The organism is Streptomyces sp. NBC_01485, from assembly GCF_036227125.1.
Lineage (GTDB): Bacteria > Actinomycetota > Actinomycetes > Streptomycetales > Streptomycetaceae > Streptomyces.
Window position 1 is genome coordinate 7,442,672 of sequence record NZ_CP109435.1, and the last position, 115,343, is coordinate 7,558,014.

The window sequence follows — 115,343 nt, forward strand, 5'->3', positions numbered from 1 at the left end:
GCGCGCTGCGGGACTGGCTGGCCGACGAGACTCTCGCCGCCGCGGACCGGCCGCTGATCGTGGTCACCGGCAAGGCCGTGACGACCGGTCCGGCCGATGCCGTGGCCGACCCGGCCAGCGCCGCCCTCTGGGGCCTGGTGCGCTCGGCCCAGTCCGAGTACCCCGGCCGCCTGGTGCTGGTCGATGTGGACGGCACCCCGCAGTCGTGGTCCGCCCTCGCCGGAGCCACCGCGCTCGGTGAGCCCCAACTCGCGCTGCGCGCCGGGGCGGCGCTGCTGCCGCGCCTGGCCGTCGTCCGCGCGGACGACGCGCTCACCGCACCCGAAGGCTCCGAAGGCCGCGAGGCCTCCTGGCACCTGGACAGCGCTGCGCGCGGGACGCTGGACACGATCGAACCGACTCCGTTCCCGGAGGCCATGGCCCCCTTGGCGGTGGGCGAGGTACGCGTCGCCGTACGCGCCGCCGGCCTGAACTTCCGCGACGTGCTCAACGCCCTGGGCATGTACCCCGGACCGGCCGGACCCCTGGGCAGCGAAGCGGCGGGTGTGGTCCTGGAGGTCGGCGCCGAGGTCACCGACCTGGCGGTCGGCGACCGGGTGCTCGGCATGGTCGCCGGCTCCTTCGGCCCGGTGGCCGTCGCCGACGGGCGGTTGCTGGCGCGGGTGCCTGATGGTTGGTCGTTCGCTGAGGCGGCGTCGGTGCCGGTGGTGTTCCTGACGGCGTGGTACGCGTGGCAGGACTTGGCCCAAGTGCAGCCCGGGGAACGGGTGTTGGTGCATGCGGGTGCCGGTGGCGTGGGTATGGCTGCGATTCAGCTCGCGCGGCATCTGGGCGCTGAGGTGTTCGCTACGGCGAGCCCTGCCAAGTGGGATGTGCTGCGCGGTCTCGGTCTGGACGACGATCACATCGCGTCTTCCCGGGACACCGGTTTCGCGGAGAAGTTCAGCGGCATCGACGTCGTACTGAACGCTCTCGCCGGTGAGTTCGTGGATGCTTCACTGTCGGTGCTGGCCGAGGGTGGCCGGTTCCTGGAGATGGGCAAGACCGACGTCCGTGACGCTGCCGAACTGGCCGTGTCCTACCGGGCGTTCGACCTCTCCGAGGCGGGTCCGGACCGGATCGCGGAGCTGCTGGCCGAGCTGCTGGAGCTGTTCGGCGCCGGTGTGCTGGAACCCCTTCCGGTGCGGGCGTGGGATGTGCGCCAGGCCCAGGACGCCTTCCGCTTCGTGAGCCAGGCCAAGCATGTCGGCAAGGTTGTGCTGACCGTTCCGGCGGCGCTGGACCCGGACCGTACGGTGCTGGTCACCGGCGGCACGGGCGGTCTGGGCGCACATGTGGCCCGGCACCTGGTGGCCGAGCACGGCGCTCGCGATCTGCTGCTGGTCTCCCGGCGTGGCCCGGACGCTCCCGGTGCGGAGGAACTGCGCGCCGATCTCACCGAGTTGGGTGCCGCTGTACGGATCGTGGCCTGTGATGTGGCCGACCGGGACGCCGTGGCGGCCCTGTTGGAGTCGGAACGCCTGACTGCCGTCATCCACACCGCCGGTGTCCTGGACGACGGCCTGACCACCGCCCTCACCCCCGACCGTATGGCGACCGTGTGGGCGCCGAAGGCGGAAGCGGCCCGGCACCTGCACGAACTCACAGCCGGCCACGACCTCGCCGCCTTTGTCCTGTTCTCCTCCGCCTCCGCGACGTTCGGCGGCGCGGGGCAGGCCAACTACGCCGCTGCCAACGCCTACTTGGACGCCTTTGCGGCGAACCGCCGCGCCGCCGGCCTGCCCGCTGTCTCGCTCGGCTGGGGACTGTGGGCGCAGGGTGACGGCGCGAGCGGCGGGCAGACCGGCGGGATGACCGGGGACCTGGCGGCGGCTGACCTGAGCCGGATGGCTCGTTCCGGGGTGGCCGCGCTGACCACCGACGGCGGGTTGGCGCTGCTGGACGCGGCCATCGAGCGCCCCGAAGGAGCGCTGCTGCCGCTCCATCTGGACCCCGCCGCGTTGCGCGCCCAAGCGGCGACCGGTGAACTACCGCGACTGCTCAGCGGGTTGGTGCGCGTGACCCCGCGCCGTACCGCGGCAGCGGTCCAGTCGGCCGGTGACACGGCGACCGGGCAGGACGCCGCGGCGTTCCTGGCGCGGCTGACCGGGCTGGCCGCGGGCGAACGGGAGGCGGCGCTGCTGGAGTTGGTACAGAGCCAGACCGCGCTGGTGCTCGGACACAGTTCCCCCGAGAGCGTGGAACCCCAACGGGGCTTCCTGGAGATGGGCGTGGACTCGCTCGCCGCCCTCGAACTGCGCAACCGGCTCGGTGCCGTAGTGGGCCGCCGCCTGCCCGCCACGCTGATCTTCGACTACCCCTCGCCGGGCGCACTCGCCGGGCACCTGGACGCCGAACTTCCCCGTGCGGGCGGCGCGCCGGCACCTTCGGTCCATGCCGAACTCGACCGACTCGAAGCCCTGTTGGCGACCCTCGCCACGGACGGCGACGGGGACGGCGACGGCGGTGGAGGCGGCAGGGAGCGGGATCACAAGGAGCGGGAGCGCATCACCTCCCGCCTGCGCCGACTGCTGACCACCTGGAACGACCTGCAAGGCGAGAACACCGTGACCGCCGACGACATCGCACTCGAATCAGCCACCGCCGACGACCTGTTCAGCCTGCTGGACAACGAGCTCGGCACGTCCTGACCTGCTGCCCCAGCCCAGCCCAGCCCAGCCCAGCCCAGCCCAGCCCCGCTCCGCCCTGCCGATCGTCGAACCCCCGAACAAGCCGCGCAAAGGGACCCCGTAATGGCCAATGAGGAGAAGTACCTCGACTACCTGAAGCGGGCCACCGCAGATCTGCGGGATGCCCGGCGCAGGTTGCGCGAGGTCGAGGAGGCGAGCCGCGAGCCCATCGCGATCGTCGGCATCGGCTGCCGCCTGCCCGGCGGGGTGCGCTCTCCCGAGGACCTGTGGCGGGTGGTGGCCGACGGCGTGGACGCGGTGGCGGAGTTCCCCGCCGACCGTGGCTGGCCCACGCCGGACGACGGCACGGCCGAGGCCGGTGCGCTGGCCGCCGTGCCCACGCTCAAGGGCGGATTCGTCTACGACGCCGGGGAGTTCGACCCCGGGGCCTTCGGTATCTCGCCGCGTGAGGCGCTGGCGATGGATCCGCAGCAGCGGCTGCTGCTGGAGACGTCGTGGGAGGCGTTCGAACGCGCCGGGATCGTTCCGGCCGCCGTACGCGGTCGGCAGGTCGGGGTGTTCGTCGGCGCGGCCGGGCAGGGGTACGGCGCGCTGCGGGGTGTGCCGGAGGGCGCCGAGGGACATCTGCTGACCGGCAACGCCACGAGCGTGGTCTCCGGTCGGCTCGCCTACACCTTCGGCCTCGAGGGCCCGGCGGTCACGGTCGACACCGCCTGCTCGTCGTCGCTGGTGGCGCTGCACCTGGCCGTACAGGCGCTGCGGTCCGGCGAGTGCGAGATGGCGCTGGCCGGCGGCGTGACGATCATGGGCACCCCCAGCATCTTCGTCGAGTTCAACCGGCAGCGGGGCCTCGCGGCCGACGGCCGGTGCAAGGCGTTCTCCGCCGACGCGGACGGCACCGGGTGGGGCGAGGGCGTCGGCATGCTCCTGGTGGAGCGGCTGTCGGACGCCCGGCGGCTGGGTCACCCGGTGCTGGCGGTGGTGCGCGGCACCGCCGTCAACCAGGACGGCGCGAGCAGCGGCCTGACCGCCCCGAACGGCCCGTCCCAGCAGCGCGTCATCCGGCAGGCGCTGACCAACGCCGGGCTCACCCCGCAGCATGTCGACGCCGTCGAGGCGCACGGCACGGGCACCGCCCTGGGCGACCCGATCGAGGCTCAGGCGCTGCTGGCCGCGTACGGGCAGGACCGCGCTGAGGACCAGCCGCTGTGGCTCGGCTCCCTGAAGTCCAACATCGGCCACACCCAGTCGGCATCCGGTGCGGCCGGCGTCATCAAGATGGTGATGGCCATCCGGCACGGGCTGCTGCCTCGCACCCTGCACGTGGCGGAGCCGACGCCGCACGTCGACTGGACGACCGGCGCGGTCAGCCTGCTCACCGAACCGACAGCCTGGCCCGAGACCGGTCGGCCCCGTCGCGCCGGTGTGTCCTCCTTCGGCATCAGCGGCACCAACGCGCACGTCATCATCGAGCAGGAGCCCCCGGCGGCAGACGCCCCCGAAGTCTCCGTCGCCCCTGATGTCTCCGACTCCTCCGACTCCTCCGACGTCTCTGGCGGGACCCCGACGCCCGGGAACGTCCAGCGCCCCCACATGGCGCCCTGGGCCCTCTCCGCAGCCACCGCCGAGGCGCTGCCCGGCCAGGCCGCCCGTCTGCTGGCGCAGTTGCGCCGCACTGGTGCGTCGTCGGCGCCGGACCCCTGGGACGTGGCGCTTTCCCTGGCCACCACCCGCACCGGCTGGCCGCACCGGGCCGTCGTACTCGGCACCGACGGCTCCGAACTTCTCGCCGGGCTGGCCCGGTTGGCGGGAGAGGCCGACACCGGCGAGGTGGTGCACGGCAGCGTCACCCGTGGCAAGCTCGCCTTCCTGTTCACCGGCCAGGGCAGCCAGCGCGTCGGCATGGGCCGCGAACTGCACGCCGCCGTACCGGAGTTCGCCCGCTCCCTCGACGAGGTCGCCGCGTGCTTCGACGGGTTGCTGGAGCGACCCCTGCGTGAGGTGCTGTTCGCCGAACCGGGTTCGCCGGAAGCAGAGTTGATCGACCGGACGGAGTTCACCCAGCCCGCGTTGTTCGCGATCGAGGTGGCGCTGTTCCGGCTGCTCATGTCGTGGGGCGTTCGGCCGGACTTCCTGGCCGGTCACTCGATCGGTGAGATCGCCGCCGCGTACGTGGCCGGGGTGTGGTCCCTGGAGGACGCGTGCACGCTGGTCGCGGCGCGCGGCAGGCTGATGGGTGCGCTGCCGGTGGGCGGCGCGATGCTGGCCGTCGAGGCGACCGAGGACGAGGTGCGTCCCGAGCTGGACGAGCGGGTCGCCGTCGCGGCGGTCAACGGACCCTCGTCGATCGTGGTCTCCGGTGCGGCGGAAGCCGTCGAGGAGCTGGAGACGCGCTGGCGTGAACAGGGCCTGCGCGTCAAACGATTGACGGTCAGTCACGCATTCCACTCCCCGCTGATGGACCCGATGCTCGCGGAGTTCCGCCGCGTGGCCGAGGGCCTGACGTACAACACCCCGCGTATCCCGGTCGTCTCCAACCTCACCGGTGAGGTGGCGTCGGCCGAGGAGCTGTGCTCTGCGGAGTACTGGGTGCGGCACGTCCGCGAGGCGGTCCGCTTCGCCGACGGCGTCCGTACGCTCGGCGCGCGCGGTGTGCGTACCTTCCTGGAACTCGGCCCGGACGGCGTCCTGACCGCCCTCGCCCAGGAGACCTTCGCCGCGACCGCCGACACCACCGGCGCCGACTGCGCCGCCGTGCCGCTCCTGCGGCGCGACCGGCCCGAGTCCCGCGCGCTGGCCCGCGCCCTCGCCGCACTCCACGTGCGCGGAGCCCTGCCGTCCGGCTGGGCCGGCTACCTCGCCCACACCGGCGCCCGTACGATCACGCTGCCGACGTACGCCTTCCAGCCCGAGCACTACTGGCTCACCGAGGCCCTCGCCGGCACCGCTGACAGCGGGGACGGCGCTGCTGCCGTCGCCACGGCCGGTGAGGCCGGGTTCTGGGACGCGGTGGAACGCGCCGACCACACCGCGCTCGCCGACGCCCTCGACCTCGGCCCCGACAGCGAGGACACCGCCGACGCGCTCGGCTCGCTGCTGCCCGTGCTCAGCGCGTGGCGGCAGCGTCAACGCGAGAACTCCGCCCTCAGTGGCTGGCGTTACCGCACCACCTGGCAGCCGTTCGCTCTGCCCGCCACCGCCGTACCGCTGACCGGCCGATGGCTGCTCGTGGTCCCCGAAGAGCACGACCGCGCCGAGCCGACGGCCATCGCCGACGCCCTGACCGGCTCCGGTGCGAGCTGCACCACCTTCACCGTCCGCCCGGACGACGACCGGGCAGCCCTGGCCGCCCGCCTCGCCGCCCTCGCCGCCGACGGCGCGCAGCCGCTGACCGGCCTTGTCTCCCTGCTGGCCGCCGACACCGCCCCGCACACCGCCGTGCCCGAGCTGACCGCCGGTTTCGCCGCCACCCTGCTGCTCTGCCAGGCCCTGGCCGACGCCGCGCTGGACGCACCCCTGTGGTGCCTCACCCGCGGTGCCGTGCAGGTCGGCCGCGCCGATGACGCCGCCGACCCCGACCAGGCACTGCTGTGGGGCCTGGGCCGGGTCGTCGCACTCGAACAGCCGGGCCGCTGGGGCGGGTTGATCGACCTTCCGGAGACCCTGGACGACCGCGCGGCGGCCCGTCTACGCGCCCTGCTCGCCTCCGGTGCCGGTGCCAACGCGGACGCTGCCGACTCGGACGCCGCCCCCGCCGTCAGTACGGGTGCCGCGGGCACGGGCGCTGCCACAGGCCCCGTGGAGGACCAGGTCGCGCTGCGCGCCACCGGCCTCTTCGCCCGCCGTCTCGAACACGCCCCGCAGTCCGGGCAGTCCGGCAACCCCGGGTGGCGTCCGCGCGGCACGGTCCTGGTCACCGGCGGCACCGGCGCGCTCGGCGGCCACGTCGCGCGCTGGCTGGCGCGGAACGGCGCCCAGCACCTCGTACTGACCAGCCGCCGCGGCCCCGACGCACCCGGCGCCCGTGAACTCGCCGACGAACTCACCGCGCTCGGCGCCCGCGTCACCGTCACCGCCTGCGACGTCACCGACCGGGCCGCGCTCGCCGCCGTCCTGGCCGCCGTACCGGCCGACACGCCGCTCACCGCCGTCGTCCACACCGCCGGCAGCGGCGAGATCCGCGCCCTGGCCGACACCACCCTCGCCGACGCCGCCGAGGTCGCCCACGCCAAGACCACGGGCGCCCGCCACCTCCACGAACTCCTCGCCGGCCAACCGCTCGACGCGTTCGTGCTGTTCTCCTCGATCGCCGGTGTCTGGGGCAGCGCGGGCCAGGCCGTCTACGCGGCCGCCAACGCCTACCTCGACGCCCTCGCCCAGCACCGCCGCGCCCACGGCCTGCCCGCCACCGCCCTGGCCTGGGGGCCGTGGGCCGGCGAGGGCATGGCAGCCGACCAGGACGCCCGCGACCACCTCCAGCGCCGCGGTCTGACCGCCCTGGACCCCGCCCGCGCGGTCACCGCCCTGACCGCCGCAGACGGCCCCGACGCCGGCCTGGTCATCGCCGACATCCGCTGGGACCGCTTCGCGCCCGGCTTCACCGCCGTCCGCCCGAGCCCGCTGCTGTCCGCCCTGCCCGAGGTGCGCGCCGCCCTCACCACCGGCACGCCTCCGGCCCGCCCCGTCGAGGGCACCGCGCTCACCCAGCGGCTCGCCGCCTGCCGTACGGACGCCGAACGCACCCGCGCGGTCCTGGACGCGGTGCGCGCCGAAGTCGCCGCCGTCCTCGGCCACAGCTCCGCCGACGGCGTGGACAGCACACGGGCCTTCCGCGACATGGGCTTCGACTCGCTCATCGCCGTCGAACTGCGCAACCGGCTCACCGCACTGACCGGGCTGACGCTGCCCACCACCGTGGCCTTCGACCACCCCACCCCGGCCGCGCTCGCCGCCTTCCTGCGCACCCGACTGGCGGACGGCGGCCCCGACGCCGCTGCGGCCACCGTCACCCGGCAGGCCACGACGTCCTCTGCCGACACCGACACTGACGGCGATCCCGTCGTCATCGTCGCCATGAGCTGCCGTTACCCCGGCGGCGTCGCCTCCCCCGACGACCTGTGGCGACTGGTCGCCGAGGACGTCGACGCCGTCACCGGCTTCCCCGCCGAACGCGGCTGGGACGCCGGCGCCCTGTACCACCCGGACCCCGACCACCCCGGCACCACCTACACCACCCAGGGCGGCTTCCTCCGCGACGCCGAACAGTTCGACCCCGCGCTCTTCGGAATCTCCCCCCGCGAAGCCCTCATGATGGACCCGCAGCAGCGGCTGCTCCTGGAGACCGCCTGGGAGGCGTTCGAACGCGCGGGCCTGGACCCCCGTTCGCTCCAGGGCTCCCGCACGGGCGTGTTCGTCGGCTCCAACGGCCAGGACTACGCGGCCCTGCTGGCCGCGGCGGCCGACAGCGGCGGCCCCAGCGGCGAGGGCTACCTCGCCACGAGCAGCGCCGCCAGCGTCGTATCGGGCCGGCTCGCGTACACGTTCGGGCTGGAGGGCCCGGCGGTCACCGTCGACACGGCGTGCTCGTCGTCGCTGGTGGCACTGCACCTGGCGGTGCAGGCTCTCCGGGCCGGCGAGTGCACGCTCGCGCTGGCCGGTGGCGTGACGATCATGTCCACGCCGGGCGCTTTCGTGGAGTTCAGCCGTCAGCGGGGTCTGGCGGAGGACGGTCGCTGCAAGGCGTTCGCGGCTGCCGCGGACGGTACGGGCTGGGGCGAGGGCGTCGGCCTGCTGCTGGTGGAGCGGCTGAGCGACGCCCGGCGCAACGGCCATGAGGTACTGGCCGTGGTCCGCGGTTCGGCCGTCAACCAGGACGGCGCGTCCAACGGCCTGACGGCCCCCAACGGTCCGGCGCAGCAGCGGGTCATCCGGCAGGCGCTGGAGTCCGCCCGGCTGTCGGCCGACCACGTCGACGCCGTGGAGGCGCACGGTACGGGTACGGCGTTGGGCGACCCGATCGAGGCGCAGGCCCTGCTGGCGACGTACGGGCAGGAGCGCGAGGACGACCGTCCGCTGCTCCTGGGCTCGGTGAAGTCCAACATCGGGCACACCCAGGCCGCTTCGGGCGTCGCGGGCGTGATCAAGATGGTCATGGCGATGCGGTACGGAGTGCTGCCCGCGACCCTTCACGTGGACGCGCCGAGTCCGCACGTCGACTGGTCGGCCGGTGCGGTCGAGTTGCTGACCGAGAGTGTGTCGTGGCCGGAGACGGGCAGGCCGCGTCGTGCGGCGGTGTCGTCGTTCGGCGTCAGCGGCACCAACGCGCACACCATCATCGAACAGCCCCCGGCCGCTGACATCGCCGAGGGCGACGGGGACCGCGCCGACCAGCCACTGGCATGGCTGCTGTCCGGCCAGAACGAGGCCGCCCTGCGGGCACAGGCCGCACGGCTCGCCGAGTTCGTCGGCGACCGCACCGACCTGGCCGCCGCCGACATCGCGCTGTCCCTCACCACCAGCCGCGCCGCTCTGACCCACCGCGCCGCGATCACCGCCGACGGCCGTACCGCCCTGCTGGAGGGCCTCGCCGCCCTCGCGGCCGGTGACCACGCGCACCCGGCCGTTGCGCGTGGCGCGGCGCGGGAGGATGCGCCGACGGCGTTCCTGTTCTCGGGGCAAGGTAGCCAACGGGTGGGTGCTGGGCGGGAGTTGTATGCCGCCTATCCCGTGTTCGCGGATGCGTTGGATGAGGTGTGTGCGCGGTTCGACGGGATGTTGGATCGGCCGCTGCGGGATGTCCTCTTCGAGGGCGAGGGCGAGGGCGAGGGCGAGAGGCTGATCGACCGGACGGAGTTCACTCAGCCGGCGTTGTTCGCGGTGGAGGTGGCGCTGTTCCGGCTGCTGGAGTCGTGGGGTGTGACGCCGGACTTCGTGGCCGGTCACTCGATCGGTGAGATCGCTGCCGCGTACGTCGCCGGGGTGTGGTCGCTGGAGGACGCCTGCGCGCTGGTGGCGGCGCGTGGTCGGCTGATGGGTGCTCTGCCTGAGGGCGGTGCGATGCTGGCGGTGGAGGCGTCCGAGGCGGACGTACTGCCTGAGCTGGACGAGCGCGTTGCCGTCGCGGCGGTGAACGGTCCGTCGTCGGTCGTGGTGTCCGGCGATGCCGTAGCCGTCGGGGAGTTGGAGTCCCGTTGGCGTGAACAGGGCCTGCGTGTCAAGCGATTGACGGTCAGTCATGCCTTCCACTCTCCGTTGATGGATCCGATGCTGGCGGAGTTCCGCCGCGTGGCCGAGAGGCTCACGTACGACAGTCCGCGTATTCCGGTCGTCTCCAACCTGACCGGCGAGATGGCCACGGCCGAGGAGTTGTGCTCTGCGGAGTACTGGGTCCGGCATGTCCGTGAGGCGGTCCGTTTCGCCGACGGGATCGCGACGCTGCACGGTCAAGGCGGCGTCCGTACGTTCATCGAACTCGGCCCCGACTCCGTGCTCGCCGCCATGGCCCAGAACACCCTGGCCGACCAGGGCGGGGACACCGCCTGTCTGCCCGTCCTGCGCCGGGACCGTGCTGATCGGCTGTCCCTCGCGGCAGCCGTCGCCGGACTGGCCGTGCGAGGCCTGGCCGTGGACTGGCCGACGGTCCTGTCGGGCACCGGTGCGCGGCGCGTCGGCCTGCCGACGTACGCCTTCCAGCGTGAGCGCTACTGGCCGCAGATCCCCGACGCCGTCGCGTACGGACAGGCGGCCGACCCGGCGGACCTGGCGGACGCGTCGGACGCGGAGTTCTGGGCCGCCGTGGAGCGCGGCGACCTCGCCGAGCTGACCGGTGCCGAGCAGAGCGCGGGATGGGAGGAACTGCTGCCGGTGCTGTCGTCCTGGCGGCAGGGCAAGCACCAGCGGATGACCGTGGACGGCTGGCGGTACCAGAGCGTCTGGCAGCCGTTGGCGGACGCCGGGCCGTCCGGTGCGCTGGGCGGTCGCTGGCTGCTGGCGCTGCCGTCGGACGTCGCGCAGCACGCCGACGCCGACGCCGACACAGACCCCTACGTAGACACAGACGCCGAGCGCATCGGCGATGCCTTGACGGCCGCCGGTGCCACCGTCGTTCCCCTCGTACTCCCCGCCGGGGCCGGGGGCGGTGTCTCCCGTCAGGCAGTCGTGGCGGCGCTGGCGGACGCGGACACCGAGAACATCGCCGGGGTGCTGGCCCTACCCGGGTTCGGGACGACCGCCGACCCGGCCGGCGACGCGCCGGACGCCGAGGGCGCGGGCGCACTGCTGGCCCTGTTGCAGGGCCTTGGCGATGCCGGGGTCGAGGCGCCGTTGTGGTGTGCGACGCGTGGTGCGGTGGCGGTCGGTCGCGCGGACCGGCTGGCCGCGCCGGGGCGGGCTGTGGTGTGGGGTCTGGGCCGGGTGGCGGCGCTGGAGTACCCGCAGCGCTGGGGCGGTCTGGTCGATCTGCCGGAGTCGCTGGACGAACGCTCCGCCGCCCGCCTCGTACGGGTACTGGGCCGGCGCGACGGGGACCAGGAGGACCAGGTGGCGGTACGGCCGTCCGGTGTCTTCGTACGTCGCCTGAGTCCCGCGCCCGCCGGGGCCGGGGCGGACTGGACCCCGTCCGGCACGGTCCTGGTCACCGGCGGTCTGGGCGGTGTCGGTGCGCGGGTCGCGCGCTGGCTCGCGGAGCACGGGGCCGAGCGGCTGGTGCTGCTGAGCCGCCGGGGCATGGACACGCCGGGCGCCGCCGGACTGCTGGCGGAACTGGAGGGCGTGGCGGCGACGGTGACCGTGACCGTGGCGGCCTGCGACGTGGCCGACCGGGAAGCCCTGCGGGCCGTCCTCGCGGACATCCCGGCGGACTGCCCGCTGACCGCTGTCGTGCACGCCGCCGGCGTACTGGACGACGGCATGCTGGACGGCCTGTCGCCCGAGCGGCTGGCCGACGTCCTGGCCGCCAAGGCGGTCGGTGCCTGGCACCTGCACGAGCTGACCCGCGACCTGGACCTCTCGGCGTTCGTCCTGTTCTCGTCGGTGTCCGGCACGCTGGGCGCGGCGGGCCAGGGCAACTACGCCGCCGCCAACGCCTACCTCGACGCGCTCGCGCAGCACCGGTCCGCCGCCGGGCTGCCCGCCACGTCCGTGGCCTGGGGCCTGTGGGCGGGCGCGGGTATGGCCGCCACCGGCACGGTGGCCGACCGCGCCGGCCGACTGGGCATGCCCGCCCTCGACCCCGAGCTGGCCGTGACCGCACTGGGCCGGGCGGTCGCCGATGAGCTGCCCGTACTCGCGGTCGCAGCGGTCGACTGGGCCCGGTTCGCCCCGGCCTTCACCACCGCCCGCCCGAGCGCGCTGCTCCTGGGCGTTCCGGCGGCCCGCCGCGCCCTGGAAGCCGCGGCCATCGCCGGTGAGCCCGCCGCCGGGCTCGCCGCCACGCCTGCGGACGGCGTCCTCGCCGAGCGGCTGGCCGGCCTGGCCGACGACACCGAACGGGCCCGGCTGGTCCTGGACCTGGTCTGCGCACATGTCGCCGCCGTCCTGGGCCATGCCTCCGCCACGACCGTCGAACCCGACCGGGCCTTCCGGGAGTTGGGCCTCGACTCGCTCACGGCCGTCGAACTGCGCAACCGCCTCGTCCGCGAGACCGGACTGCCCCTGCCCACCTCGCTGGCCTTCGACTACCCGACGCCGTCGACGCTGGCCGACTGGCTGCGCGACGAGCTGACGAGCGGCAGCGGCGACGACGACGCCGCCGATCGCCGTCCCGGTTCCGCCCGCGCCCTCACCCCCGTCCCCGCCTCCGCTCTCGCTCTCGACGAGCCCGTGGCCATCGTCGGCATCGGCTGCCGTTTCCCCGGCGGCGTCGACTCCCCGGAGGCCCTGTGGCGGCTGCTGGCCGAGGGCCGCGACGCGATCGGCGCGTTCCCCGACGACCGGGGCTGGGACCTGGACGCGCTCTACCACCCCGACCCCGAGCATCAGGGCACTTCGTACGTCCGCGTGGGCGGTTTCCTCGCGGAGGCGGGCCGCTTCGACGCCGGGTTCTTCGGGATCTCGCCGCGTGAGGCGCTGGCGATGGACCCGCAACAGCGGCTGCTCCTGGAGACCTCGTGGGAGGCCTTCGAGCGGGCCGGCATCGATCCGCAGTCGGCGCGCGGCTCCCGTACCGGCGTCTTCGTCGGCACCAACGGCCAGGACTACCCGGCGCTGCTCCTCGGCGCACAGGAGTCCGCCGAAGGCCACCTCGGCACCGGCAACGCCGCCGCCGTCGTCTCCGGCCGCCTCGCCTACACCTTCGGCCTCGAAGGCCCGACGCTGACCGTCGACACCGCCTGCTCCTCCTCGCTCGTCGCCCTCCACCTCGCCATGCAGGCGCTGCGCACCGGCGAGTGCACCATGGCGCTCGCCGGCGGTGCCACGGTCATGACCACCCCTGCCACCTTCGTGGAGTTCAGCCGTCAGCGGGGTCTGGCGGACGACGGCCGCTGCAAGGCGTTCGCGGCTGCCGCGGACGGTACGGGCTGGGGCGAGGGCGTCGGCATGCTGCTGGTGGAGCGGCTGAGCGACGCGCAGCGGCTCGGTCACCCGGTGCTGGCCGTGGTCCGTGGCTCGGCCGTCAACCAGGACGGCGCGTCCAACGGCCTCACGGCCCCCAACGGCCCGTCCCAACAGCGGGTCATCCGGCAGGCGTTGGAGTCCGCCCAGTTGTCGGCCGACCACGTCGACGCCGTGGAGGCGCACGGTACGGGTACGGCGCTGGGCGACCCGATCGAAGCGCAGGCCCTGCTGGCGACGTACGGCCAGGGGCGGAGCGCGCAACAACCGCTCCTGCTCGGCTCGGTGAAGTCCAACATCGGCCACACCCAGGCCGCCGCCGGTATGGCCGGCGTGATCAAGATGGTCATGGCGATGCGGTACGGAGTGCTGCCCGCGACCTTGCACGTGGACGCGCCGAGTCCGCACGTGGACTGGTCGGCCGGTGCGGTCGAGTTGCTGACCGAGAGTGTGTCGTGGCCGGAGACGGGCAGGCCGCGTCGTGCGGCGGTGTCGTCGTTCGGCGTGAGCGGCACCAACGCGCACACCATCATCGAGCAGGCCCCTGAGTCCCCCGAGGCCCCTGAGTCCGACGAGGCCCCTGTTGCCCCGGCGGTCGTCGTCCCCTGGATCCTGACGGCCCGTACCGAGCCCGCCCTGCGTGCTCAGGCCCGCCGCCTGGCCGCACACCTCTCCGCCCACCCGGCCGCGCCCCTCGACGTCGCCTACTCCCTGACCACCAGCCGCCGCGCCTTCGAGCACCGCGCCGCCGTCATCGGGTGCGAACCCGGCGACCTGCTCGGCGCGTTGGCATCGCTCGCCGACGGCCGCCCCTCCCACCGCGTCGTCCGCACGGCCGACGCCGACGCAGCCGGCGCGCGGATCCTGGGCCGCATTGCGTTCCTGTTCTCGGGTCAGGGCAGCCAACGAGTGGGTGCGGGGCGGGAGTTGTACGCCGCTTATCCCGTGTTCGCGGATGCGTTGGACGAGGTGTGTGCGCGGTTCGACGGGTGGTTGGACCGTCCGCTGCGGGATGTCCTCTTCGAGGGCGAGGGCGAGAGGCTGATCGACCGGACGGAGTTCACCCAGCCCGCGTTGTTCGCGATCGAGGTGGCGCTGTTCCGGCTGCTGACGTCGTGGGGCGTTCGGCCGGACTACCTGGCCGGTCACTCGATCGGTGAGGTGGCTGCCGCGTATGTGGCGGGTGTGTGGTCCCTTGAGGACGCGTGCACGCTGGTGGCCGCGCGCGGCCGGCTGATGGGTGCGCTGCCCGAGGGCGGCGCGATGCTGGCCGTCGAGGCGACCGAGGCCGAGGTACTGGCCGAACTCGACGAGCGCGTCGCCGTCGCTGCGGTGAACGGTCCGTCGTCGGTCGTGGTGTCCGGAGATACGGAAGCCGTCGATGAGTTGGAGTCGCGCTGGCGTGAACAGGGCCGTCGGGTCAAACAACTGACGGTCAGTCACGCCTTTCATTCCCCGCTGATGGAGCCGATGCTGGCGGAGTTCCGCCGCGTGGCCGAGGGCCTGACATACGACACTCCGCGTATCCCGCTCGTCTCGAACCTCACCGGTGAACTGGCCACGGCCGAGGAGCTGTGCTCTGCGGAGTACTGGGTCCGGCACGTCCGTGAGGCCGTCCGGTTCGCCGACGGGATCGCGACGCTGCACGGTCAAGGCGGCGTCCGCACCTTCGTCGAGCTCGGGCCTGACTCCGTACTCGCCGCCATGGCCCAGAACACCCTGGCGGCGGCCGAGGGCGAGCCGGACGGAGTCCTGGCCGTGCCGGTGCTGCGCCGGGAGCGCGGTGAGGACGAGACGCTGAACACCGCGCTCGCCGAGCTGCATGTACGCGGCGCCGCGCTCGACTGGCGGGCCCGGTTCTCGGGCGCCCCGGTCCGCCGGGTGGACCTGCCGACGTACGCGTTCGAGGACGTGCGGTACTGGCCCACCCAGTCCCGTACGCCCAAGGCGGCCGGGGGGACGGACGCGGCCGAGGCGCGGCTCTGGGAGGCCGTGGAACGGGCGGACCTGGACTCGCTGGCAGCCGCGCTGGACCTCGACACCACGGAACCCGGTACGGACGTGGAGCTGGCGGCGGTCACCGCCGCGCTGCCGGTGCTCGCCTCATGGCGCAACCGCCGCCGTGAGCGCTCGGCCGCCGACGAACGCCGTTACCGCCCGCGCTGGAAGCCGCTGACCGGCCTCGGCTCGGCCGAACTGTCCGGCGGCTGGCTGGTCGTCGTACCCGCAGGCGACAGCGCTACGGCTGACCTGGTCACCGCCGCTCTTGCCCGGGCGGGCGCCGAACCGGTGCGTCTCGAAGTGGACGGAAGCGATGGAGACGACGGACGTGACGGACGCGACGGAAGCACCCGCGAGGAGCTGGCCGCCGCGCTGACGGCCGCGCTGTCCGGCCCGTCGAGCCCGTCCGGCCCGTTGTCGGGTGTGGTCTCGCTGCTCGCGCTCGGTGTCACCGGCGAGTGCCCCGACCCCGCGTCGGTCACCGCTTCGCTGACCCTGATCCAGGCCCTGGGCGACGCTTCGGTCGACGCCCCGCTGTGGCTGCTGACCCGAGGCGCGGTCTCCGTCGGCCGTTCCGACCGGGTGTCGGCGCCCGCGGCGGCGGCGATGTGGGGTCTGGGCCGGGTGGCGGCGCTGGAGCTGCCGGAACGCTGGGGCGGTCTGGTCGATCTGCCGGAGTCGCTGGACGAACGGTCCGCCGCCCGCCTCGTACGGGTACTGGGCCGGCGCGACGAGGACCAGCTGGCCGTACGCGCCTCCGGCGTCTTCGTACGCCGTCTGGAGCGCACCGCCGCCGCACAGGGCTCGGCCCCGGCCCAGGCCCCGGCCTGGCAGCCCACCGGAACCGTCCTGGTCACCGGCGGCACCGGCGCCCTCGGCGGCCACGTCGCCCGCTGGCTGGTGCGGAACGGCGCGCAGCACCTGGTGCTGCTCAGCCGAAGCGGCCCGGAGGCCCCGGGAGCCGCCGAACTGGTCGCGGAACTGGCAGAGCTGTCGGAACTGGCGAACCCGGGCGCGAACCCGGGCGCGAACCCGGACGCGAACCCGGGCGCGAACCCGGGCGTACGGGTCACGGTCGCGGCATGCGACGCGGCCGACCGGGAGGCGCTGGCGGCGGTCATCGCGGCCATCCCGGCGGAGCTTCCGCTGACCGCGGTGATCCACACCGCCGGTGTCCTGGACGACGGCGTGCTGGACGGGATGTCCGCCCGACAGGTGCGGTCCGTCCTCCGGGCCAAGACCGAAAGCGCCTGGCTGCTCCACGAGTTGACACAGCCCCTCGACCTCCAGGCGTTCGTCCTGTTCTCGTCGGTGTCCGGCACGCTGGGCGCGGCGGGCCAGGGCAACTACGCCGCAGCCAACGCCTACCTCGACGCACTGGCCGAGTACCGGCACGGCCTCGGCCTGCCCGCCGCCTCCCTCGCCTGGGGCCCCTGGGGCGGCACCGGAATGGCCGTCGGCGGAGTCGAGGACCGGATGCGGCGCGGCGGCATGAACCCGCTCGACCCACGGCTCGCGGTCACCCTGCTCGCCCAGGCGGCGGGCGATGCGGCCGGCGATGCGGCCGGCGACCCCGTGCAGGTCGTCGCCGACATCGACTGGTCCCGGTTCGCCCCGGCCTACGCGGCCGTCCGCCGCAGCCCGCTGATCAGCGACCTCCCCGACGTACGGGAGCCGGCGGCCGCCACCGCCGCCCAGGACGCCGACGCTTCAGCCGAAGCCGTGCCGGGCGCCGAACTCGGCGCCCGCCTCGCCGGGTTGAGCCGGCCCGAGCAGGAGCGGGCGCTGAGCCGGCTGGTCGGCGAGCATGTCGCGTCGGTGCTGGGTCACGACTCGGCCGACGCCATCGCGGCCGACCGCGCCTTCAAGGATCTCGGCTTCGACTCGCTGATGGCGGTCGAACTGCGCAACCGCCTCGGGTCGGTGACCGGCCTGCGACTGCCGACCGGGCTGGTCTTCGACCACCCGACGCCCGCCGCGCTGGCGGCCTGGCTGCGGGAGCGGCTGGCCGGTGCCGGGTCGGCGGCGTCCGCGCCGACGACGACGGCCCTGCCGGTGGCGTCGCCTGCGTCCGCAGCGGCGGACGAACCGGTGGTGATCGTCGGTATGGGCTGCCGGTTCCCCGGTGGCATCGAGTCGCCGGAAGAGCTGTGGGCGCTGCTCGCCGACGGCCGGGACGCGATCAGCGGCTTCCCCGGCGACCGCGGCTGGGACCTGGACGCGCTCTACGACCCGGACCCGGAGCGCCACGGCACCTCGTACGTGCGGGTCGGCGGCTTCCTCACCGGCGCCGACCGCTTCGACGCCGCGCTGTTCGGCATCTCGCCGCGCGAGGCGCTGGCGATGGACCCGCAGCAGCGGCTCCTGCTCCAGACGGCCTGGGAGACCTTCGAGCGCGCGGGCGTCGCACCCGACGCGGTACGCGGCTCGCGTACCGGCGTCTTCGTCGGCACCAACGGCCAGGACTACGGCCACCTGCTCGTCGCCGCCCAGGAAGAGGTCGGCGGCCACCTGGGCACGGGCAACTCGGCGAGTGTCGTGTCGGGCCGGCTCGCGTACGCGTTCGGGCTGGAAGGCCCGGCCATGACGGTGGACACGGCCTGCTCGTCGTCGCTGGTCGCGCTGCACCTGGCGGTGCGGGCGCTGCGCTCGGGGGAGTGCGACCTGGCGCTGGCCGGCGGTGTGACCGTCATGTCGACTCCCACGACCTTCGTGGAGTTCTCGCGGCAGCGTGGTCTCGCGGCCGACGGCCGCTGCAAGGCGTTCGCGGCCGGCGCGGACGGTACGGGCTGGGGCGAGGGCGTCGGCCTGCTGCTCGTTGAGCGGCTGTCCGACGCGCGGCGCAACGGCCACCAGATCCTGGCGGTGGTCCGCGGTTCGGCGGTCAACCAGGACGGCGCGTCCAACGGCCTGACCGCCCCCAGCGGCCCGTCCCAGCAGCGCGTCATCCGCGAGGCCCTGGCCGACGCCGGCCTGACGGCCGCTGAAGTCGACGCGGTGGAGGCACACGGCACGGGTACCGCGTTGGGCGACCCGATCGAGGCCGAGGCGCTGCTCGCGACGTACGGCCAGGCGCACCCCGCGGGCCGGCCGCTCCTGCTCGGCTCGGTGAAGTCCAACCTCGGGCACACCCAGGCCGCCGCCGGTGTGGCGGGCGTCATCAAGATGGTCATGGCGATGCGCAACGGCGTCCTCCCGCAGACCCTCCACGTGGACCAGCCGTCCCCGCACATCGACTGGGCGTCGGGCGCGGTGGAGCTGCTGACCGAGTCCCGCGAGTGGCCGCAGCACGAGGCACCGCGCCGGGCCGCCGTCTCGGCGTTCGGCATCAGCGGCACCAACGCGCACACCATCCTCGAACTCCCCGCCGCCACCCCGGCGGCCCCCCGGCCCACCGAGGGCGACCAGCCCCTGCCGTTCGTACTGTCCGGCCAGACCCCGGCCGCCCTGGCCGCCCAGGCACACCGCCTCGGAGCACTGCTGGACAGCCACGCACACCTCTCCCTCCAGGACATCGCCTACTCCCTGGCCACGACCCGCGCCGCCCTGCCCCACCGCGCAGTACTGGTCGCGGACACCCGCGCCGAACTGAGCGCGGCCCTGACCACCACCACGACACCGCTCGACCCGTCCCCGTCCCCGGCCACCGCCCGACCGGGCCGCCTCGTCGCCGTCCTCATGTCGGGTCAGGGCAGCCAACGGGTGGGTGCTGGACGGCAGTTGTATGCCGCCTATCCCGTGTTCGCGGATGCGTTGGACGAGGTGTGTGCGCGGTTCGACGGGTTGTTGGACCGGCCGTTGCGTGAAGTGCTTTTCGAGGGTGAGGGGTTGATCGACCGGACGGAGTTCACACAGCCGGCGTTGTTCGCGGTGGAGGTGGCGCTGTTCCGGCTGCTGGAGTCGTGGGGTGTGACGCCGGACTTCGTGGCAGGTCACTCGATCGGTGAGATCGCCGCCGCGTACGTGGCCGGGGTGTGGTCTCTGGAGGATGCGTGCACGCTGGTGGCGGCGCGCGGCCGGCTGATGGGCGCTCTGCCTGAGGGCGGAGCCATGCTCGCGGTGGAGGCGTCCGAGGCGGACGTACTGCCTGACCTGGGCGAGCGGGTCGCGATCGCGGCGGTGAACTCGCCGTCGTCGGTCGTGGTGTCGGGCGATGCCGTAGCCGTCGGTGAGTTGGAGTCGAAGTGGCGTGAACAGGGCCTGAGGGTCAAGCAGTTGACGGTCAGTCATGCCTTCCACTCCCCGTTGATGGATCCGATGCTGGCGGAGTTCCGCCGCGTGGCCGAGGGCCTGACGTACGACACCCCGCGCATCCCGCTCGTCTCGAACCTGACCGGCGAGATGGCCACGGCCGAGGAGTTGTGCTCGCCCGAGTACTGGGTCCGGCATGTCCGTGAGGCCGTCCGGTTCGCCGACGGGATCGCGACGCTGCACAGCCAGGGCGTCCGTACCTTCGTCGAGCTCGGGCCGGACTCCGTGCTCACCGCCATGGCTCAGCACTGCCTGCCCGACGACGCGGACAGCGCGCTGCTCGCCACGCTGCGCGGCGGCCGGTCCGACGCCCGTACGCTGCTCGGCGCCCTGGGCGGGCTGCACGCGGCAGGCGTGCCGGTGGACTGGTCGGCGTACTACGCCGGATCGGGCGCCCGGCGGGTCGAACTGCCCACGTACCCGTTCCAGGAACGCCGTTACTGGCCGGACCTGACCGGTGCCGCCCCCGGCGACGCGACCGGTCTGGGTCTGGAGCCGGCCGGGCATCCGCTGCTCGGGGCCGCCGTCCGGCTCGCGCACGACGAGGGCATGGTCCTCACGGGCCGGCTGTCGCTGCGCACCCACCCCTGGCTCGCCGACCACGCCATCCTGGGCTCGGTGCTGCTCCCGGGCACCGCGTACGTGGAGATGGCGCTGCACGCCGCGGCCGAACTCGGCTGGGGCGGACTGGAGGAGCTGACTCTCCAGGAACCGCTGGTCATGCCCGCCGACGGCACCATCGTGGTGCAGGTCCGGGTGTCGGCGCCGGACGAGGCCGAACGCCGTCGGGTGACGGTGTCCTCGCGTCCCGCCGCCTCCGGACGCGGCGAGCCGGAGGACGTGGACTGGACCCGGCACGCCACCGGCGAGCTGGCCCCGCCCGACGCCCCGGCCGCGCTCACCCCGCAGCCGCTCACCGAGTGGCCGCCCCCCGGCGCCACGCGGGTCGAGGTCGCCGGCCACTACCCGTCCCTCACCGCGCAGGGCTACGGCTACGGCCCGGTCTTCCAAGGCCTGCACGCCGCCTGGCGGCTCGGCGACGAGGTGTACGCAGAGGTCGCGCTCCCCGAGCAGGTCAGGGACAGCGCGGGAGCGTACGGGCTGCACCCGGCGCTGCTGGACGCCACGCTGCACGCGGTGGGATTCGGCGCGTTCATACAGGTCAGCGCCGAGGAGACCGCCGCAGGACAGGGCCGCCTTCCGTTCGCCTGGTCGGACGTCGCCCTGCACGCCACCGGCGCCGGCGCCCTGCGGGCACGCCTGGCTCCCGCCGGTCCGGACGCGGTACGCATCGACGTGGCCGACGGCACCGGCGAACCGGTGGCGTCGATCGGCTCCCTCGTCCTGCGGCCGGTCTCCGCGGCACAGCTTCGGCCGCAGACGGTGACTTCGCCCGACGACGGGCTGCTCCGGTTGGGCTGGATGCCGATGCCGATGCCGGAGATGGAGACGGTCTCCGTCCCGCGCCGGTCGGCAGTGCTGCACGGCGGACAGCCGGTCGTGGACACCCTCCGCGAGGCGGGCGTCGAGGCCACGGCGTACGAGCGGGTGGGTGATGTGCCCCTCGACGGCGCCGTCCTGCTCGCGGTCGGCGGCGCGGGCGCTGTCGCCGCCACCCTGGCCACCGTTCAGGACTGGCTGGCCGACGACCGGTCGGCCGACGCCCCGCTGCTGGTCGTCACACAGGGCGCCATCACCGCAGTCCCCGGTGACGCGGTGACAGACCTTGACGCGGCGGCGGTCTGGGGCCTCATGCGTTCGGCCCAGGCCGAGAACCCCGGCCGCTTCGTGCTGGCCGACGTCGACGGCACCGCCGAGTCCTGGCGCGCGCTGAGCAGCCTCACGGCCCGGATCGAGGAGGACCAGGCCGCCATCCGGCAGGGCGCCGTGAGCGTCCCACGCCTCTCCCGGACCGCCGCCGACGACGCGCTCCCGGTCCCGTCGGACCTGCCCGCCTGGCGCTTGGACAGTGCCGAACGAGGGAGCCTGGACCAGCTCGCCCTGGTGCCCTTCCCCGAGGCGACGGCCGAGCTGGCGGCGGGTGAGGTGCGGGTCGCGGTGCGTGCCGCGGGCGTGAACTTCCGTGATGTGCTGAGTGCGTTGGGGATGTACCCCGGTCCCGCCGGTCCGCTGGGCGGCGAGGCGGCCGGTGTGGTGCTGGAGGTCGGTCCGGGAGTCGACGGTCTTGCCGTCGGCGACCGGGTGTTCGGTATGGCCCCGGGCGGCATGGGCAACGTCACGGTGACGGACGAGCGGTTGTTGGCGCGGGTGGCGGAGGGCTGGTCGTTCGCTGAGGCGGCGTCGGTGCCGATCGTGTTCCTGACGGCGTGGTACGCGTGGCAGGACCTGGCCCAAGTGCAGCCCGGAGAGCGGGTGTTGGTGCATGCGGGTGCCGGTGGCGTCGGTATGGCTGCGATTCAGCTCGCGCGGCATCTGGGCGCTGAGGTGTTCGCGACGGCGAGCCCGGCCAAGTGGGATGTCCTGCGCGGTCTGGGCCTGGACGACGATCACATCGCGTCGTCCCGGGACACCGGTTTCGCGGAGAAGTTCAGCGGCATTGATGTGGTGCTGAATGCTCTCGCGGGTGAGTTCGTCGACGCTTCGTTGTCGGTGCTGGCGGAAGGGGGCCGGTTCCTGGAGATGGGCAAGACCGACGTCCGTGACGCGGCCGAACTGGCTGTGCGGTACCAGGCGTTCGATCTGTTCGAGGCGGGTCCGGACCGGATCGCGGAGTTGCTGGCCGAGCTGCTGGAGCTGTTCGGCACCGGTGTGGTGGAGCTGCTTCCGGTGCGGGCGTGGGATGTGCGCCAGGCCCGTGATGCCTTCCGTTTCATCAGCCAGGCCAGGCACGTCGGCAAGGTCGTGCTGACCGTTCCGGCGGCGCTGGACCCGCACCGTACGGTCCTGGTGACCGGCGGCACGGGCGGTCTGGGTGCGGTGGTGGCCCGGCATCTCGTGGCCGAACACGGTGCCCAGGACCTGTTGTTGGTCTCCCGGCGTGGTCTGGATGCTCCCGGCGCGGAGGAACTGCACGCCGATCTCACCGAGTTGGGTGCCACTGTACGGATCGTGGCCTGTGACGTGGCCGACCGGGACGCCGTAGCGGCCCTGTTGGAGTCGGAGCGGCTGACTGCCGTAGTCCACACCGCCGGTGTCCTGGACGACGGCCTGGTCACCACGCTCAACTCCGACCGTATGGCGACCGTGTGGGGGCCGAAGGCCGACGCCGCACGCCACCTGCACGAACTCACGGCCGGCCAAGACCTGGCCGCCTTCGTCCTGTTCTCCTCCATAGCAGGCACTCTCGGGGCCTCGGGCCAGGCCAACTATGCTGCCGCGAACGCCGCGTTGGACGCGTTGGCCGCGTACCGTCGCACCAGCGGTCTGCCCGCGACCTCCGTGGCCTGGGGCCCCTGGTCGCAGGTCAGCGGTATGACCCGCGACCTCACCGAGGCGGACGTACGCCGTATGGCCGGCGGCGGTCTCGTGCCGCTGGGGGCGGACGACGGCATGGCGCTGTTCGACGCCGCCTGGACCGGTGCCGAGGCGCGGCCGGTCGCTGTGCACCTGGAGACGGCCACGCTGCGGGCCAATGCCACCGTGGGCGCGCTGCCGCCCGTCATGAGCGGGCTGGTCCGGGCGTCGTTGCGCAAGGCGCGTGATGTGTCCGCGACAGCCGAGCAGTCGCTCGTAGCGCGGCTGGCGGGTCTGGAACAGGCCGAGGCCCGGCGGGTGGTCGTGGAACTGGTGCGGGCGCACGCGGCGGGCGTGCTGGGCCATGGCGGTGCCGCCGAGGTGGACCCGGGCCGGGCGTTCAAGGATCTGGGCTTCGACTCCCTCACAGCCGTCGAGCTGCGTAATCACCTCAACACGGCGACGGGCCTGCGGCTGCCGGCGACCCTCGTCTTCGACTTCCCGACCCCGCAGTCGCTGGCGGAGTTCGTTCTGGGCGAACTGGCGGGAACCGTCCCGGAGACGGCGGTCGTCCCGGCTGCCGCCACCACCGTCACGGCCGGCGGTGCGTCGGCGGACGAGCCGTTGGCGATCGTGGGCATGGCCTGCCGGTTCCCCGGCGGGATCGCGTCGCCCGAGGCACTGTGGAACCTGGTGCTGGGTGGCGGCGACGCCATCGGCGACTTCCCCGCCGACCGAGGCTGGGACCTGGACGCGTTGTTCGACGCGGACGGTGAGCGGGCCGGTACGTCGTACGTCAGCCGTGGCGGCTTCGTCGCCGAGGCGGCGGGCTTCGACGCCGGGTTCTTCGGGATCTCGCCGCGTGAGGCGCTGGCGATGGACCCGCAGCAGCGGCTCCTGCTGGAAGCCGCGTGGGAGGCGCTGGAGCGCGCGGGCATGGACCCGGCGAGGGTGCGTGGTTCGCGTGCCGGTGTGTTCATCGGCGCCGCCGCCTCCGGGTACGGCACCGGGCTGCTGCGGATGCCGGAGGGCGTCGAGGGCCACCTGCTGACCGGCAACACCCCGAGTGTCGTGTCGGGCCGGCTGGCCTACACCTTCGGCTTCGAAGGCCCCGCTGTCACGGTCGACACCGCCTGCTCGTCCTCGCTGGTCGCGCTGCATCTCGCAGGCCAGGCGCTGCGGGCGGGGGAGTGCTCGATGGCGCTGGTCGGCGGTGTGACGCTGATGGCGACGCCGGGCATCTTCACGGAGTTCAGCAGGCAGCGCGGGCTGTCCGCCGACGGGCGGTGCAAGGCGTTCGCGGCGGCGGCCGACGGGACCGGCTGGTCCGAGGGCGCGGGTGTGCTCGTCGTGGAACGGCTCTCGGACGCCCGGCGCAACGGTCACGAGGTGCTGGCCGTGGTCCGTGGCTCCGCCGTCAACCAGGACGGCGCGTCGAACGGCCTGACGGCTCCGAACGGTCCCGCCCAGCAGCGTGTCATCCGTCAGGCGCTGGCCAACGCCCGTCTCACCCCCGCCGAGGTCGACGCCGTCGAGGCGCACGGTACCGGTACGGCCCTCGGCGACCCGATCGAGGCCCAGGCCCTGCTGGCCACCTACGGCCAGGGGCGGAGCGCGCAACAGCCGCTCCTGCTCGGCTCGGTGAAGTCCAACCTCGGGCACACCCAGTCGGCCGCCGGTGTCGCGGGCGTGATCAAGATGGTGCTCGCGATGCGGCACGGCGTGCTCCCGCAGACCCTGCACGTGGACGAGCCGACCCCGCACGTCGACTGGACGGCGGGCTCGGTCGAACTCCTGACCGCCACCACCGAGTGGCCCGAGACCGGCCGTCCGCGCCGGGCCGGCGTGTCCTCCTTCGGCGTCAGCGGCACGAACGCCCACGTCGTCATCGAGCAGGGTGACGCGGCTGCCGAGCCGCCGAGCACAGAGACTCCCGGCCTGGTGGCGCTGCCCCTCTCGGCCCGCAGCGACGAGGCGTTGCGAGCCGCCGCCGGCCGACTGCGGGACCGCCTCCTGGCCGAACCGGAACTGCGGGCCCAGGACGTGGCGTTCTCCCTGGCCACGCGGCGTGCGGTGCTGGACCATCGGGCGGTGACGCTCGGCGCCGACCGAGCCGAACTGCTGGAGGCCCTGGCAGCGGTGGCCGACGGCCGCGAGATCCCCTCGGCCCGTGTCGCGACGGCGGCATCCGGCGCACGCACGGCCTGGCTGTTCACGGGGCAGGGCGCGCAGCGCGCGGGTATGGGGCGTGGTCTTTACGCGGCCTTCCCGGTGTTCGCCGAGGCGTTGGACGCGGTGTGCGCGGGCTTCGACGGGTTGTTGGATCGTCCGTTGCGTGAGGTGTTGTTCGAGGGTGAGGGGTTGATCGACCGGACGGAGTTCACCCAGCCGGCGTTGTTCGCGGTGGAGGTGGCGCTGTTCCGGCTGCTCACGTCGTGGGGCGTGCGACCGGACTTCCTCGCGGGCCACTCCATCGGTGAGATCGCCGCCGCGTATGTGGCTGGTGTGTGGACCTTGGACGACGCGTGCAAGCTGGTGGCTGCGCGTGGCCGGTTGATGGGTGCGCTGCCCGAGGGTGGCGCGATGCTGGCCGTGGAGGCGACCGAGGCCGAGGTGCTGGCCGGACTCGACGAGCGCGTTGCCGTCGCTGCGGTCAACGGCCCGTCGTCGGTCGTGGTGTCCGGTGATGCCGTAGCCGTGGGTGAGTTGGAGTCGCGTTGGCGTGAACAGGGCCTGCGTGTCAAGCAATTGACGGTCAGTCATGCCTTCCACTCCCCGTTGATGGATCCGATGCTGGCGGAGTTCCGCCGCGTGGCCGAGAGCCTGGCGTACGCCGCCCCCCGTATCCCGGTCGTGTCGAACCTGACCGGTGAACTGGCCACGGCAGCAGACCTGTGCTCGCCCGAGTACTGGGTGCGGCATGTCCGTGAGGCGGTCCGCTTCGCCGACGGCATCCGTACGCTCCATCGCGAGGGTGTCCGCCGTTACCTGGAGCTGGGCCCCGACGGTGTCCTGACCGCCATGGCCCAGGACACGATCGCGGAAGTGGACGCCGAAGTCGCCCGGCCCACCGCCTCGGTCCTGGTCGCCGCCCTGCGCCGTGACCGTGCCGAGGACGCGGCCCTGCTGGCGGCGCTGGCCACCCTCCACGTCCACGGCCCCGCCGTCGACTGGTCGGCCTATCTGACCGGCAGCGGCAGCGGTGATCTCCACCCCGTAGACCTGCCCACCTACCCCTTCCAGCACCAGCAGTACTGGCTGGAGTCCGCCACGCTCACCGCCGCCGACCTGGTCCCCGATGTGGCCGCGGCGCAAGAGGAGGCGCAGCTCTGGGCCGCCATCGAGAGCGGCGACCTGCCCGCGGTCACCGGGGCGCTGCGGCTCGCCGGGGCCGAGGCCGACGAGGCCGGCCAGACGCTGGCGTCCGCCTTGCCGCTGCTGTCGTCCTGGCGACGCCGGCACCGGCAGGCGTCGCTCGTCGACAGTTGCGGCTACCAGGAGCGCTGGCAGCCCTGGGCGGACGCCGCAGCAGCCGACGCCGCCGCTTCCGGCACTTGGCTGGTAGCCGTACCGACGGCCCGGCCCGCCTGGGCCGATGCCTGGCTGGCAGCGCTGCGCGCCACCGGCGTCGAGCCGATCCGCTGCGAGGTCGGGAGCACCGAGGACCGCGCCGCGCTGGCCGACCGGCTCCGCGAGACGGCCGCCGAGCACGAACTGACCGGGGTCCTGTCCCTCCTCGGCGGCGACGGCTCGCCCGAACAGCCGTCGGAGCAGCCATCGGGACAACTGTCGGATCAGCCGTCCGAACAGCCTTCGGACACAGGTGAGTTGACGCTTCTGCAGGCACTTGGCGATGCCGGGGTCGAGGCGCCGTTGTGGTGTGCGACGCGTGGTGCGGTGGCGGTCGGTCGTGCCGACCGGCTGGCCGCGCCGGGGCGGGCTGTGGTGTGGGGTCTGGGCCGGGTGGCGGCGCTGGAGTACCCGCAGCGCTGGGGCGGTCTGGTCGATCTGCCGGAGTCGGCGGACGAGCGGTCCGCCGCCCGGCTGGCGCGGGTGCTCGGGCAGCGCGCCGAGGACCAGGTGGCGGTACGGCCGTCCGGTGTGTTCGTACGCAGGCTCCGTCCCGTCCCCCTGCGACGTACGGAGGAGGCCGGCATCTGGCAGCCGTCCGGCACGGTCCTGGTCACCGGCGGCCTCGGCGGCCTCGGCGGCATGGTCGCGCGCCGGCTCGCGGAGCAGGGTGCCGAGCGGCTGGTGCTGCTGAGCCGCCGGGGCATGGACGCGCCCGACGCCGCCGGACTGCTGGCGGAACTGGAGGGCGTGGCGGCGACGGTGACCGTGACCGTGGCGGCCTGCGACGTGGCCGACCGGCAAGCCCTGCGCGCCGTCATCGACGCGATCCCGGCCGACTGCCCGCTGACCGCCGTGGTGCACACGGCGGGCATCCTCGACGACGGCGTGCTGGAAGCCCTGACCCCCGAGCGGCTGGCCGCCGTCCTGGCGGGCAAGGCCCTCGGCGCCTGGCACCTGCACGAGCTGACCCGCGACCTGGACCTGACCGCGTTCGTCCTCTTCTCCTCCCTCTCCGGCAGTGTCGGAGGCGCCGGTCAGGGCAACTACGCCGCCGCCAACGCCTACCTCGACGCGCTCGCCCGGCACCGGCACGACCACGGCCTCGCGGCCACCGCCGTCGCCTGGGGCCCCTGGGCAGGCGCCGGCATGGCCGCCGACGGTGACACCACCGAGGCCCGGCTGCGTCGCGCCGGTCTGACCCCGCTCACCCCGGAGTCCGCCCTCGACGCCCTGCACCTCGCGGTGTCCGGCGGCGCTCCGTCCGCCGTCGTGGCCGACGTCGACTGGGCGCGCTTCGCGCCCGGCCTGTCCGTCGCCCGCCCGGCGCCGCTGCTGACCGGCATCCCGGCCGCCGTCCGCGCCCTGGACCACGCACGCGACACATCCGGCGCACAGCCGCAGCCCGGCACGGGCACCGGTGGTGGCACCGGCGGCGGCACCCTGGCCGACCGGCTCGCCACGCTGTCCGAGCCGGAACGCGCCGCGCTGCTGCTCGACCTCGTACGAGAGCAGACCGCGCTCGTGCTCGGTCACAGCTCCGGCTCGGCCGTCCCGGAGGAACGCCCGTTCAACGAACTGGGCATGGACTCGCTGACCGCCGTGGAACTGCGCAACCGCCTCGGCGCCCGCACCGCGCTCAGCCTGCCCAGCACCCTGGTGTACGACCACCCGACCCCGCTGGCCCTGGCCGACTGGTTCCTCGAACGCCTGCTGGGCGGCGGCAGCCGTGCCGCCGAGCCCACGGCGCCGTCGGTCACGGCGGCGGCAGCGGTGGACGAACCGGTGGCCATCGTCGGCATCGGCTGCCGCTTCCCCGGCGGCATCGCCTCCCCCGAGGAGCTGTGGCGGCTGCTGGCCGAGGGCCGCGACGCGATCGGCGCGTTCCCCGACGACCGGGGCTGGGACCTGGACGCGCTCTACCACCCCGACCCCGAGCACCAGGGCACCTCGTACGTCCGAGTCGGCGGCTTCCTCGCGGACGCCGACCGCTTCGACGCCGGGTTCTTCGGGATCTCGCCGCGTGAGGCACTGGCGATGGACCCGCAACAGCGGCTGCTCCTGGAGACCTCGTGGGAGGCCTTCGAGCGGGCCGGCATCGACCCCCGGTCGGCGCGCGGCTCCCGGACCGGCGTCTTCGTCGGCACCAACGGCCAGGACTACCCGGCGCTGCTCCTCGGCGCGGCCAGCGGTGAAGGCCATGTCGGCACCGGCAACGCCGCCAGCGTCGTCTCCGGCCGCCTCGCCTACACCTTCGGCCTCGAAGGGCCGACGCTGACCGTCGACACCGCCTGCTCGTCCTCGCTGGTGGCCCTGCACCTGGCCGCGCAGGCGCTGCGGTCCGGCGAGTGCGACATGGCGTTGGCGGGCGGCGTCACCGTCATGTCCACCCCGGGGGCCTTCGTGGAGTTCTCCCGGCAGCGCGGACTGTCGGCCGACGGCCGCTGCAAGGCGTTTGCCGGCGCCGCCGACGGCACCGGCTGGGGCGAGGGCGCGGGCATGCTGCTCGTGGAGCGCCTGTCCGACGCCGAACGCAACGGCCACCGGATCCTCGCGGTGGTGCGCGGATCGGCCGTCAACCAGGACGGCGCGTCCAACGGTCTTACGGCCCCGAACGGCCCCTCGCAGCAGCGGGTGATCCGACAGGCCCTGGCCAACGCGGGCCTCGGGACGTCCGAGGTCGACGTCGTGGAGGCACACGGCACGGGTACGGCGCTGGGCGACCCGATCGAGGCCCAGGCGCTGCTGGCGACGTACGGGCAGGGCCGCGAGGACGAACACCCGCTCCTGCTCGGCTCGGTGAAGTCCAACCTCGGGCACACGCAGGCCGCCGCGGGTGTGGCGGGTGTGATCAAGATGGTGCTGGCGATGCGGCACGGAGTGCTCCCGCAGACGCTGCACGTGGACGAGCCGACCCCGCACGTGGACTGGTCCGAGGGCGCGGTGCGACTGCTGACCGCCGCCACCGACTGGCCCGACCACGACCGTCCGCGCCGCGCGGGCGTCTCCGCGTTCGGAATCAGCGGCACCAACGCCCACGTGATCATCGAGCAGCCCGCAGTGCCCGCCCCTGCCACCGAGGCCACCGAGGCCGCAGTGCGCGGTGGCGTGGTGCCGTGGATCGTGTCAGGTCGGGGCGAATCGGCCCTGCGGGAGCAGGCAACTCGCCTCTCGCAGTGGATAGGGGGCCCAGGTCATGGGGCTAACGCGGTCGAAGTGGGGTACTCCCTCGCCCACGGCCGCTCTACGTTCGATCACCATGCGGTGGTTTTCGGACGTGACCGGTCTGCGCTGGAGCGCGGGTTGGCAGTGATGGCGCAGGGCGCGGAGGCGCCGGGTCTGGTGTGCGGTACGGCGATGGAAGGCCGGACTGCGTTCCTGTTCTCGGGCCAGGGCAGCCAGCGGGCAGGCGCGGGGCGGGAGTTGTACGCCGCCTTCCCGGTGTTCGCGGATGCCCTGGACGCGGTGTGCGCCCGGTTCGACGAGCTGCTGAACCGCTCGCTGCGGGATGTCCTCTTCGAGGGCGACGGCGAGGGCAAGTGTGAGGGGTTGATCGACCGGACGGAGTTCACGCAGCCGGCGTTGTTCGCGGTGGAGGTGGCGCTGTTCCGGTTGTTGGAGTCGTGGGGTGTGCGGCCGGACTTCGTGGCGGGTCATTCGATCGGTGAGATCGCCGCCGCGTATGTGGCTGGTGTCTGGTCTCTGGACGACGCGTGTGCGTTGGTGGCGGCGCGTGGTCGGTTGATGGGTGCGCTGCCCGAGGGTGGCGCGATGCTGGCGGTCGAGGCGACCGAGGCGGATGTGCGTCCCGAGCTGGACGAGCGGGTTGCCGTCGCGGCGGTGAACGGTGCGTCGTCGGTCGTGGTGTCCGGTGATGCGGAAGCCGTCGGGGAGTTGGAGTCGCGTTGGCGTGAACAGGGCCTGCGTGTCAAGGAGTTGACGGTCAGTCATGCCTTCCATTCGCCGTTGATGGATCCGATGCTGGCGGAGTTCCGCCGTGTGGCCGAGAGCCTGACCTACGCGACTCCGCGTATCCCGCTCGTCTCGAACCTGACCGGTGAACTGGCCACGGCCGAGGAGTTGTGCTCGCCCGAGTACTGGGTGCGGCATGTCCGTGAGGCGGTTCGTTTCGCCGACGGCGTTGCGGCGCTGGAGGGCCGTGGCGTGGTGACGTTCGTCGAGGTCGGTCCGGGTGGGGTGTTGTCCGGGCTGGTTCCGGAGGGTGCTGGTGTGCCGGTGCTGCGGTCGGGGTGGTCGGAGGCGGAGTCGCTGGTGGCTGGTGTGGCGGGGGCGTTCGTGCGGGGTGTGGCGGTGGACTGGGCGGCGTTGTTCGCCGGGTCCGGTGCGCGTCCTGTCGAGTTGCCGACGTACGCCTTCCAGCGCGAGCGCTACTGGCCCGAGCAGGCCCGGCCGCTCGGCGCTCGCAGCGGGAGCGGCGAGAACGACACGGTCGACGCCCGGTTCTGGGAGGCCGTGGAACGAGAGGACCTGGAGTCCGTCGCGGCGGCCCTGCGGATGGACGACAGCGGTCCGCTCGGCGACGTACTGCCCGCGCTCACGGCGTGGCGGCGGGGAGGCCGGCAGCGGCAGCTGACCGACACCTGGCGGTACCGCATGCGCTGGCAGCCGCTCGCGCCGACCGCCTCGACGCCGCTGACCGGCACCTGGTGGGTCGTCACCCCGGCCGGTGGCACCGCTCCCGAAGCGATCCTCGCGGCGCTGACCGCCCGAGGCGCCGACGTACGGCAGGTGCACGCGGCGGCCGACACGACCCGTGACGACCTGGCGGCCGTCCTGCGCGCGACGGCGGCCGACGACGAGGGCACCGGGCAGCCGACCGGTGTGCTCTCCCTCCTCGCGGCACCGGCCCCGCAGAACGCGGGCTCGGGTTCCGGCGCACTCGCGGGCACCCTTCTCCTGCTCCAGGCCCTGGGCGACGCCGACGTCAGCGCTCCGCTGTGGTGTGTCACCGCCGGAGCCGTGGCGGCGGGTCAGGACAACGGCCCCGCCCGGCCGCGCCAGGCCGAGCTGTGGGGACTGGGCCGCGTCGCCGCGCTCGAACACCCGGACCGGTGGGGCGGCCTCATCGACCTGCCCGCCGACGAGGACCCGGCAGCCGGCTCGGCGACCGCCCTGGACGCGCGGATCCTGGACGAGTCGATCCTCGACGAGCGGATCCTGGACCGTCTCTGCGCCGTGCTCGCGCAGACCGATCCCGGCGAGGACCAGGTCGCCGTGCGTTCCTCGGCCGCCTACGGCGCCCGGCTGGAGCGCGCCCCGATCACCGCCGCCGAGCCCGCCGCGCCCTGGCAGCCCACCGGAACCGTCCTGGTCACCGGCGGCACCGGCGCCCTCGGCGGCCACGTCGCCCGCTGGCTGGCCCGCAACGGCGCCGAGCGCGTGCTCCTGGCCAGCCGCAGCGGCCCGGCGGCGCCCGGCGCGGCCGAGCTGTGCGCCGAACTGGCGGCGGCGGGGACCGAGCCGGTCGTCGTGGCCTGCGACACCTCGGACCGTACGGCGCTGGCCGCGCTGATCGACGGGGTCACGGCCGACCGGCCGCTGACGGCCGTCGTGCACGCCGCCGGTGTGCTGGACGACGGCGTACTCGCCGCGCTGACCCCGCAGCGGCTGACGGCCGTCCTGGCGGCCAAGACCGAAGCCGCCTGGCACCTGCACGAGCTGACCCGCGACCTGGACCTGACCGCGTTCGTGCTGTTCTCGTCGATCGCGGGCACCCTCGGCGCGGCCGGCCAGGGCAACTACGCGGCGGCCAACGCCGGCCTGGACGCCCTCGCCCAGCACCGCCGGGCCGCCGGACTGCCCGCCACCGCCGTCGCCTGGGGTCCCTGGGCGGGCGGCGGCATGGCGGCAGGCGAGGAGACGACCGGCGCCCGGATGGAACGCGGCGGTGTCTCCGCCATGGCCCCGGACGCGGCGGTCGCCGCCCTGCACCGGGCGATCGACCACGGCGACACGCTGCTCACCGTCGCCGACGTGGACTGGGAGCGGCTGGTGACCGCCCAGGTCTCCGCCCGGCCCAGCCGGCTGATCAGCCGTATCCCCGAGGCCCGTGCGGCCGTCGAGGAACTGTCCCGCAGCGTCGCGGCCGAGGCCGACCGGGCCGCCGCGCTCCGCGCCGAACTGGCGGAACGCACCGGCGAGGAACGCGACCGCACCCTGCTCACCCTGGTCCGCACCCATGTGGCGATCGCGCTCGGACACGCCTCGTACGAGTCCGTCGAACCCGGCCGCAGCTTCAAGGACCTGGGCTTCGACTCGCTGACCGCCGTCGAACTGCGCAACCGGCTCGGCGCGGCCACCGGCCTCGCCTTGCCCGCGACTCTCGTCTTCGACTACCCGACCGCGACCGTGCTCGCCGCCCACCTGCGCGACGAGCTTCTCGGCGGCGGGCTCCCCGGCGACGAGGCCGGTCGAGCCAACGCAGGCGGCGGGGCGCTCGCCGTCCGGTCCGCCGACGACGAGCCGATCGCCATCGTCGGCATGGCCTGCCGCTTCCCCGGCGGGGTTAGCACGCCCGAGCAGCTGTGGGAGCTGGTGCTCGGCGGACAGGACACCGTCACCGAGTTCCCGACCGACCGCGGCTGGGACCTCGAAGCCCTCTACGACGCCGACCCCGACCGGCGCGGCACCTCCTACGCCCGCACCGGCAGCTTCCTGACCGCACCGGGCATGTTCGACGCCGACTTCTTCGGGATCTCGCCGCGTGAGGCGCTGGCGATGGACCCGCAGCAGCGGCTGCTGCTGGAGACCGGCTGGGAGGCCGTCGAACGCGCGGGCCTGGACCCGACCGCGCTGCGCGGCTCCCGCACCGGCGTGTTCGTCGGCTCCAACGGCCAGGACTACATGGGCCTGTTCCTCGGCTCGCCCGAACTGGCCGAGGGCTACGGCAGCACCGGCAGCTCGGCGAGCGTGGTGTCGGGCCGGCTGTCGTACGTCTTCGGACTGGAGGGCCCGGCGGTCACGGTCGACACGGCCTGCTCGTCCTCGCTGGTCGCCCTGCACCTGGCCATCCAGGCGCTGCGCTCCGGCGAGTGCGACATGGCACTGGCCGGCGGTGTGACGGTGATGTCGACGCCCGGCGCGTTCATCGAGTTCAGCCGCCAGCGCGGGCTGTCCTTCGACGGCCGGTGCAAGGCGTTCGCGGCGGGCGCGGACGGTACTGGCTGGGGCGAGGGCGCCGGCATGCTGCTCGTGGAGAAGCTGTCCGACGCCCGGCGCAACGGTCACCGGGTGCTGGCCGTGGTCCGTGGCAGCGCAGTCAACCAGGACGGCGCGTCCAACGGCCTGACCGCCCCCAACGGCCCCTCGCAGCAGCGGGTCATCCGCCAGGCCCTGGCCGGCGCGCGGTTGACGTCGGACCACATCGACGCCGTCGAGGCACACGGCACCGGCACCTCCCTCGGCGACCCGATCGAGGCGCAGGCGCTGCTGGCGACGTACGGCAGGCGCCGGGACGCCGAACAGCCGCTGTGGCTGGGGTCGGTGAAGTCCAACATCGGCCACACCCAGGCCGCCGCCGGTGTGGCGGGCATCATCAAGATGGTCATGGCGATGCGGCACGGCGTTCTCCCCGCCACTCTGCACGTGGACGAGCCCACCCCGCACGTCGACTGGTCGGCCGGTGCGGTCGAGTTGCTGACCGAGGCGCGGGACTGGCCGGAGACCGGCAGGCCGCGCCGTGCGGCGGTGTCGTCGTTCGGCGTGAGCGGCACCAACGCGCACACCATCCTCGAACAGGCCCCCGGGACCACGGAGACCACGGAGACCACGGAGGTCACGGAGATCATCGAGGCCCCCGACGCCCTGACCGCCGAGAGCGCACCGTCCTTCGCGGCGGGCGACGACGCCCTCGTGTCCTGGGTCGTCAGCGGACGCACCCCCGAGGCGCTGGCCGAACAGGCCGCGCTCCTCGCCGAGTTCGCCGCGTCCGACCCGGCGGCCGATCCGCGTGCCGTGGGCCGCGCCCTGGCCACCGGACGTACGGTGTTCGGCGACCGCGCCGTCCTGCTCGGCCGCGATCTGGCCGAACTGACCGCACAGGCACAGGCCGTGGCGGCGGGCGCGGAGCCGGCCCAGGGCGCGGTCGGCACCGCCACCGGGTCCGGCGGCGTGGTGTTCGTCTTCCCCGGCCAGGGCTCGCAGTGGACGGGCATGGCTCGTGAACTGCTGGCGGAGTCACCGGTGTTCGCGGCGGCGATCGCGGAGTGCGAGGCCGCGCTGGCGCCGTACGTGGACTGGTCGCTGACCGGTGTCCTCGGTGGCGACGGTGGCGACGGCACCGAGTTGGAGCGGGTGGACGTCGTGCAGCCGGTGCTGTGGGCGGTGATGGTGTCGCTGGCGGCGTTGTGGCGGTCGGTGGGCGTACGTCCGTCGGCTGTCGTCGGGCATTCGCAGGGCGAGATCGCGGCGGCCTGCGTGGCCGGCGCGCTGTCCCTGGACGACGCCGCCCGGATCGTGGCACTGCGCTCCCGGGCGATCATCCGGATGGCCGGAACCGGCGGCATGGCCTCGGTGTCGGCCTCGGCGGCCCGTGTGACCGAACTGCTCGACGGCTTCGCGGACGGCGACGGCCTCGCGGGCGACGACGGAGCCGCTGTCGGCATCGCGGCCGTCAACGGCCCGGAGTCGGTCGTGGTCTCCGGCGAGGCCGAGGCCCTGGAGCGCTTCCTCACCCGCTGCGGTGAACTCGGCGTCCAGGCCCGCAAGGTGGCCGTGGACTACGCCTCGCACTCCGCCGGGGTCGAGATGCTGCGGCCCGAGCTGCTGTCCTCGCTCGCCCCGGTCGAGCCACGCACGGCCGACGTCCCGATGTTCTCCACCAACACCGGCGCCTGGATCGGCGGCAAGGAGCTCGACGCGAGCTACTGGTACGAGAACCTGCGCAACCCCGTCCTGCTGCACGACGCCGTACAGGCCCTGGCCGCCGAAGGACACAAGGTGTTCGTCGAGGTCAGCCCGCACCCGGTGCTGACCGCCCCGGTCCAGGACACCCTGGACGCCGTAGGCGGCGGCGCGAGTGCCGTCGGCACCCTGCGGCGCGACCACGGCGGTCCCGCGCGGTTCCTCACCTCGCTCGCCCAGGCCTTCGTGCACGGCGCCGAGGCCGACTGGGCCGGACTGTTCCCGGCCGCCGCCGGCCGCCGGCACGTGGAGCTGCCGACGTACGCCTTCCAGCGCAGGCGCTACTGGCCGCAGCCGTCCGCCGTCGCCTTCGGCGGCGACGTCTCGGCCGTCGGACTGCGCGCCAGCGCCCACCCGATGCTGGGCGCGGCCGTCGAACTCGCCGACGGCGGGCTGCTGTTCACCACCCGCCTGACCGCGGACGGGCACCCGTGGATCACCGACCACACCGTCATGGGCTCGGTGCTGCTGCCCGGCACGGCGTTCCTCGAACTCGCCGGCCACGCCGGTGACCAGGCCGACTGCGGCCAGGTCGAGGAACTGACCCTGCAGGCCCCGCTGGTGCTCCCGGAGCGCGGCGCGGTGCGCGTCCAGGTCGCCGTCGGCGCCCCGGACGACAACGGCCGCCGGAGCCTGGAGGTGCACTCCAGCCGCCAGGACCCCGCCGACCTCACCGCGCAGCCGGTCTGGACCCGGCACGCGGGCGGCACACTGGCGCCCGCGCCGGCCGAGACCGTACCCGCCCTGGACCCGGCCGCCTGGCCGCCGTCCGGCGCCGAACCGATCGACCTCACCGGCCTGTACGAGCGGCTGACCGGCCGGGGCTACGGCTACGGCCCCGCCTTCCAGGGGCTGCGGGCGGTGTGGCGGCGCGACACGGAGGTGTTCGCCGAGGTGGCGCTGCCCGAGGAGCACCGCGAGCAGGCAGCCGCGTACGGCCTGCACCCGGCGCTGCTGGACGCGGCCCTACACACCATCTGCCTCGACGAGCAGACCGGGCTCGTCGAGCAGTCCGGCGAACCGCGCGCCCTGCTGCCGTTCGCCTGGACCGGCATGACCCTGTTCGCCACCGGCGCCGCCGAGCTGCGGGTCCGGCTCACCCCGGCGGGCCCGGACGCCGTCGCCGTCGAGGCGTACGACACCACCGGCAGCCCGGTCGCCACCGCCGACTCGCTGATCCTGCGCCCGATCGCGGCCGAACTCCTCGCCGCCGCCGGGCCCGAACAGGACGACACCGCCCAGTCGCTGTACCGCATGGAGTGGACCCCCGTCACCGACCGGACCCCCCTCACAGACCGGACCCAGGCCACGGCCCAGGCATCGGCACCGGCTCCGGCGGGCTGCACCGTGCTCGGCGCAGACCCGCTCGGCCTCGCCCGGCTCCTGGTCGGCGCCGAAGAGGCCGGACCCGTCACCGGCTACGCAGACCAGGCCGCGCTGTGCGCCGCCCTGGACGCGGGAGACGTACCGGCCGACCGCCCAGCCCTTCTGTGCCTGGCGACCGGATCAACGGGATCAGCCGAACCGACCGGATCGACCGGATCGGCGGGATCAACCGGAGGCGACTCCGCCGTCCGTGCCCACGCCGTCACCCGCGACCTGCTGGTCACCCTTCAGCGGTGGCTGGCCGAGGACCGGCTGGCCGACATCCCGCTGGTGCTGCTGACCACCGGCGCGCTCGCCACCGGCCCGCAGGACCCCGCGCCCGACCCGGCGGCGGCCGCCCTGTGGGGTCTGGCCCGCTCCGCCCAGTCGGAGAACCCGCTGCGGCTGCGGCTGGTCGACCTCGACGCCGACGGCGCCGTGAGCGGGACGGCCCCGCCCGCGCAGGCGGCTGCGCAGGCGTCCGCGCTGCTCGCCGCCCTGCACGGCGACGAACCGCAACTGGCCGTACGCGGGGCCGCCCTGCTGGCCCCGCGCCTGGCCCGTACCGCGACCGCCGGGACCCTCGTGCCGCCGTCCGGCACCACCGACTGGCGGCTCACCCCCGCCGCCGACGGCACCCTGGACGGCCTGGCGCTGCTGCCCGTCCCGGCGGACGACGCCCGGCTGCGGCGCGGCGAGGTACGCGTCGCCATGCGTGCCGGCGGCGTCAACTTCCGGGACGTGCTCATCGCGCTCGGCATGGACTTCAGCCAGGCGCTGATCGCCATGGGCCTGGAGCCGTACGCGGCGCTGATGGGCAGCGAAGGCGCCGGCGTGGTGCTCGAGACCGGGCCCGGCGTCAGCAAACTCGCCCCCGGCGACCGGGTGTTCGGCATGTTCAGCGGCGGCTACGGACCGCTCGCCGTCACCGACCACCGCCTGCTGGCCCGCGTCCCCGACGACTGGAGCCACACCCAGGCCGCCTCGGTGCCGATCGTCTTCCTCACCGCGCTCTTCGCCCTGACCGACCTGGCCGCGCTGCGGCCCGGCGAGGCGGTCCTGGTGCACGCAGGAGCGGGCGGCGTCGGCATGGCCGCCGTACAGATCGCCCGGCACCTGGGGGCCGAGGTGTACGCCACCGCGAGCCCCGGCAAGTGGGACGTACTGCGCGGTCTCGGGCTGGACGACGACCACATCGCCTCCTCCCGCGACACCGGCTTCGCCGAGAAGTTCCTGACCGTCAGCGGCGGGCGCGGCATGGACGTCGTCCTGAACGCGCTGGCCCACGAGTACGTCGACGCCTCGCTGACGCTGCTGCCGCGCGGCGGCCGGTTCCTGGAGATGGGCAAGGCCGACGTCCGGCAGCCCGAGACCGTCGCCCAGGACCACCCGGGCGTCGTCTACCGGGCCTTCGACCTCAGCGAGGCCGGGCCCAAGCGCATCGGACAGCTGCTGACCAAGCTGCTGAAGCTGTTCGGCGACGGAACGCTGCGGCTGCTGCCGATCCGCGCCTGGGACATCCGCCAGGCCCGCGACGCCTTCCGGCACATCAGCCAGGCCCGGCACATCGGCAAGGTCGTGCTGACGCTCCCGGCGCCGCTCGACCCCGACGGCACCGTACTGATCACCGGCGCCAGCGGCACCCTCGGCCGGCTCCTCGCCCGGCACCTGGTCGCCGAGCACGGCGTGCGCAGCCTGCTGCTGCTCAGCCGACGCGGCCCCGACGCCCCCGGCGCGCCCGAACTGCGCGCCGAACTCGCCGAGTTGGGTGCCGACGTCACCATGGCGGCCTGCGACACCGCCGACCGCGCCGCGCTGGCCGCGGCGCTGGGCACCGTGCCCGGCGAGCACCCGCTGACCGCCGTGGTGCACGCGGCTGGCGTACTGGACGACGGCGTCATCGGCTCGCTCGACGCCGACCGGCTCGCCACCGTCCTGCGGCCCAAGGCCGACGCCGCCTGGCACCTGCACGAACTCACCCGGCACCTGGAACTGTCCGCCTTCGTCCTGTTCTCCTCCGCGGCCGCCACCTTCGGCGCCGCCGGCCAGGGCAACTACGCCGCCGCCAACTCCTACCTCGACGGCCTCGCGCAGTACCGGCGCGGGCACGGCCTGCCCGGCACCTCGCTGGCCTGGGGCCTGTGGGAGCAGGACAGCGCCATGACCGGCCACCTCGGCGAGGCCGACCGCAGCCGGGTCGCCCGCGGCGGCACCCGCACACTCGACACGCGGCAGGGCCTCGCCCTGTTCGACGCCGCCCTCACGCGGCCCGAACCGCTGCTCGTCCCGGTCCCGTTCGACCAGGCCGCCCTCCAGGCGCAGGCGGCGGCAGGAGCGCTGTCCCCGCTGCTGCGCGGCCTGGTCCGCACCCCCGCCCGCCGAGTGGTCCGGCAGTACGACGAGCCCGGCCGCCAGGAGCAGCCGCTGGCCGACCGGCTGGCCGCGCTGGCCCCGGCGGACCGCGACCGCGCCCTGCTGGACCTGGTGCGCGGCCAGGTGGCCGTGGTCCTCGGACACGCGTCGGGCGACGAGGTCAGGGCCGACCGGCCGTTCAAGGAGCTGGGCTTCGACTCGCTGACCGCCGTCGAACTGCGCAACCGGCTGGCCGCCGCGGCCGGCACCCGGCTGCCCGCCACGCTGGTCTTCGACCACCCCACCCCCGCCGAGCTCGCCGCGTACCTGCGCACCGCCCTCGGTCTCTCCGACGACACCGCCGACCCGACCGGCCCCGTACTGAAGGAGATCGACGCCTTGGCAGCCTCCCTCGCCGCCATCGACGCGCAGGTCCACGGCGACGACACCGTCACCGCCCGCCTGGAGGCGCTGCTCTCCCGGTGGCGCGATCTGAGCGGCCCGGCGGCCGGTACCGGACCGGACGCCTCCGACACGGCGGCCATCGACACCGCCAGCGACGACGACCTGTTCAACCTGATCGACGAAGAGTTCGGCCTCTCGTAAACCGTCCTCCGACGACCCGCCCTCCGACGATATTCCGGGCCCGCCCCGGCCCGACCGCCCGATAGGTGAAGCACGTGGAGAACGAAGAGAAGCTCCGGGAGTACCTCAAGCGGGTCACCGCCGACCTGCGGCGCAGCCGGCAGCGACTGCGCCAGGTCGAGGAGGCCGGGAGCGAGCCGATCGCCGTCGTCGGCATGGCCTGCCGTTTCCCCGGCGGGGTCGGCGGGCCCGAGGAGCTGTGGCGGCTGGTCGTCTCCGAGAAGGACGCGATCGGCCCGTTCCCCACCGACCGGGGCTGGCCCGCCGAGGTGTTCGGCGGCCCGTCCATCGTTACCGGGGCCGGTGACGGCGTCGACGGCGACGGGGGCGATGGTGACGGGGGTGATGGTGACGGCGACGGGGGCGCGCCCGGCTCCGCGTGCACCGACTCCGGCGGATTCCTCTACGACGCGGGCGACTTCGACGCCGGATTCTTCAGCATCTCCCCCCGCGAGGCCCTGGCCATGGACCCCCAGCAGCGCCTGGTGCTGGAGACCTCCTGGGAGGCACTGGAGCACGCCGGGCTCGACCCGCACACCCTGCGCGGCAGCCGCACCGGCGTCTTCCTCGGCGCCGCCTACAGCGGCTACACCTCGGGCGTCTACCCGCTGCCCGAGGGCGTCGAAGGCCACCTGCTCACGGGCAACGTCACCTCCGCCGCCTCCGGCCGGATCGCCTACACCCTCGGCCTGGAGGGCCCGGCCGTCACGGTCGACACCGCCTGCTCGTCGTCGCTGGTCGCCCTGCACCTCGCGGTCCAGGCGCTGCGCGGCGAGGAGTGCGCGATGGCGCTCGCCGGGGGCGTGACCGTCATGACCCACCCCAGCACCGTCACCGAACTGAGCAAGCAGCGCGGCCTGTCCTCGGACGGCCGCTGCAAGGCGTTCGCCGCCGGCGCCGACGGGTTCGGCAGCGCGGAAGGCGTCGGCATGCTCCTCGTGGAGCGGCTGTCCGACGCCCAGCGGCTCGGCCACCGCGTCCTGGCCGTGCTGCGCGGCTCCGCCGTCAACCAGGACGGCGCCTCCAACGGCCTGACCGCCCCCAACGGCCCCGCCCAGGAACGCGTCATCCGCCAGGCCCTGGCCAACGCCCGCCTCGCGGCCGACCAGGTCGACGTCATCGAGGCGCACGGCACGGGTACGGCCCTGGGCGACCCCATCGAGGCGCAGGCCCTGCTGGCGACGTACGGCCAGGGCCGTGAGGACGGCCGGCCGGTGCTGCTGGGCTCGGTGAAGTCCAACATCGGCCACACCCAGGCGGCGGCGGGCGTGGCGGGCGTCATCAAGATGGTCCTCGCCATGCGCGCCGGTCTGGCCCCCCGCACCCTGCACGTGGACGAACCGACTCCGCACGTCGACTGGACGGCGGGCGCCCTGGAACTCCTGACCGAGTCGGCGCCCTGGCCCGAGACGGGCCGCCCGCGCCGGGCGGCGGTGTCGTCCTTCGGCATCAGCGGCACGAACGCGCACATGATCCTGGAACAGGCCCCGGCGGCCGAGGACACGACCGACCAGGCTCCGACGGACCCCGCGGCCGGGCAACAGCCCGTCCCCCCACGCCCGTTCGCCGATCCGGCCGTCCTGCCCTGGCCGGTCTCCGGCCACGGCCCCGACGCGCTGGCCGGCCAGGCGGAGCGCCTGGCGGATCACCTGGCGGGCTACGTGGACGACGCCGCACCGGATCCGGCGGCCTTCGGACGCGCCCTGGCCCGGCGCGCCGTCTTCGCCGACCGCGCCGTGGTGTTCGGTGCCGACCCGGCCGAACGCCTCGCCGGACTACGGGCGTTGGCCTCCGACACGGCGGCCCCCCAGGTCGTCACCGGGGCGGCGGCGGGCTCCGGCGTGGTGTTCGTCTTCTCCGGCCAGGGCGGCCAGTGGGCGGGCATGGCCCGTGAACTGCTCGCGGAGTCACCGGTGTTCGGGGCGGCGATCGCGGAGTGCGAGGCCGCGCTGGCGCCGTACGTGGACTGGTCGCTGACCGGTGTCCTCGGTGGCGACGGTGGCGACGGCACCGAGTTGGAGCGGGTGGACGTCGTGCAGCCGGTGCTGTGGGCGGTGATGGTGTCGCTGGCGGCGTTGTGGCGGTCGGTGGGTGTACGTCCGTCGGCTGTCGTCGGGCATTCGCAGGGCGAGATCGCGGCGGCCTGCGTGGCCGGCGCGCTGTCCCTGGAGGACGCCGCCCGGGTCGCGGCCGTACGGGCGCAGGTGCTGGCCAAGCTCACGGACAACGGCTGGATGGTGTCCGTCGAGGCCGGCACCGCCGAGGTCGAGGACGTACTGTCCGGCTTCGGCGACGGCGCGGTGGTGGCCGCGGTGAACGGCCCCGAATCCGTCGTGGTATCCGGCGGGAACGGCCGACTGGACGACTTCGTGGCAGCATGCACCGAACGCGGCCTGCGTACCCGCCGGGTGGCGATGGAGTACGCCTCGCACTCGCCCGTCGTGGAAGCGGTCAAGGACGAGATCATCGCCGCTCTGGACGGCCTCACCCCGCAGGCGCCGGACATCCCCATGCTGTCGACGTACACCGGCGCCTGGGTCGCCGACGGCGAACTCGACGCCGCCTACTGGTACGGAAACCTGCGCAACCCCGTGCGCTTCCAGGAGGCCGTCACCGCGCTCGCGGCGGCCGGCCATCAGGTCTTCGTCGAGACCAGCCCCCACCCGGTGCTGAGCGGACCCGTACAGGACACCCTGGACGCGGTCGGCTCGACCGCCCTCGCCATCGGCACCCTGCGTCGCGGCCAGGGCGACGCCCGCCGCTTCCTCACCTCGGCGGCGCAGGCCTTCTGCCACGGTGCGGCCGTCGACTGGCCCGCGCTGTACGCCGGGACCGGCGCCGACACCGCACCGCTGGACCTGCCCACGTACGCCTTCCAGCGCCGACGCTATTGGATGACCTCCGCAGCCGCCCCGGCCGCTCCCCGGCAGAGCGCCTCCGACCCGGTCGGCGAGGAGTTCTGGGCAGCCGTCGAAGGCGCCGAACTGGACGGTCTCCTCGACACCCTCGGTCTGGACGGCGACCGCCCCGCCAGCCAGGTCCTGCCCGCCCTGGCGTCCTGGCGACGGCAGCGTCAGGCCGCCGACGCCGCCGACCAGTGGTGCTACCAGGAACACTGGCAGCCCCTGCCGTCCGCCGCCCTCCACCCCTCCGCCCCCGGCGACTTGCTCGTCGTCGCCCCTCAGGACTCCGCCGTCGGCGACCATGACGCCGTACTGGCCGCTCTGGAGACCGCCGCTCGGCGAGTCGTCGTGGTGCGCCTCGACGCCGCCGCACCCGACCGGGAACAGTACGCGCGGGCACTGGCCGCCGCGGTTGAGCAGCAGCCCGAGTTCGACGCCGTGGTGTCGCTCCTGGACCTGGATCTGGATCTGGACCTGCGCGTCGGCGACGGCAGCCCCGCGGCATCCCTGGCACTGATTCAGGGGTTGGGGGATGTGGGTGTGGGGGCGCGGTTGTGGTGTGTGACGCGTGGGGCGGTGTCGGTGGGTGGTTCGGATCGGTTGGTGTCGCCGGTTCAGTGTGGGGTGTGGGGTTTGGGTCGGGTGGCTGCGTTGGAGTTGCCTGAGCGGTGGGGTGGTGTGGTGGATGTGCCTGTGGTTTTTGATGTGCGGGCGGCTGGGCGGTTGGTCGGGGTGGTGGGGCAGGGGGTTGAGGATCAGGTTGCGGTGCGTGGGTCGGGTGTGCTGGTTCGTCGTCTGGTCCGTACTCCTGTTGTGTCGTCTGGGGTGTCTGGGTCTGGTGGGTGGGTGCCGTCGGGGACGGTGTTGGTGACGGGTGGTTTGGGTGGGTTGGGTGGTCATGTGGCGCGGTGGTTGGTGGGGCATGGTGCTGAGCGGTTGGTGTTGGTGGGGCGTCGGGGTGTGGATGCGCCGGGTGCGGCGGAGTTGGTGGCCGAGTTGGCTGAGCTGGGTGGGTCGGGTGTGGCGGTGTCGGTGGTGGCGTGTGATGTGGGGGACCGTGAGGCGTTGCGGGCTGTGGTGGAGGGTATTCCGTCCGACTGTCCGTTGACTGCGGTGGTTCATGCGGCGGGTGTGTTGGATGACGGTGTTCTGGAGGGGCTTTCTGGTGATCGGTTGGGGGGTGTGTGGCGGGCGAAGGCGGTGGGTGCGTGGAATTTGCATGAGGTGACCCGTGATCTGGGTCTGGAGGCGTTTGTTCTTTTCTCGTCGGTGTCGGGTGGTGTTGGTGCGTCGGGTCAGGGGAATTACGCGGCGGCGAATGCGTTTTTGGATGGTCTGGCGGAGTTTCGGCGTGGTGTGGGTCTGGCTGGGGTGTCGTTGGGGTGGGGTCCTTGGGGTGGTGTGGGGCTTGCGGCTGATGGGGGGTTGGTGGAGGGGCGTATGCGTCGGAGTGGTCTGTCGCCGCTCGCGCCTGGGGGTGCGGTGGGGTTGCTGGGCCGCCTGGCCCGGGGTGCTGCTGCTTCGGTGATGGTGGCGGATGTGGACTGGGCGCGGTTCGGCGCGTCCTTCACGGCTGTACGGCCCTCACCCCTCCTCTCCACGCTCCTCCCACCGCCGGACGCGGGCAGGACAGGAGCGGCCGAATCCGTGGATTCCGCTTGGGAACAGCGGTTGTCCGGCCTCGCGGACCGCGAACGTGCCGCAGTGGTCACCGAACTGGTGCGTACCGAGGCCGCGTTGATACTCGGGTACGCATCCGCCGACGCGGTTGTCCCGACCCGTGCCTTCCGTGAGCTGGGCTTTGACTCGCTCACGGGGGTTGAACTGCGCAACCGGCTCGCCCGGTTGACCGGTCTGAAGCTGCCTGCCGGACTCGTCTTCGACCACCCCACCCCGACCGCCCTCGGCGGCTACCTCGCTGACCGCCTCAGCGGCGGCACCCCTGCCACCGCGTCCCCGCTCGCCGCCCGCAGCACCGCCACGGACGGCGACGACGACCTCATCGCCATCGTCGGCATGGCCTGCCGCTTCCCCGGCGGCGCGACCTCGCCCGAGGACTTCTGGACGCTGCTCGCCTCCGGCGGCGACGCCCTCGGAGGCTTCCCCGACGATCGTGGCTGGGACGGCCGCGCCCTCGTGGAAGCCGGCGTCTCGGCCACCGGACAGGGCGGATTCCTGAGTGACGTAGCCGGTTTTGACGCGGGTTTCTTTGGTATTTCGCCGCGTGAGGCGTTGGGGATGGATCCGCAGCAGCGGTTGTTGTTGGAGGTTGGTTGGGAGGTGTTTGAGCGGGCTGGTGTTGATCCGGTGGGGTTGTCGGGTGAGGAGGTGGGTGTGTTTGTGGGGTCGAACGGTCAGGATTATGCGGCGTTGTTGGGGGCGTTGGGTGCGGGTGGGGCTGAGGGTCATGTGTTGACGGGTAATGCGGCGAGTGTGGTGTCGGGTCGGTTGGCGTATTCGTTTGGTTTTGAGGGTCCGGCGGTGACGGTGGATACGGCGTGTTCGGCGTCGTTGGTGGCGTTGCATCTGGCGGGTCAGGCGTTGCGTTCGGGGGAGTGTTCGTTGGCGTTGGCGGGTGGGGTGACGGTGATGTCGACGCCGGGTGCGTTTGTGGAGTTCTCGCGTCAGGGGGGTCTTGCGTCGGATGGCCGGTGCAAGGCGTTCGGGGCGGGTGCGGATGGTACGGGGTGGGGTGAGGGTGTGGGTCTGCTGTTGGTGGAGCGGTTGTCGGATGCGCGGCGTAATGGGCATGAGGTGTTGGCGGTGGTGCGTGGGTCGGCGGTGAATCAGGATGGTGCGTCGAATGGGTTGACGGCGCCGTCGGGTCCGGCGCAGCAGCGGGTGATCGGGCGGGCGTTGGCGCTGGCGGGTCTGTCGGGGTCCGAGGTGGATGTGGTGGAGGCGCACGGTACGGGGACGGTGTTGGGGGATCCGATCGAGGCGGAAGCGCTGCTGGCGACGTACGGGCGGGGGCGGGAGGCCGGTCGTCCGTTGTGGCTGGGGTCGGTGAAGTCCAACATCGGCCACACGCAGGCGGCGGCGGGCGTGGCGGGCATCATCAAGATGGTCATGGCGATGCGGCACGGTGTGCTTCCGCGCACGTTGCACGTGGACGAGCCGACCCCGCACGTGGACTGGTCGTCGGGCGGTGTGCGGTTGTTGACGCAGGCCCAGGAATGGCCGGAAGGCGCGACGCCGCGTCGAGCCGCCGTGTCGTCGTTCGGCGTGAGCGGCACCAACGCCCACGTGATCCTGGAGTCCCCGGAGCGCCCGCCATCGCCCGTGACGGTGGACGCCGAGCAGCGTCGCCCGATCGACGCCCCCTGGCTGCTGTCCGCCCGCACCCCCGAAGCCCTGGCCGACCAGGCTCGTGCCCTGCTCTCCCTGCCGCACGACTCCCTGGAGCACACCCGCGCCGACATCGCCTTCTCGCTCGCCACCACCCGGGCCTCCCTGGAGACCCGCGCCGCTGTCGTCGCCCACGATCAGACGGCACTGGTCGACGCCCTGACCGCCCTCGCCGAGGGCAGGCAGGCACCGGGCCTGATCACCGGCGCGCCTGCGGAAGGGCGTACGGCGTTCCTGTTCTCCGGTCAGGGGAGCCAACGGGTGGGTGCGGGGCGGGAGTTGTACGAGGCGTATCCCGTGTTCGCGGATGCGCTGGACGAGGTGTGTGTGCGCTTCGACGGATTGTTGGATCGTCCGTTGCGTGAGGTGCTGTTCGAGGGTGGGGGGTTGATCGACCGGACGGAGTTCACTCAGCCGGCGTTGTTCGCGGTGGAGGTGGCGCTGTTCCGGTTGCTGGAGTCGTGGGGGGTGGTCCCGGACTTCGTGGCGGGGCATTCGATCGGTGAGGTTGCCGCCGCGTATGTGGCGGGTGTGTGGTCCTTGGACGACGCGTGCACGTTGGTGGCTGCGCGTGGTCGGCTGATGGGCGCGCTGCCTGAGGGCGGTGCGATGCTGGCGGTGGAGGCGTCCGAGGCGGACGTACTGCCTGAGCTGGGCGAGCGGGTCGCGATCGCTGCGGTCAACGGTCCGTCGTCGGTCGTGGTGTCCGGTGACGCCGTAGCCGTCGGGGAGTTGGAGTCGAAGTGGCGTGCACAGGGCCTGCGTGTCAAGCAGTTGACGGTCAGTCACGCATTCCACTCCCCATTGATGGACCCGATGCTGGCGGAGTTCCGCCGCGTGGCCGAGAGCCTGACCTATGAGCCCCCCCGTATCCCGCTCGTGTCGAACCTGACCGGCGAGATCGCCACAGCAGAAGAAGACCTGTGCTCGCCCGAGTACTGGGTCCGGCACGTCCGCGAGGCGGTCCGTTTCGGGGACGGGGTCGTGACGTTGCGGGGCCGGGGTGTGAGCACGCTGCTGGAGGTGGGCCCGGACGGGGTGTTGTCGGCTGCGGCCCTGCAGTCCCTGGACGCGGGTCAGGTGTGCGTACCGGTGTTGCGCCGGGACCGGGCCGAGGGCATCAGCGTGGCGTCCGCGCTCGCGTCCCTGCACGTACGCGGGGTGGCGGTGGACTGGTCGGCGTACTACGCGGGCTCCGGTGCACGCCGGGTCGAGCTGCCGACCTATCCCTTCCAGCGAAGCCGTTACTGGCCTGAGGTGCACACCGTCGTACCGGCCACGTCGGGCAGTGAGGTCGACCGGAGGTTCTGGGAAGCCGTCGAACGCGAAGACCTCAAGGCCTTTACGGAGACCATCGGGCTCGAGGGGCTCGACGGCGCGGAAGAGGGGGCGGGGGCGAAGGCCAGCGGCCTGACCGAACTGCTGCCCGCGCTGTCCCGCTGGCGTCGGCGCCAGGCGTGCCGGGCCGTGACCGACAGTTGGCGCTACCGCATCGCCTGGCGTCCGGCCGACCGGCCCGCGGCCCGTCGGCTGACCGGCACCTGGCTGCTGGCCCTGCCCGCCGAGCTGATCGACGACCCGCTCGTCATCGCGTGCCGGGCCGCTCTTCGGCGGGCCGGGGCGACCCTGGCCGAGCTGCCGCTGACCGAGCGGGAACGCCACAGCAGCGGCGTGATCGCCGAGCGGCTGCACGCGTTCGGCGGGGCAGCGCGAGACGCAGGGCACGCGCGAGAGGCAGTGCACGAAGGACTCGCATCAGGAGCGGGACACAGCGGTGCCGCCGCGCCACGCTTCGCCGGTGTGCTGTCGCTGCTGGCGCTGGCCGACGAGCCGCACCCGTGCCACGCGGCCGTACCCTCCGGACTGGCCGCCACCCTCGCCCTGCTGCACGTCCTGCGCGAGGGGCCCGCCGCACCCCTGTGGTGCGTCACCCGGGACGCGGTCGCCGTGACCGCCGCCGACCGGCTCACCAGCGCCGCGCAGGCTCAGGTGTGGGGCCTGGGCACGGCCGTCGCCCTGGAGTCGCCGCAGCTCTGGGGCGGGCTGGTCGACCTGCCGGCCACGCTCACCGACACCGCCGCCGACCAACTGTGCCGACTGCTCGCCCACCCGGACGGCGAGGACCAGCTCGCCATCCGCGACAACGGCGTACACGTCCGGCGGCTGGAACGGGCCCACCGCGTCGAGGCGGCCACCGGCAGCGAGGAGCCCGCCGTCCGGCCGGGTACGTACCTGATCACCGGCGGCACCGGCGCACTCGGCGGCCACACCGCCCGCTGGCTGGCCCGCGACGGCGCCGAGCACCTGCTGCTGGTCAGCCGGAGCGGCACCGCCGCCCCGGGCGCCTCGGAACTGCTGGCCGAACTCGTCGGGCGCGGCTGCGCGGTGACCGTGGCGCAGTGCGACGTGACCGACCGCCAGGCGCTGGCCCGGCTGCTCGCCGAGATCCCCGACGAGTACCCGCTGACCTCCGTCATCCACACCGCGGGAGTCCTCGACGACGGCGTCGCCGACCACCTGACCCCCGCCCGGCTCGACACGGTGCTGCGCTCCAAGGCGACCGCGGCCGCCAACCTGCACGAACTCACCCTCGACCACCAGCTCACCTCGTTCGTGCTGTTCTCGTCGGTCGCCGGTACGTTCGCCGGGGCGGGACAGGCCAACTACGCCGCCGCCAACGCCTACCTCAACGCCCTCGCCCGGCACCGCCGCGCGCTCGGCCTGCCCGGCACGGCGCTCGCCTGGGGCCCCTGGGCCGACAGCGGCATGGCGGCCGACAACGGCCTGGTGCAGGAACGCAGCCGGCGCATCGGCCTGCCGCCGATGGACCCACGCTCGGCCTCCGCGGCCCTGCGCAGTGCCCTCGACGACGAGGAACCGCTGCTCGTGGTCGCCGACATCGAATGGCAGCGCTTCGCCCCCGGCTTCACCTCCACCCGCCGCAGCCGCCTCTTCGACCGGCTCCCCGAGGCCCGGCAGCCACTGGAACAGACCGCCGCCGCGGCGGCGTCCGCCCAAGCGCCGTTGGCCGAACGCGCCTCGTTCGCCGCGCTGTCGCCACGCGAACGCGACGAGGCCCTGCTCACCCTGGTCCGCGGCCAGGTCGCCCTGGTCCTCGGCCACGGCTCGGCGGACGGCGTGCCCTCCGCCCGCGCCTTCAAGGATCTCGGCTTCGACTCCCTGACCGCCGTCGAGCTGCGTAACCAACTCGGCGCGGCGACCGGCCTCGATCTGCCCACCACCCTCGTCTTCGACCACCCCAACCCCGGCGCCCTGGCCGCGTACCTCAGCCAGGAACTGTCCACCGACACCGTCGGCGGCCTCGACACCCTGCTGGCCGAACTCGACCGGCTCGAAGGCGCCCTCGACGCGCTGCCGCCCGAGCAGGACGACACGCGCTCCCTGGTCGCGGTCCGGCTCGGCGCGGTTCTCAGCCGCCTCTCGGGCGGCGGCAGCGCCGCACGCCGGGCGGACAGCGGCCGCCACGACAACGACAACTCGGCGGACGTCGTCGAACGGCTCCAGGACGCCGACGCGGCCGAGGTCTTCGCCTTCATCGAAGGCCAGTTGGGCCTCGACGACCACCCCGGCACACCCTGACACCCCCCGTCCCGCCCCACACCACCACCTCCACTTCAACTTACGTTTCCACCTCCTCCACCCCCCCCGATTACCGCTCAATCCACCAGTTCCGCGCGGCACGCCCAGTACCGATGACGAAGATCCCAGAGGGGCCCGGCTTCCATGAACGACGAGCAGAAGCTGCTTGACTATCTCAAGCGGGTCAGCGCCGACCTCCACCAGACCCGCCGACGGCTGCGCGAGCTGGAGGAGAGCGGGCAGGAGCCCGTGGCGATCGTCGGCATGGCCTGCCGGTTCCCGGGCGGGGTCGCGTCGCCGGAACAACTGTGGGACCTCGTGGCCTCCGGTACCGACGCGCTGGGCGGCTTCCCCGACGACCGGGGCTGGGACCCGGAGCGGCTCTACAACCCGGACCCGGACCACCTCGGTACCTGCTACGTCCGTGAGGGCGGGTTCCTGGACGGCGCCGGCGACTTCGATCCGGAGTTCTTCGGGATCTCGCCGCGTGAGGCGCTGGCGATGGACCCGCAGCAGCGGCTCCTGCTGAAGACCGGCTGGGAGGCCGTGGAGCGCGCGGGCATCGATCCGGCCGGCCTGCGCGGCTCGCGCACGGGCGTCTTCGTCGGCTCCAACGGCCAGAGCTACGGCGCGCTGCTGATGGGCGCGCCCAGCGACGTCGAGGGCTACGGCGGCACCGGCATCGCCGCCAGCGTCATGTCCGGCCGTCTGTCGTACGTCCTCGGCCTGGAGGGTCCGGCGGTCACCGTCGACACGGCCTGCTCCTCCGCCCTGGTGGCGCTGCACCTCGCGGTGCAGGCGCTGCGGCGCGGCGAGTGCACCATGGCGCTCGCGGGCGGCGTCACCGTCATGGCCACCCCCGGGCCGTTCGTGGAGTTCAGCCGTCAGCGGGGTCTGGCGGCGGACGGCCGTTGCAAGGCGTTCGCGGCGGGCGCGGACGGTACGGGGTGGGGCGAGGGCGTCGGCATGCTCCTGGTGGAGCGGCTGTCCGACGCCGAGCGGCTGGGGCATCCGGTGCTGGCGGTGGTGCGGGGCTCGGCCGTCAACCAGGACGGCGCGTCGAATGGCCTGACGGCCCCCAACGGCCCGTCCCAGCGCCGGGTCATCCTGCAGGCGCTGGCCGCCGCAGGCCTCACACCCGACGAGGTCGACGTGGTCGAGGCCCACGGCACCGGTACGACTCTCGGCGACCCCATCGAGGCGCAGGCCCTGCTGGCCACCTACGGCCAGGGGAGGCCCGAGGAACGGCCGTTGCTGCTCGGCTCGGTCAAGTCCAACATCGGCCACACGCAGGCGGCGGCGGGTGTCGCGGGCATCATCAAGATGGTCATGGCCCTGCGCCACGGCGTCGTTCCGCAGACCCTGCACATCGACGCCCCTTCGCCGCACATCGACTGGACCAGCGGCCGACTCCGACTGGCCACCGAATCCACGCCGTTGCCGGAAGTGGAACGCCCTTGGCGGGCGGGCATCTCGTCCTTCGGCGTCAGCGGCACGAACGCCCACACCATCATCGAGCAGGCCATGGCTCCGGCCCAGATCCCGGCTCCGGCCTCTGCCGACGAGCCCGACGAGTCCGACGAGTCCGACGACGAACTCCCCCTGATCGCCTGGCCGATATCCGCCCGCACCGATCAGGGCCTCACCGCTCAGGCCGCCGCGCTCCACACCCACCTGCTCGCCGCCCAGAACGCCGGGACCCGCCCGGCGGACATCGCCCTGTCATTGGCGGAGGGCCGCTCGTCCTTCGACCGGCGGACGGTGCTCCTCGGCGAGAACGGTCACCAACTGCAGGCCGCACTCGCGGAGTTCGCAGCGGGCCGCGACACCGCCAACGCGGTGCGGGGCAACGTGGCGGGAGAGGGCCGACGGCTGGCCTTCCTGTTCTCGGGGCAAGGTAGCCAACGGGTGGGTGCGGGGCGGGAGTTGTATGCCGCCTATCCGGTGTTCGCGGATGCGTTGGACGAGGTGTGTGCGCGGTTCGAGGGCCTGCGGGAGGTGTTGTTCGAGGGCGGAGAGCTGATCGACCGGACGGAGTTCACGCAGCCGGCGTTGTTCGCGGTGGAGGTGGCGCTGTTCCGGTTGCTGGAGTCGTGGGGTGTGACGCCGGACTTCGTGGCGGGGCATTCGATCGGTGAGATCGCTGCCGCGTACGTGGCCGGGGTGTGGTCTCTGGACGACGCGTGCACGCTTGTGGCCGCGCGGGGTCGGTTGATGGGTGCGCTGCCTGAGGGCGGCGCGATGCTGGCGGTGGAGGCGTCCGAGGCGGACGTACTGCCTGAGCTGGACGAGCGGGTTGCTGTCGCGGCGGTGAACGGTCCGTCGTCGGTCGTGGTGTCCGGCGATGCCGTAGCCGTCGGGGAGTTGGAGTCGCGTTGGCGTGAACAGGGCCTGAGAGTCAAGCAGTTGACGGTCAGTCACGCCTTCCACTCGCCGTTGATGGATCCGATGCTGGCGGAGTTCCGCCGCGTGGCCGAGGGGTTGACGTACGACACCCCGCGCATTCCAGTCGTGTCGAACCTGACCGGCGAGATGGCCACGCCCGCAGACCTGTGCTCACCGGAGTACTGGGTCCGGCACGTCCGGGATGCCGTCCGCTTCGCCGACGGCATCCGTACGCTGCACGGCGAAAACGTCCGTACGTTCGTGGAGCTCGGCCCCGACGGCGTGCTGTCCGCGATGGCCCAGCAGACTCTGAGCGAGGTGGATGACGAGCCTGTCGCCTGCCTGCCCACACTCCGCCGGGACCGGGCCGAGAAACTGTCGGTCGGGGCGGCGCTCGCCGGGGTGCATGTGCGCGGCGGTGCGGTGGACTGGCGTGCGTTGCTGGCCGGGAGCGGGGCGCGGCAGGTGGACCTGCCGACGTACGCCTTCCAGGAACAGCGCTACTGGCTGGAGCCGCCGGCCATGCTCGGCGACATCGGCGGCATCGGCCTGAGCACGGTCGACCACCCCCTTCTCGACGCGGCCGTACAGATCGCGGACGCCGACGGTGTGCTGCTCACCGGCAGCCTGTCGGTGCGCAGCCACCCCTGGCTCGCCGACCACGACATCCTGGGCAGCATCCTCCTGCCCGGCACCGCGTTCCTGGAACTGGCCATCCGCGCCGGCGACCAGGTCGGCTGCGGCCAGGTCGACGAACTGACCCTCGAAGCCCCGCTGGTCCTGCCCGACGACGCCACCGTGCATCTGCAGCTGTGGGTCGGAGCGCCCGACGAGACCGGCCGACGGCCCCTCAGCGTGCACTCGCGACGCCAGGACGACGCCCGCGCCGACGCCCGCGCCGACGGCGGATCGGACGGCGGATCGGACGCGCCGTGGACCCGGCACGCCCAGGGCACCCTGGCGCCCGTGGCCGCCCGCACCGCCGAGGACCTGACCGTCTGGCCCCCGACCGGCGCCGAACCTGTGCCGCTCGCCGACTTCTACGACACCTGGGCCGCCACCGGCGGCTTCTCCTACGGACCCGTCTTCCGGGGCCTGCACGCTGCCTGGCGCCTCGGCGACCAGGTCTTCGCCGAAGTCGCACTGCCGGAAACGGCACACGAGGACGCCACACGGTACGGCCTGCACCCCGCGCTCCTGGACGCCGGGCTCCACGCCATCACCCTGGGCCGCTTCCTCACCGCCGATGCCGCTGGCGCCGCCCCCGGCGGGCGGCTGCCCTTCGCCTGGTCGGCCGTCTCGCTGCACGCCTCCGGCGCGACCGCCCTGCGGGTCCGGCTCGCTCCGGCGGGCACCGACGCCGTCTCGGTCCTGGTCGCCGACACCACCGGCGCCGTGGTGGCCACCGCCGACTCCCTCGTCGTACGGCCGGTGTCCGCAGGGCAGTTGCGGCCGCCCGTGGCCGCGGCCTCCGATGACGGGCTGCTGCGCCTGGGATGGGTGGCCGCACCGACACCGGCGGTCGAAGAGACTTCCGTTCGATGGGCGTTGCTGGGCGGCGCGCCTTCCGTGCTCGAAGGGCTGCGTGCGGCAGGGGCCGAGGTCGCGGCGTACGAGCGGCTGGGCGAGGTGCCGGCCGACGGCGCTGCCTCCCTGGCTGTGCTGCTGCCCGTGCTCGGCGGGGAAGCGGCTGCCGAGGACGTGGTCGAGGGCGTCCTCGACGTGATCCAGGAGTGGCTGGCCGACGAGCGGCTGGCGGACGCCCAACTGGTGGTCGTCACGCGGGGCGCTGTCGCCGCCGCTCCCGGCGACGCGGTGACGGATCTGGGCGCGGCTGCGGTGTGGGGTCTCGTACGGTCGGCGCAGGCGGAGAACCCGGGTCGCTTCGTGCTGGCGGACGTGGACGGTACGCCCGAGTCCTGGGCCGCGCTCGCCGGGGGCGGTGCGTGGCCCGAGGGTCAGGCGGCCGTCCGCCAGGGTGCGGTGAGCGTCGCACGCTTGGTGCGGCCCGGCGCCGACGAGGTCCTGACGGTGCCGTCGGGCGTGGACGCGTGGCGGTTGGACAGCGCGGCGCGGGGGTCGTTGGACGCGCTGGAGTTGGTCCCGTTCGAGGAGGCGTCCAAGCCCCTCGCGGCGGGTGAGGTGCGGGTCGCGGTGCGTGCCGCGGGCGTGAACTTCCGTGATGTGCTGAGTGCGTTGGGGATGTATCCCGGTCCCGCCGGTCCCCTGGGAGGCGAGGCGGCGGGAGTGGTGCTGGAGGTCGGTCCGGAGATGGCCGGCCTCGCGGTGGGGGACCGGGTGTTCGGTATGGCCCCTGGTGGCGGCATGGGCAGCGTCACGGTGACGGACGAGCGGTTGTTGGCCCGGGTGCCGGAGGGCTGGTCGTTCGCTGAGGCGGCGTCGGTGCCGATCGTGTTCCTGACGGCGTGGTACGCGTGGCGGGACCTGGCCCAAGTGCGGTCTGGTGAACGTGTGTTGGTGCATGCGGGTGCTGGTGGTGTGGGTATGGCCGCAATCCAGCTCGCGCAGCACTTGGGTGTTGAGGTGTTCGCGACGGCGAGCCCCGCCAAGTGGGATGTCCTGCGCGGTCTCGGCCTGGACGACGATCACATCGCATCGTCCCGTGACACGGCCTTCGCGGAGAAGTTCAGCGGCATTGATATTGATGTGGTGCTGAACGCTCTCGCGGGTGAGTTCGTCGATGCCTCGCTGTCCGTCCTGGCCGAGGGTGGCCGGTTCCTGGAGATGGGCAAGACCGACGTCCGTGACCCGGCCGAACTGGCCGTGTCCTACCGGGCGTTCGACCTCTCCGAGGCGGGTCCGGACCGGATCGCGGAGCTGCTGGGCGAACTGCTGGAGCTGTTCGGCACGGGTGCCGTGGAGCTGCTGCCGGTGCGGGCGTGGGACGTACGGCAGGCCCGTGACGCGTTCCGTTTCATCAGCCAGGCCAAGCACATTGGCAAGGTCGTGCTGACTGTCCCGGCGGCGCTGGACCCGGACCGTACGGTGCTGGTGACCGGCGGCACGGGTGGTCTGGGCGCGGTGGTGGCCCGGCACTTGGTGGCCGAACACGGTGCCCGCAACCTCCTGCTGGTCTCCCGGCGAGGCCTCGACGCCCCCGGCGCGGCGGAACTGCGTGCTGAGCTGACCGAATTGGGCGCTACCGTACGGATAGTGGCCTGTGACGTGTCCCAACGGGACGCCGTGGCAGCCCTGTTGGAGTCTGAGCGACTGACGGCCGTGGTCCACACCGCCGGTGTCCTGGACGACGGCCTGGTGACCGCCCTCACCCCCGACCGTCTGGCGACCGTGTGGGAGCCGAAGGCCGACGCGGCCCGCCACCTCCACGAGCTCACAGTCGGCCATGACCTGTCGATGTTCGTCCTGTTCTCCTCCGCCTCCGCGACGCTTGGTGCACCCGGGCAGGGCAACTACGCCGCTGCCAACGCCTACTTGGACGCGCTGGCGGACCACCGCCGTGCAGCCGGTCTGCCCGCGACCTCGCTCGCCTGGGGGCCGTGGTCCCAAGAGGGCGGTATGACGGGCACGTTGAGCGAGAGCGACGTTCAGCGGATGGCGCGGGCCGGTGTGCTGCCCATCACCGTTGAGCAGGGGGTCGCGCTCTTCCGGCTCGGCGTGACGTCCGCCCATGCGCAGCTCGTGCCGCTGCGGCTTGAGACGGCCACGTTGCGGGCCCAGGCCGCCGTGGGCGCACTGCCCGCGCCGTACCGCGCGCTGGTCCGGGACACTGGACGCCGTAGCGCGGTCGGGAGGGCCGCCGCCACGGGCGGAGGTCTGGCCGAGCGGCTGGCCGGTATGGAGTCGGCCGAGGCGCGGCGGCTGGTGGTGGAGCAGGTGTGCTCGCACGCCGCTGCGGTGCTGGGGCATGGCGGGTCCGCTGACGTCGACCCGGGCCGGGCGTTCAAGGAGCTGGGCTTCGACTCGCTGACCGCCGTCGAGCTGCGTAACCGCCTGAACGCGGTGACGGGCCTGCGGCTGCCGGCGACGCTCGTGTTCGACTTCCCGACCCCGCGGTTGCTGGCCGACTTCGTGGTGGGCGAGCTGGCGGGGACGGTCCCGTTCGCGGAGCGGGGCGTCGACCCGGCTGCGGTCGCACCGGTGGCGGCGGACGAGCCGTTGGCGATCGTGGGCATGGCGTGCCGCTTTCCGGGGGGAGTGGACTCGCCGGAGGCGTTGTGGGACCTGGTCGTGGGCGGTGGCGACGCGGTCGGCGACTTCCCGGTGGACCGGGGATGGGACCTGGACGGTCTGTTCGACGCGGACGGCGAGCGCGCCGGTACGTCCTATGTGAGCCGTGGCGCTTTCGTCGAGGGTGTCGCGGGCTTCGACGCGGACTTCTTCGGGATCTCGCCGCGTGAGGCGCTGGCGATGGACCCGCAGCAGCGGTTGGTGCTGGAGGCGGCGTGGGAGGCGTTGGAGCGGGCGGGTCTGGACGCGGGTCGGGTGCGCGGTTCGCGGTGGGGCGTGTTCATGGGCGCTGCGGGGTCGGGCTACGGCACCGGGTTGATGCGGGTACCCGAGGGGGTCGAGGGCCATCTGCTGACCGGTAACACCCCGAGTGTGGTGTCGGGCCGGCTGGCGTACACCTTCGGCTTCGAGGGCCCCGCTGTCACGGTGGACACCGCCTGCTCGTCGTCACTCGTCGCGCTGCATCTGGCGGGTCAGGCACTGCGCTCCGGCGAGTGCGAGGTGGCGCTGGTCGGCGGAGTGACGCTGATGGCGACGCCGGGCATCTTCACGGAGTTCTCGCGCCAGCGCGGCCTGTCCACCGACGGGCGGTGCAAGGCGTTCGCGGCGGCGGCCGACGGCACCGGCTGGTCCGAGGGCGTGGGCATGCTGGTCGTGGAGCCGCTGTCACAGGCCCGACGCAACGGCCGTACGGTGCTGGCGGTGGTGCGGGGCTCGGCCGTCAACCAGGACGGTGCGTCCAACGGGCTGACGGCTCCGAACGGCCCCGCGCAGCAGCGGGTCATCCGTCAGGCGCTGGCCAACGCCCGCCTCACCCCCGCCGAGGTCGACGCGGTCGAGGCGCACGGCACGGGTACGGCTCTGGGGGACCCGATCGAGGCGCAGGCCCTGCTGGCGACCTACGGCAAGCAGCGCGAGGGCGACCGTCCGCTGCTGCTGGGCTCGGTGAAGTCCAACATCGGGCACACGCAGTCGGCGGCCGGTGTCGCCGGTGTCATCAAGATGGTGCTCGCGATGCGGCACGGTGTGCTCCCGCAGACCCTGCACGTGGACGAGCCGACCCCGCACGTCGACTGGTCGGCCGGCGCGGTCGAACTGCTGACGGAGAGCGTGCCGTGGCCGGAGGCGGGCCGCCCGCGCCGGGCGGGCGTGTCGTCCTTCGGCGTGAGCGGCACGAACGCGCACGTGATCATCGAGCAGGGCGAGCCGGTGGCGGAGCCGCCGCAGGGTTCGCCGGAGAGCTCGCCGGAGGACTCCCCGGGTGAGGCCCCTGACCTGGTGCCCTTCTCGTTGTCCGCCCGCAGCACGAAGGCGTTGCGGGCGCTGGCCGACCGCCTGCGGGACCGCCTGCTGACCGAGCCCGCGTGGCGCGTACACGACGTGGCGTACTCCTTGGCCACCAGCCGCGCACTGCTGGAGCACCGGGCCGTCGTCGTCGGCGCCGACCGCGCCGAACTCCTCGACGGCCTGGCCGCGGTCGCCTCCGACAGGCAGGCCCCGGGCGTCTCCGCCGCCACAGCGGGCCCGGCCGGCCGTACGGCCTGGCTGTTCACGGGGCAGGGCGCGCAGCGCGCGGGTATGGGGCGTGGTCTTTACGCGGCCCATCCGGTGTTCGCGGATGCGCTGGATGAGGTGTGTGCGCGGTTCGACGGGTTGTTGGAGCAGCCGCTGCGGGATGTGCTTTTCGAGGGTGAGGGGTTGATCGACCGGACGGAGTTCACTCAGCCGGCGTTGTTCGCGGTGGAGGTGGCGTTGTTCCGTCTCTTGGAGTCGTGGGGGATGGCCCCGGACTTCGTGGCCGGTCACTCGATCGGCGAGATCGCCGCCGCGTACGTGGCTGGTGTGTGGTCTCTGGAGGATGCGTGCACGCTGGTGGCGGCGCGTGGTCGGTTGATGGGTGCGCTGCCTGAGGGCGGTGCGATGCTGGCCGTCGAGGCGTCCGAGGCGGACGTACGTCCCGAGCTGGACGAGCGCGTAGCGATCGCTGCGGTCAACGGACCCTCGTCCGTCGTGGTGTCCGGTGATGCTGTAGCGGTCGGTGAGTTGGAGTCGCGTTGGCGTGAACAGGGCCTGCGTGTCAAGCAGTTGACGGTCAGTCATGCGTTCCACTCGCCGTTGATGGCCCCGATGCTGGCGGAGTTCCGCCGCGTGGCCGAGGGGTTGACGTACGAGACCCCGCGTATCCCGGTCGTGTCGAATCTGACCGGCGAGATGGCCACGCCCGCAGACCTGTGCTCACCCGAGTACTGGGTCCGGCACGTCCGTGAGGCCGTCCGGTTCGCCGACGGCATCCGTACGCTCCACCGTGAGGGTGTCCGCCGTTATCTGGAGCTGGGCCCCGACGGTGTCCTGACCGCCATGGCCCAGGGCGCGATCGCGGAGGCCGAAGCGGAAGCCGAGTCCGAGTCCGAGTCCGTCCTCGTGCCCGCCCTGCGTCGCGACCGTGCCGAGGACGCGGCCCTGCTGGCGGCCCTGGCCACCCTTCACGTCCACGGCCCCGCCGTCGACTGGTCGGCCTACCTCACCGGCAGCAGCAACGGCAGCGGCAGCGGCAACGGTGATTTCCACCCCGTCGACCTGCCCACCTACCCCTTCCAGCACCAACACTACTGGCTGGAGTCCGGCTCCCTGCACGACCTGCTGGCCGACTACTCCGCCCAGCCCGCCACTGAGGAAACCGGCTTCTGGCAAGCAGTGGAACGCGCCGACGTCGACTACCTCGCCCAGCAGCTCCAACTGGATTCGCCCGACACCCTCGGCGCACTCCTCCCCGCGCTCTCCGCCTGGCACAGCCGCCACAAGGACGAGGCGGCAAGCGGAGGTTGGTGCTACCGCGAGACGTGGCAGCCGCTGCCGCCCGAGTCGTCGTCGAGCAGCGCGTACGGTGCCCGTCCGTCCCGGCACTGGCTGTTGGTGGAGTCCGCCACCGGCGAAGCCGACGCCCCCGCGACGACCCTGGCTCACGCCCTGGCCGCGACCGGTGACGTCCCCGTCCGCCTGACCATCCCCGCCCAGGCACCCCGCGACGCGGTAGCCGAACTGCTCCGCAGCGCCCTTGCCGACATCCCCGAACCCACGGGAGTCCTCTCCCTGCTGGCCCTCGACGCCGCTGCGGACGCCACTGCCGACGACGCCGCGCTCCGGTCGACGCTCACCCTCATTCAGGGGTTGGGGGATGTGGGTGTGGGGGCGCGGTTGTGGTGTGTGACGCGTGGGGCGGTGTCGGTGGGTGGTTCGGATCGGTTGGTGTCGCCGGTTCAGTGTGGGGTGTGGGGTTTGGGTCGGGTGGCTGCGTTGGAGTTGCCTGAGCGGTGGGGTGGTGTGGTGGATGTGCCTGTGGTTTTTGATGTGCGGGCGGCTGGGCGGTTGGTCGGGGTGGTGGGTCAGCGGTCTGAGGATCAGGTTGCGGTGCGTGGGTCGGGTGTGCTGGCTCGTCGTCTGGTGCGTGTCCCTGCTGAGTCTGTGTCGTCTGGGGTGTCTGGGTCTGGTGGGTGGGTGCCGTCGGGGACGGTGTTGGTGACGGGTGGTTTGGGTGGGTTGGGTGGTCATGTGGCGCGGTGGTTGGTGGGGCATGGTGCTGAGCGGTTGGTGTTGGTGGGGCGTCGGGGTGTGGATGCGCCGGGTGCGGCGGAGTTGGTGGCCGAGTTGGCTGAGTTGGGTGGGTCGGGTGTGGCGGTGTCGGTGGTGGCGTGTGATGTGGGGGACCGTGAGGCGCTGCGGGCTGTGGTGGACGGAATTCCGTCCGACTGTCCGTTGACTGCGGTGGTTCATGCGGCGGGTGTGTTGGATGACGGTGTTCTGGAGGGGCTTTCTGGTGATCGGTTGGGGGGTGTGTGGCGGGCGAAGGCGGTGGGTGCGTGGAATTTGCATGAGGTGACCCGTGATCTGGGTCTGGAGGCGTTTGTTCTTTTCTCGTCGGTGTCGGGTGGTGTTGGTGCGTCGGGTCAGGGGAATTACGCGGCGGCGAATGCGTTTCTGGATGGTCTGGCGGAGTTTCGGCGTGGTGTGGGTCTGGCGGGGGTGTCGTTGGGGTGGGGTCCTTGGGGTGGTGTGGGGCTTGCGGCTGATGGGGGGTTGGTGGAGGGGCGTATGCGTCGGAGTGGTCTGTCGCCGCTTGGGCCTGGGGGTGCGGTGGGGTTGCTGGGTCGCCTGGCCCGGGGTGCTGCTGCTTCGGTGGTGGTGGCGGATGTGGACTGGGCGCGGTTCGGCGCGTCCTTCACGGCTGTACGGCCCTCACCCCTCCTCTCCACGCTCATACCGGCGATTCCCGTAGCTCAGGCGGCCATCGAGCCGGGCGATGCGACCGGCCTGTGGCGTCGCCGGCTGGCCGCGCTGTCCCGCACCGAGCGCCGGGATCAGACCGTCGCTCTGGTGCGGGCCGAGGCTGCGGCCGCTCTCGGTCACGAGTCGGCGGACGCGCTGCCCCTCACCCGTACGTTCCGTGAGCTGGGCTTCGACTCGCTCACCGGGGTTGAACTGCGCAACCGGCTCGCCCGGTTGACCGGTCTGAAGCTGCCTGCCGGACTCGTCTTCGACCACCCCACCCCGACCGCCCTCGCCGACCACCTGTGCGCCCGCCTGGCACCGGACGACGACCCGTCGGCCGCCGTCCACACCACCATGGCGACGCCGGCCGACGACGACCCCATCGCCATCGTCGGCATGGCCTGCCGCTTCCCCGGCGGGGTCGGCTCCCCGGAAGACCTGTGGGCACTGCTCGCCGACGAACGGGACGCCGTAGGCGACTTCCCGGCCGACCGGGGCTGGGACAACCGAGGACTGCTCGACTCCGGCGCGTCCGCCACCGGCCGGGGGGCTTTCCTCCGCGACATGGCTGACTTCGACGCGGGTTTCTTTGGTATTTCGCCGCGTGAGGCGTTGGGGATGGATCCGCAGCAGCGGTTGTTGTTGGAGGTTGGTTGGGAGGTGTTTGAGCGGGCTGGTGTTGATCCGGTGGGGTTGTCGGGTGAGGAGGTGGGTGTGTTTGTGGGGTCGAATGGTCAGGATTATGCGGCGTTGTTGGGGGCGTTGGGTGCGGGTGGGGCTGAGGGTCATGTGCTGACGGGTAATGCGGCGAGTGTGGTGTCGGGTCGGTTGGCGTATTCGTTTGGTTTTGAGGGTCCGGCGGTGACGGTTGATACGGCGTGTTCGGCGTCGTTGGTGGCGTTGCATCTGGCGGGTCAGGCGTTGCGTTCGGGGGAGTGTTCGTTGGCGTTGGCGGGTGGGGTGACGGTGATGTCGACGCCGGGTGCGTTTGTGGAGTTCTCGCGTCAGGGGGGTCTTGCGTCGGATGGCCGGTGCAAGGCGTTCGGGGCGGGTGCGGATGGTACGGGGTGGGGTGAGGGTGTGGGTCTGCTGCTGGTGGAGCGGTTGTCGGATGCGCGGCGTAATGGGCATGAGGTGTTGGCGGTGGTGCGTGGGTCGGCGGTGAATCAGGATGGTGCGTCGAATGGGTTGACGGCGCCGTCGGGTCCGGCGCAGCAGCGGGTGATCGGGCGGGCGTTGGCGCTGGCGGGTCTGTCGGGGTCCGAGGTGGATGTGGTGGAGGCGCACGGTACGGGGACGGTGCTGGGGGATCCGATCGAGGCGGAGGCGCTGCTGGCGACGTACGGGCGGGGGCGGGAGGCCGATCGTCCGTTGTGGCTGGGGTCGGTGAAGTCCAACATCGGCCACACGCAGGCGGCGGCGGGCGTGGCGGGCATCATCAAGATGGTCATGGCGATGCGGCACGGTGTGCTTCCGCGCACGTTGCACGTGGACGAGCCGACCCCGCACGTGGACTGGTCCGAGGGCGCGGTGCGACTGCTGACCGCTGCCACCGACTGGCCCGACCACGACCGTCCCCGCCGCGCGGGCGTCTCCGCGTTCGGCGTGAGCGGCACCAACGCCCACGTGATCCTGGAAGCCCCGACGGCATCCCCGACCGCCGAGGACGCCGAGCACCCGACTGGCGCGCCGGTGACCGCGCCGCAGCCCCTCTGGCCGCTCGGTGCCCACGACGAAGCTGCCCTGCGTGCACAGGCCGGCGCGGTCCTGCGCCTGCTGCATGACCGCCCGGACCTGTCGGACCTGGACCTGGGCCACTCCCTGGCCACCACCCGCTCCGCTCTGGACCACCGTGCCGTCGTCCTCGGCTCCAGCCGAGACGACCGCCTCACCGGCCTGGCCGCCCTCGCGGAGGGCAGTGCGTCCGCCCACCTCGTCACAGGCACGGCCCACGAGGGGCGTACGGCGTTCCTGTTCTCCGGTCAGGGGAGCCAACGGGTGGGTGCGGGGCGGGAGTTGTACGAGGCGTATCCCGTGTTCGCGGATGCGCTGGACGAGGTGTGTGTGCGCTTCGACGGATTGTTGGATCGTCCGTTGCGTGAGGTGCTGTTCGAGGGTGGGGGGTTGATCGACCGGACGGAGTTCACGCAGCCGGCGTTGTTCGCGGTGGAGGTGGCGCTGTTCCGGTTGCTGGAGTCGTGGGGGGTGGTCCCGGACTTCGTGGCCGGTCACTCGATCGGTGAGGTTGCCGCCGCGTATGTGGCGGGTGTGTGGTCCTTGGACGACGCGTGCACGCTTGTGGCTGCGCGTGGTCGGCTGATGGGCGCTCTGCCCGAGGGCGGTGCGATGCTGGCGGTGGAGGCGTCCGAGGCGGACGTACTGCCTGAGCTGGACGAGCGGGTCGCGATCGCTGCGGTCAACGGGCCGTCGTCGGTCGTGGTGTCCGGTGATGCGGAAGCCGTCGGGGAGTTGGAGTCGAAGTGGCGTGCACAGGGCCTGCGTGTCAAGCAGTTGACGGTCAGTCACGCATTCCACTCCCCGCTGATGGACCCGATGCTGGCCGAGTTCCGCCGCGTGGCCGAGAGCCTCACCTACGAGACCCCCCGTATCCCGCTCGTGTCGAACCTGACCGGCGAGATCGCCACAGCAGAAGAAGACCTGTGCTCGCCCGAGTACTGGGTCCGGCACGTCCGCGAGGCGGTCCGTTTCGGGGACGGGGTCGTGACGTTGCGGGGCCGGGGTGTGAGCACGCTGCTGGAGGTGGGCCCGGACGGGGTGTTGTCGGCTGCGGCCCTGCAGTCCCTGGACGCGGGTCAGGTGTGCGTACCGGTGTTGCGCCGGGACCGGGCCGAGGGCATCAGCGTGGCGTCCGCGCTCGCGTCCCTGCACGTACGCGGGGTGGCGGTGGACTGGTCGGCGTACTACGCGGGCTCCGGTGCACGCCGGGTCGAGCTGCCGACCTATCCCTTCCAGCGAAGCCGTTACTGGCCTGAGGTGCACACCGTCGTACCGGCCACGTCGGACACGTCGGGCAGTGAGGTCGACCGGAGGTTCTGGGAAGCCGTCGAACGCGAAGACCTCAAGGCGCTCGCCGACGACGGTCTGGACGCCTTGGCCGAGGCTCTGCCCGCGCTGTCCTCCTGGCGTCGTCGGCAGCATGAGAGCTCCGCCGCCGACGCCTGGCGCTATCGCCTGGCGTGGCGTCCGGTGAGTCTGCCCACGCCGGAACTGCGCGGCGGTTGGCTGCTGGTGAGCACACCGGACGCAGGGCCCACCGCCCGCCAGGCGGCCGAGGCTCTGGAACAGGCAGGGGCCGCCGTCGCGCACGTCGTGCTGGATCCGGGCCGCGCCGACCGCGAGACGATCGCCGCAACGCTGCGCGAGGCGCTGGAGGCGGCTGCCCCGGCCGTCTCGGGCGTCTTCTCCTTGCTCGGCTGGCACGACGGACACGAAGAACGCGACGGACGAGACGAACATGAAGACCACGACGGGGGCACCGGGTCCGTCCCGGTCGGCCTGTCGGCGACCGCCGGGCTGATCCAGGCTCTCGGCGACGTGGGCATCGAGGCCCCGCTGTGGTGTGGCACGCAGGGTGCGGTCGTCACGACGCCCTCGGAGCGGATCGTCGTACCCGCGCGGGCCGGGGTGTGGGGTCTGGGCCGGGTCGCCGCCCTGGAGTACCCGCAGCGCTGGGGTGGCCTGGTCGACCTGCCCGGCGACCTCACCCCCGCGGTGGGCGCCCGCCTGGCCGGGGCGCTGTCCCAGACCGGCGAGGACCAGTTGGCGCTGCGCCCCGACCATGCGCTGGCCGCCCGCCTGGAACCGGCCCCGACCGCCCCGACCGCCCCGACCGGGTCCCTCGGCTCCACCGGGTCCGTAGTGGCCACCGACTGGAGCCCCGGCCCCGGCACCGTCCTCGTTACCGGAGGCACCGGTGCCCTCGGCGCGCACACCGCGCGGTGGCTGGTCCGGCAGGGCGCGGAGCATCTGCTGCTCGTGAGCCGCAGTGGGCAGGAGGCGCCCGGCGCCGAGCAGTTGGGGAAGGAACTGGTCGGGGCAGGGGCGCTGTCCGTGAGCATCGAAGCCTGCGACATCGCGGATCGGGACCGGCTCGCGGCCCTGCTCGACGGGATTCCCGCCGACCGGCCGCTGACCGCCGTCTTCCATACCGCCGGTGTGCTGGACGACGGTGTCATCGACGGACTGACCGCCGACCGGTTCGCCGGCGTCCTGGCCGCGAAGTCCCACGCGGCCCGGCACCTGCACGAGTTGACCAGCGACCGCGAGCTCTCCGCGTTCGTGCTGTTCTCCTCGGTGGCCGGTACGGTCGCCGGCGCCGGACAGGCCAACTACGCGGCTGCGAACGCCGTACTGGACGCCCTCGCCCAGCACCGGCGGGCGGCCGGGCTGCCCGCCACCGCGATCGCGTGGGGCCCCTGGGCCGATGGCGGCATGGCCGCCGACAGCGACCTGGCCCGCAGCCGTACGGGCGGCGCCGGGCTGCCGCCGATGGCCCCCGACCGGGCGGTGGCCGCCATGGCCCGCGCCCTGGCCTCGGGGGACGTGAACGTCGCCGTCATGGACGCGGACTGGCCCCGGTTCGCGGCCGGTTACACCGCGGTCCGGCCCAGCGCGCTGCTCGGCGGTGTGCCGCAGGCGGCGGCGGTGCTGGCGGCCATCGGCGAAGCCGCCCAGGAGACGCGGCCCGCGTTCGGGGCCCGGCTCGGCGCCGCCGGCCCGGCCGAACGGGACCGGATCGCCCTGGACCTGGTCTGCGCCGAGGTGGCGCTCGTCCTCGGCCACGGCTCGGCGCAGGGCATCGACCCCCAACGGGCGCTGCGCGACATGGGCTTCGACTCGCTGACCGCCGTCGAACTGCGCAACCGCCTCGACAAGGCGACCGGCCTGCGGCTGCCGACCACCCTCGTCTACGACCATCCCACCCCGACCGCGCTGGCCGAGGAACTGCTCGCCCAGCTCCTGCCCGACGCCGGACCGGCCACCGCCGACGCCGGACTGCGGCAGCTGAACTCCCTGGAGTCGGTGCTGTCGGGCCTGTCCCCGCTGGACACCGACCTGGCGACCCGGACCGAGATCGGCGCCCGTCTCGGCGCGCTGCTGGCGGTCTGGTCGGACGGCGCCGCCCACCGCGACCCGGCGGCCGAGAACGCCGTACGGGACGAGCTGGGCGACGCCACCGACGACGAGGTCTTCGACTTCATCGGCAAGGAGTTCGGGATCTCCTGATCTCCCGCCGCATCGGCCCATCCGGCCGCATCGGCTCACCCCGCCGTATCCGTTCATCCCACCGCATCCGCTCATCCCACCGGGCCGGCCCCACCGGCGGCCCGGAACCCGGTCCCCCGACCGCGACCACGATCTACACGATCTACCGGCCCCACCCCGAGGTGTGACACGACATGGCGAACGAGGAGAAGCTCCGCTACTTCCTGAAGCGGGTGACGGCCGACCTGCACGAGACCCGGCAGCGGGTGCGCGAGCTGGAGGAGGGCGGGCAGGAGCCGGTGGCGATCGTCGGCATGGCCTGCCGGTTCCCGGGCGGGGTCGGGTCGCCGGAACAGCTGTGGGACCTGGTCGCCTCCGGCACGGACGCGCTGGACGGTTTCCCGGACGACCGTGGCTGGGACGTGGAGGCGCTGTACGACCCGGACCCGGACCACCCCGGGACGTCCTACGTCCGTGAGGGCGGGTTCCTGGAGGGGGCCGGCGACTTCGATCCGGAGTTCTTCGGGATCTCGCCGCGTGAGGCGCTGGCGATGGACCCGCAGCAGCGGCTGCTGCTGGAGACCGGCTGGGAGGCCGTCGAACGCGCGGGCCTGGACCCGACCACGCTGCGCGGCTCCCGCACCGGCGTGTTCGTCGGCTCCAACGGCCAGCAGTACACCGTCCAGTTGCTCGGCGACCCGACCGAGGGCATCGAGGGCTACATCGGCACCGGCAACTCGGCGAGCGTCATGTCCGGCCGTCTGTCGTACGTCCTCGGCCTGGAGGGCCCGGCGGTCACGGTCGACACGGCCTGCTCCTCCTCGCTGGTCGCCCTGCACCTGGCCGCCCAGGCGCTCCAGCGCGGCGAGTGCACCATGGCGCTCGCGGGCGGCGTCACCGTCATGACGAGCCCCGGCATCTTCATCGACTTCAGCCGTCAGCGGGGTCTGGCGGCGGACGGCCGTTGCAAGGCCTTCGCGGCGGGGGCGGACGGTACGGGCTGGGGCGAGGGCGTCGGCATGCTCCTGGTGGAGCGGTTGTCCGACGCCCAGCGGCTGGGGCATCCGGTGCTCGCGGTGGTCCGGGGCTCGGCCGTCAACCAGGACGGCGCCTCGAATGGCCTGACGGCCCCCAACGGCCCGTCCCAGCGCCGGGTCATCCGGCAGGCCCTGGCCAGCGCGGCCCTGTCGGCCGCCGAGGTCGACGCCGTCGAGGCCCACGGCACGGGGACGACCCTGGGCGACCCCATCGAGGCGCGCGCCCTGCTGGCCACCTACGGTCAGGGCCGCGACCCGCAACGCCCCTTGTGGCTGGGGTCGGTGAAGTCCAACATCGGCCACACGCAGGCGGCGGCGGGCGTGGCGGGCATCATCAAGATGGTCATGGCGATGCGCCACGGAGTCCTGCCGCCCACCCTGCACGTGGACGAGCCCACCCCGCACGTCGACTGGTCGGCGGGCGCGGTCCGGCTCCTGACCGAGACGACGCCCTGGCCGCGGACCGACGCCCCCAGACGTGCGGCGGTCTCCTCCTTCGGCGTCAGCGGCACCAACGCACACACCATCCTCGAAGCCGCCCCCGAACCAGCTTCCGAACCAGCCCCTGAACCGGCTTCCGCCCCGGCCGACGCGGGCCCCGCCGAGCTGGCCGAAGACTCCCCCGAGCCTATTGCCGCCGCCGCCCTCGCGCCCTTCGCCGAGGGGGCTGCCGCACCCGTCCCCTGGGTCGTCACGGCCCGTACCCCCGAAGGCCTGGCCGCGCAGGCCGACCGGCTCGCCCGGTTCGCCGCCGCCGACGCAGCCGACAACGGAGCGGGCGGGACACCGGTGCCCGGTCTCCTCGCCGTGGGCCGGGCCCTGGCACGCGGGCGTACGGTCTTCGAGGAGCGTGCCGTCCTGCTCGGCGCGACCGCGTCCGAACTGCGCTCCGCCGCCGAGGAGTTGGCGGCCGGTGCCGACCAGCTGGGGAGCGTCGCACGAGGGCGGGCCGCGAGGCGCGGCGGTGTTGTCTTCGTCTTTCCCGGGCAGGGTGCGCAGTGGGCGGGCATGGCCCGCGAACTGCTGGCCACCAGCCCGGTGTTCGCCGCGTCGATCGCCGACTGCGAGACGGCACTGGCACGTCACGTCGACTGGTCGCTGACCGAGGTGCTCACCGGTGACGGCGCCGAGCTGGGCCGGGTGGACGTGGTCCAGCCGGCGCTGTTCGCGGTCATGGTGTCGCTGGCCGCGCTGTGGCGGTCGGTGGGCGTGGCGCCCGCCGCCGTGGTCGGGCACTCGCAGGGCGAGATCGCCGCCGCGTACGTGGCGGGCGCGCTGTCGCTCGACGACGCGGCGCGCGTGGTGGCCCTGCGCTCCCAGGCGATCACCCGCCTGGCGGGCACCGGCGGCATGGCCTCGGTCTCCGCCCCCGTCGAACGGGTCCGGGAGCTGACGGCGGACGGTGTCGGCGTCTCGGCCGTCAACGGCCCCCGGTCCGTGGTGGTCTCCGGAGAGGCCGGAGCCCTGGACGCCTTCCTGGCGGACTGCGCGCAGGCCGGTGTCGAGGCCCGCCGGATAGCCGTCGACTACGCCTCGCACTCCGCGATGGTCGAGGAGCTGGCCGCCGAGATCACCGGCGCCCTCGCCCGCATCACCCCGCGGGCCCCCGCCGTGCCCATGCTGTCGACGTACACCGGCGCATGGGTCGAGGGAGCCGAACTGAACGCCCGCTACTGGTACGAGAACCTGCGCCACCCGGTGCGGCTGCACGACGCCGTGCGGACTCTGGCCGACGCTGGGCACGCCGTGTTCGTCGAGGTCAGCCCGCATCCCGTGCTGGCGGTGCCGGTGCAGGAGACCCTGGACGAGGCGGGCGGTGGTGGCACCGCGCTCGGCACCCTGCGCCGTGACCACGGGGGCCCGGCACGGTTCACGGCGTCCGTCGCGGAGGCGTTCTGCGCCGGTGCGGCCGTGGACTGGCCGGCGCTGCTGCCCGGCGCCCCGGCCGGCCCGGTGGACCTGCCGACGTACGCCTTCCGGCACCGCCGCTTCTGGCCGTCCGCACCGGCACCGGGCGCGGGCGATCCGACGGGCCTGGGCCTCGCGGGCGTCGACCACGGGCTGCTGGGCGCGGCCATGACCCTGGCCGAGGGCGACGGCCTGGTGCTGACCGGCCGTCTCGCGCTGCGCGGCCGGCCGTGGCTGGCGGACCACACCGTGCGGCGGACCGTGCTGCTGCCCGGCACGGCGTTCCTGGAGTTCGCGCTGCGCGCCGCCGACCAGGCGGGCTGCGACCGGGTCGAGGAACTGACCGTCGAGACCCCGATGCTGCTCCCCGCCACCGGCGGCGTACGCGTCCAGGTCCGGGTCGGCGCCCCCGACAGCGCCGGCCGCCGACCGCTCGCCGTCCACTCGTGCCCCGACGACGCCGAGGACGACCGGCCCTGGACCCGGCACGCCACCGGCTTCCTCGCCACCGGCCCCGTCCCCGGCACGGCACGGTCCGGCGAGTCCCTGACCGTCTGGCCGCCGGCCGGCGCCGAGGCCGTCGACACCGACGGCTTCTACCCGGCGCTGGCCGAGAGCGGCTACGGCTACGGCCCCGCCTTCCAGGGCCTGCGCCGCGTCTGGCGCCTCGGCGACGAGGTGTACGCCGACGTGGAACTCCCCGCCGACCAGCGCCGGGAGGCCGCCCGCTACGCCCTGCACCCGGCGCTGCTGGACGCCGCGCTGCACACCATCATGGCCGCCGGCCTGTTCGCCGACGACCCGCACGGCCAGGGCCGGCTGCCGTTCGCGTTCGCCGACACCGTGCTGCACGCCCAGGGCGCGTCGGTGCTGCGGGTGCGGCTGCGGCAGACCGCGGCGGACACGGTGTCCCTGGCCGTGGCCGACGCGGCCGGCGCCCCGGTGGCGACCGTGGGCGCGCTCGTCCTGCGCCCGATGGCCGAAGGGACCCTCACCGCCGACGACATCCCGGGCGGCGGCGCGGGCGACGTGCTGTACGCCGTCGAGTGGACCCCCGTAGCCGTACCGGAGACCTTGGAAGCCGATCCGGAGCAGTCCTGGGCCCTCGTCGGCGAACTCCCGGTGCAGGCATGGGAACCGTTGGCCGCCGCAGGGGTCACCCTCGCCGCGCACCCGGACCTGTCCGCCGTATCCGCCGCAACCGTCGTGTCCGCTGTGGGCGACGGCCCCGCGCCGCCCGCGCCGCCCGTGGTGCTGCTGGACCTGCGCGCCCACGGCGCCGCCCCGGACCGCGCCCGTGAACTGACCGCCGGCGTCCTGCACACCGTCCAGCAGTGGCTCGCCGACGCCCGCTTCGACGCCTCCTGCCTGGTCGTCCTCACCTGCGGCGCGGTGCCCGCCGTGGCCGGCGAGGCGGTCACCGACCTGCCCGCCGCCGCCGTCTGGGGCCTGGTCCGCTCCGCCCAGTCGGAGCATCCGGGCCGTTTCCTGCTGGTGGACACCGACGGCGACCCCCGCTCCTGGTCCGCCCTGCCCGCCGCGCTCGCCGCCGACGAAACCCAACTGGTCCTGCGCGCAGGGACCGTGACCGTGCCCCGGCTCGTCCGGCTGCCGCCGCCCGCCGCCGGCTCCCCGGCGCCCTGGGATCCCGCCGGCACCGCCCTGCTCGTCGGCGGCACCGGTGTGCTGGGCCGCCTGACCGCCCGTCACCTGGTCACCGCACACGGCGTACGGCACCTGGTGCTGGCCTCCCGGCAGGGCCCCGCCGCCCCGGGCGCGGACGCGCTCGCCGCCGAACTGACCGAGCTGGGCGCCGAGGTCACCGTGGCCGCCTGTGACGCCGCCGACCGCGACGACCTGGCCCGGCTGCTGGCAGCCGTCCCCGCCGACCGGCCGCTGCGGGCCGTGCTGCACCTGGCGGGGGCCCTCGACGACGGCACCATCGGCACCCTGGACGCCCGGCGGCTGGACACCGTCCTGCGGCCCAAGGCCGACGCCGCCTGGAACCTCCACGACCTCACCCGCGCGCTCGACCTGACCGCGTTCGTGCTGTTCTCCTCGCTCACCGGCGTGGTCGGCACCCCGGGCCAGGCCGGATACGCGGCCGGCAACACCTACCTGGACGCCCTGGCAGCCCTCCGCCGGGCCGCCGGGCTGCCCGGCACCTCGCTCGCCTGGGGCTTCTGGGCCTCGGCCAGCGGTATGACCGGCCACCTCAGCGACACCGACCGGCGCCGCATGGCCCGCGGCGGCGTGCTGCCGCTCGACGACGAGCGCGGCATGCGGCTGCTCGACGCCGCCTGCGCCGCCGGCCGCGCACCGTCGGTCGTGCCCGTGCTGCTGGACCTGCCCGCGCTGCGCGCCCAGGCCGCCGCCACCGGACTGGCCCCGCTGTGGCGGACCCTGGTGCCGGTACGGGTGCGGCGTACCGCGGCGGCCGTCGGCGCCCCGGCCGACGCCGGCGCCGCCTGGGCCGCCCGGCTGGCCGCCCTGACCGAGGCCGAACGCGACCGCGAACTGACCGCCCTGGTCCGGGACCGGGCCGCCGCCGTGCTGGGACACGCCTCACCCGACGCGGTCGGCGCGGCCCGGACCTTCAAGGACCTCGGCTTCGACTCGCTGACCGCCGTCGACCTGCGCAACCGGCTGGCCGCCGCCACCGGCATCCGCCTGCCGGTCACCCTGGTCTTCGACCACCCCACGCCCAGCGCCCTGGCCACCCGCCTCGCCACGGAACTCCTCGGCGCCGCCTCGGCCGCCTCCCCCACGGCCGCACCGGTTTCCCGCAGCAGCGCCGAGCCGATCGCCATCGTCGCCATGGCCTGCCGCTACCCCGGCGGCGTCGCCAGTCCCGAACAGCTGTGGGACCTGGTGGCCGGCGAGACCGACGCGGTCGGCGACCTGCCCGGGGACCGGGGCTGGGACCTGGAGGCGCTCTACGATCCCGAGCCCGGACGGGCGGGCCGCAGCTACGCGCGCCACGGAGCCTTCCTGCACGACGCCGCCGAGTTCGACGCGGGCTTCTTCGGCATCTCGCCCCGCGAGGCGCTGGCGATGGACCCGCAGCAGCGGCTGCTCCTCGAGACCTCGTGGGAGGCGTTCGAACGCGCGGGCATCGACCCGCAGTCGGTGCGCGGCAGCAGCACGGGTGTCTTCGCCGGGCTGATGTACCACGACTACGCCTCCCGGCTGCGCTCGGTGCCCGAGGGCGTCGACGGCTTCCTCGGCACCGGCGGCTCGGCGAGCGTCGCCTCCGGCCGCGTCGCCTACGCCCTCGGCCTCGAGGGCCCGGCGGTCACCGTCGACACCGCGTGCTCCTCGTCGCTGGTGGCCCTGCACCTGGCCGCGCAGGCGCTGCGCTCCGGAGAGTGCGCGATGGCCCTGGCGGGCGGTGTCACGGTGCTGTCCACGCCGGGGGTGTTCATCGACTTCAGCCGCCAGCGCGGCATGGCCGCCGACGGCCGCTGCAAGCCGTTCGCCGCCGCGGCCGACGGCACGGGCTGGGGCGAGGGCGCGGGCATGCTGCTGCTGGAACGGCTCAGCGACGCCCGGCGGCTCGGTCACCCCGTGCTCGCCGTCGTCCGTGGCTCGGCCGTCAACCAGGACGGCGCGAGCAACGGTCTCACCGCACCCAACGGCCCCGCCCAGCAGCGCGTCATCCGGCAGGCCCTGGCCGCCGCCCGGCTCGGCCCCGACCAGGTCGACCTGGTCGAGGCCCACGGCACCGGCACCACGCTGGGCGACCCGATCGAGGCCCAGGCCCTGCTGGCCGTCTACGGTCAGGGGCGCCCCGAGGACCGGCCGCTGCTGCTCGGCTCGGTCAAGTCGAACATCGGCCACACCCAGGCCGCGGCGGGAGTCGCGGGCGTGATCAAGACCGTCATGGCGCTGCGGCACGGCATCGCCCCGCGCACCCTGCACGTCGACGAACCGTCCCCGCACATCGACTGGACGGCCGGCGCCGTGGAACTGCTGACCCGGTCCGTGTCCTGGCCGCACACCGGCCGCCCGCGCCGGGCCGCCGTCTCCTCGTTCGGCGTCAGCGGCACCAACGCGCACGTCCTGCTGGAGCAGCCGGCCGCCGCCCCCGACCGGCGGCCGCCCGCCGACGCGCGACAGCCGTCGGTGCCGCTGCTGCTGTCGGCCCGCAGCGCGGCGGCGCTGCGCGCCCAGGCCGGCCGGCTCGCCGACCGCCTGGAGACCGGCGGTGACCGGCTGGCCGACATCGCCTACTCGCTGGCCACCTCCCGGGCCGCCCTGGAGCACCGCGCCGCCCTGGTCGGCGACGACCCCACGGCGCTGACCGGGGCGCTGCGGGCCCTCGCCGGGGACGAGATCGCCCCGGGGACGGTCACCGGCCACCCCGACGACGACGACGGCGGCACGGCCTTCCTCTTCTCCGGCCAGGGCAGCCAACGCGCGGGCGCCGGGCGGCAGTTGTACGCCGACCAGCCGGTGTTCCGGCAGGCGCTCGACGAGACGTGCGCGGCGTTCGAGGGACTGCTCGACCGTCCGCTGCGCGAGGTGCTGTTCGCCGAGCACGGCACACCCGAGGCGGAGCTGATCGACGACACCGGCTTCACCCAGCCCGCGCTGTTCGCCCTGGAAGTCGCGCTGTACCGGCTGCTGGAGTCCTGGGGCGTGACGCCGGACGCCCTGGCCGGGCACTCCATCGGCGAACTGACCGCCGCCCACCTGGCCGGCGTCTGGTCGCTGCCGGACGCCGCCGCCCTGGTGGCCGCCCGCGCCCGCCTCATGCGCGCGCTGCCGCCCGGCGGGGCGATGCTGGCCGTCGAGGAGACCGAGGACGCCGTCCGCAAGACGCTCCAGGAGTACGGCGAACGGGTCGCCGTCGCCGCCGTCAACGGCCCCCGGGCGGTGGTGGTCTCCGGTGTGGCGGAAGCCGTCGGGGAGTTGGAAGCGCTCTGGCGTGAACAGGGTCTGAGGGTCAAGCAGTTGACGGTCAGTCACGCTTTCCACTCGCCGCTGATGGACCCGATGCTGGCCGAGTTCCGCGCGGTGGCCGAGGGCCTGACCTACAGCGAGCCCCGGCTGCCGCTTGTCTCCTGCCTCACCGGCCGGTTCGCCGAGCCCGGCACGGTCACCAGCCCCGACTACTGGACCCGGCACGTCCGGGAGGCCGTACGGTTCGGCGACGGCCTGACCGCGCTGGCGGAGCGCGGCATCCGCGTGCTGGTGGAGATCGGCCCGGACGCGGTCCTGTCCGCCATGGCGTCCGGCGCCGCGTCGGGCGGCCCCGGCTCCGCCGCCCCCGTCGCACTGCCGCTGCTGCGCGCCGACCGCCCCGACCGCCAGGCGCTGGCCGCAGCGCTGGCCGCGCTCTTCGCCCACGGGGTCCCGGTCGACTGGGCCGCGTGCTTCGACGGCACCGGCGCGACCCGCGTCGACCTGCCGACGTACGCCTTCCAGCGCACCCACTACTGGCTGCACGACGCCCCGCCCCCGGCCGCGCCGGACGCCGCCCTGTGGACGGCGATCGAGAACCAGGACGTCGAGGAGCTGTCCCGCGTCCTCGGCGACGGCTCCGGTTCCCTGGCCGAGGCGCTGCGGCCCGCGCTGCCGGTCCTTGCGCCCTTCGTCCGGCGCACCCGCGAACAGCTCACGGGCGGCGGCCCGGCCGCCGGACCGCCGCCCGAGGCTCCGGCCGCGCCAGAACCGGAACCCGAGCCGGGCGGGCTGCGCCGCCGGCTCGCCGAGCTCCCGGAGGAGGCCAGGCACGGCCACCTCCTGGGGGCCGTACGGGCCATGGCGGCCGATGTCCTCGGCCACCCCTCGGCGGACGTCCTGGAGAACGGCCGGGACTTCCTGGACCAGGGCTTCGCCTCCCTCACCGGTGTCGAACTGCGCACCCGCCTGGCCGCCGCCGCCGGGCTGGACCTGCCCGCAGCCCTGATCTACGACTTCCCCTCCCCGGCCGATGTCGTCGCCCACCTGCTGGAACTCCTGGACCAGCACCAGGACGAGGACCAGGCCCAGCACCAGGCCCAGCACCAGCACCAGCACCAGGCCCAGGCCCAGGCCCAGGACGAGGCGGCGGCCGGCGGCGCTCCCGTGGCCGTCCCCGAGACCGTTCCCTCGCCTCCCCCGCCTCGCCGGGCGGACGGCGTGTTCGGACCGCTGCTGGTCCGGGCGTCCGAGGAGGGCCGGACCGCCGAACTGCTGCACACCCTCGGCTCGGCAGTCGCCTTCGACCCGCGCTGGACCGGCCGCCACACCCCCGCCGCCCCGGCGCGGCCCGTACACCTCGCCCACGGCCCCGAGCAGCCCGCCCTGCTGTGCTTCGGACCGCTGACCGCGATGTCCGGGCCCATGCGGTACGCAGCCTTCGGCGCCGCGTTCGACGGGGTGCGGGACGTACTGCTGCTGCCGGCCCCCGGGTTCGGGCCCGGCGAGAGCCTGCCGCCCTCGTTCGAGGAGCTGGTGCGCCGGCTCGCCGAAGCGGTGGCGGACCTGGCGCGGGACCGGCCGGTCGTGCTGGCCGGACACGGCTCCGCCGCCGTGTCGGCCGCCGAGACCGCCCGGCTGCTCGCGGAGTCCGGGCGCGCCCCGGCCGGGCTGGTGCTGATCGACGCCCCCGAGCCGGGCGCCGACCCGGCCGCCACGCTGGCCGCCGAACTCGCCGACGGCCTGGCGGAGGGCGACCCGCAGGTCCTGGAGGACGGGCGGCTGCTGGCCACCGGCGGCTACCTCCGGCTGCTGCCCGTCCGGCAGTTCACCGAGCCGCCGGTCCTCCCCACGCTGCTGGCCGGCCCCGGTCGGCCCGTCGACCCGGCGGCCGTCCACGACTGGTGCACCGACCTGTGATCTGTGACCTGCGACCCGTAAGCCGTATTCCGTAGCCCGTGTTTCGTATTCCATGGCCAGTAGCCCGATGATCCACTCGACAGACGTGATCCACCCGACAGAACAGAGGAACCACGACGTGACGACGCACACCTCCTCCGACACCAGCCTGTGGGTGCGCCGATACCACCCGGCGCCCGACAGCCCGGTCCGCCTGGTCTGCTTCCCGCACGCCGGGGGATCGGCGAGCTACTTCAACCCGGTGTCCGCCGCTCTCTCCCCGGCCGTCGAGGTCGCCGCCATCCAGTACCCCGGACGGCAGGACCGCCGGACCGACCCGTGCGTCGGCGACCTCGGCGAGCTGGCCGCCCTGGTCTGGGAGCAGTTGAGGCAGGTGCTGGCCGAGCGGCCCGGGGTGCCGACCGCGCTGTTCGGACACAGCATGGGCTCCATCGTCGCGTTCGAGGTGGCCCGGCTGATGGAACGCGAGCCCGGCACCGGCCCCCTGGTGCTGTTCGCCTCCGGCCGCCGCGCGCCCAGCATCCCGCACGACGACAACGTCAGCAGCCGCGACGAGGCGGGCATCGTCGCCGAGATGCGGGCCCTGGGCGGCACCGACTCACGGGTGCTGTCCGATCCGGAACTGCTGGAGATGGTGCTGCCCGCGCTGCGCAACGACTACCGGGCCGTCGAGAACTACTGCAGCGACGCCGGCACCCGGATCTCCGCGCCGGTGTCCGTGCTGGTCGGCGACACCGACCCGCGCACCTCCATGGAGCAGGTGCAGGCCTGGAGCGGGCACACCAGCGGCCCCATGGAGATCCACACCTACCCCGGCGGCCACTTCTACCTGGAGCACAACCAGGCGGCGGTGCTGGGCACCATCCGCGACACCCTCGCCAAGCACGGCATACGGGTCGCCTCCTGACACGGGTGGCCTCCTGACAGCACGCGGCGCAAAAAAGGCCCGCCGCCCTGTAGACCGTTACAGGGCGGCGGGCCGGTTCATGTGCGCCGGACCGGGCGTCAGCCGTCGGCACCGCCGGAGCCGCCGGCGTCCAGCACCTCGGCCAGGGCGCGGACCGACGGGGCGTCGAACACCTGGGCCATCGCGATGTCGACCGCGAACTCCCGCTCCACCAACTGGCAGAGCTGGGCCGCGTACAGCGAGTTGCCGCCCAGCAGGAAGAACGACGTGTCGCGCGGCACCTGTTCCAGCCCCAGCACCTCGCCGAACACCGCCGCGAGCCGTGTCTCCGTGCCGTCCCGCGGCGCCGTGCCGGCCGCCGCCTCCTGTGCGCGCAGCCGCTCGGCCAACTCGGCCAGCGCGTGGCCGTCCACCTTGCGGTCCTCCAGCACGGGCAGGGCCGCCAGCCGGTGGACGCGGGCGGGCAGCAGATACCCCGGCAGCCGCTCGGCGAGCACGGCCCGCACGTGTTCCGGCTCCGGCTCCGTGAGCGCCGCCGCGTCGTCCGCCGTGCCGGTCGCCGTCGCCACGTAGAACAGGCACAGGTCCTCGCACGCGCCGTCCGGCCCGTGCAGCGGGACCACCCGGCAACTGCCGACCCCGGGCACCAGCCGGGCGGTGCGCTCGACGTCGTCCAGCTCCACGCGGTAGCCGCGCATCTTGACCTGGCGGTCGGCGCGGCCGTCGAAGTGCAGCAGGCCGTCGGCCGACCGGTGGCCCAGGTCTCCGGTGCGGTAGACCGTCAGCAGGGCGCCGTCGGGGCCGACCGGGACCTTGACGAACTTCTGGGCCGTCAGCTCCGGGTCACCCAGGTAGCCCAGGGCCAGGCCCGCGCCGGACAGGCAGATCTCGCCGGTCTCGCCGACCGCGCAGGGCTCGTCGCCGTCCAGGACGTACGCGGCGGTGTTGCCGTACGGGCGGCCGAGCGGGACGCCGGCCGTGTCCTGGCAGTCCGCGAGGGTGACGATGTGCCCGGTGGCGGCGATCGTGCACTCCACCGGCCCGTACATGTTGTGCAGCGGGATGTCCGGATGCCGTTCCACGAAGCGGCGGGCGTGCACCGGCGACAGCCGTTCGCCGCCGGTGCCGACCACGCGCAGGCCGGTGAAGGCGTCCAGGTCGGTGTCGATCACCATGTGCAGGACGGCCGTCGGCAGGAACACCGTGTCCACGCTCTGCTGGGCGATCAACTCCCGCAGCCGTCGGGCCAGTTCGACGGTGTCGGAGAGAACCAGCACCGTTCCGCCGCCCAGCAGCACCGCCCAGGAGTCCAGCCCGAAGGCGTCCCAGGTGGCCGCCAGCGACTGCGGCATCACCGCCCGGCCGCCCACCGGCGCGAACGCCCACTCGTCGAAGAGGCGCACATTGCCGCGGTGCGCGGTCAGCACCCCCTTGGGCGTGCCGGTGGTGCCCGAGGTGAAGAACACGGCGCTCGCGTCGTCGCCCCGCACGGTCACCTCCGGCGCCCGCCGCCCGCCGGCCGCCAGAGCGGCGAAGTCCGCCTGTCCGACCCGCCAGACGGGCACCGGCCAGGACGCGTCCTCGGCCACGGCCATCAGCGGCGCCGCCAGCCTTTCCAGCAGCGCCCCGATCCGCTCCTTCGGCCACCGCGGATCGAGCGCCGCGTACGCGGCCCCGCGCCGGACCACCGCGAGCAGGACCGCCAGCAGCTCCGCCGACCGGGGCATCAGCACCGGCACCAGATCGCCGGGACCGACGCCCCGTTCGGCCAGTTCAGCGGCGAAGTCGTGGGATGCCGCGGCGAGTTCGGCGTAACTGACCCGGCGCGGGCCGTCCACGACGGCGGTCGCGTCGGGATAGCGGCGCACACACCAGTCGAACAGCTCGTGCATGGTCTCGCCCCGGACCGGGGGCCCGGGGAGTGGGTTCCAGGCAGGGTCGGGCAGGGGCGCGCCGGGCGTCACCGTCACCGGGCCGCTCATGATCCGGCCGCCAGGGTGGACATGCGCACGGCCAGGCCCGCCGGGGTCGGGTTCTCGAAGACGTCGGCCAGGCGGAGCCGGATGCCGGTGTCCTCCTCCAACTGCTGCACCAACTGCGCGGCGAGCAGCGAATGGCCGCCGCTGCCGAAGAAGTTGGCGCTCGGGCCCAGGTCCTGACGGCCGGTCAGGGTGTTCCACAGGTCCACCAGCCGTGGCGTCCAGTCGCCGTCGGCCGGCGCCGTGCGAGCCGCCGCTGCCTCGGTCGCCAGCGCGGTGGCCGCCGCGAGGTCCACCGTGCCGTCGGCGGCCGTCGGCAGCGCGTCGGTCACCATCACGAACGACGGGACGGCGGCGCGCGGCAGCCGGAGCGCCGCGTGTTCGCGTACCGCCTCGGGGCTCGGCGGCTCGTCCGGGCCGGGTGCCGGGCGGACCAGGGCCACCAGCGCGGGCTCGTCGCCGGGTGTCTGCACCAACGCGGCCTGGGCGACCGCCGGGTGCTCGCACAGGACACTCTCGGCGCGCTCGGGTTCGACCCAGCCGCCGAGCCGGTAAAGGCGGCGCGCGGTGGCGCCCAGCACCTCGACCGTGCCGTCGGCGGTCCACCGGCCCAGCAGACCGGTGTCCACCGCGTCGCGCCCGCTCCGGGACACCCGCAGCTCACCGGTCACGCCGAGAGGCAGTTCACGTCCGCCGGGCCCGGTGACGTAGACCCGTACACCCGGCGCGGGACGCACCTCGTCCAGCCGTCGGCCGTCCGGATCCACCGGCGTCGCCGCGCCCCACACACCGCTGTCGTCCACGCGCAGCAGGTACGGACGGGCCCCGAGGGCGGTCAGCCGGCGCGCCAGACCCGCCGGCGGCGGTTCGGTCAGCAGGGCGGGCCGGGTCACCGGGCCGCCTCGGGCCAGCAGATCCCACCAGGTGGCGGGCGCGGCCCGCAGCGCGGCATGGGGGTGCCGCTCCAGCAGGTCGTCCAGAGTGCCGTCGTACCCGGTGGCGACGATCACCCGTCCGCCGGTGGCCAGTGGCAGCCACATCTCCACCACCGCCGCGGGGTCTTCGGGCGCGCCCTGCCAGACGGCGTCCACGGGGCCGCCTGCCTGAGCCTCCAGCCCGCGGGCCGCGTCCGCCAGCAGCGCGCCGAGATCGGCGTGGCTGACCACACCGTCCGTGCGCCGCCAGGCCGCAGCGGCGGGGTCGTACCCGTCTTCACCGTCACCAGTACCGGCGTCGGCACCGTCGTTCATGTCCGGGACCGGCCCGGCCGGTGTCAGGCGCATGCCGTCCGGCAGGACCAGCGCGGCGTCGCCGTCGCCCGCCTGGGTGGCGCCGCAGGCCGCGCCCGCGAGCCACACGCCCAGGACCGCCGTCAGCCCGGCCGACCCCGCCACCGCCGACACGCCCACGGTGTCGCCGGGGGCGACCCCGTGCTCACGCAGCACGGCGGCCGTGGCCCGGGCGGCGCGCCACAGCGCCGCGTACGTCACGGTCCGGCCGTCCTCCTCGACGGCCACCGCGTCCGGGGTGGCCGTGGCCCGGGCGGCGACGATCGCGGGCAAGGTGCGTGGGGTTCCGTGCTGGCGAGGGGCGTGCGCGCCGTCCACGGTCGCTTGGTCGGTTGCGCACCACGCGGTGATGTCGGCGAGCCGCCGGCCGGGATCCCGGCCCAGTTCGGCGAGCAGCGCGTCGTAGCGGTGCAGCAGCAGGTCCACGTCCTGCGCGGTGTGCGCGACCGTGGAGTACACGGCCTTGACCTCGTAGCTGCCGGGCACCGGCGAGATCACGAACTCCAGGTCGAACTTGCTGCTGCCGGTCTCCACGACGTCCAGCCTGCCCGGCAGTCCGCCGACCAGGATCTCGCGGTTGTCGCGCCCCGGCAGGTAGTTGAAGATGTGCCGGAACAGCGAGGAGCGCCATGAGGAGTCCAGCCGGGGCGCGTCGGGCACCAGGACGTCCACGGGCGCGTCGGCATGGCCGACCGCCTCCAGGAAGATGTCACGGGTGGCGCGGACGAACTCGCGGAAACCGAGTTCGTCGTCCACGTGGTTGCGCAGCGGCAGGATGTTGACGTGGTAGCCGATGGTCCGCTCGGTGCGCGGGCCACGGATGTTGACCGGCAGGCCCACCGCGAAGTCGGGACCGGCGCCGTGCCGCGCCAGCAGCAGGTAGTACGCGGCGAGCAGCACCACCGCGTCCGGCGCCCGCAGTTGCCGCTGGCAGTCGTGCAGCACCGCCGCCGACTCCGCCGACAGCACATGGCTGCGCGTCGCCCCGGCCAGCGAGTCGCCGTCCACAGGACGGTCCCCGACGCGCAGTTGGGCGCCGTACGGGTCGATGCCCTCCAGGTGCCGCTGCCAGAACTTCAGGCTCGCCTCGGCGGGCTCGGGCTCCACCCAGGCGGGCACGACCTCGACCGGCGCCGCGGACAGGTCGTGGCCGTCCGCCGCGATGCCGTAGGCGGCGGCCAGCTCCTCCAGGAAGATCGAGCTCGACATGGAGTCGAAGACCAGGTGATGCACCGCCAGGCACAGCACATCGCCCTCCGGTGCCTCGAAGTGCCCCACGCGCAGCAGCGGACCGCCGTCCAGCACGAACGGCCCGAGCACGAACTCGGTCATCGAGGACCGCAGTTCGTCCTCGTGGCCGACGGTGCGGCGCTCCACCGGCAGCGTCGCGTCAGCGGCCGGCAGCAGTTCCTTGACGAGCTGTCCCGCCTCGACGCGGAAGACGGTGCGCAGCGTTTCGTGGCGGCGCGCCATCGCCTGTACCGCGTCGCCGAGCACCTGTCCGTCCAGCCGCCCCGCGACCCGGACGGCCGCACCGGGCACGTTGTTGACGCTGCCCTCGGGCACCAGGCGCTCCAGCAGCCACAGTGCCTCCTCCTTGCGGCTGACCGGCCGCGGCGCCCCCCGGGGCCGGCCGTGGTCAGCCGTGACAGTGCTCTCAGACGATCCCATGCGCTGCGCTCTTTCGTGCTCGGGGCCAGGGCGGCTTCGTGCTCGGGGCCAGGCGGCCTGCGGCGTCCGTGATGCTGCGTGCCGGGCGGTACGCAGCATCACGGGGTGCGGGGTGTCCGGTCAGCCCGCGGCGACCGGGAACTGCCGCAGTCCCCGGGCCGATGCCGACATCCAGCGCTCCTCCGGACCGGTCTGCCGCAGGTCCGGCAGCCGGGCCGCCAGCGCCCGGAACGCGGCGGCGGCCTCCATACGGGCCAGCGGCGCTCCCAGGCAGTAGTGCGGACCGCCGGAGAACGACAGGTGCTCGGTCTTGGTGTTGCGGGTGATGTCGAAGCGGTCGGGGTCGGGGAAGACCTCCGGGTCCCGGTTGGCGGCGCCCAGCAGAACCGCCACCAGCGACCCGGCGGGCAGGGTGTGCCCGGCCAGCTCCACGTCCTCGTGGGCGACCCGGGTCGCCAGTTGCGCGGGGGAGTCCCAGCGCAGCGTCTCCTCCACCACGCCCGAGGCCAGCTCGGGGTCCGCGCGCAGCATGTCCCACTGCTCGGGGTGGTTCAGCAGCGCCATCGTGCCGTTGGCCACCAGGTTGGTGGTGGTCTCCGTACCCGCCACGGCGAGGATGCCGCAGATCCCGATGGCCTCGCTCGTGGTCAGCACGCCCTCGCGTTCGGCCGCGACGAGCCGGCTGATCACATCGTCGCCCGGCTCCTTGGCGCGCAGCTCCATCAGGTCGGCGAACACCTCGTACAGGCCGTCGACGGTGAGCTGCAGCTCCCCGAGGTGCTCGGGCGAGACGAACCCCTCCAGCACCTGCGCCGCCCCGTGGCAGCAGTGGTCGAACTTCTCGCGGTACTCGTCGGGAATTCCCAGCAGACCCCGGATGAGGGCGATGGGAAGATGCTTGGAGAAATCCTTCACGAGGTCGAATCCGGAAACCGGATCGAGCCGGTCGAGCAGTTCCGCGCAGACCTCTTCCACATGCGGACGGTACGTTCCCATGTGACGCGGGCTGAACAGGGGAATGGCCAGCCGGCGCATCCGGGTGTGGTCCGGCGGATCCAGCTTGAGGAACGAATCGTCCAGCGAGGAGAACTGCGGCGCCACTCGTTCCCCGGCGACCGTACGCGTGCCGAAACGGCCGTCGCGCAGAATCCGGTTGCCCAGCGCATGGTCGGCGGTGACCCACGTGTCCACCCGGCTCAGGTGCAGCGGACCGCGCTTCCGGACCTCTTCGTACAGAGGATAGGGATTCGCCTGCCCACGCAGCAGCAGGGCGTAGGGATCCCCCAGCGCGCCCATGCTCCATATGAACCGCGAGCTCTGTAGGTAGCTTTCCATTTCTTTTTCGGTCGGGACCGGCATGCAGCTCCTCGGACATTACGCAGACCGCGATTCGATACGTGTCGTATGCTAGCGACGCGCTGCGCGGGAGAAACCCCCTACCGTGCCCTGAAGCCCCCTAGCGGCACCCCCGATCGGCGTGCCGGACGGCCCTATGACGCCTGCTTGCAATTGACGGGAGTGGAAGTGTCAAGACCTGGGAAAAACTGGGGAGGCCCGAGCAGCTCGCGGGCCGTGGAGACCGCCCGGTGGGAGATTCTGGGCGCCTGTGAGGCCGAGCTCCAGGGTATGCTCGCGCCGGGCGAACCCGCCCTGATGTCCTGGCTGTTGGGGCAGGCGGACCAGATGGTCACCGAAGTGGTGGACAGCCTCAGGGCCGGCGAACCGAAACTGCGGTCCGCGTCGCAGGGGGTCTTCGACGGCCTGACGGACCCCCCGGCGCTCGAGGATTTCATTCAGGCGTCCTCCGCGTGCTGCTGTTCTGTTCTTCAGTCGATTTTACGGCTGGCGGAGCTGGACAAGGAGTTGAACAGCGATATTCGGCTGGTGGTCAGAGTTCTGGAGGAAAGCCGCAGTCGCCGTCTTCGGGAACTGACGGAAAGGCTGCGGACACTCCTGATGGAGTGGACCCTGCGCGCCCAGGAGAGCGAGCGGACAAGGATATCGCGGGAACTCCACGACCGTATCGGATACGGGCTTTCGGTCGCCTATCGTAATTTGGAGCTGTTTCATCTGCACCGCGATTCCGATATCGCCGTGGCGACGGTGAAGGCGGAGGCCGCCCAGAAGGCCGTACGCGATTCCATGGACCAGTTGCGCATGATCAGTGCGGATCTGCGCGGAAACGACCGGCGGGGCAGTCTGAAAAAGGCTCTGCTGCACTCGCTGGAAGACCTGGAGAGCGAAGGCGTCTCCGTGCAGGTGCACGTGGAGGGTGACGAGTCGGCGGTGCCCGTCGGCATTCTTGACGAAGTCTTTCTCATTCTTCGCGAAGCGCTGCTCAACGCCCTCCGGCACGGGCGGCCCCGACGGCTGCGGATAAAGGTGGACATCTCCGCCGACGAGGTCCGCGCCATGGTCGACGACGACGGCCGGGGATTCGACAGGGAACCCCTTCCGTCCGCGAAGAGCATCGGGCTGATGGCGATGGCCGAACGCGCCCGGCTGCTGTCCGGGTCCGTCGTGATCCGCAGCCAGGTCGGCACCGGAACCCACGTCACCCTGGCCGTACCCCTGAGGGAGGAGGTGCGGTGACGACGCCCGGCGCACCGATCAGCGTGGTCCTGGTGGACGACCACACCCTGTTCCGCGACGGCATCCGCGAGATCCTCGGGTTCTACCCGGACCTCACCGTCGTCGGCGAGGCCGCCACCAGCCAGGCGGCGATCGAGCAGATCCGCGAGCACCGCCCCGCCATCGTGCTGCTGGACATCGAACTGCCCGGCGGCGAGCCGCAGGACACCGTGACCCGGATGCGGGAGCTCTCCCCGGCCACCCGGATCATCGTGCTGAGCATGTACGACCGGCCGCAGATGGTGCGACGCCTCACCGAGGCGGGGGTCCGCGGATACCTGCTCAAGACCGCCGACCGCGAGGAACTGGTCGGCGCCGTCCGCCGCGTGCACGCGCACGCCGACTGCGTGGTGCTCGGCATCTCCGCCCAGTCGGCCGCCACGCTGAACGACCGGGCCGAGAACCCCTTGTCCCCGCGCGAGAGCGAGGTCCTGGAAATGGTCGCCCAAGCCCTCAGCAACAGCCAGATCGCCGGCCGGCTCGACCTGTCCGAGGCCACCGTCAAGCGCCATCTGCGCAACGTCTTCGCCAAGCTCGGCGCGGTGTCCCGGATCGACGCCGTCAACAAGGCGGTCGGCGCGGCCCTGATCTCCCCCTCGCACCGCTCGGAGAACGTTCCGTTCGCATGAGCGGCGCCCCACCGGCCGTTGGATGTTCGATGGCGTGCCAAGGGGGATGCGCCTTACGCCGTCCAGGACTTCGCAGACTGTCCGACAGGGCGAACGGTCTGCCTGGCTGTCACTCGATCACTGCGACGGTGGCCTGCCGACATGAGGTCGGCAGGCCATCACGGACACAGTCGCTTCCGTCAGGGTGCGATGTCCCACTGCTGGCAGCTGTTGTCGAGCTGCTGCCACTGGCGGACCACTGTCCCGTTGGCGGTTCCGCAGTCCTTCACGTCTACCGCTATGCCGCTGTTGACGTTGGTGATGGTGTAGTGGCTGCCGACAGGGGTGACGTCCCACTCCTGGCAGAGATTGCCCAGCGCGGCCCACAGGTTCAGGGCTGTGCCGTTGTTCTGTCCGCAGTTCACGGAGTCGAGAACGGTGCCGCTGTTGACGTTGGTGATGGTGTAGTGACCGTTGCCCGCGCTGGTGAACTTCCACTGCTGGCAGGTGTTGCCGAGCGAGGACCACTGGTCGATCGCGGTTCCGTTGGCTGTCCCGCAGTTCACCGCGTCGAGGACCTTGCCGCTGTTGACGTTGGTCAGGCGGTAGGCGGTGCCGGCGACGGGGAAGGTGACGGCCGGGGTCGTGTAGCCGACGGAGGTGATGTTGGCCTGCACGGCGTTGTCGGCGGCGTTGGTCGGGTAGCCGGAGGTCATGACGCCTTCGAAGAAGGAGCCGTCGGAGCCGTTGCTGTCGTCACCGCCGGTGCCGAGGACGATGGCGCCCTCCAGGTGCATGGGGGTGTACCCGCCCAGGTTGGGAAGGGCACCGTCGTACCAGGTGGTCAGTGAGCCCGACTGCGCGTTGCCGCCCTTGATCGCGTAGGTCGTCGTGCCGTTGTTCTTCTCCATGGCGGTGACGTACTCACTGGAGATGCCGGTGTTGGGCGAGTGGGGGCCGTTCGCTCCGAAGAACAGTCCGTTCTCCAGGTCCGCCTCGACCCAGGGGCCGGATCCGGAACACGTGAACCAGCACTCCGTGCCGAAGTTGATCGCGTCCATGTGGCCGTTGCCGGTGTCGAGGCCGGACGTCTCGGCGTTGCCGTAGTCGAAGCAGCACCGGTTGTTCACGTGGTGGCCGCTGGTCACCATGTAGGCACCCTCCGGGGCGCTGCCCGTGGCGATTCCGGTGGTGCTGTTGTTGCGGTAGCCGACGCCGGCGGACACGAAGATGCCGTATGCCTTGTGGCCGCCGACCGTGACCGGCAGGGCGTTCGCGATCGCGCCGACATCCTGTCCGCCGTTGCCGCCGGGCCCTTCGATGGTCAGGTCGTTGTGGTTCGAGCTCTGGTCGTAGATCTTGGTGATGATGCAGGTCGTGCCGGAACAGAAGGAGTCCTGCGCCGCGGCGTTGGCGTAGCCGCCGGCGGTGAGCAGGCCGATGTTGGCGGTCGCGGCGTCCGAGGCGCGCTTGACCTGGTAGAGAGAGCCGTTGTAGGAGGCGTAGAGCGCCCGTGTGGTGCTGTGAGCTGCGGCGCACGGCGTTCCGGCGGAGGCGTAGATGTCGCACGGCAGGGACGAAGCGGCCTGGGCCGTGCCCGCGGTTCCGACCACCCCGGCCAGGAGGCCGGCGAGCAGGGTGAGGACCGCGCCTGCTGACAGCAGGAGCCCTCTCAGGTGTCGACGCATCACTGTGAACCTCTTCCGTCTTGCGTTCTTCTGGGGCCCGGCGCCGCGTGCGCAGGGAGAAGGGGGGGAGGGTTGTGCGGTACGCGGTGATACGCGTACCGAGGAGCTGCCGCCGGGAGACGGATTCGGCGCTCGGCGCGGCCTCGGCATCTCTCAGCAGGCGATTGTTAGCGCTAACAATTTCGGCCCTGGGACGACGCTGCTCATCCAGAGCTTCAACGGAATCAGGTACGGACGGCCGACGGACTGCTCTGTTCGAGCGCCGCAGCCGCGTGCGAGTGCTTCACCGCCGGAACGGCGACCGGTCGTCGAACGAGATGCCCTGGAAACGCCGTCCCGGTGCAGTCGCGGTGATCGCCCGCTCTCGTAGCCCTGCCTTTTTTACGCCGGGATGACGGGACGGTCAACACTGTGGAACAGTCAAGAGTGTGGAAACAGATCGGCGCGTTCCGCTTCCTGCGGCGTGCGGAGCGTGGGTGTTCGGCGGTTCTTTGGCGGTGGCTTCTCGCGTCGAAGGCCCCGAGTTCCCCGCCCGCGCCGGTGGGTAAGCGCTCGACCAATGCGGCTCGGCGAGCCTTGACCCTCTCCGAATGTGTGCGCTAACAATGCTCCGCGGTGCAGGCTTCCACCGGAGAACGCACCCGACCGGCGAAGCGTGACGGCACATCGGAAGAGGTGAAGCATGGACGGGGGCCGCGCACCGGTGATGGAGGATGTGGCCCGGATCGCGGGTGTCTCGCACCAGACCGTCTCGCGTGTACTCAACGATCATCCGAACGTGCGGCCCGCCACCCGGGACCGTGTTCTCGCCGCCGTCCGCGAACTGGGCTACCGCCCCAACGCCGCCGCCCGCAACCTGGCGACCCGCCGCACCCGCACCCTGGGTGTGGTCAGCTTCAACACCACGCTCTACGGCCCGGCTTCGATGCTCTACGGCATCGAGCGGGCAGCCAGGCAGTGCGAGTACTTCGTCACGGTGAACGCTCTTGAGGCGCTCGACCGGCGGTCGGTACTGGACGCCGTGGACCGGCTTCGGGACCAGGGCGTCGAGGGAATCATCGTGGTGGCTCCCCAGACCACCGCCGTCGCGGCGCTGGCGAACGTGCCGGCGGACGTGGCCCTGGTCGCGGTCGGCTGCGGCACGCACACCGTGCTGACCTCGGTCGCCGTGGACAACGAGACGGGTGCCGAGCAGGCCACCTCCTATCTGCTGGACCTCGGTCATCGCACGGTGCATCACCTGGTGGGACCGCGTTCCTGGCTCGACGCGCAGGAGCGTGAAGCCGGGTGGCGGCGCGCCCTGGAAAACCGGGGCGTACCCGTGGTCGAGCCGCTGGCCGGTGGCGACTGGACTGCCCGCGCCGGATACGAGTGCGGTCAGCGGATCGCCGCGAATCCCGACGTCACCGCGGTGTTCTGCGCCAACGACCACATGGCACTCGGCCTGCTGCGGGCCCTGCAGCAGGCCGGGCGCCGGGTGCCTGAGGACATCAGCGTCATCGGCTTCGACGACATCCCCGAGGCGGAGTACTTCGGCCCGCCGCTGACCACCGTCCGTCAGGACTTCGACGAGCTCGGCCGACGCGCCCTCCGTGCGCTGATCGAGATCATCGACGGTCCCGTCTCGGCGCTCCCGGCACCTGCCGAGACGCCGCACGTCATCATCCAGCCCAGTTTGGTGGTGCGGGCCTCAGCGGCCCGGCCCCGAGCCTGATCGGCGTGCCGACCACACGCCGCCACTTCGGCAGGATCCGGAGCCGGGACGTAGGGCGGTTCCGTCGATCCGGGCGCTGGATACCCCGGCGAGCTGTCGTGGGCGAGGCCATGGCGCGCGGGCCGGTGACCCAGTAGCATCGGCAGAATATCGAACGAAGATCGATATATCGAACAATCCGTGAGGGAGGGCTGGCTGTGAAAGCCGAGCATGAGGCAGCCGGGAGACCGGAACCCTGCGTCGTCGGGGTCGACTTCGGGACGTTGTCCGGGCGGGCCGTGGTGGTCCGGGTGCGGGACGGTGCGGAGTTGGGGGCGGCGGAGCACGCGTACTCGCATGCGGTCCTGGACCGGGCGTTGCCCGATGGCACGGTTCTGCCGCCGGACTGGGCGTTGCAGGTGCCGTCGGACTACGTGGATGTCCTGCGCCTCGCGGTCCCCGAGGCCCTCGCCCGGGCCGGGGTGCGGCCGGAGCAGGTGATCGGCATCGGGACGGACTTCACCGCGTGCACGGTGCTGCCGGTCCTGGCGGACGGCACGCCGTTGTGTGAACTGCCTGAATTCGTGGGCCGTCCGCACGCCTACATCAAGCTGTGGCGGCATCATGCCGCGCAGGACCAGGCGGACCGGATCAACGCCCTCGCCGCGGAGCGGGGCGAGCCGTGGCTGGCGCGGTACGGCGGGAAGATCTCCTCGGAGTGGGAGTTCGCCAAGGCGCTGCAGGTGCTGGAGGAGGACCCGGAGGTCTACCGGCGCACGGAGCGGTGGGTGGAGGCTGCGGACTGGATCGTGTGGCAGTTGTGCGGGGCGTATGTCCGCAACGCCTGTACCGCGGGTTACAAGGGCCAGTACCAGGACGGCGTGTACCCCTCCCCCGGCCATCTCGCGGCCCTGCACCCGGACTTCGCCGGCTTCGTGGCCGACAAGCTGGACCAGCCGATCGGTGAACTGGGCGCCCCGGCCGGGCTGCTGACGGCCGAGGCCGCGGCCTGGACGGGACTGCCGGAGGGCATCACGGTCTGCGTCGGCAACGTCGACGCCCATGTGACGGCGCCCGCGGCGGCAGCGGTGGAGCCGGGCCAGATGGTCGCCATCATGGGCACCTCCACCTGCCATGTGATGAGCTCCGACCAGCAGGCCGTGGTGCCGGGCATGTGCGGCGTCGTGGACGGCGGCATCCTGCCGGGCCTGTGGGGGTACGAGGCCGGACAGAGCGGCGTCGGCGACATCTTCGGCTGGTTCATCCGCACCGGGTTCCCCGCGTCGTACGCCGAGGAGGCCGCCGCGCTGGGCCGTGACCCGCACGAGCACCTCACCGCCCTCGCGGCCGGACAGAAGGTCGGCGAGCACGGGCTGATCGCGCTGGACTGGCACAGCGGCAACCGTTCCGTCCTGGTCGACCATGACCTCAGCGGCGTACTGGTCGGCCTGACGCTGTCCACCCGGCCGGAGGACGTCTACCGCGCGCTCCTGGAGGCGACCGCCTTCGGCACCCGCACCATCATCGACGCCTTCGAGACGGCCGGGGTGCCGGTGCGGGAGCTCATCATCGCGGGCGGCCTCACCAAGAACGCCCTGCTCATGCAGATCTACGCCGACGTCACCGGCCGTCCGCTGGGCGTCATCGGCTCCACCCAGGGCCCGGCGCTGGGCGCCGCGATGCACGCCGCGGTCGCCGCCGGGGCGTACGCCGACATCCGGGCCGCGGCGCAGGCCATGGGCAAGTCGCAGCGCGGGGTCTACCAGCCCGACCCCGAACGCGCCGCCGCCTACGAACGCCTCTACGCCGAGTACCGGCTCCTGCACGACCACTTCGGCCGCGGCGCCAACGACGTCATGCACCGGCTGCGCCGCCTGCGCGCCGAAGTGTCCGCCTGAGCGGCCCGCACCCCACCCACCCCCGGCCCGCACCCCACCCACCCCCGGCCCGCACCGCTCGACCCGAAAGGCTCCGTCATGACGACACCCGCCCCGACCTACGCCGACCAGGAGATCTGGTTCCTCACCGGCAGCCAGGGAATGTACGGCGAGGACACCCTGCGCCAGGTCGCCCACCAGTCCCGGCAGATCGCCGAAATGCTCGACGCCGCCCCCCGCATACCCCTGCGCATCGTGTGGAAGCCGGTCCTCACCGACGCCGAATCGATCCGCCGGCTGTGCCTGGAAGCCAACGCCTCCGACGCCTGCGTGGGCGTCATGGTGTGGATGCACACCTTCTCACCGGCCAAGATGTGGATCGCCGGACTCAGCGCACTGGACCGGCCGGTGCTCCACCTGCACACCCAGTACAACCTGTCGCTGCCCTGGTCGAGCATCGACATGGACTTCATGAACCTCAACCAGGCCGCCCACGGCGACCGCGAGTTCGCGCACATCGAGGCGCGCATCGGCGTCAACCGCAAGATCGTCGCCGGTCACGCCACCGACCCCCGCGTCGTGGGCCGCGTCGCCGCCTGGTCCCGGGCCGCCGCCGGCCGTCAGGCGGCACGCACCCTGCGCCTGGCGCGCTTCGGCGACAACATGCGCGACGTCGCCGTCACCGAGGGCGACAAGGTCGAAGCCCAGATGCGGTTCGGCTACTCCGTCAACACCTACGCCGTCAACGACCTCGTCGCCGTCGTCGACGCCGTCCCGGACAAGGACACCGCCGAACTCGCCGCCGAGTACGCCGAGTCCTACGACATCGTCGAGGCCCTGCGCCCCGGCGGCATCCGCCACGACTCGCTGCTGTACTCGGCCCGCCTCGAACTGGGCCTGCGCACCTTCCTCACCGACGGCGGCTTCACCGCCTTCACCACCAACTTCGAGGACCTCGGCGGGCTGCGCCAACTGCCCGGCCTGGCCGTCCAGCGCCTCATGGCCGACGGCTACGGATTCGGCGGCGAAGGCGACTGGAAGACCTCCGCACTCCTGCGCACCATGAAGGTCATGGGCCAAGGACAGCCCGGCGGCACCAGCTTCATGGAGGACTACACCTACCACCTCGGCCCCGGCACCCCCCGCATCCTCGGCGCCCACATGCTCGAGGTCTGCCCCACCATCGCCGCGAACCGCCCCAGCTGCGAGATCCACCCCCTCTCCATCGGCGGCCGCGAGGACCCCGTCCGCCTCGTCTTCGACGCCGCCCCCGGCCCCGCCCTGGTCGTCGGCCTCGCCGACCTCGGCGACCGCTTCCGCCTCACCGCCAACACCGTCGACGTCGTCGCCCCCAACGAAACACTGCACCGCCTGCCCGTCGCCCGCGCCGTCTGGGAACCCCGCCCCTCACTCGCCGAGTCCGCCGAAGGCTGGCTCCTGTCCGGCGCGCCCCACCACACCGTCCTCAGCTCCGCCGTGGACACCGAGACCCTCACCGACTTCGCGGCGATGACCGGCGTCGAACTGCTCACCATCGACGAGCACACCACGTCCGGACAGCTCGCCAAGGAGATCCGCTGGAACGCCGCCTACCACCGCCTCGCCCAGGCCCTGTGACGCCCATGACCAGCACTCGAGGAGACAACCGATGACCGTCACCGTCCGCGACGGCCTGCGGGAAGAGGTCCTGAACGCCAACCTGGCCATCCCCCAGGCCGGCCTCGCCACCCTGACCTGGGGCAATGTGAGCGGCATCGACCGGGAGGCCGGCGTCTTCGTCATCAAACCCTCCGGGATCCCGTACGAGAGCCTCGCCCTCGGGCATCTGGTGACGGTGCGGCTGTCCGACGGCGCCGTCGTCGACGGCGACCTGCGGCCCTCCACCGACACCGAGACCCACCGCTGCCTCTACCTCGCCTTCCCCTCCATCGGCGGCGTCACCCACACCCACTCCACGCACGCCGTGGCCTTCGCCCAGGCCCGCCGCGAGATACCCGTCCTGGGCACCACCCACGCCGACACCTTCAACGGCCCCGTCCCCTGCACCCCCGACCTCACCGCCGAACAGTGCGCGAAGGACTACGAGTACAACACCGGCCGCGTCATCGTGGACCTGCTGAACGCGGACGACCAGAAAGCAACCGAAGTCCCCGGCGCCCTCGTCGCGGGCCACGGCCCCTTCACCTGGGGCGCCACCGCCCGCAAGTCCCTCGAACACTCCATCATCTGCGAAGCCGTCGCCGACATGGCGCTGCACACCTTCGCCCTGTCCCCCACGGGCCCGCCACCGCCCCCACACCTCCTGGAACGCCACTACACCCGCAAACACGGCCCCGACGCCTACTACGGCAACCCCGAGGCGACGCAGGTCACCGGATAACCGACCGACCGAGGCCCCGTCGATCGGGCTGATCCCGCCGAGCGGCGACCGCGGTCGGGACCGGCCGCTCGCGCGGGGTCGCACCATCGGATGCCGTGAACGATCGCCGTCACGGCCGATACGTACACGAGCCCGCGTCACCTCCGAGAACACCGCCCGAAGTGGAGCCCGGGCCCTACGACGGGGAGGAGCCCGGCCCCGAGTCCCGGCCGGACGGTGCCGATCTGCGGGGAGAAACCTCGGGGCCCGGCGACCCGTCAGCTCACGCAACGGCCCCGGACGTTATCCGGGGGAGTCGGCGAGTGGCCGGAGTGACGCGCGGGCGTCTCGTCACACCTTCTCTCCTCGGCGAAGCCGCGTCCGCAGCAGCGTGGCCACCCAGGGCCGTGGCGAACACCGCCGTGTGGTCGGCGGGAATCGGCCCGTGGGCGGGCAGCAGTACGCGTGCCGTCAGGTCGGCCGGTCGGTGCCAGGAGGGCGTCGCAGCTGGCCCCGACGGCCGTACACCAGCCGTGCAGGGAAGCCGCTGGTGTGCCGGGAGGCCGCGGGTGTGCCGGAACAGCTGTCGGCCCGGCAGGGGGTTGCCGGGCCGACAGCCACGGGTTGGGAACTGCTGAGGTTTGACTGCGTACGAGTGTGTTCCGGCGTGTATGGGTGAGTGCTGACGGTCGTGGCCAGGTGCTCTGCCAAGCGGGAACTGACACCCCTGTCCTCCTCACGCTGGGCGGGCGCCATCACCAAGGCCAGCCACGACCAGTGGGCCCTGTCCCGCCGGTGCCAGCTCGCCCACATCCAGAGCCTGGAAGCCGGTATCGGCACGATCAGGCACCGGCTGTCCCTGCCCTTGCGGGAGAAGGGCAACAAGCGCGCGCCCGGCGGCTACCGCTCCCGGCGGGAGTGGCATGCCAAGACCCGCCGCCTGCACATCCTTCAGGACCGGCTGGAGCAGGCCCGCGCCGACCGGAGTTGGCGACCAACGCCATCACCTACGGTCGCTACGGCACGGCCACCCTTCTCACCGCGGGCGGAGTCGACCACGCCGAGATGAAGCAGGCCCTGGGCCCGGCCCACTTCGAAGGCCGCACCAGGAGGGATGGGCACCACGTCATCCTCGTCTCCGTCGCGCACGCCTTCCGCACCCTCCAACGCATCACCCGATCACCAAGACAGACGGCGTCGGCCCGAGCCTCCACCAGGTCCCCACGAACCGCAGTCCCTCCTCGTGGTCCGAGCTCGCCGACGCCGACGGCGGTGTCGGTGGTCTGTACGTGGCCGACAACCCCCTCACAGCCGTGACCTGCGCTCACCACCTCAGCGCCCCAGGTGTTCACACCGTGCCATGACGGGTGCCACGTCCCAGCCAATTGTCCGATATTTCGTACGGAGTTCGACTCTTCGTGCAAGGATCGAAAATATGGCCACGGCCGCCGAGCGTCAATCCCTCTGCCGAGAACACGATTCTGCGCCGGGCGATCGTGCGGGCCGTCCGCCCCGCCCGCCACCCCGCGTTACCCAAACGTGATGGCTCGCTTCTCGCGCAACCCCTTGACCGGCGGGAACGGTTGGCGCTCACTATGGCCTCCGCAATCACCGACCGCTTCAGGGGGATACAGCTGTGGCACACTCGGCGCACAGCAACACCTCCCGGACGGATTGCCAACCTGTTCCAGACCTGCCACCGGACAGCCGCCAAGGAGGCGTGGCCATGGCGCAACCATCACGGCGGCCGCCCGTCATGGCTGACGTCTCACAGTCGGCAGGCGTGTCGCACCAGGTCATCTCGCGTATGCCGGGGAGCCGCCGCACCGTGCGGAACGAGGCGCGAGCCAAGGCGATGCATGCGATCGAGGAACGCGGTCATCGCCGCGATTCCTCCGGGCGGGCCCTCGCCACCCGGCGCGATCGGACCCGAGGAGCCGCCTCGGACACCACCCTCCACGGCCCTTCCGCCGCGCCGGCGGAACTCCGGTACCCCTTCCCGGTGGCGACGGTCGGCGGCGGCCGCGTCCGGGAGGCGCCCCGGCGTCAAGGCGGCCCGGCGCCTCGGTGCCGGGCCGGTGGCCAGGCATCTCCTGGCGGCCGGTCATCGCGTCATCTGGCATCCTGCGGGTTGCGGCAAGTGGCTGGAAGCCGAGGACCGGGTCACCGTGCGGGCCGGGAACTGCTCCGGCAGGCGGGCCGGAGTCCGACCGCGGTCTTGACCGGCCGACGACCGGATGGCGCAGGTTGTCGCGGACGCTGGGCGAAGGCGGCGCCCGTACCCCCCACGGCATCGCGGCGGTCGGGTTCCCCTGCGTCCCGGGGCCCGAGTTCTCCGCCCCTCCGCTGAGTACCATCCGACAGGACCTCTCCGCGGTGGGGAAACGGAGCCGTCCTCCTCTCCCCACCGCTCCCCGGGGGAAGCCCATCCCGCCATGACCACCCTCGGACGGCACCGCCCACGTATGTTCGGTATCTCGAACGTTGGCCGGTCCACAGAACAACATCGCTTCCCCGGTTCCCGACGGAACGTCAGAAGCGACCTCACGCAACCGAGCCCCATCCCCGGGCCGGCTCTACGAAGGAGTAGAAACATGCTGAACAGAAGGAACTTCCTTACCGCGGCGGTCGGTGTGGCGGCTGCGACCGGACTCGCGGCCTGTGCCAAGGAGGACGGCAGCTCGTCCGGCTCCTCCGGTGGCGGCAGCAAGGCGATCTCCCTCGGCTTCTCCCAGGTCGGCTCGGAGAGCGGCTGGCGGAGCGCCAACAGCGACTCGGTGAAGTCGGCCGCGAAGGGGGCGGGCTACACCCTCAAGTTCTCCGACGCCCAGCAGAAGCAGGAGAACCAGATCTCCGCGATCCGCAGCTACATCGCGCAGAAGGTCGACGTCATCGCCTTCTCGCCGGTGGTCGTCACCGGCTGGGACGCGGTGCTCAAGGAGGCCAAGGCCGCGAAGATCCCCGTGGTCCTCACCGACCGCTCCGTGGAGACGTCCGACCAGTCCCTGTACGTGACCCTGGTCGGCTCCGACTTCACGGACGAGGGCCGGCGCGCCGCCCGCATGCTGGAGAAGGTCCTGGCGACGGCCGGCCACAAGGGCGCGGTGAAGATAGCGCAGTTGGAGGGCACCACCGGTGCCGCCCCGGCGATCGAGCGTGCCAAGGGCTTCAAGGAGGTCATGGACGCGGAGCACAAGGCCGACTGGAAGATCGTCATCAGCCAGACCGGTGACTTCACCCGCGCCGGCGGCAAGCAGGTCATGGCGGCCTTCCTGCAGTCCAACCCGGACATCAACGTGCTCTTCGCGCACAACGACGACATGGCCATCGGTGCCATCCAGGCCATCGAGGCGGCCGGCAAGAAGCCCGGCAAGGACATCCTCATCGTCTCGATCGACGGTGTGAAGGACGGCTTCGTCGCCATGTCCGAAGGCAAGATCAACGGCATCGTCGAGTGCAACCCGCTGCTCGGCCCCCAGCTGATGGAGATCGTGAAGAAGGTCCACGACGGCGAGAAGGTCGAGCGGTGGATCAAGACCAAGGAGGGCGACTTCACGCAGGACCAGGCCAAGGCCGCGCTCCCCACTCGCAAGTACTGACCGACCGTCCCCGCCGGCAGGGAGCCTCCGGCCGACCGAGATCCCTCGGTCGCGAGGCTCCCTGCCGACCTGAACCCTTTGCATGAGGAGCGCTGCCATGGCAGAGCCGCGGCCCGTCCTGGAGATGACGGGCATAGTCAAGGAATTTCCGGGGGTAAGGGCTCTGTCGGGTGTCGACTTCCGGCTCTTCCCGGGCGAGATACACGCCCTGATGGGCGAGAACGGCGCCGGAAAGTCCACGATGATCAAGGTGCTGACGGGCGTCTACTCCCTGGACGGCGGCACGATCACCCTCGACGGCACGTCCGTACGGTTCGGCAGCCCGCTGCAGGCACAGCAGGCCGGTATCAGCACCGTCTATCAGGAGGTCAACCTCTGCCCCAACCTGTCGGTGGCGGAGAACATTTTCATCGGACGCGAACCCACCCGCGCGGGCCGCATCCAGTGGAAGCGGATGCGCAAGGAGGCGGCGGAGCTGGTCGACCGGCTCGGGCTCGACATCGACGTCACCGCGCCGCTGTCCTCGTACCCGCTGGCCGTGCAGCAACTGGTCGCGATCGTACGGTCGGTGGGCTCCGGAGACCGCGACGGCGAGGGATCCGGCACCAAGGTGCTGGTCCTCGACGAGCCGACCTCCAGCCTCGACCGCGACGAGGTCCTCGAACTCTTCCGTCTGATGCGGCAGCTGAGGGACGAGGGCGTCGCGATCCTGTTCGTGTCGCACTTCCTCGACCAGATCTACGAGATCTGCGACCGGATGACCATCCTGCGCAACGGCACCCTGGTCGGCGAGCACATGGTCCGTGACCTCGACCAGGTCGGACTGATCGAGCTGATGATCGGCAAGGCCCTGGACCAGCTCGAGGGGCTGCACGAGCACCAGATGCACTCCGATGTCGGCGAGACGCTGGTCAAGGCCGAGGGGCTCGGCCGCAGCGGCGGGATCGCCCCCTTCGACCTGGAGATCAAGAAGGGTGAGGTGCTCGGACTCGCCGGCCTGCTGGGATCCGGCCGCACCGAGCTCGCCCGGCTGCTGTTCGGCGCCGACCAGCCGGACACCGGCAAGGTGTCCATCAGCGGCAAGCAGGTCCCGATGAACGCCCCGAACGACGCCATCGGCGCCGGGGTCGCGTTCTGCTCGGAGAACCGCAAGAGCGAGGGGCTGGTCCCCGATCTGACCGTGCGCGAGAACATCATCCTCGCCCTCCAGGCGGCCCGCGGCTGGACCCGGCCCATACCGGCCGCCCAGCGCGACGAACTCGTCGCCAAGTACATCCAGGCCCTGGACATCCGCCCCGCCGACCCGGAGGCCCGGGTAGGGCAGCTCAGCGGCGGCAACCAGCAGAAGGTGCTGCTCGCCCGCTGGCTGATCACCCAGCCGAAGCTGCTGATCCTGGACGAGCCCACGCGCGGCATCGACGTCGGCGCGAAGGCGGAGATCCAGAAACTGGTGGTGTCCCTCTCCGAGGACGGCATGTCCGTGCTGTACATCGCGGCCGAACTGGAGGAGGTCCTCCGGCTCAGCCACACCATCGGGGTGCTGCGCGACCGCCGGCTGGTGGCGCGGCTCACCAACGGGCCCGAGATCACCACCAGCCAGATCCTCGAGACCATCGCGAGCGGAGAGCACCAGTGACCACCCCTTCCCGATGGCGAGCACTGACGCGCCACCACCTGTTCTGGCCGGTCGCGGTCCTGGTCGTGCTGCTGCTCGTCAACGTCCCCTTCACACCCGGCTTCTTCTCGATCCGGATGGCGGACGGCCACCTCTACGGCAGCCTCGTCTCCATCGTGCTGTTCGGCTCACCACTGATCCTGGTGGCGGTCGGCATGACCCTGGTCATCGCCACCGGCGGCATCGACCTCTCCGTCGGCGCCGTGGTCGCCATCACCGGGGCCCTGTCGTGCTGGTACATCAACGGCGAAGCAGACCAGAACTCCGTTTCCGGGGTGCTGGTCGCCGTGGCGCTGGGCCTGGTCGCCGCGGTCGTCTGCGGCCTGTGGAACGGCTTCCTGGTCGCCAGGAGGGGCATCCAGCCGATCATCGCCACGCTGATCATCATGGTCGCCGGGCGCGGTGTCGCCCAGCTGATCACCGACGGCCAGATCATCACCGTCAACAGCGACCCTTACCAGCTGATCGGCGGCGGCTACTGGCTGACACTGCCGTTCTCCCTCTTCGTGGTGGCCGCGGTTGTGGCCGTCACCGTGGTGCTGACCCGCCGCACGGCGCTCGGCCTGCTGGTCGAGTCGGTCGGCGGCAACGCCGAGGCCAGCCGCCTGGTCGGCATCAGGTCCACGCGCATCAAGATCATGGTCTACATGTTCTGCGCGCTGTGCGCGGGGATCGCGGGGCTGATGATCAGCTCCAACACCTCGGCCGCGGACGGCAACAACGCCGGTCTGTGGATCGAACTCGACGCGATCCTCGCCGTGGTGATCGGCGGCACCTCGCTGGTCGGCGGCCGGTTCTCCATCGGCGGCACGGTGATCGGCGCCCTCGTCATCCAGACCCTGACCACCACGATCTACACCATCGGCGTGCCGACCCAGACCAACCTGGTCTTCAAGGCCGCCGTCGTCATCGTCGTCTGCCTGCTGCAGTCCCCGAAGTTCCGAGCCAAGATCTTCGGCGCGAAGGGCCTCAAGGCTCTGCGCCGGGACGCCGCCCCGAAGATGGAGGTGTCGCGATGAGCGCGACCGCCCAGACCACCGAGGCAGCCAAGAGCGGCATCGCCTCCCGTGCCGCGCGTCTGCTCGGCGACCGGCGTCTGCCCGTCCTGGTGACGGCCACCCTGTTCATCGCCATGTACATCGGCGGCCTCGGCCGGTACCAGAACTACGGGTTCGCCGAACCCCAGGTGTTCCTCAACCTGTTCATCGACAACAGCTATCTGCTGGTCGCCGCCATCGGTGCCACCTTCGTCATCATGTCCGGCGGCATCGACCTGTCCGTGGGCTCGATGATCGGCTTCACCACCATGTTCACGGCGTGGCTGGTGGAACGTCAGGGGTTGCCGCTGGTGCTGGTGGTCCCCCTCGCGCTGGGCTTGGGAGCCTTCGGCGGTTTCCTGATGGGCTACGTGATCCACAACTTCGAGATCCAGCCGTTCATCGTCACCCTCGCCGGGCTCTTCCTCTTCCGCGGACTGTGCCTGGTCATCAGCAAGGAGTCGATCTCCATCAGCGACGCCTCGGTGAGCAGCCTGGCCGAGACGCGGGTGTCGCTGGGCGCGGGCGAACTGTCGATCGGCGCCGTCGTGGCCCTGGTCGTCCTCGGCGTCGCCTGCTACGTCCTCCACTACACCCGCTTCGGACGCCGTGTGTACGCCATCGGCGGCAACGAGCAGTCGGCGCTGCTCATGGGTCTTCCGCTGGGCCGCACGAAGATCGCCGTCTACACGGTGAGCGGCTTCTGCTCCGCCCTGGCCGGTCTGCTGTTCATGCTGTACATCCAGTCGGGCGATCCGCTGCACGCCGTCGGCATGGAGCTCGACGCCATCGCCGCGGTGGTCATCGGCGGCACCCTGCTGACCGGCGGTTCCGGTTATGTGCTGGGCACACTCTTCGGTGTGCTGGTGCTCGGCCTGATCAAGAGCATGATCACGTTCGAGGGCACGCTCAGCTCCTGGTGGACGAAGATAGCCACCGGTGTGCTGCTGTGCGCCTTCATCCTGATCCAGCGAACCATGACGTCACGTCAGAAGACCTGACCAGCAGACCCTGACCGGCAGACCTGGCAGCAGGGATACGGCGACATGCTCTGCCGCGCACTTTCACGGGCTGATCGTGTGCGGCACCCGCCTTCCCCCTCGGGTTCCGGTACTCCAAGAGGGACCAGTTCGGGGCACTACCGGCTCGACCGCCTCCGGGTCACCCGTCGGAGATGTTCGAGACCACCGCCGCCGCCATCGCCGAGGCCCACGTCGAGATCGCCGAGGGCGACGCCGCGCGGCGCAAGGCGATCGAGGACCTTGCCCGGATCCCCTGGAGGGCCGCGAGCGCCGTGCCCGCCGCAAGGCGATGAAAGCTGCCGTCGCCGAGACGGAGCCCTACCGCCATCGTCGGTCCGGCCCCGCGCCGGCCTCCGACACGGTCCAGCCCCAGCGACGCCACCGCCTCCGGAAGGACAAGGACCGAGAGGAACGGGAGAGCGCCTCGGTGGAGACCGGCGGGGTCTTCCTCGCGAGAACGGCCTGAGCCCGACGGCGAGGAGAAGCCCGGCCCGGAATCCGAGCCGGATGATGCTGATCCGTCGGGCGGTATCCGGGAGATCAACTCCCGTCCGCTCACGCGCACGGCCCCGGACGAGGAGTCCGAGGCCGAACAGAGCGCCTCCCTGGTGAGTGGAACCCAGGTCAGCGGCGTAACGCGTGGTGCCCCCGGCAGGATTCGAACCTGCGACGCCCGCTTGAGGAGTTTTCCCTGGATAAGGCCCTGAGCTGGGTAAACGCCGGGCGCGGCAGCCTTGAGCCGGAAAACACCCCTGTGCAGCTCTCGCCTGTTCGCGGCGATTTTCTGTCCCCCTGTGTGCCGAATCCGTTCTGCAGGGCGACCGGCGTCGCGTACTCCGTCGGCTTCCATGAAAATTCCGTGGAGACCGAAAGCGATCTCCAACACGTTCTAAAACCGTTTCTGTTCGGCCAGTTGACACCCCGCACACCCCCTCTTAAAGTCGCGCCAGCATTCCGATCACGTGACGATATGTCGAACGGTTGAAAGGCAAGTGCCTTGCGCTCCACCGGAATCAGCACATCCGTGGCCGGAACGCCGTGGCGCTGCCTGACGTATGTCACGGGTGCACACCGGCAAAGGGATCACGAGAGCCGGCGAGACCCGGATGCAGGGCCGCACCGACGCACTGATCGGCGACATGCGGGACACCGAGGCGCCAGAGCACAGACTCGAGCAACCTGCCGGGCGGCGGCCTGGCCCTCAGCCGTTTCAGCGAGATCCGCCGGCTGTTCACTGCTCTTGAAACGTGTGCGCCAAGATCCCCGACGACCTCGGCGGCCACGTGCGGATCCACGGGGCCGCCGAACGGGTCCGCCGCAGCGCACCGTGCTGCCCGAGGTTCGGTCTGTCCAGGGCGCCCGGGATCTACTCGTACGGCACCCCCCCTGCGGGATCCGACCCCGGACACCGCAGGGAGCGGGTACGGCGCGACCGAATCGCGCTCGACCCGCTCGCCGACTGCCCGGCCCGCTCCGCCGCTTCTCCGCCGACATCTGATATGCCGTCATCCCCTCAACGACGAGAAGAACAAGGAACGGCCACCATGCACAACCGAAGAGCCGCCCTCGCCGCGATCGCCGGAGCCGCCTCCCTCGCCCTCACCGTGTCCGCCTGCGGCCAGAACATGGGGGGCAGCTCCGCGGGCAGCTCCAAGGGCGACACCATCGGCATCGCGATGCCGACCCAGGCCTCCGAGCGCTGGCTCACCGACGGCAAGAGCGTCGTCAAGGACCTGCAGGCCAAGGGGTACAAGACCAAGCTGGTCTACGGTGAGGACCACCCGAAAACCCAGGTCTCACAGATCGAGAGCCTGATCAAGCAGGGCGTCGATGCACTGATCATCGCGGCCATCGACAACAAGTCGCTGAACGGCGTGCTCCAACAGGCCGCCGACGCGCACATCCCGGTGATCTCCTACGACCGGCTCATCCTCGGCACCAAGAACGTCGACTACTACGTCTCCTTCGACAACGAGCAGGTCGGCCGGTTCCAGGCCCTCTACATCATCGACAAGCTCGGCCTGGAGAACGGCAAGGGCCCGTTCAACATCGAGCTGTTCGCCGGCTCCGGCGACGACAACAACACCAAGTACTTCTTCGACGGCGCGATGCACCTCCTGCAGCCGTACCTGGACAGCAAGCAGTTGGTCGTCCGGTCCGGCCAGACCGCGCTCGACCAGGTCACCACCCTGCGCTGGGACGGGCCCACCGCGCAGAAGCGCATGAGCGGCATCCTCGACGAGTCGTACCGGAGCAAGAAGGTCGACGCGGTCCTGTCGCCGTACGACGGCATCTCCATCGGCATCCTGACCGCGCTGAAGTCGGACGGCTACGGCTCCGACAGCAAGCCCCTCCCGGTCGTCACCGGTCAGGACGCCGAACTGGCCTCGGTGAAGTCGATCATCGCGGGTGAGCAGTCGCAGACCGTCTACAAGGACCTTCGCCGGCTCGCCACGGTCGCCGCGGACATGGCCGACGACGTACTCAACGGCAAGACGCCGACAGTGAACAACAGAAGGGCCTACAACAACGGCGTCAAGGCTGTGCCCGCCTACTTGCTGCAGCCGACGAGCGTCGACAAGACCAACTACGAGTACGTTCTGGTCGCGGGCGGCGACTACACCGCCGCCGAGCTCAAGTAGACAGTACGAGAAGAGCGCCGGTCACGCGGCGGCACACTTGCGAGAGGGCGCTAAGCCCGATCTTTCTCGGTTCGTCATTGCTCGATCGTGGGACTGATTGCCGTACGAGCCGACCATTCGTCATGTGCATGCCGGGATGCGGGCATGGACCGAAGACCGTGTCCGAGCGACCTGTCGGATGGGCATTGGGCGTTGATCGAGCCGATGATCACGGCCTGGAAGCAGGGCCGGGTGAGCCGGTCGGCGACCGGAGACCCCGGGGACCTGTGATCTCCGGGAGATGAGCGGGGTCTCCTGCCCGGCCGTGTCGTTCGGGTCGACCAAGGCCAGTGCGACGTCATCACCCCGGTCGGGGGCTTCGGCGCCGCCGGCGATGCCGATGTCGGCCTCGTAGCCGCTGCGGGCTTCGGGGTCGCGGACGATTCCGTGCCCGACGCGGGCGGGAAGGCCGCCCGCAACGAGTCGGGCAACAGTGCGGGAGCTCATCGTGTGGATCACACGGTCAAGGCCCGGGCCTCTCCGGCCAGTCACACGAAACAAAGGATCAAATCCTCAGCCGGAGGTCGCCGCCCCCAAGGCCCGCACTGATCGCTCTGCTGGTCCGCCGGACGACATCGGCGAGCCGCTCCGGCCGGTGAGCGGGGCCGGTCGCGGTGAACAGCGCGGCGACCGGAGCGCTGCTCACGTCGTACAACGGAGCGGCTACACAGCACACCCCTGGCATCAGAATCCCCTGGTCGACCGCGACACCGCATTCCCGGATGGCCCGTGCCTCCCGCGGCCAGGAGGCGGGCATTGCGCTCGGCGGGAAGCGGTATTCCGGCGTTGCGGCGAGCACTTTGCCGGCGGCGGTGTACCACGGCCAGGCCGACTGGTTCCGCGAAGCAGGGAACGTCACGGCCTCACCGGGTGTCCAGTGGAGCAGGAGCGTCCGGTCGTGGCGCAGCACCGCGATCCCTACGGCCGCGCCCGTGACCTCTGCCAGGCGGCGGGCGGGCTCGGCTGCCGTGGAACGCAGCCTCGGATGCGGCTGCCACCCGTTCCCGAGCTGGAACATGCGCGAGCCGATCCGGTACCCGTCCACGAACCGCTCCACCGCGCCCAGGCCGACCAGCTGTTCCAGCAGCCGGTGCGCCGTGGCTTTGGGCAGTCCGCTCTCGGACGAAAGCCGGGTCAGCCCCGCCCCCCTGCTACGTTCCACCGCGGCCAGCAACTCGAAGGCTCCCTCCAGCACACTCCGTCCCCCGGCATGCGCCGAGGGACGAACCGAGGTGGGAGCGGGCCCGTCGGTGCCCCCGCAGGCTCCGGGCTCGCTGCCGGTGCGCACACGTACAGAACTGCCGTTTTCTCGCATGGTCCCTCAAGTCCCCCCTGTGAGCGACGCGTTCGGTGGTCGGCCGCCGCGTACACCGCCATGGTGAGAGCCGGGCCTCGGTCAAAATGTTGTCGATAGGTTGTCGTCTCCCGTCGACGGGGCTGTCGCTCGCCGTGCGGACGCGGGCAGACTCCTGCGAAGCTGAGGGATCGGGGAGGGGCAGCATGCTGCAATTGCGATTGCTCGGGCCTGTCGAACTGGCCACGCCGGAGCGGACGGTCGAGGTGGGGCCGCCGCAACGACGCGCCGTGCTCGCGGCGTTGGCCGTGGACGCCGGTCGGCCGGTGGGAGCCGACGTGGTGATCAGGCGGGTCTGGGGCACGGCCCCTCCGGAAGGAGCCCGGCGCTCCGTCTACTCGCACATCGCCCGGATCCGTCGGATCTGCGAGCAGACGGGGGACGCGGCGGGCGAACGGCTCCGGCTGACGCGCCGGTCCGGCGGATACGTTCTGGAAGCGGGCTGGGAGCAGGTCGACGTGCACCGCTTCAGGCGCCTGGTCGACCAGGCACGCGCGGCCCGGCTACCGGACCCTGCGCGGGCGTCCCTGCTGGGCGAGGCCCTCGGTCTGTGGCGCGGCGAGCCGCTGAGCGGACTGGACGGCCCGTGGGCGGAGCATGTGCGGGAGGCGTGGCGCCGCGAGCGGATGGATGCGACCGTCGCATGGGCTCGCGTCCAGGCGCGCCTGGGCGACCCCGCCGCGGCGATCGGCCCGCTCTCCGCACTTCTCGGTGAAAATCCGCTGGTGGAGCCACTGGCCGAGGCGCTGATGCGGGCACTGTACGCCGCCGGACGGGGCGCCGAGGCGCTGGAGTGCTATGCCTCCGTCCAGCAGCGGCTGGCGGAGGAACTGGGGACGGATCCCGGCACGGCGCTGCGCGAGGTCCATCAGACCATCCTGCGGGGACAGGTGCTGGAGTCGGCCGCGTCGGCACGTCCCGCGGCACTGTCACGCTCCGGTCCGCAGCGAGGCGTGGTCCCCGCGCAACTGCCGGTCGGGGTACGAGGTTTCACCGGCCGGGACGAGGAACTGTCGCGCCTGGACACGTTCCTCGAGGCAGCGCGGCTGTCGGCCCCCGTGGTGATCTCGGCTCTGTCGGGCACGGCCGGGGTGGGCAAGACCACGCTGGCCGTGCACTGGGGGCACCGGGTACGGAAGCACTTTCCCGACGGACAGCTCTATGTGAACCTGCGTGGCTTCGACCCGAGCGGATCGTTACGGGACCCGGCAGAGGCACTGCGCGGATTCCTGGACGCCTTCGGAGTGCCCCCGGCCAGGATCCCCACGGGCCTGGAGGCACAGGCCGCCCTCTACCGGAGCCTGCTGGCCGACCGGCGCGTGCTGGTGGTGCTGGACAACGCCCTGGACGCCCAACAGGTACGGCCGCTGCTGCCCGGCGCGCCCGGCTGCCTCGCCCTGGTCACCAGCCGGAACCGGCTCACCAGCCTGGCCGCGGCCGAGGGCGCCCACCTGCTCGTCATCGACGTGCTCTCCCCCGCCGAGGCCCGGTCCCTGCTGGCCGACCGGCTCGGTGCCCGCCGCACGGCCGCCGAGCCCGCCGCCGTCGCGGACATCGTGGCGCGGTGCGCGGGCCTGCCGCTGGCTCTGGCCGTCGTGGCCGCCCGCGCCGCCGCCCAGCCGCACATCCCGCTCGCCACGCTCGCCGACGAGCTGAGTGACACCGGCGACCGCCTGGACGCACTCGACGGCGGTGATCCCGCCACTCAGGTACGGGCCGTCTTCTCCTGGTCCTACGACGCCCTCAGCCCCGCCGCCGCCGGGCTCTACCGGCTGCTCGGGCTGCATCCCGGACCGGATGTCTCGGCACCGGCCGCGGCGAGCCTGGCCGGTCTGCCGTTGGCGCGGGCCCGGTCCCTGCTGGCCGAACTGACCCGGACGCATCTGCTCGCCGAACCCGTACCGGGCCGGTACTCCTTCCACGATCTGCTCCGGGCCTACGCCGGGGAACTGGCCCGGTCCCAAGAAGAGGAGGACGGCCGCCGTCACGCGACGCACCGGATGCTCGACCACTACCTGCACACCGCTCTGCGGGCACAACGCCTCCTCGGGCCGCCGGCCGACCGGATTCTTCCCTCCCCGGTCCAGCCGCAGGTGGTCCCCGAGGAACCGGCCGGCCGCGAAGCCGCCATGGCCTGGTTCACCGCCGAACACCCCATTCTGCTCGCCGCCGTTCGCCAGGCCTTCGAGGCCGGTTTCGACACGCACGTCTGGCAGTTGGCAGCGGCACTGACCACGTACCAGCAGCGAAGAGTGCTGTGGTCCGACTGGACCACAGTCCATACGGTCGCGCTGGCCGCGGCCCGCCGGCTGGCCGATCCGGCGGCGCTGGCGTGCGCCCGCCGCAACCTCGGCAACGCCGCCTCGGCCCTCGGCCGGCAGGCCGAGGCCCGCGCTCACCTCGAACGCGCGGCGGAACTGTACCGGGGGCTCGGCGATCCAGGGGGCGAAGCGCACACCGGTCTCGCACTCGGCCGGGTCTCGACACGGCAGGGGCGTCGCACCGAGGCGCTGGACCACTCACTGCGGGCGGTGGAACTGTTCGATGCCGCGGGCGACCGCGGCTGGCAGGCCCTGGCCCTCAACAACGTCGGCTGGGACCACGCGGAGCTGGGCCACTACCAGAAGGCCATCGTGCACGGCAGGCAGGCGCTCGCCCTGGTGGAGCAGACCGGCCATACCTCCGGCGAGGCTCACACCTGGGACACCCTCGGGTACGCCCATCATCATCTCGGCCAGTACGACGAGGCCGCCGCCTGTTACCGACAAGCCGCCGCGCTCTTCCACGACCTGGGAGACCGTTACTACGAGGCGGACATTCTCGCCCACCTCGGTGACACACACCACGCCGCCCGGAACACCGACGCCGCCCGCGACGCCTGGACCCGGTCCCTGACGTTCTTCGAGGAACTCGACCACCCCGACACCGAGGCGCTGCGTGCCAGGCTCCTGCACCACCTCGGCAAGGACCCGGCCGACACCGTGCTCCCGGAACGCGACTGACCGGGCCGCTGATGCGAGGAGGTCCACGGCGGGAACATCCGTCTCCGGGCAGCGGACCCACCGTCACGGCCTTCACCCTGTCGACGTGTCGCAGGCCCCGGTTCGCTCAGTGAACCTGAACATGACAAGGGCGTTGCGGCGCACCACGCTGTCGGACCACCTGACGGTTTTGGCGAGCGGACCGGTCACCCGCTCCCTCGCCATGCCTTTCGCTCGCGGCCTTCCGACCGCACAGGCGGTGGAGGGCGAGGAGGACGACGATGGAAGATTCCGCGCTGGAACTGCGCGTGCTGGGTCCGCTGGAAGCTGCCGTGCACGGCCGGCCCGTGGGTCTCGGCGGTCCCCAGCCGCGGGGCGTTCTGGCCCAGCTCGCGGCCGTGCCCGGCCGGACGGTGAGTGTGTGGGCACTGGTGGACGAGTTGTGGGGTGCACGCCCTCCGCGGGACGCCCACCGGACGGTACGTACGTATGTGTCGAGGCTGCGCGCGGCACTGCGCCGCGCCGCCGGAACCGACGCGCCAACGGCGCTGGTCACTCGCCCACCGGGCTACCAGTTGCGGGTGGATCCGACGATGGTCGACGCGGTGCGGTTCGAGCGGTTGGTGACATCGGGCCGGCAGGCGTTGGGGACACAGCCCCGGCTTGCCTTCGAACAACTGACCGCCGCGCTCGGGTTGTGGCGTGGCGATGCCTTCGCCGAGTTCCGCCATCTTCCGGCGATCGCCGCGAAGTCGACCCAGCTGGAACAGGTCCGGCTGTCGGCGTTGGAGGCCCGTATCGAGGCCGCGCTCGTCCTGCGGCTGGACGCCCAGGCGGCCGTCGAACTGGAGGGACTGGTCCGGGCCCATCCCACACGGGAGCTGCTGTGGGGCCAGTTGATGATCGCGCTCTACCGTCTGGGACGTCAGGCCGATGCGCTGGCCGCGTTCCGCACGGCGCGCGCCCTGCTGAGGGAGGAACACGGGGTCGAGCCCTCGCCGGCCCTTGCCGAGGTGCATCACCGGGTCCTCCGGCATGACGTCGCGCTGAGCCACGACCGGCGGCCGCCACTGCCGGGTTCGGCCCTGCGCAGCCCGTCGGCCGAGTGCTGACCACGCCTCACATGCCGTGGCCCGTCCCGGGTGGTTGCGGGCTGCGGTGGCCGTAGGGGCGCGGGAGCCGGCCCGCGCCCCGACGATCGGCCGACGATCAGGAGACGACGATGCGCACGAAGGCGTTCACGGAGTTCAGGCACTGGTTCCCGGTGCCGTTGTCGTGCGCGGTGTAGCCGTTGTCGGAGTAACCGTCGTCGTCGTAGCCCAGTTTCAGGCTCCCGCCCCGGCCGCCTACCACGTACGGCCGTCCGACCACGTTCACCAGCCGTTGCAGGTCGCCCGTCGCCCCCGGAATGGTGATCAGGCCGTGGTAGAGGTCGCCGTCCGAGGCCGGATCGACGTACCGCTTCCAGGTCAGCCCTCGACCTCCGGTCTGCACACAGCCTCCCGCGGTCACCGTGACGTGGTCGCCCGGAAGGAACGAGAAGGGGTACGTCGTCTCGTGCTGGGTCACGACCGGCTCGCTGATCGTGCAGTCGATGGGCAGTGTCGTGCCCGAACAGCCGGGGCTGTACCGCACGTTCGCCGCCAACAGCGCCGCGGGCACCCGCGCGACGTTGCGGTTGGCGGACGACCCGTGGTGCGAAGTCTGAGCCGCGGCCGAGGCGATGGGAGCTGTACTCGCCGCGGCGCCCGCGGTCAGAGCGGCTACGGCGATGACGGCCATCATGCGCTTTCTCATGCTGGATCACTCCTGGAGGAACGCGGATTTCGCCGGTGAGAGGTCCGACCGGCCTGGACTTCGCCCAGTCTGGCGAAGGCCGTCCACAGTCTGTTTGCGTCTCGTCGACACCTCGTCGACACCCCGGACCGAGCCCGGTATCTCCGCTTTGTTTCCGAGGCGGCGTGGTCTTCCTGCCGATCGTGATCGACACCGAGGACCCCCGCGCACCAGCGGGGTGCCCGCAGCCGGGTTCTGACTGCTCACCCTGTTGACGTTGTCGCAGTCGACGACGCTGCCCACACCAGCGAGCACGTATCCCGCGCTCGACAGTTCCTGGCGGGCCTGTGCCTGGGTGTCGCCCACCAGGTCCGGGCGACCACGCTCACGTCCCAGGCGGCGGTGCCGGTGAAGCCGATGAACACCGACCCGGAACCCGCCGCTGACCAGATCATCGTCATTACGGTGGACCTCGGCGAAGCCGGATTGTTCGTGCTGTTGGACAGGAAGGTGGGGTGGATGCCTTCGGCGGTGCCGTCGAACGCAGTGTTCTTGGAGATCACATCGGCGAAGGCCGGCGAGACCTGGGTCACCGTGGCGATACCGATCGAAGGCAGGCTGGCGGCAAGGCTGTTGTACACCCGCCCGCCGATAGGCGAGCAGGGTGTTTCCCCTTGCAGGCTCAGGCGAATCGACCTCCTCGGGCGTACGGTAATCCGATGGCGTCATGGCCTCCGTACCTCTAAGGTCGGTGGTGTTCGAGCGGCGACCTGGCGTTGCCGCGGGTGACTTGGTTCGGTTGAGGAGGTGTGACCGATGGCTGTCTTTGAGATGGGCGCTGCCCGCATCCGGAAGTTCATCAAGTCCACTTCTGTGGCCTCCGGCTGACCTCTCTTTTCCCGCGTCTGTGAGCGCGGTGCCGGGGCCACCCTTGTGAAGGGTCACCCCTTGTCTTTCTCTTCTCTCCCGGGTTCGTCCTCGTCTTCCTCGCATCCGCTCGCCGTCTACGGCTGGGATGCGGACTGGGAGGCCGAGTTCGTCCCGTATGCCGAGCAGGGTCTTCTGCCCGGCCGTGTCGTGCGGGTCGACCGCGGCCAGTGCGATGTCGTCACCCCGGTCGGTACCGTCCGTGCCGACACCGAGTTCGTCGTTCCCCGTGACCCGATGAAGGTCGTGTGCACGGGGGACTGGGTAGCCGTCGACCCGGAAGGCAGCGATCCGCGATACGTGCGGACGCTCCTGCCACGCCGTACCGCCTTCGTGCGCTCGACCTCGTCGAAGCGTTCCGAGGGCCAGGTGCTGGCCACTAACATCGATCACGTCGTCATCTGTGTGTCGCTCGCGGTCGAACTCGACCTCGGGCGGATCGAGCGGTACCTGGCACTGGCCATGTCCTGTTCGAGCGGTGAGGCACTGCTGCGTAAGTCGGCGCTCTCCTGGGAGTCGGGCGCCCAGCCCGTCGTCGTGCTCACCAAGGCCGACCTGGTGCCCGACCCGGTCGCGCTGTCCTACCTCGTGCAGGACGTGGAGACCAGCGCGCCCGGCGTGCCCGTGCTCAGCGTCCGCGCCCTCGACGGCGAGGGCGTCGAGGAGCTCGCCGTACTCCTCGGCCGGGGCACCTCCGTGCTGCTGGGGGCGTCCGGCGCGGGCAAGTCGACGCTGGCCAACGCGCTGGCCGGCGCGGACATCATGGACGTCCGCGCCACCCGCGACATGGACGGCAAGGGGCGGCACACCACCACCACCCGCAACCTGCTGCCGCTGCCCGGCGGGGGCGTCCTCATCGACACGCCCGGGCTGCGCGGCGTCGGCCTCTGGAACGCCGGCGGCGGCGTCGGGCAGGTCTTCTCGGAGATCGAGGAGTTCGCCCGGGACTGCCGGTTCCAGGACTGCGCGCACGAGTCCGAGCCGGGGTGCGCGGTGCGGGCGGCCGTCGACGAGGGGGAACTGCCCCTGCGACGGCTGGAGAGCTACCGCAAGCTGGTCCGGGAGAACCAGTGGATCGTCGCCAAGTCCGACGCCCGCATGCGCGCCGGGTTCCGCCAGGACTGGAAGCGCAAGCAGGCCGAAGGCCGGGCCGGGTGGGAGGCGAAGCGCGGGCGGGGGCACGTGTTCGAGGCGTAGCGTCACGTCCGATTTCCGCTAGCGCAGTACCGGTCGCGGGCGAAGACTGGGACCCATGACGGACCAGGACACGAGGTACGAGGCGGTGTGCAGCCGGGACGCCCGGTTCGACGGCGAGTTCTTCTTCGCCGTCGAGACGACCGGCATCTACTGCCGGCCCAGTTGCCCCGCCGTGACGCCGAAACGCCACAACGTGCGGTTCTTCGCGACGGCCGCCGCCGCGCAGGGCTCGGGATTCCGGGCCTGCCGGCGGTGCCGTCCGGACGCCGTCCCGGGCTCGGCCGACTGGAACGTACGCGCCGACGTCGTGGGCCGCGCCATGCGGCTGATCGGCGACGGCGTCGTCGACCGCGAGGGCGTCACCGGGCTCGCCGACCGGCTCGGCTACAGCGCCCGCCAGGTGCAGCGCCAGCTCACCGCCGAAGTCGGCGCGGGACCGGTCGCCCTCGCCCGGGCGCAGCGCGCCCACACCGCGCGGGTCCTGCTCCAGACGACCGGTCTGCCGGTCACCGAGATCGCCTTCGCGTCCGGGTTCGCCAGCGTGCGCCAGTTCAACGACACCGTCCGGGCCGTGTACGCGGCGACCCCGACCGCGCTGCGGACCGCCGTCCGCGCGAGCCGCCGCACCGCCACCCCGTCCGCCGGGATCCCGCTGCGCCTCGCCCACCGCGGCCCGTACCACGCGGGTGCCGTGTTCGACCTGCTGGGACGGGAAGCCGTGGCCGGCGTGGAGGAGGTGAGCGGACCGGCCGGCCGCCGCACCTACCGCCGTACGCTGCGGCTGCCGTACGGCACCGGGATCGTCGCCGTCGACGAGCGGCCGGGCGACCCCGGCCGGGCCACGGCCGTCCACCCCGGTGGCTGGCTCGACGCCCGGCTGCATCTCACCGACCCGCGCGACCTCACCACCGCCGTCCAGCGGCTGCGGCGGCTGTTCGACCTCGACGCCGACCCGTACGCCGTCGACGAGCGCCTCGGCGCCGATCCACGGCTCGCCCCGCTGGTCGCCGCCCGGCCCGGACTACGAGCGCCGGGGGCCGCCGACCCGGAGGAGTACGCCGTACGGGCGCTGGTGGGGCGGACGGAGGCGGAACGCCTCGTCCGCGCCCACGGCAAGACCCTCGACGCGCCCTGCGGAACTCTCACCCACCTCTTCCCCGAGCCGGCCGTCCTCGCCGAACCCGAAACCGAAACCGAACCCGAAACCGAATCCGAGCACGGGTCCAGGTCCGGGCCCGGGTCCGGTGGGCCGTTGGGCGCGCTCGCCGCCGCCCTCGCCGACGGCACCGTACGCCTCGACCCGGGCGTCGACCGGGACGACGCCCAGGCAGCGCTGTTCGCACTGCCCGGCCTCGACGCCCGTACGATCGCGGCGATCCGCGCCCGTGCCCTCGGCGACCCCGACGTCGCGCCGCCCGGCGCGGACGTCCCCGACACCTGGCGCCCCTGGCGCACCTACGCCCTGCACCACCTGCGCGCCGCGGAGGAACGATGACCACCCCGACCGACCCGACCGGCCTGACGTACTACACCAGCGTGGACAGCCCGCTCGGCCCCCTGCTGCTCACCGCCGACCCTTCCGGCGTGCTGACCTCCCTCTCCGTACCCGGGCAGAAGGGCGGCCGGACCGTGCGGGACGGCTGGCGGCACGACCCCGGGCCGTTCCGCGCCGCCGAAGAACAGCTCGCCGCCTACTTCGCCGCCGAGCTGACGGAGTTCCGGCTTCCGCTGCGCGGCGACGGCACCGAGTTCCGCGAGCGGGTCTGGGCCGCCCTCGACTCCGTGCCCTACGGGGCGACCACGACGTACGGCGAGATCGCCGCCCGCGTCGGCGCGTCGCGGATGGCCGTACGGGCCGTCGGCGGAGCGATCGGAGCGAATCCGCTGCTGATCCTGCGGCCCTGCCACCGGGTGATCGGCGCCGACGGCTCGCTGACGGGATACGCGGGCGGCCTGGAACGCAAGGTGCGGCTGCTCACCCTGGAGGGCTCGCTCCGGGCGGCACCCCCCGGGCACGTCATCCCCACAGCACCGCGCCCAGCCACGCGCCCATGATCAGCAGGCACGTGAACAGTTCCGCGAGGACGCTGGAGCCGCCCGAGCGCATCGCCGTGCGCAGGGCCGCCCGCGCCTCGCCGTGGCGGCCGAGGCGGAGGCGTTCGGAGAGGTAGATGCCGCCCATGAAGCCGGGGATCGCGCCGAGCACCGGGACCAGGAAGAAGCCGAGGAACGCGCCGACCCCCGCGTACACCGCCATACGGGGGGTCGCGCCGCTCTCGCGCAGCCGACGGGGCGGCAGGGCCCAGCGCACCACCTGGGACAGGAACAGCGCCACCGTGGCCCCGACCAGCACGCCCCAGGCCACCGGCTGCGGATCCTCCAGCGCCCACCACAGAACCGCGGCCCACACCAGCCACGATCCCGGCACGCCGGGCACCAGCACTCCGCACAGGCCGAGCAGAATGACCACTCCGACCAGCAGGAGTTCCGACACTCCCATCTGCCCAGAGTGCCCGAGCCAAGGAGAACCCGCAGGTCAAGACATGCGTCCGCGGGCACTCTGGGGGATGGGTACGGTCACCGCCCCGCAGGTGGCGGAATGCAGCCGGGCATCCCCGTCGCACTGTTGTTCCGGGCGTCGCTCGACACACTGTTCGACACGCTTGCCGTGGCGCATTTTCCGGATGCCCCGTTTTCATACGGGCCGTGCGGTGGACAATCGGGGGCATGAGCCAGCAGGGGGGAAGGACCACCGGTCACGAGGACGACGACTGGTGGGGGCAGTTGTACGACGACTCCACGGAGGACACGGGACCCACACCCGCCACCGACTCCCTGGACGACCGCTTCGCCTCAGCCGCCGGAACGGTGCGCTCCGCGAGTACGGCGGGGGACACCGGGGGTGCGGGGGAGGGTGTCGGTACGGGCGCTGCCGGCTCGGTGCCGGGCCCCCGGCCCGAACCACCTGGCCCCGACGGCGGCCGGACCGATTGGTGGACCTCGCAGGACGCGCCGCCGACAGCCTCGCCCCCCACCGCCCCGGAAGGCACCGTCCCGCGCCCGCGGGGCGGCCGTGCACCCGACGTCACCCCGGGCACTCATCCGCCGGAACGGCACCGCGCCCCCTGGGAACCGCCGTCGGACACGCCTCCCGACCCCACGAACGTCCCGTCCGGTCCGCTACCACCAGGCTTCGCCGAACGCGCGCCCCACGGCCCCGCCCCCTCCGCGACCGGCGACCACACGCCCACGAAACCACCGCCCGCCGCCTCGAAACCTCCGGCACCCCCCTCCCCACCGGCACCGTCCACCCCACCACCCACGCCCCCGCCTCCGTCCCCGCTGCCACCTCCTCCCGCTCTCCCTCCCCGCCCGACCCCCAAGGACTACGTCGGCTCCGGCCCGCCCACCTACGACGCCCAGCCCACCGCGCTCCCGCTCGCGGACCCGGACGACTTGGACGACCTGGTCGCCGACACCGTCCTGGACGGCGCCCGGTACGGGGCGTTCGCGTTGCGGGCCGTGTCCGTGCGGGGGGACTCCGCGCGGTACCGGGGCGAGCCGCGCCGCGACTCGCTGCTCACCGCCCGCTTCGGCACGGGCGACGACGCCCTGATCCTGGTCGCGATGGCGACCGGCGCCAGAGCGACCCCGGGAGCGCACCGGGCGGCCGCCGAGGTGTGCCGGTGGATCGGGCGGGCCGTGGGCCGCAGTCACGTCCGGCTCGCGCAGGACATAAGGGCGGCCCGGCGCGGCGACCTGAAGTCCGGCCTGCACCGCCTCACCGACCGCAGCCTCGGCCGGCTCCGCGCAGGCGCCGCCGAACAGGGCCTGGAACCGGACGAGTACGCGGCCACCCTGCGCTGTCTGCTCCTGCCCGCCGACCCAGCCTGCCGCACCCGCGTCTTCTTCGGCGTCGGCGCCGGCGGACTGTTCCGGCTGCGCGGCGGCGTGTGGCGGGACATCGAGCCCCGGGTGGGCGAGGTCGCCGGGGAGCCGGTCGTCGGGTTCGGGTCCCTCCCGGCCGAGACGCCCGAGGGCGACCGCCTCACCATGGACCTGGGCATCACGACCCCGCCGAACCCCTACGACCCCGACCCGGACCCCGAACCGCCCCGCGAACCCTTCCGCTTCCGTGCCTCCGTAGCCCGCCCGGGCGACACGCTCCTGATGTGCACCGGCGGCCTGGCCGAACCCCTCCGCGGCGAGCCCGACCTCTCCGCTCACCTGACGGGACGCTGGTCCGGCCCCACCCCGCCCGCCCTCGCCGCCTTCCTCGCCGACACCCAGGTGAGAGTCAAGGGCTACGCCGACGACCGCACGGCGGCGGCAGTCTGGGAGGCCTGACCCGGTACGGGTTGCCGAAGGGGACGACGCCTCAGTCGGTCGCCGGGACCCACTTGCGCTCCCCGTTGTCCGAGCCGTACCAGTAACGGGGCAGGCCCTTGATGCCGCTGGTGCGGAACGGGCGGCCGTGGTCGTCGACGCGGACCGTCCCGGTGCGGCCCTGGGACGACCAGTCGAGTTCGAGGTACCAGTCGCAGTCGCAGGTGTCCGTCCGCGCCGTGACCAGCAACACCTCCGGGTCCGTGCTGGACACCCGGTAGGGCAGGCTCACCGCCGGGATCGGCGTGCCCGCGTCGTTGCCGGCGACCGAGTGCGCCACGGGGCGGTCCTTGTCCAGGTCGACCGCGAAGTAACGCTTGCTCAGCGAGCCGCCGCAGCCCTGGTCCATGGTGTACACGGTGCCCGGCGCGGGTGCGCTGCGGCCGACGACCCGCACCCGCAACGCCGTCAGGACGACGGCCGTCGAGCTGCGGCCCTGCACCGAGATCTCCACGTTGGTCTCGCGCCCGTGCACGGCGCCCTGGGCCGCCGCCCACGGCCCGGCGTCCTGCTCCGCCGGGGGCGGCGGAACCTGTGC

The 115,343-nt window shown here is 72.7% G+C and carries 33 protein-coding genes and 5 pseudogenes (2 of these 38 running past the window's edge); 28 read left to right on the forward strand and 10 right to left on the reverse strand.

Annotated features, from left to right (window positions below; translation table 11 throughout):
- The 8 genes and pseudogenes from OG352_RS33300 to OG352_RS33325 form a co-directional block, all read left to right on the forward strand.
- On the forward strand, positions 1-2,690 hold the final stretch of the coding sequence (locus OG352_RS33300) for a type I polyketide synthase (RefSeq protein ID WP_329222049.1). The gene continues 14,101 nt to the left of window position 1, outside the view; the window shows 2,690 of its 16,791 coding nt (coding positions 14,102-16,791); the start codon falls outside the window, past its left edge; it ends in the stop codon at positions 2,688-2,690.
- A 102-nt stretch (positions 2,691-2,792) separates the two neighbouring features.
- The gene (locus OG352_RS33305) at positions 2,793-39,722 is read left to right on the forward strand and encodes a type I polyketide synthase (RefSeq protein ID WP_329222050.1); all 36,930 of its coding nucleotides are present in this window, start codon (positions 2,793-2,795) and stop codon (positions 39,720-39,722) included.
- 74 nt (positions 39,723-39,796) lie between these two features.
- Positions 39,797-49,612, forward strand: coding sequence for a type I polyketide synthase (locus tag OG352_RS33310; RefSeq protein ID WP_329222051.1), 9,816 nt, complete (start codon positions 39,797-39,799; stop codon positions 49,610-49,612).
- Positions 49,613-49,756: 144 nt separating this feature from the next.
- On the forward strand, positions 49,757-65,719 hold the full coding sequence (locus OG352_RS33315; protein WP_329222052.1) for a type I polyketide synthase: 15,963 nt from the start codon (positions 49,757-49,759) through the stop codon (positions 65,717-65,719).
- Between the two features lie 212 nt (positions 65,720-65,931).
- Positions 65,932-70,233: pseudogene (locus OG352_RS40095) on the forward strand (type I polyketide synthase); the annotation flags it as partial.
- Positions 70,234-70,308: 75 nt separating this feature from the next.
- A pseudogene (locus tag OG352_RS40100) lies at positions 70,309-72,132 on the forward strand (beta-ketoacyl synthase N-terminal-like domain-containing protein); the annotation flags it as partial.
- Between the two features lie 141 nt (positions 72,133-72,273).
- Positions 72,274-75,468, forward strand: a pseudogene (locus tag OG352_RS40105) (type I polyketide synthase); the annotation flags it as partial.
- 118 nt (positions 75,469-75,586) lie between these two features.
- Positions 75,587-76,375, forward strand: coding sequence for a thioesterase II family protein (locus tag OG352_RS33325; protein ID WP_329222056.1), 789 nt, complete (start codon positions 75,587-75,589; stop codon positions 76,373-76,375).
- 98 nt (positions 76,376-76,473) lie between these two features.
- Here the strand turns inward: OG352_RS33325 and OG352_RS33330 are convergent, their stop codons facing one another.
- The 3 genes from OG352_RS33330 to OG352_RS33340 form a co-directional block, all read right to left on the reverse strand.
- Positions 76,474-78,357, reverse strand: coding sequence for a non-ribosomal peptide synthetase (locus OG352_RS33330; protein ID WP_329222058.1), 1,884 nt, complete (start codon positions 78,355-78,357; stop codon positions 76,474-76,476).
- Positions 78,354-81,314, reverse strand: coding sequence for a condensation domain-containing protein (locus OG352_RS33335; RefSeq protein WP_329222059.1), 2,961 nt, complete (start codon positions 81,312-81,314; stop codon positions 78,354-78,356). The genes OG352_RS33330 and OG352_RS33335 overlap by 4 nt, the downstream gene beginning before the upstream one ends.
- 120 nt (positions 81,315-81,434) lie before the next feature.
- A complete protein-coding gene (locus OG352_RS33340; protein ID WP_329222061.1) occupies positions 81,435-82,649 on the reverse strand; it encodes a cytochrome P450 in 1,215 nt (404 codons plus the stop codon).
- A 237-nt stretch (positions 82,650-82,886) separates the two neighbouring features.
- Here OG352_RS33340 and OG352_RS33345 point away from each other — a divergent pair, with 237 nt between their 5' ends.
- Both OG352_RS33345 and OG352_RS33350 read left to right on the forward strand, forming a co-directional pair.
- Positions 82,887-83,906 carry a sensor histidine kinase gene (locus OG352_RS33345; protein ID WP_329222063.1) on the forward strand — a complete coding sequence of 340 codons (1,020 nt, stop codon included), beginning with the start codon at positions 82,887-82,889 and terminating at the stop codon, positions 83,904-83,906.
- Positions 83,903-84,574, forward strand: a complete 672-nt coding sequence (locus OG352_RS33350) for a response regulator transcription factor (RefSeq protein WP_329222065.1) — start codon at positions 83,903-83,905, stop codon at positions 84,572-84,574. Before OG352_RS33345 ends, OG352_RS33350 begins: the two co-directional genes overlap by 4 nt.
- Positions 84,575-84,753: 179 nt before the next feature.
- Here OG352_RS33350 and OG352_RS33355 read toward each other — a convergent pair whose 3' ends face one another.
- Positions 84,754-86,241, reverse strand: a complete 1,488-nt coding sequence (locus tag OG352_RS33355; protein WP_329222066.1) for an arabinofuranosidase catalytic domain-containing protein — start codon at positions 86,239-86,241, stop codon at positions 84,754-84,756.
- 682 nt (positions 86,242-86,923) lie between these two features.
- On the opposite strand from OG352_RS33355, the gene OG352_RS33360 reads away from it, so the two are divergent.
- From OG352_RS33360 to chvE, 12 genes and pseudogenes are all read left to right on the forward strand, one after another.
- On the forward strand, positions 86,924-87,955 hold the full coding sequence (locus OG352_RS33360; RefSeq protein ID WP_329222067.1) for a LacI family DNA-binding transcriptional regulator: 1,032 nt from the start codon (positions 86,924-86,926) through the stop codon (positions 87,953-87,955).
- A gap of 197 nt (positions 87,956-88,152) precedes the next feature.
- Positions 88,153-89,832, forward strand: a complete 1,680-nt coding sequence (gene araB / locus OG352_RS33365; protein WP_329222069.1) for a ribulokinase — start codon at positions 88,153-88,155, stop codon at positions 89,830-89,832.
- 78 nt (positions 89,833-89,910) lie between these two features.
- Positions 89,911-91,428, forward strand: coding sequence for an L-arabinose isomerase (araA, locus tag OG352_RS33370; protein WP_329222070.1), 1,518 nt, complete (start codon positions 89,911-89,913; stop codon positions 91,426-91,428).
- 31 nt (positions 91,429-91,459) lie between these two features.
- Positions 91,460-92,191 carry an L-ribulose-5-phosphate 4-epimerase AraD gene (gene araD / locus OG352_RS33375; protein WP_329222071.1) on the forward strand — a complete coding sequence of 244 codons (732 nt, stop codon included), beginning with the start codon at positions 91,460-91,462 and terminating at the stop codon, positions 92,189-92,191.
- Between the two features lie 688 nt (positions 92,192-92,879).
- A pseudogene (locus tag OG352_RS33380) lies at positions 92,880-93,155 on the forward strand (IS200/IS605 family accessory protein TnpB-related protein); the annotation flags it as partial.
- Between the two features lie 68 nt (positions 93,156-93,223).
- A pseudogene (locus OG352_RS33385) lies at positions 93,224-93,373 on the forward strand (IS701 family transposase); the annotation flags it as partial.
- A gap of 1,391 nt (positions 93,374-94,764) precedes the next feature.
- Positions 94,765-95,769, forward strand: a complete 1,005-nt coding sequence (locus tag OG352_RS33390; protein WP_329222072.1) for an ABC transporter substrate-binding protein — start codon at positions 94,765-94,767, stop codon at positions 95,767-95,769.
- Between the two features lie 97 nt (positions 95,770-95,866).
- Positions 95,867-97,405: a sugar ABC transporter ATP-binding protein gene (locus OG352_RS33395; RefSeq protein WP_329222074.1), complete on the forward strand. Its 1,539-nt coding sequence runs from the start codon at positions 95,867-95,869 to the stop codon at positions 97,403-97,405.
- Positions 97,402-98,463 (forward strand): ABC transporter permease, encoded by a 1,062-nt coding sequence (locus OG352_RS33400; protein WP_329222076.1) that lies wholly within the window; start codon positions 97,402-97,404, stop codon positions 98,461-98,463. Before OG352_RS33395 ends, OG352_RS33400 begins: the two co-directional genes overlap by 4 nt.
- Positions 98,460-99,482 (forward strand): galactofuranose ABC transporter, permease protein YjfF, encoded by a 1,023-nt coding sequence (yjfF, locus tag OG352_RS33405; RefSeq protein ID WP_329222078.1) that lies wholly within the window; start codon positions 98,460-98,462, stop codon positions 99,480-99,482. Before OG352_RS33400 ends, yjfF begins: the two co-directional genes overlap by 4 nt.
- A gap of 173 nt (positions 99,483-99,655) precedes the next feature.
- Positions 99,656-99,796 carry a hypothetical protein gene (locus OG352_RS33410; protein WP_329222079.1) on the forward strand — a complete coding sequence of 47 codons (141 nt, stop codon included), beginning with the start codon at positions 99,656-99,658 and terminating at the stop codon, positions 99,794-99,796.
- A 1,251-nt stretch (positions 99,797-101,047) separates the two neighbouring features.
- Entirely contained in the window at positions 101,048-102,145 is a 1,098-nt protein-coding gene (chvE, locus tag OG352_RS33420) for a multiple monosaccharide ABC transporter substrate-binding protein (protein ID WP_329222082.1), read from the forward strand.
- 544 nt (positions 102,146-102,689) lie between these two features.
- Here chvE and OG352_RS33425 read toward each other — a convergent pair.
- Positions 102,690-103,379, reverse strand: coding sequence for an IclR family transcriptional regulator (locus OG352_RS33425; protein WP_329222083.1), 690 nt, complete (start codon positions 103,377-103,379; stop codon positions 102,690-102,692).
- Positions 103,380-103,684: 305 nt separating this feature from the next.
- Here OG352_RS33425 and OG352_RS33430 point away from each other — a divergent pair, with 305 nt between their 5' ends.
- Together OG352_RS33430 and OG352_RS33435 are read left to right on the forward strand one after the other, a co-directional pair.
- Positions 103,685-106,540 (forward strand): AfsR/SARP family transcriptional regulator, encoded by a 2,856-nt coding sequence (locus OG352_RS33430; protein WP_329222085.1) that lies wholly within the window; start codon positions 103,685-103,687, stop codon positions 106,538-106,540.
- Between the two features lie 260 nt (positions 106,541-106,800).
- On the forward strand, positions 106,801-107,631 hold the full coding sequence (locus OG352_RS33435; protein WP_329222086.1) for an AfsR/SARP family transcriptional regulator: 831 nt from the start codon (positions 106,801-106,803) through the stop codon (positions 107,629-107,631).
- Between the two features lie 97 nt (positions 107,632-107,728).
- Here the strand turns inward: OG352_RS33435 and OG352_RS33440 are convergent, their stop codons facing one another.
- From OG352_RS33440 to OG352_RS33445, 3 genes are read right to left on the reverse strand one after another with little or no spacing between them, the layout of a single operon-like run.
- Complete coding sequence (locus tag OG352_RS33440) at positions 107,729-108,316, reverse strand: hypothetical protein (protein ID WP_329222087.1); 588 nt, start codon at positions 108,314-108,316, stop codon at positions 107,729-107,731.
- A 6-nt stretch (positions 108,317-108,322) separates the two neighbouring features.
- On the reverse strand, positions 108,323-108,661 hold the full coding sequence (locus OG352_RS40110) for a PASTA domain-containing protein (protein WP_443072413.1): 339 nt from the start codon (positions 108,659-108,661) through the stop codon (positions 108,323-108,325).
- Positions 108,559-108,936: a hypothetical protein gene (locus OG352_RS33445; RefSeq protein ID WP_329222088.1), complete on the reverse strand. Its 378-nt coding sequence runs from the start codon at positions 108,934-108,936 to the stop codon at positions 108,559-108,561. Before OG352_RS33445 ends, OG352_RS40110 begins: the two co-directional genes overlap by 103 nt.
- A gap of 307 nt (positions 108,937-109,243) precedes the next feature.
- On the opposite strand from OG352_RS33445, the gene rsgA reads away from it, so the two are divergent.
- From rsgA to OG352_RS33460, 3 genes are read left to right on the forward strand one after another with little or no spacing between them, the layout of a single operon-like run.
- The gene (rsgA, locus tag OG352_RS33450; protein ID WP_329222089.1) at positions 109,244-110,419 is read left to right on the forward strand and encodes a ribosome small subunit-dependent GTPase A; all 1,176 of its coding nucleotides are present in this window, start codon (positions 109,244-109,246) and stop codon (positions 110,417-110,419) included.
- A gap of 55 nt (positions 110,420-110,474) precedes the next feature.
- Positions 110,475-111,914, forward strand: a complete 1,440-nt coding sequence (locus OG352_RS33455; protein WP_329222091.1) for an AlkA N-terminal domain-containing protein — start codon at positions 110,475-110,477, stop codon at positions 111,912-111,914.
- On the forward strand, positions 111,911-112,474 hold the full coding sequence (locus OG352_RS33460) for a methylated-DNA--[protein]-cysteine S-methyltransferase (protein WP_329222092.1): 564 nt from the start codon (positions 111,911-111,913) through the stop codon (positions 112,472-112,474). Before OG352_RS33455 ends, OG352_RS33460 begins: the two co-directional genes overlap by 4 nt.
- Here the strand turns inward: OG352_RS33460 and OG352_RS33465 are convergent.
- Positions 112,437-112,919, reverse strand: a complete 483-nt coding sequence (locus OG352_RS33465; protein ID WP_329222094.1) for a DUF456 domain-containing protein — start codon at positions 112,917-112,919, stop codon at positions 112,437-112,439. The two genes, OG352_RS33460 and OG352_RS33465, sit on opposite strands and share 38 nt — an antisense overlap.
- Before the next feature lie 227 nt (positions 112,920-113,146).
- On the opposite strand from OG352_RS33465, the gene OG352_RS33470 reads away from it, so the two are divergent.
- A complete protein-coding gene (locus OG352_RS33470) occupies positions 113,147-114,766 on the forward strand; it encodes a PP2C family serine/threonine-protein phosphatase (protein WP_329222096.1) in 1,620 nt (539 codons plus the stop codon).
- A 31-nt stretch (positions 114,767-114,797) separates the two neighbouring features.
- Here the strand turns inward: OG352_RS33470 and OG352_RS33475 are convergent, their stop codons facing one another.
- Positions 114,798-115,343: the end of a transcriptional regulator gene (locus tag OG352_RS33475; protein ID WP_329222098.1), read on the reverse strand. The gene runs 795 nt beyond the window's last position; 546 of the gene's 1,341 nt are visible here — the last part of the coding sequence; the start codon falls outside the window, past its right edge; its stop codon occupies positions 114,798-114,800.

Bases quoted from the DNA above. Each gene is read 5' to 3' on its own strand.
- OG352_RS33305 (WP_329222050.1), top strand. From the start codon at position 2,793: ATGGCCAATGAGGAGAAGTACCTCGACTACCTGAAGCGGGCCACCGCA.
- OG352_RS33315 (WP_329222052.1), top strand. From the start codon at position 49,757: ATGAACGACGAGCAGAAGCTGCTTGACTATCTCAAGCGGGTCAGCGCC.
- OG352_RS33330 (WP_329222058.1), bottom strand. From the start codon at position 78,357: ATGAGCGGCCCGGTGACGGTGACGCCCGGCGCGCCCCTGCCCGACCCT.
- OG352_RS33335 (WP_329222059.1), bottom strand. From the start codon at position 81,314: ATGGGATCGTCTGAGAGCACTGTCACGGCTGACCACGGCCGGCCCCGG.
- OG352_RS33340 (WP_329222061.1), bottom strand. From the start codon at position 82,649: ATGGAAAGCTACCTACAGAGCTCGCGGTTCATATGGAGCATGGGCGCG.
- OG352_RS33355 (WP_329222066.1), bottom strand. From the start codon at position 86,241: ATGCGTCGACACCTGAGAGGGCTCCTGCTGTCAGCAGGCGCGGTCCTC.
- OG352_RS33360 (WP_329222067.1), top strand. From the start codon at position 86,924: ATGGACGGGGGCCGCGCACCGGTGATGGAGGATGTGGCCCGGATCGCG.
- araA (WP_329222070.1), top strand. From the start codon at position 89,911: ATGACGACACCCGCCCCGACCTACGCCGACCAGGAGATCTGGTTCCTC.
- araD (WP_329222071.1), top strand. From the start codon at position 91,460: ATGACCGTCACCGTCCGCGACGGCCTGCGGGAAGAGGTCCTGAACGCC.
- OG352_RS33390 (WP_329222072.1), top strand. From the start codon at position 94,765: ATGCTGAACAGAAGGAACTTCCTTACCGCGGCGGTCGGTGTGGCGGCT.
- OG352_RS33395 (WP_329222074.1), top strand. From the start codon at position 95,867: ATGGCAGAGCCGCGGCCCGTCCTGGAGATGACGGGCATAGTCAAGGAA.
- yjfF (WP_329222078.1), top strand. From the start codon at position 98,460: ATGAGCGCGACCGCCCAGACCACCGAGGCAGCCAAGAGCGGCATCGCC.
- OG352_RS33410 (WP_329222079.1), top strand. From the start codon at position 99,656: ATGTTCGAGACCACCGCCGCCGCCATCGCCGAGGCCCACGTCGAGATC.
- chvE (WP_329222082.1), top strand. From the start codon at position 101,048: ATGCACAACCGAAGAGCCGCCCTCGCCGCGATCGCCGGAGCCGCCTCC.
- OG352_RS33430 (WP_329222085.1), top strand. From the start codon at position 103,685: ATGCTGCAATTGCGATTGCTCGGGCCTGTCGAACTGGCCACGCCGGAG.
- OG352_RS33435 (WP_329222086.1), top strand. From the start codon at position 106,801: ATGGAAGATTCCGCGCTGGAACTGCGCGTGCTGGGTCCGCTGGAAGCT.
- OG352_RS33440 (WP_329222087.1), bottom strand. From the start codon at position 108,316: ATGAGAAAGCGCATGATGGCCGTCATCGCCGTAGCCGCTCTGACCGCG.
- OG352_RS33455 (WP_329222091.1), top strand. From the start codon at position 110,475: ATGACGGACCAGGACACGAGGTACGAGGCGGTGTGCAGCCGGGACGCC.
- OG352_RS33460 (WP_329222092.1), top strand. From the start codon at position 111,911: ATGACCACCCCGACCGACCCGACCGGCCTGACGTACTACACCAGCGTG.
- OG352_RS33465 (WP_329222094.1), bottom strand. From the start codon at position 112,919: ATGGGAGTGTCGGAACTCCTGCTGGTCGGAGTGGTCATTCTGCTCGGC.
- OG352_RS33470 (WP_329222096.1), top strand. From the start codon at position 113,147: ATGAGCCAGCAGGGGGGAAGGACCACCGGTCACGAGGACGACGACTGG.